Below are 111,826 nucleotides of genomic sequence, written 5' to 3' on the forward strand. Positions count from 1 at the left end.
GGACGAGAAGCTGCTCGGACAAATCATGCGCCGAATCAAGAAGAACGGAAGCGTGTGACCGCCATGCACCAGATCGAGATCAAGTCGCATTACAGCGCTGCGGAACTTGCCAAGATGCAATTGCCGGGTCTTCCGACGAACCGGGACAACGTTCGCCTCACCGCCGAGCGCGAATGCTGGCCATTCGTTGAAAAGCAAGGCCGTGGTGGCATGCGCCGAGAATACAGCCCGCCCGAACGTGTCGTCGCGCATATCAAGGCAGCAGCGGCGCGGGCACTCGTGACCGGTGCAGAGGTTCTGCCCGTCCAAGAAGCGTCCACCGTTATCAGGCAAGTCGATCTGATTGAAACCGACTCGCAACGCCTGCGCGCGGATGCTCGCCAGGGGATTCTGACCTGGCTGGATCGGATCATGGCGCAGTGCCACGTCTCGCGCGAAGCTGCGATGACAACGTTGCTGACGCAGGCCAAGGCCGGCACGCTCGACGATCACCTCGTCATGATGCTGCGCGCCGCACGTGACCAGCGCGGTCGCAAGGGAGATGGCTTCCCGAGCATCCGCACGCTGAAGAGGTATCTCGGCCAGGCGAAGAGCGGCACGCTGGCGCCCAAAGTGCCACAGCCCGACTTCACGGTGCCGGCCTGGGCGAAGGCGTTCCTCGTCCACTATCAGCAGCCGCAGAAGCCGTCTGTCGAACTCGCCTATCGGGAGTTCGAGAACGCCTACCGCATGCGTAATCGCGATTGGGCGTTCCCGACGATCCACCAGGTGCGCCGCTTCCTCGGCAAGATGGGCCGGGTTGCCGTCGAGGCCGGCCGGATGGGTGCCCGTGAGCTGAAGACGATTCGCCCGTTCATTCGACGCTCGTTCGACCAGCTGCTGCCGAACGATGTATGGAGCGCGGACGGTCATACGTTCGACGCCGAGGTACAGCATCCGCTGCACGGCCGGCCGTTCCGTCCCGAGATCACGACGATCGTCGACATCGCCACGCGTCGCGCTGTCGGTTTCTCGATCGGCCTGGCGGAATCGGCGATTGCGGTACTGGATGCGCTGCGTCACGCCTCGACACGTAACGGCGTCCTCGCCATTTTCTACGTCGACCGCGGATCGGGTTATGCCAACGCGATGCTGCAGGCCGAAGGCACCGGCATCACGGGCCAGCTCGGCTTCGAGGTCTCGCATTCGCTTCCCTACAACTCCCAGGCGCGCGGCGTGATCGAACGCCTGCACCAGACCCTGTGGGTCACAGGAGCCAAAACGCTCGCCAGCTATATGGGCGCGCCGATGGATCGCGAAGCGAAGCTGGCGCACTTCAAGGTTACGCGCGGCGCGATCAAGCATGGCGGAGTGATGCCCTTGATGGGATGGGATGCGTTCATGCACTTCTGCAACGACCAGATCGACGCGTACAACGCTCGCCCTCACCGCTCGCTGCCGATGACGAACGATCCGGCGAATGGTCGCCGTCGTCACATGTCGCCAAACGAAGCGTTCGCAGCATTCCAAGCGAAGGGCTGGCAGCCGGTCACACTCGCGGCCGACGAGGCAGACCGCGTGTTCCGCCCGCGTATCGAGCGCACGGTCCAGCGCGGCGAGGTGCGCCTGCTGAACAACCACTACTTCAGCGGCCTGCTCGAAGAATTCCACGGCGAGACGGTCCATGTCGCCTACGACATCCACGACGCGAAGTTCGTGTGGGTCTACGAAGGTGCGACGGGGCGGTTCATCTGCAAGGCCGAGGCCGGCGCGAACACCGCCCACTACATGCCGATGTCGTATGTCGAGCAGGCCCGCGAGAAGCGCGCGGACGCCCGCGCGCAGCGCCTGCAGGTGAAGCTCGACGAAGTCGAAGCCGAGCGCATCGGACAGCCGGCGCTCACGCTCGATACCCCCGAGGTCATCACGATCCCGGGATTCGGAGACATCACGCGCGATGCACTGAATCGCCGCTTCGTCGACGCGGAACCAGTGATCGAGGTGACCGCCACTCCCGTCCGCGTCAGCGAGCCGGCACCGGCCACGGCCGAAATCTTCGAACTACCGGAAACGGCTGAACAGCGGTTTGCCCGGTGGCAAGCCTTACATCAACACATTGATACCGGAGGTGTACCCGATCAGGAAGAACTGCGGTGGTACGGCACGTACCCGCTGACCAAAGAGTTCGCGGCGCAGAAGCGCCGCGCGGAACAGGCTGAAGAGTGGCAGCTCGCCAGCCAGCAGTAATAACAACAGGACCAATCATGACACAACACGAAACCACGCTCAAACCGGTAGCCGGCGGCATCGCCCAGATCACCAACCTGAACCTGTGCGATATCGCCATCGAGCGCGCTATCTCGCGCAGTGCGAATCTGCCCGGTCTGGTGTGCTTCTACGGGCCGTCCGGTTATGGCAAGAGCATGGCCGGGCTGGCCGTGGCGAACGCCCGCCGCGCACGCTATGTACAGGCGAAGTCGGTCTGGACGAAGAAGCATTTCCTCAAGGCGATCCTCTTCGAGATGGGTATCAAGCCGGCCGGCACGATCCCGGAGATGGCTGACCAGGTCGCGGAAGAACTCGCCGCGAGCGGCCGGCCGCTGATCATCGACGAAATGGACCACCTGGTCGACCGCAACGCCGTCGAACTGGTCCGCGATCTGTACGAGTCCAGCCAAGCACCGATCCTGATGATCGGCGAAGAAGCGCTGCCGGCGAAGCTCAAGCGGTATGAGCGCATGCACGGCCGTGTCCTGGCATGGGTGCCGGCGCAGCCTGTCACGATCGATGATGCGCGCCAGCTCACTGACCTCTACTGCCGACACGTGAAGATTGCAGACGATCTGTTGACGCGTCTGGTCGAGCTGTCACACGGCTCGGTGCGCCGCGTCTGCGTCAACCTCGAACGTATCCAGGAGGAGTCGCTGAAGGTCGGCATGAATGAGATGGACCTTGCTCAATGGGGTAAGGGCGAGCTGTACACCGGCGAAGCACCGAAGCGTCGTGCGTGAGGTGAACGACATGCACGAACACAACAACGTCGTCACGCCGCAGATGGCATGCGCGGCCGAGCGTATCCACCTGCTCATCATGATCGTATCCGGTACCGCCGTGGCCATCCTGCTTGTTGGCTGCGTGGTCGCCCACGATTGGCTCGAACTGCTCTCGTGGGCGACGCTTGCTGCCTGGGCGCTGTTCCACGTCGCCGTCCTTGCATTCCTTGCTGGTGCGACGGGAGGGTTTGACCATGTGTAGAAAGCCCGCTCACCTCGAACTGACTGGCGGCAAGGGGCCGCGCCAGCGCATGTGGGAAGCGATTCGAAAACAGCGCGACGACTTCACGCCGCACACCATCGTCCGCGCATCGGATGTCGACAAATCGACCGTTCATACGTACCTGCAGACGCTCGAACTCGGCGGCTTCGTCGAACCCATCGGCGAACGCAAGGCGATCAACGAGCGGAAGCACTATCGGCTCGCCCGAGACGTCGGCGTCGAAGCGCCGCGCCTCGACCGTTACGGCAAGCCGGTGATGCAGTCGCGTGGCAACGAAAACATGTGGCGCACGATGCGTGTGATGGGCGACTTCACTCCGCGTGAGCTGGCGATGCGTGCGTCGACCACCGACGTCTCGATCACCGACTCTACGGCGCAGTCCTATATCAAAAGCCTGTCGTACGCCGGCTATCTGACGATCGTCGATCCGGGGCACCCGTACATCCGTGGCAAGGGCGCGAAACAGGCGCGGTATCGCCTGATCACGGCGAAGTACACCGGTCCGCGCCCGCCGATGATTCAACGCACGAAGTCGGTGTACGACCCGAACCTCGGGAAGATCGTGTGGCAAGAGGAGCCGGACCATGACGCATGCTGATCCGGATTGGCTCGCCATGCTTCGGGAAGCCGTCGCCGCGACGTCGCAGACCGACGTGGCCAAGCTGCTCGATGTCTCACGAACGACCGTTTCGCTTGTCCTGTCGGGCAAATACCCCGGCAAAACCGATCGCGTCGCAGCCCGCGTCTTGAAGACGTTCGGACAGGTGCAGTGCACGCATACCGGGCAGCTGATCTCGCTGACGGTATGCGTGTCCTTCGCCAATCGCCGTGCACCGATCAACAACCCGATGGACCTGAGCCACTGGCGCACGTGCCGCAACTGCCCGCTGCGTCCCGTTAAAGGAGAGTCGAAGTGAACCCGCAATCCCTCGCCAAAGTATCCGCGCACGGCACGGTCAACATTAACCAGATCATGCAGCTCGCCGCGCTGCGCATCGCCTCGACGATCGAGACGCTCACCGAACGCGGCTTCGTCGTGATCGGCATCGAGTTCTCGAACGGCTCGAAGCCCACGATTCAGATTCAGACGTGCGCCGAATGTGCGCGGATGGTTGAGGCCGGCGAAGCGACCTACTACCGAACCGGCATCGAAGGCAACAGCCGCTATCGCACCGGGCAATTCAAGGTCGGTGACGTCCGCGTCCTCTGGACCGAACACGGCCACTAGGAAGAAGCGACTCGATACAACCCGGCAATACATATCACTAGATAAGTAGTCCTTTTTAATTAACGTAAAGGAACCACCATGGCAACGATAAAGCAGATTCTGCAGGCCATCATCGACAACCCCGGATTTTCTGGTGCGCAGCTCGCCGACGCGCTGGATATGGACGCAAAGGACATTCAGCCGCGCATCCAAACGTACATCGCCGGCGGGCGGGTGCGTTGCGAGAAGAAGCCCATGGACGGGTCGTCACCGATCAACCTGTATTACGCGAGTGCCGAGCTGGTGCGCGAGTTCGACGGCACCAATCAAACGGTGACAAAAGCAGCGCGAAAAGCGGCAAGTCTCCCGGCTGCGCCGGAAGGCTTCGTCTGCGGCTTCTCCACGGCCGGCTGCCTGACGATCACGAAGGGCCGGAAAACGGTCGACCTGAACCGTGAGGAAACCGCTCGCCTCCTGGCGTTCGTCGACTGCATCAACATCGAAGCCATCGCAGGGAGCCAGGCATGACGATCAATATCAGCCAAGGCCCAACCCTTGCGAATCCCGACGCGCTCGACAGCGTTGCCGAGCTGCGCCGCGAACTCCATCGGGCGAATTCCGACCTGCTCGCCTACTGGGGGGCGATCGAAGAGCGCGACAAGGTCGGCCGCGAATTCGTCGGGTTGATCAATCGCGTGCTGCTGCAGCACATTGTCGGTGACTTTCGCGGTGTTGCCGCGATCCTCGAGGCGCAGCTCGAAGCCAGCCCGCGCTTGCGTCAGTCGCTTGAGGAAGTTCGGGAGGGTCGGGAGTGCCGGCAGCTCCAGGAGTGGATGGAGACGGTGCGCGGTGAGTTCGGACAGGAGGAAGTGCCGCCATACAACGCGGGCACGAACGATCCGTGGGCCATGAAGACGGTGGAAGAACTGCGCACTGCCGTCGACGTCATGAACCGAGCCGGCATTCAAATCTCGACGCAGCTCGCCTCGCTCGAAGGCGTGATGAAGTCCTTGACGGCTGAGGTGTCCGTGATCGTCGTCAGCCACATCAAGGGCGATCACGATGCCCTGTCGCGCGCCGTCGCGACATTCTGCGAGCGACACGTCGTGGTGAAGAACGGCGACAAGAGCAAGGTGCACTGATGCCGCTTCCGCAAATCTGCTGCCCGAACTGTCGCGCGGTGATGAGCCTCGACGTGGTGTTTGCCGAAGACGCACCGCGCGAGGCGCTCAACGCGATTGTGGACGCGCACCCGGCCGGCGAGTCGTTCATCAAACCGCTGCTGCGGTACATCGGTCTGTTCGCGCCGGCCAAGAGCCAGATGAGCCACACGCGCATCGCGGCCCTGGTCAACGAGCTGGCTCCGATGATCCGTTCCGCTCAGATCGAACGGAACGGCCGCACCTGGGCGTGCCCGATCGATTACTGGCGACAGGGTTTCGAGCAAATGCTGTCGCAGCGCGACCAGGGTCGCTTGAAGCTTCCGCTGAAGAGCCACGGGTATCTGTTGGAGGTGCTCGCCGGCTTTGCAGACAAGGCCGAGTCGCGAGACGAAGCGCACGCCGAGCGCCAACGTCAGGGGCATTCCGGACTCGGCACGCCCGAAGCGCGCGCCTCGCCTCCACCAGACATCACTGACGTTATCGCCACGTCACAACAGACCGGCCCGCGTCAGGTAACGGAAGGTGTCGCACAAAGCCTGTCCGAACTGCGCCGCATCACGAAAGAAATGAACTCATTTTCGCAAGAAGGAAAAATCCATGACTAAACAGCACATCCCGGCCGGCTACGTGCAGGACGCACGCGGCCGCCTCGTACCTGAATCGCTGGTCGCGCCGATCGACCAGCTGCGCGACCAGACAATCACGTCGCTGATCGACGAAGCCAAGCGCCTGCAGTCGGCAATGGCCGACTTCAAGGCGCGTGCATTCGGGGACATCGCAGCATTCGTCGAAACCAGTCATGAACAGTACGGCGTCAAGGTCGGTGGCGCGAAGGGAAACATTTCCCTGATCACGTTCAACGGTCAGTACAAGATCGTGCGCCAGATCGCCGAGCACCTGCAATTCGACGAACGCCTGCAGGCGGCGAAGGAACTGATCGACGAATGCCTGCGCGAATGGACGGAAGGCAGTAACGACAAGGTCAAGGTGCTGATCAACGAAGCGTTCCAGGTCGACAAGGAAGGCAACGTGAACACCGGCCGCATCCTCGCGTTGCGCCGCCTGGCGATCGACGATCCGAAGTGGACGAAGGCAATGCGCGCGATCGTTGACAGCATCCGAGTCACGGGCAGCAAGCCGTATATCCGTCTGTACGAACGCATCGAGGACACCGAGGAGTATCGCGCGATCAGCCTCGACCTCGCCGTGATCTGAGGAGCCGTCATGTCGAAACTGTCGAAAGAGGATCTTCAGCGCATCGACACCGAGCTGTCGTTCCCGTTCGGTTGCGTCGTGCTTCGTTGTGATGGCAACACCATCACGATCCAGGTGCAACGGACGAAACCGCGCCGATACGACCTCATGGTCTACGTGAATGGCTGGTTCAAGGGCGACTATCTGAAGGAAGCTGCGCCCGAGCATCGGTTCTACCGGCCGGCGAAGTTTAGCGCTTACAAGCCGTCCGAGCGCGCCAAGATCGAAAGGCAATTCGGGAAGCGAAACGCGCGGAAGTATTTCCCGAACCTGGACAAGACGTCGACGTACTACATGCCGTCGTGGAACACGCCGAGCACGATGCTTCGCCACTTCGCGCGAGTGTGTCAGTCGGTCACACTCGTCTCCGTGGGTGTGGCCGTCAATACGTCCGTCGCCGTCACCGCACCGGAGGCCACCAATGTCTGACGTGGTCATCATCATGGTCGGCATCGTGTTCCTGGTCTGTCTCTGCCGTCGCGAGCTGCGGCGCTGGTGGAGGTCGTGATGCTAATCGCGAAAACGACGCTGTCGAAGATTCACATCGCGAAGCAGCAACTGGCGATGACCGACGACGAGTACCGCACGGTGCTGCGCAGCGTCGCCGGCGTTAGCTCGGCCAAGGATCTGACGCCGGAGGGCGCGCACAAGCTGCTGAAGCACTTCGAGCGTTGCGGTTTCCAACCGAAGCGCCCGAACGGTCGACGCCCGAACGTCGGCGGCTCACGCGAGCAGCGCCTGAAGAAGATCGAGGCGCTGCTCGCGTCGGCCGGCCGGCCGTGGTCGTATCTCGACGGCATGGTCAGACGCATTTGCAAGGTCGATGCGATCGAGTTCTGCGATGGCGAGATGCTTGGCAAGCTGATCGCCGCGCTGCAGATCGACGCGAAGCGGAGGTCAACATGAAATTTGATGGGGTTGAGCACCTGCTACCTGATGTCGTTAAAACCATCGTAAAGCTGATCGGATTTTCGGCTGCTATGCGTCTCGTCAACCAGCTTGGCGGAACAACCTTCCCGGTCTCAATGCGTCGGTCCCGTCTCGGGGAAATCCGCTACGAGGCACTTGCTGAAATAGTCGGAGACGACGCTGCCAATCGGTTGACCGCGCACTTTGGCGGAGACGTACTGTACATACCCCGCTGCGCCACGGCACTTCGCGAAACCATGTATCGAAACATTCGTGCTGAGTTCGACACGTTGACGCGAGAGCAAACGGCCATTCACGCGGTCACACAGCTCGCGCTTCGGTACAAGATGGCTGATCGACATATCTGGCGCATTCTAAAGCGAGCGGATGCTGGTGCACGATCTGTGCCCCAGGCAGAACTGTTCTAAACGAGGCTGATTCTATGATTGAACGAAGCCCTGCTTTACGCAGGGCTTTTTCATTTCTCGATAGCGAACCATGAAGCATCGCCTGGCCGTGGCACAATTTGGCGGGCCTTCAGCCGTATTCGAATACCAGACCACTAGACCAATCGGGAGAGTCATGCGATTGAAAATGAAGTTGATCCTGCTCGGTATCGCTTGCATCACAGGTGTCTCGACAGCTACTGCCGAAAAGTCGCGCTTCTCCGTCATCGGCGACAATTCAGCAGATATTGCGGCATACGAGAAATTGAAGCCGGAAGCATGGACCGCTCTACAAACTGTACAGACCGCCGTTGCCAGAGGGAACCTAATTGCGGAGCGCTACCGGATAGGCGGGCTGACACCGGAAGTCCCAGAACATAGCCAGCAGGTTGCATCACTTGCTCGCGAAGTCGAGGCAAAATTTGGCAATACTGGAACGGGGCCGTTTTCTCACTGCGCATCAGTTGGTGCCGCAGCGGAAAATATGTGGTTAGCGCAAGTCGAGAAGGCACGTTCCGGTTCGTCACGGTTCCTTGAAAAAAATCGCAAGAGGTATCTCGAATCTCTTTCTGCCTGCAGAAACGACATTGCCAATCCGCCATCGCCTACAATCAGCGTCGTCGGGTCGGGCGAACCAGGAAAGCCTCCAGCGCGCGGATGCTTGTCGGTGATTACGACCGACAAGAGCGGCGACACTACCGAAAGCTGGACATGTCCAAAATCCTCTGAAAAACTGCTATTCGGTCGCCGTTGATGCCACTACGAAGCCCCTCTATTCGAGGGGCTTTCCACTTACTGACATGAGACATCTGAGAGGATTACCGGCGCCCCAATAGAGTCGTCCCATATTGCAACGTATGGGAAAAATAAATGGCACGCATCAGTGCAGAGGTAGTCGGCGGCAAGAACGTCCTCGCTTTCCTCGACATGCTCGCCGCGAGCGAGATCGATAGCTGGACACGTCAGAACAGCGACGACGGCTATAACGTACTGGTCGGCTCGCACGGGCCGATCCAGAAGAAGAACAGCGCGGGTGTCCGTTACACCGTGCCGGCCAGGCTGCTGACGTTCAGTTCGTACACCACTCATCCCAACGTCTACAACGCAGAGACGAACTCCACCGCTGCCGGTCGCTACCAGTTGCTGTCGCGCTACTACGCGCCGTATGCAAAGCAGCTCAACCTGCGCGACTTCAGCCCGACGTCGCAAGACCTCATCGCAATTCAGCAGATTCGTGAACGCCGTGCGCTTCCGCTGATCGCATCCGGGCAGATCGCAGCTGCGATCAAAGCGTGTTCGAACATCTGGGCGTCGCTGCCCGGTAACGACTACGGCCAGCATCAAAACGACATCGCAATGCTCGTCGCCGCATACAAGGCTGCGGGTGGTACGGTCGCGATCGCCTAACCAAAGGGGCGACTCGATGCACATCTGCGACCTCATCACCGGCCACGACGGCAAGCTGTCGCACGCGAAGCTTTGGCCGAACATCGCGTCGGCCGTCGCGACCGGCATGTTCATCTACCAGGGCGTTCGAAATCAGCTCACGTTCGATACCTGGCTCATCTATCTCGGCTGCGTCGGCGGCTACTCCGCAGTCATCCAGGCGATCGGTGCGTGGCGCGGTCGCGCGCCAAAGGAGGCATCTGGTGGAAATGATCAGTAAGTACGCGAAGGTCGTCGCGGCTATCGCCGCAGCAGCGTTGATCGCGTTCGCGTTCGCTGCAACGTATCAGCACGGCTATGGCGTCGCCGAAGCGAAAGGCAACCAGGCGCTATCCGACTACAAGGCGCGGCAGGCGAGCGATTCCGCAGTGGCCGCGAGCCAGGCGTTTGGCAAGTATGCCGACAACGTCCTGCGCGGCCAGCACGCCGAGGTTCAATTCCTCGCCGACCAGGGCACGACCACGACCCAGATCGGCACCCTCAAGGAGCATATCGATGCTGTTGCGCAACCTCATGTATCGACCGTGCCGCGTGCTGCGGCCGCTGCGTCTGCCGTCACTGTTTATCAGTGTGTGTTCACTCGGGGCTTTGTCCGCCTGTGGAACGCAGCAGCCGGCATCCCCGATTCCGCTGACGGTGCCCTGCAGGCAAGCACCGATTCCGGCGGCATTGCTGGAATTACCGGCCCCGATGCCGCCATTGACTCCGGGGTATCACAGCAGGACGTCCTCGACTGGTTCACCGACTACGCTGCCCGCAGCCGCAACACCGAATCGAAACTGAAAGGCGTGAAGGCAGCCGTTCCCGACGACGAGGACAAGCAATAGATGGACGACTTTGACCACGCGAGCGACATCGAAGAGCAGTATCGCGCGCTCGCGATCGCAGCCGCAACGCGGCCAGCACGAAGCACCGCGGAATCCGAGCCTTTCTGCCAGAACGAGGCATGCGGCGAGCCAATTCCTGAGGAGCGCCGCCGCGCGGTACCGGGATGTCGCTTCTGCATCGAATGCCAGGAGCGCCGCGAGCAGGTGCTGAACCGGAGGTATCCATGCAAGTGACGCTCGACCCGGCAGCGATTTTGATCGGCGTGTTCACGTTGCTGCTCGGCGTGGTCCAACTGTTCGGCATGTCATGGATTCGCAGCGTGCAGGAAAAGCTGAAGGCGAATGAAACCCGTGACAGCGAGTTCCAGAAAGCGATCGCGGCGGTACGCGAAATGATGGCCCGCGACTACGTGCCACGTTCGGAGCATCGCGAGGTGCGTGACGAATTCCGAGACGGTCTGCGCGGTATCGACCAGAAGCTGACCGACATCAACAACAAGCTGGACAAGAAACAGGACAAGCAATGAGCGACGTCAATACGGGCGACAGCCCCGAAATGCAGATGCTGCGGAAGATCGACGCCGGGGTCGACGAACTGAAAGACCAGATGGCCAAGGTCGAAAAGCGCGCGATCAAGTACGGCGCAGCAGCCGGCGCGGGTGCTGGTGCCGTGGCTGGTGGCATCGTCGCGATGGGTATCTCGTTCGCACGCGCGAAGCTCGGTCTGTAACGCGCATGGCCTACTCGAAGGAAGTTCGCGACAAGGTCCGTCGAGCATTCGTGTTCGACCGGCTGTCGCTAGAAGTCGCCGCCATGAAGAGCGGCGTCAACTATTCCACCGCGCGGCGGTGGAAGGATGACGCACGTGTGGCCGGCGACGACTGGGAGAAGGCGCAGGCGGCGCAGCTGCTCGCCGGCGGTGGTATCGAGGGCGCAGCGCGCCAGATGCTTGCCGGGATGGTTACGCAATACCAGGCGACGATGGACGAGCTGGACAGCGCCGAGATGAAGCCGGCCGACAAGGTCGCGATGCTGGCCAGCCTCGCCGACGCGTACAACAAGACGATCAACGCGTCGAAGCGCGTGCTGCCCGAGACGAACGAGCTGGCGATCGCGATGGGTGTCGTGCAGCGCCTGGCGACGTTCATCAAGGATCGCTATCCGGAGCACGTCGGTGCGTTCGCCGACGTCCTCGGCCCGTTCGGAGACGAGCTGGCCACGGCCTACGGTTGAGGTAACGACATGCTTTTTAAACTGACCCGCGATAACGCGGTGAATCCTGCTCACGTCGTTAGCGCCCGTATCGAACATCGTGAACGTGATACGCGCCTCGTTGTTGAGGTGGTCACTGGCAGCGTGATCTACGTGACGCATAACCTGTTCGACGGTATCGACGCGTACAAGCTCCACCAAGCACTGATCGACGCGAAGGCGGACTGACATGGTCCAGAAGTTCACGGAGAAGGATTTCCACAAGGAAATCGCCGAGCTGCAGGCCGAACTGCGGCGCGACATCGAGGCCCATGCAACGGGCCTCGATCCGTCACCGGCCGCACGCCTGGAGCGCCGTCGACGCGTGCTCGTCGACGGCGATTACCAGTTCTTCGCGTACACATACTTCCCGCACCACATTCGCGGCACGCCTTCGCTGTTCCAGGCGCACTTCTGCAGTCGGTTCCCGAAGCTACTGCGCCAGGCTGGCGGCTCCCGTGAATGGTGGGTCGCGCCACGGGGCGAGGCGAAGTCGTCCATGTGCACGAAGATCGGCCCGGTGTACATCGTCGTGCAGGGGCTACTGCAGCGCGAGGAAATCCGGAGCGAAGTCGGCTGGACCGGTGAAGTGCCGTCATTCCTCGACTACATCATTCTGCTCGGTGCCGAAACGTCTCTGCCGACCAAGCTGCTCGAAGTCGTTAAAACGGAGCTGACCGCTAACGCATCGCTCCAGCTCGACTTCCCGGAAGTGTGCGGCAAGACTGCGAAGTGGAAGGTCGGCGAGTTCATCACGAAGAACGGCGTCAAGGTCGAGCCGTTCGGTGCCGAGCAGGCGATTCGCGGTACGTTCCACGGCGCGAGCCGTCCGAAGGTACTGATGGGCGATGACCTGATCACCGACGCCGAAGCAAAGAGTCCGACCGAGCGCCAAAATCGTTGGACGTGGCTGGAAAAGGCGATCGATTACCTCGGCCCGCCTGACGGTAGCGTGAAATACATCGGCGTCGGCACGGTGCTGGACAAGGATGATCCGATCTCGCGCGCGAAGCGCACGATCGGCCATATCGTCCACCACTTCCGCGCGATCGCGCACATGCCGACGAACATGAATCTGTGGGAACAGTGCGAAGCACTGATGCTGAACGACGACAAGCCGGCGATCGAATCCGCTGCCGCACGTGGTGAGTCGATCGCCGACACCGATCTGCCGTCGTACAGGTTCTACGTCGCCAACCAGGCAGCGATGGACGCTGGTGCTGTGACGTCGTGGCCGTCCGTCCGCACGCTGTTCTACCTGATGCGCCAGCGCGCGAAATCGCCGCGCGCATTCGCGACCGAGATGCAGGGCGACCCACGCACCGAGGATGACAAGGTGTTCGGGCACATCACGTTTTGGGTGCAGCGGCTGCAGTCCTGGCTGATGTTCGGCGCATGCGACCCGTCTATGGGCCGTAACGAGAAGTCCGATCCGTCCGCGATCCTGGTCGGCGGCCTGGACGTGCCGAGTCGCAAGCTCCATGTTGTCTATGCGGAGATCAAGCGGCGCGTGCCGTCGAAGCTGGAATCGGATCTCATCAAGGTACAGCGCGAATACAAATGCCTTGCGTTCGGCTTCGAGAACAACAACGCGTACGAATGGGCGCGCCAGGATCTGATCAAGGCCGCGCTCCGCGCCGGTGAGCCGCTGCCGCTCGTCGGCGTGACCGCCACCGTCGCGCCCGAGCTGCGTATCGATTCGCTGGAACCGTATGTGACCGATCGCGTTGCACCGTCGATTCTGTTTAACAGCGGATTGACGACGCTGCTCGCCGAGCTGGACGAATGGCCGGAGCCGCAGGGCGATCACCACTTCGACGGTTTAACCGCGCTGCACATCCTCTGGATGATCGCGCAGTCTCGCGCGCACTTCGCGACCGGCGGATACATCGCCGTACCGAAGCGCGGCGGTAATTCGAAAGACGGAGCGTCACTTGGTGGACGCTTCGGACAAGGGGCATGGTAGAGGGAAACATGGCAAAGATCGTCGACATCAACGGCAACCCGATCGACAGTCAGGTATTGGCCGAACCGCAAACGTCGAAGCTCGGCTGGCTGACGCAGAGCTTCGAGATGCACCCGGCGCGCGGGCTGACGCCGGAGCGCCTGCATAAGCTGCTCGATGCAGCCGAGCGTGGCCAGATCATCCAACAGTCCGACCTGTTCGCCGACATGGAGGAGAAGGACGGACACATTTTCGCGGAGATGAGCAAGCGCAAGCGCGTGATCCTGACGCTCGACTATGACGTCAAGCCGCCGCGTAACGCGACTGCCGCCGAGAAGGCGCTGACCGAAGAGGTTCGCGAATGGATTAGCGACATGCCCGACTTCGAGGACATGATGCTTGATTGCCTCGACGCAATCGGTCACGGCTTCGCGGCGCTGGAAATCGAGTGGCAGCAGCTCGGCAAGCTCTGGTATCCGAAGGCGTTCAATCATCGACCGCAACGGTGGTTCATGAACCCGATCTCCGATCGCAACCAGATCCGGCTTCGTGGCGCGGACGTCGATGGTCTGCCGCTCTGGCCGGCCGGCTGGATCATGCATCGCCACAAGGCGAAGTCAGGCTACGTTGCGCGCGGCGGTTTGCATCGTGTCCTGGTATGGCCGTACCTGTTCAAGAATTACAGCGTGCGTGATCTGGCCGAGTTCCTGGAGATCTACGGTCTGCCTCTGCGCGTCGGCAAATACCCGGCCGGCGTGGGTGATGATGAGAAGGATGCACTGCTGGCAGCCATTGCCGGCATCGGCCACAACGCGGCCGGCATCATCCCTGAAGCGATGAAGATCGAGTTCCAGCAGGCTGCTGACGGAACGCACGTTCCGCATATGTCGATGGTCGAATGGTGCGAGCGCACGGAATCGAAGGTCATCCTGGGCGGGACGCTGACCAGCCAGGCGGACGGCAAGTCGTCGACGCATGCGCTCGGCAACGTCCACAACGAAGTGCGCCACGACCTGATGACGTCGGACGCGCGGCAACTGGCTAGCACGATCACGCGCGATCTGATCTATACCATGGTCATCCTCAACCGCGGCCAGATCGATCGGCTGCGCTGCCCGCAGTTCACGTTCGAGACGCGTGAGCCGGCCGATCTGGAGATGTTCTCGCGAGCCATCCCGCCCCTGGTCGGCATGGGACTGAAGATCAAGCGATCGTGGGCGCAGGAGAAATTGTCGATTCCGGAGCCGGAGGATGACGACGAGCTGCTGTCGATCCCTCAACCGGACATGGTCGTACCGCCTGCGCTGCGTCCGATCAAAGATGGACTCCCGCTCACCGGTGTCAAAACGGCCGCGAATTCGCGCATCCGTTACGTCGCCGTAATGACAAACGAACGTGGCGAGGTCATCTATCCGGATCAGCATGCGCTCGACCAGGCTGCCGCCACATTGCCGGCCGATCCGATCGACACGGCGATGCAGAAGCTGCTCGCGCCCGTGATCCTTGCGATTCGGAATGGTCAATCTCCAGACGACGCGATCGAGCTGCTGCTCGCGGCCGAGCCGGACATGGATGAAACCGAGATCGCGGAGCTGCTCGCGCGTGCGATGTTCGTCGCCGACGTCTGGGGGCGTGTGAATGGCGGTTGACCTCGCCTATGCGATCGGCCTGCCTCCGGAGAAGGCGATCGCTTACTTCGAGTCGAAGGGCTACAAGATCGGGTTCCGGTGGCAGGACGTTGCGGCCGAGACGCATGCGCGAGCGTTCACGGTCGCGGGCGTGATGAAGGTCGACGTGCTCCAGGACATCCGCCAGGCGCTCGCGACGTCGCTGGAAAAAGGAACGACGCTTGCCGAGTTCAAACGGCAGCTCACGCCGATCCTAGAACGCAAAGGCTGGCTCGGCAAAGGCATGATCGTCGACCAGGCCACTGGCGAGATCGAGGGCAAGCGTCTGACGCCCCGTCGACTGGATACTATATTCCAGACCAACATGCAGTCGGCCTATATGGCTGGCCGGTATGCATCCCAGCTCGAGGCGGTGGACACCCACCCCTATTGGGAGTACGTCGCGGTCCTGGACAGTCGCACGCGGCCCGCGCACCGCGCGCTCTCGGGCGCGATCTACCGTTACGACGATCCGTTCTGGCAGACGTTCTATCCACCCAATGGGTATCGATGCCGCTGTCGTGTGCGCACCCGCACGCGTGCGTATGTCGAGCAGAACGGTATCCCGGTACGCGACAGCAAGGGGAACATCGTCGAGGTCGAGATCGTCGACCGGTCCGGAGCGAAACAGCCCGCGCTCGCGTACAAAGACCCGGCAACCGGACGAAAGCTGCTGCCCGATCCGGGCTTCGGCTCGAACCCTGGTGCGGAATGGGCGAAGCCGTTCACGCCCCCACCAATGACTACCTTGCCGCAGACACTGCCGGCCGGCGCGGAGCTGCCGCCGCTGCCGCCAACCACGCGCGTACGCCCCGACGCTGTCCTGCCGGCCGGTCTGCCGCCGGAGCAATACGCCCAGGTGTTCATGCGCGAGTTCGGCGCGACGCTCGGCAAGCCGGCCACCTATCGCGACGTCACGGGCGAGCTGCTCCAGGTCAACGAATGGATGTTCCAGGACGGGGCCGGCCGCTGGGCGGCCAACCTCGCCGATCGTGGTCGCGATGCCGCACTTTTGGCACAGGCGGTCAGGGAGCCGGATGAGGTTTGGCTCGGTTGGGCGCAGATCGACGGTGCATGGTCGCTGCGCCGCCGTTACATCCAGACGCTGCAGAACGAAGCCGGTGACTGGGGCGTGACGGTTTTCGACCATGGCCAGGACGGCTGGACGGGTAGCGTGACGTTCCCGGCCGACGTCGGCGCGTCGGACGACGACCGCCGCGCTTATCTCGACACGGTACGCGGGACGTTCCTGCGTTATCGCCGACACAAGGGAGAGAGCCAATGACGAGCGGCATGATCGAAGTCGAAATCGACGAATCCCGGTTCGATGCCGCGATGACGCGAGTTCGTGCGCTGATGAACGATGCGTCGCCGATCACCGGCCTGATCGCCCAGTCGATGTGGGAGGCGGTCGAGGACAACTTCGCGCAACAGGGACGGCCGAAATGGCTGGGTCTGGCGCCATCGACGCAGAAGAACCGGCGCTTCGACGCCGCGTCGGACAAGATACTGACCCGACGCGGCCGTCTATCGAGCAGCATCGTGCGGTCGAACGACGCGACATCGGCCCGCGTCGGCACCAATGTTGTATACGCGGCGATCCACCAGTTCGGCGGCACGATCCAGCGTCATCCCATGTCCGGTTACGTTCGGCTGCGCAAGGATCGAAATGGCGCACTGCTTCGGCAGGCCGACCATCCACACCTGGCGGTGTTCGCGAAAAAGGATCACAAACAGGTCAAAATCGTTAAATGGACGCGCACCCAGGGCTGGACGATCAAGATTCCGGCGCGTCCGTTCCTTGCCCTGACCGAGTCCGACAACGTCGAGATCGAACTGGACGTGTCCGCCTACCTTCGGCGTCTTTTCCACGAATGACCTGTCGCGCGATTTGAGCCGATTCTGTCGCTCAGGCACCCGATATGCCGGGATGGGGGTAAGAGGCCCGTTAAACCCCCGTTAAAATCGATCCAAATGGCATTCGAATTGCCATCCCCTCATCCGAATCCGGTGAGATCACTTCCCGCTGACATTCGTCCACTGAATTATTAGCACGCCGGCCGCCACCATGGCGGCATGGACAAGCTCTTCTTCGCCTCCCTCTCGCTAGAGATCACGCCCGGTTCCGGCACGCTGCAATTGCTGCCGGCCGGCGACTTCCGTGCGAACGACGGTCGCCCCGCCGAATGCGCCGCCTGGCGCGTCACCCCTGACTGCGCGAAGCGTCTGGTCGCGGCGATGGCTGCCCGCAAGACACCGATGGTGCTCGACTACGAACACCAGACGCTGTCGGCCGCGACGAGTGGCACGCCTGCGCCAGCCGCCGCCTGGATCAAGGCGGTCGAGTGGCGCGAGGGCCAAGGGCTTTATGCCACCGACGTGGAATGGACAGCGCGTGCGTCGGCGTTCGTCGAGGCGAAGGAATACCGCTTCATCTCGCCGGTGTTCACCTACGACGCCGAAGGCAACGTCCTGCAGCTCATCAACGCCGCGCTGACCAACAACCCGGCGCTCGATGGCATGGACGAAGTGATGCTCGCTGCGGCGTCCCGTCTCGTCTCCCCCGAATTTTCACCCACCGCCGGCCGGGATGCGCCGGCCGATCCTTCTCAGGAGCAATCCATGAAAGAGCTGTTGGCCGCGCTGCGGCTGATCTTCAATCTGCCGGCGACGGCCACCGAGCAGGAAGCCACGGCGGCGGCCACGGCGTTCGCGAAGGTGCTCGGCGCGACCGACACCGCGCCGGTCGACGTGCGTGCCGTGCTGACGTCGCAGGGCGAACGCATCACTGCGCTGACCAGTGCGACGCCCGATCCGGCGAAGTACGTGCCGATCGAGACGATGAACGCGCTGCGTGACCAGGTCGCGACGCTGACCAACCAGTCGCAGCAAGGCCAGGTCGACGGCCTGATCACGGTGGCGCTGTCCGACGGCCGCCTGCTGCCGGCCCAGGAGTCGTGGGCCCGCGACCTGGGCAAGTCGAATTTCGCGCAGCTCAAGCAATACCTGGACACGGCCACGCCGATCGCGGCGCTGCGCAGCACGCAGACCGGCGGCCGTGAATCGGGCGGCGGCAAGGAAACCGAGGTGACGACGGAAGCCGGCGAACTCGCTGTCTGCCGCCAGCTCGGCCTGACGCCGGAACAGTATGCGAAGACCAAAGGAGGTGCGAAGTGAGCGCGACGACCCAGGATCGCAACACCCCGTACATCGACGGTGACACCGTTGGCGTGCCCGTGAAGGCCAACACCGTGATCCGGGCCGGCGTCATCGTCTGCGCCAGCGCGGCCGGCCTCGCGGTGGAAGGTTCGACGGCAACCAACCTGACGTACCTCGGCCGCGCCGAACAGTACGTCGACAACTCGACCGGTGCCGATGGCGCGAAGACCGTCCAGGTCCGTCGCCTGAGAGCGTTCAAGTGGGAAAACCTCGGCACCGATGCCGTCACTCAGGCGCAGCTCGGCAAGGCGTGCTACGTCGCCGACAACCAGACGGTGGCCGCAACGGACGGCGCGGGCACGCGCTCGCAGGCCGGCATCGTCGTCGGCGTCGACGCCGATGGCGTCTGGGTTCAATAACAGGAGCAACCATGCTGGTCAACGCACAATCGATCAACCAGATCTTCATCGGCCTGCAGGCCATCTTCAACAACGCCTTCGAAGCTGCGCCGTCGACGTGGCAGCAAATCGCGATGCTCGTCCCGTCGAGCGGCCGCGAGGAGCTGTATGCGTGGCTCGATCGCTTCCCGAAGATGGCGAAGTGGATCGGCGACAAGAACGTCAAGGCGCTCAAGGCACACGGCTACACCGTGATCAACGACGACTTCGAGGCCACGGTCGAGGTCGATCGCAACGACATCGAAGACGATCGCCTCGGCATCTACGCGCCCCAGGCGCAGCAGGCCGGCTACTCGGCCAAACAACTGCCCGACGAGATCATCTACGACCTGGTCAACCACGCGTTCGAGAAAAACTGCTACGACGGCCAGTACTTCTTCGACACCGATCATCCGGTCGGGCGCGGCGTGACCTCGAACAAGTTCGCGCTGCCGCTCACGATCGCCGGCCAGGCTGCGGCGATCGCGACCTACGGGTCGGTGCGCACCGCGATGCGCAAGGTACAGGACGACGAAGGCCGGCCGCTGAACATCACGCCGAACGTCCTGCTCGTTCCGCCGGCACTGGAAGACGTGGCGAACGCACTGATGACGAACGACCGCCTGAACGACGGCATGCCGAATCCGTACAAGGGCACGTCGAAGGTCGTGTGCGATGCGCGGCTGCTGTCCGACACCGCGTGGTACCTGCTCGACACGACGAAGCCGATCAAGCCCTTCGTGTACCAGGAGCGCAAGGCGCCCGTATTCGTGCAGCAGGTCGATCCGGAAGCGAATGACGTGTTCATGCGCAAGAAGTTCAAGTTTGGCGCAGAAGCACGCGCGGCCGGCGGCTTCGGCTTCTGGCAGCTCGCGGCCGGCTCGACCGGCACCGGCGCGATCCCGCAGTAACACTTCGCCCCTGAGCACTGCCGCGCGACGCCGATAAGCGCGGAGGAAGGTAGCCCCGGAGCTGCGGTCGATGGTGGGTTCCGGTTGCGCGACACGTATACATATAGGACAGGTCATGGAAAAGCAGAAACACCCGGCCATTTCGGTGGCCGCGAAGGCGGACACCTTTCGTCGAGCCGGCCATGTATTCGGCCGCACGCCGCAAACGATCGCGCTGGCAGCGTTTCATCCGGACGCATACCGCGCGATCACCGAGGACAAGTCTCTGGTGGTGGTCCACACGGCGATCGAACTCGACGAAGCGGAAGCGGAACGGCTCCCGCACCACCACGCGGACCACGTGAAGAAGCATCTGGCCCACGTCGACACACTGACGCTCCAGGTCAGCGAGGACGACGCCAAGCGCGCCCTGGCGCTCGCCGACATCGAAACTGACCTGACTGCACGCGAAGCCGCACTCGCGAAGGCACGGGCCGAGCTGGATGCAGCCGAGGCCGACCTGAAGGCCCGCGTCGTCGAGTTCGACGAGCGCTACGCGGGGCTGGTCACGCGCGAGAACGACCTGAACGAACTCGCGCGCCAGCTCGACGAGCGCCAGGGCGCGATCGACGCGGCCGAGAAGTCGACCGCAGGTGCCAAGAGCAGCAGCCAGGGCCGGAAGTCGTAAGCCATGGGATACGCCACTCAGGACGATATGGTGAGCCGATTCGGGAGCATGGAAGTCATCGCGCTCACGGATCGCGAACGCCTGGGCGAGATCGATTCGGCATTGCTGGCGCGTGCCCTGGATGACGCGGCGGCAGAGATGGACACCTACCTCGCCGCGCGGTATCGCCTGCCGATCACCAACGTGCCGCGTTTCCTGGCTGGATTGTGCTGTGATATCGCCCGCTATCGCCTGGTCGGCGCTGAAGCGCGGGACACCGACGAGATTCGCAACCGCTATCGCGACGCCATCAAGTTCTTGACGATGGCGGCCGACGGTACGGTCACGCTTGGTGTCGACCCGGCTGGTTCGACCGTTCAACCCGGCAACACGATCCGCTTCGATCAAGGCACGCGGATTTTCTCGTCACGTGATCGAGGAGCGTTCTGATGAGCGATACGACATCCGGCGCAGTCGGCACGTACGTACCGATCATCACGGCCGTCGAGCTGGCGATGGTCGACCGCCTGAAGCGTGGTCTCGGGCGGATGGTGTCCGAGGTCAAGACCTACGGCGGCGAGTTCGACAGCGACGAGCTGGATTCGGTCGTGCGGCGCTTCCCGGCCGCCTGGGTGACGTTCGGCGGCGTCCCGCGCACCGATCCGCACAGCACCAGCCGGTCGAAGTGGAAGTCGGAAGCGACTTTCGTCGTGATGGTCGGCGCGCGCAGCGTGCGCAGCGAGGAGTCCAGTCGACACGGTGGCGTCGCGAAGGCTGAGATCGGCACCAACCTGCTGATCTCGTGCGTGCGGCATCTGCTCAATCAGCAGGACATGGGGCTGCCGATCCGCAACTTTGCGCCTGGTCCGATCCGAACGCTGTTCAACACGCAGGTGCGCGGCGACGCGATGTCGGTTTACGCACTGGAGTTTCGGACGGCATGGATCGAAGACACGTTGTTCGTCGGAGCATTTCCGCAGGGTGAGTCCGAAGGCCCGCTCGGCCAAGTGTTCGAGGACTATGGCGGCCAGATCGACCCGCCAACGCCCGACTTGGATGCGGTGCTGTTCAGCTACTTCCTGAAGCCAGGCGAATCGTCTCAGCCGGACGCCCAGGATTGGGTTCTGAAACCATCACAGGAGTGATTGATGAAAGTTATCGCGCGAAAGGGATTGCGCGTCCCGATGGAGACCGGGTTCCGACGCTACGTCACGGACTCGGTAGTGGTCGATGTTCCGAACACGACGTATTACCGACGTCGCATCGCGGAAGGCGATCTCATCGCCGAGCCGAAGGTGATTGCGGCTGCGGAGAAAGTCGCTTCGAGTGACAAAGACAGCGCGAAAGGAGCCTGAATATGGCAAGCAAAAATGTCAGTCTCAGCACGATTCCGTCGGGCATTCGTTCGCCGGGTCAGTACATCGAGTACAACACGACGCTTGCGCTTCGTTCGTTGCCGACCAATGATCAGAGTCTCTTGATCGTCGGCCAGCGCACGGACGCGGGAACGGTGCCGGCACTGGTTCCGACCGACGTCTATTCGAGCGACGAGTCCGCGCTGTACTTCGGTGCAGGATCGCTGATCGACATCGCCGTGCGTGCGGCGATCACGGCAAATCCGTACATCTCGATCACCGCGATCGCTGTCGACGATGCTGCCGCTGGCCAGGCGGCGCACGCAACGGTGACGTTCGCGGGAACTTCCACTGTCGACGGCGCATTCGCACTCTACGTGGGCCGGCAGCGCATCGATGTTGCCGTGAACGTCGGCGACACCGCAGCCGACGTCGCCGCCGCGATGGTCGCTGCGATCGTGCAAACGCCGTCCCTGCATGTCACGGCTGCGGCCGAGGACGCGGTGTTGACGATCACTGCGAAAAACAAAGGTGTGACCGGAAACAGCATCCAGTTGTCGCAACTCAATCAAGCTGCCGGGATCACGGCAGCGATTGTCGCGATGGCGGGTGGCCTGAACGATCCGGACCCGGAACCCGCGCTGGATGCGGTCTTTGCATCCCGGTACACGATCGTTGCCTCTTGCTGGGCGCAACTCGACGCGTTGACCAAGATTCGATCGTTCGCCGACCGGATCTCGGGAGCGATGGAAATGCGCCCGTGCGTCGCCGTCGCAGGTGTGGTCGGCACCATTTCGGAAAGCGCGACCCTCGCCAGTTCGATCAACAGCGGGCGCATCACGTTCGGTTGGTATCCGAATTCGGTCAGCCACGTCGCGGAGGTCGCGGCCGGCTATGCCGCCGTGATCGGGAGCGAACCCGACCCGGCACGCCCGTTCAACACGCTTCCGATCGCCGGACTCGACGTGGTGTCCGTCGACAAACAGGCAAGCCGGACCGAAAAGGAAAAGGCGCTGCACGAAGGTCTGACGCCGCTCGAAGTCGGGCCGGACAACAACTCGGTTCAGATCAAGCGTGCGATCAGCACGTATCTGGTCAATCCGCAGGGGGTGAACGACCCGTCGATGCTCGACATCACCACGATTCGGTCGCTCGACTATTCGCGCAAGGCATGGCGTGAACGCTTCTCGCTGCGTTTCTCGCGCTCGAAGCTGGCACCGCGGATTCCCGCCCAGGTGCGCAGCGAGATGCTGGACGTGGCATACAAACTGGAGGATTTGGAAATTCTCCAGGACATCGACACCTGGAAGAACTCGTTCATCTTCGAGAAGGATGAACAGAGCATCGGCCAGTTGAACGGCAAATTGCCGGCGCCGGTCGTGCCCGGACTCCACGTGTTCGCGGCCGAGATCGATCTGATTCTCAGCTAGCGGGACGGGTTCGATTCGCAACAATAGGAGCAGGAAATGGCACTTGAAGAATACGTCGGGGCGATCGTGCTCGAGGTCGACGGCAAGGAAGCCGAGGTGGTGTCGGTCAACCCGACGTCACAAACCGGCAAAAAGCCGGTGCGGACCATGAACCGCACTGGTCGCGTGAAGGGGTTCGCACGCGGCGTCGAGTCTCATGAGCTGAAGGTCACGGTCGTGATCCCTCTCTCGGGCGACGAGATCGACTGGTGGAACATGGAAGGCGGCAAGCTGACCATTTTCCCGGCGTCGCCGGGTGGTAAGCGTGTGAGCTACCAGGACTGCGTCACGCAGGACATGGGCGACCAGTATTCGGTGGACAACGAAGCGCGTCGCGATCTGACGATCTTCGCAACTCGACGGGTGGAAGAATGAAACTGACGGAAAAGGGTTCGCTGGAATACGGCATCGAGTATCCGGTCGACAGCGGCGAGCTGCACTACGACTTCGAGCTGCGCCTCGCCACGGTCGCGGACAACATCGCGGCATACGAGGAACCGACGATCATCGGTGGCGGCGTCTGCAACATGCGCGTGAACGCTGCGGTGCTGGCACGGAGCATTGTGTCGCTCGGCACGATCCCGACCGAAGCCATCACGGCCGAGCTGATCGATACGGCCGTCGACAGCGACTACGACATGCTGTTCGCGGCGCAGGAACGGCTCAAAAAAAAGCGAAAGGAGCTGAAGCCCGGTTACGTCCCCTCCGACTTGCCGCCGTCATCCTCGGGCAGCACGGTATCGGCGACGAGCGATTCCGGCAACTGACAGACGTCGAGCTGGAGGGATATCTCGATGCGATCGCCACGCTTCGCGGCAAAGGGCCGAAGCGTGGCGATCAACACACCGAGGCCCGAACCATCAGGAGCTTGCGCCGCAAGCGTCCCAAACTGAAGACCTGACCTATGCCCCGCGATCTCGAAGTTGGCATGACAGTACGGATGCGGGACCAGGTCTCCGCACCGTCTCAGCAGGTAGAGCGAAACGTCCAGCGCGGCGTTAAGCAAACCGCGCAGTCATACACGGACATGTCCCGCGTCGCGGTCACGTCGAGCCGCATGCTGTACGACGTGCGTATGACGCAATCCGCGCGTGCCGAACAGGCTGTCCAGCGCAACATCCAGCAAACGCAGGTAGCCCAAGCGCGCGCCGATCGGAACATGCTGACGTCGTCGCAGCGCCTTGCGGCCGCGCGGCAACAGATCGGCATTCGTTCCGAGCAAACCATTCGCCGCGAGATCGACCAAACGGTCGCCGCATATAACCGTCTCGCCCGCGCCGGGTTTGCATCGACCAACGAACAGGCTCGCGCATTCGCGGCGCTGAGTGGTCGAGTCGCAGACCTGCGTCGTGAGCTGAGTGGCGTCCAGCAACAGGAAAGCGCGCTCGCGCGCACCGGGCGTGGCATCGGCATGGCGTGGAAGGCTGGCGCAGCCGTCGCAGGTGCAGCAGCCGGCACGATGGTCGTCGCACCTGCCGTCAACGAAACGATGGCCTACGATCGTCGGTTGACGATGATGGCGAACACGGCATTCTCCGATCGCAGCGTTGCCGGCCGACGCCAGGGCGTCCGCGAACTGGATGCCGCAATCCGCAATGCTGTTCGCCAGGGAGGCGGTTCTCCTGACCAAGCGGCCGACACGCTGGACAACCTGCTCGCCTCCGGCGCGGTCAGCGACAAGACCGCGATGAGTATCCTGCCGACGCTGCAGAAGTTCGCGACCGGCTCGGGTGCGAACCCGAACGAGCTGGGCAACATTGCGATCCGGGCGATGCAAAACTTCGGCATCAAGGAAGCCGAGATTCCCCGGGCGCTCGACATGGCGCTCAAGGGCGGTCAGGCCGGTGGCTTCGAGCTGAAGGATATGTCGAAGTGGCTGCCGCAGCAGATGGCACTCGCCAAGCAGGCCGGCATGTCGGGCCTGCAAGACTTCGGCCGCCTGGTCGTTGCCAACCAGGCAGCCGTCATCACGGCCGGCACGAAGGACGAAGCCGGCAACAACCTCGTCAACCTGCTCGAAAAGCTCAACTCGCAGGACACGCAGCACAAGGCGAAGGGACTCGGCATCGACCTGACGGGCAGCCTCGCATCGTCGCGCGCCCAGGGCGTCAACGCGATCGACGCTTTCGTCGGCATAGTCGAACGCGTGATGTCCCGCGACAAGCGCTATCAGCGCAACCAGGCGGCGCTTGCGCGCGCTCCGGAGGGTGAGCGTAAAGCCATCCTCGAGAGCCAGGCTAATCTGCTCGAAGGAACGGCAGTCGGCAAGCTGATTCATGACCGCCAGGCGATCGGCGCGCTCGTCGCGTACATGGGGCAGCGAGATTATCGAAAGCAGGTGTCCGCCCAGGTGTTCGATCCGAAATCGGCCATCACTGACAACTTTGCGCTCATCCAGGGCACGAACTCATTCAAGGTTGACCAGGCGCAGAACGAGCTGTTCTTCGGGCGTCAGGATGCCATGTCGGGCTTTAACGACAAAGTCGGTGATGCTGCGTCGAAGCTGACCGACTATGCCTCGAAATATCCGGCCCTGACATCGGCCATCGAAGCGACGACAATCGGATTGCGGACGATGACGGCGGCGCTGACGCCGCTCGCGTTCCTCGCTGTAATTCGCGGCGGCGCTGGATTGGCCGGCGGTACTGCGGCCGGTGCCGGCGTCGCAGGTGCGGTAGGTGCTGGCGCGGCCGGCGCGGCATCGTTCGGCGCGCGCTTCAGCGGGATGGCTCGCACCCTCGGCCCGATCGGTGCCGCGATCGGCATCGGCGCGAGCGGGTTCGAAGCGTACTCGATCTCGAACGACGCGTCGCTGACGCCTGACCAGAAGAAGGCCGGCTACATCGGCACGGCGGGCGGCGCTGTCGGCGGCCTCGCCGGCATGGGTGCGGGCCTGATGGCCGGCGCAGCAGCTGGATCTGTCGTGCCTGGATTCGGAAACGTCATCGGTGCCGGTGTCGGTGCTGTCGCCGGCTACTTCGGTCACGACCTGGGCGAACGCCTCGGCAAGATGATCGGCGATGCGATCTATGCGCAGAAGAAAGACGAGAAGCCGCCGATCGTCGAAGGCCACTTCACGATCAACCTCGACGGTCAGCACCTATATGACTTCGTCACCACGGCCAACCAGAAGAACGCGCTGAGGAATTGACATGGCGTGGAAAGATACCCTGCAGGATGCATCGTTCCGGGGCGTCGTGTTCGACGTGCAACGCACCGACGATCCTATCGAGCGCGAGGTCGCGCGCTATGCGTATCCGCATGTCGACGGCGAAGACATCGTCGACATGGGACAAAAAGCGCGCGAAACGTCCCTCTCCGCGATTTTCTTCGGCGACGACTACGACGAGCGGCTGAAGACATTTTTAAACGCGATCTCGCAACCAGGTCCGGGCGAGCTGGTGCACCCGGTGTTCGGCAGCATGCCCGACATGCAGTTCCTCGGTGGGCACGTCTCGCACAACGCCGACGACGTCGACGCGTGCCAGGTCGAGCTGCGTTTCGCGAAGGCCAACCCCGGCAATCCATTCTTCACAGGCGAACTCGCGACGCAGCGCGCGGATGCAACCGCCCAGGTCGCGCAGACTGCGCAGGACAGCGGCGTGAGCGCGTTCGCGACCGCGATGGATGCGTTGAAGTCGGCGAAGGCCGGCCTGCGCCGCCTCAATTCGCTGCGCGATCTGATGTCCGACACGCTCGGGCCGATCCGCAATCTTGTGACGGGCTTCCGGTCGACGGTCCTGGACTACGTTGACTTCCCGCGTGCATTCGCGAGCGATCTGATTGGCCTGGTCAGCGGCGTTGCCGATTTCCGATCGTTCGACGCGGGCCTGGTCATGTCGGATTGGGACGGTCTGCGGTCGCAGATGGACACCATTGTGAAGCTGCCTGCCTCGTCGGCGGCCGGCGAGACCGTGACGATCCCAGGCACGCCAGCATCGACGTCGACCAGCTCGTCGACCACGTCGGTATCGCGATCGCGCGACGCCGACCCCGCGGATGTTGCGATGGTGGCCGCGCTTGTCAGCACGGTCGTCGCCACGACGCTGGCCGGCATCGCGTCGGACGTACTGGCGAACGAGCTGGACACACCGACCCTGACGCCCGACGACGTCGAGTCGATCTCGAATGACACGCGTACGCACCTGCAGGCCGCGATCGATGGCGCGCGGGAATCGATGGCGCTCGTCGACTATCGCCCCGTCGTCGAGCCGATGAAGGATACGGCGCTCGCGGTGCAGGAGCTGGCGGTCGACGTGATCGACCAGTTGCCACCGATCGTGTCGCGCACGATCGATGCACCGTCCAACCTGACGCTGCTCGCGTTCCGATGGTATGGCGACTACTCCCGATCCGCCGAGCTGATGCGTCTCAATCCTGGCATCCGCAATCCCAATTTCATCTATCGAGGAGACGTGCTTCGTGGCTACGCAAGATGACACCGTGTCGGTTCTGATCGGCGGCCGTGTCCATAGCAAATGGACCGCGTACTCGATCGACTCCGACCTACTCACGCCTGCCGATGCATGGGAGGTTCGCCTCGCCAGGCCGACAGGGCCGATGCCCGCGTCCGTTGCGGCCGGCGCACCAGTGCAGGTGAAGGTTGGTTCGGAAACTATCCTGGTCGGCTATGTCGATGCGGTTAAACGTCATACAAGCAAGAGGCAGCGAACGCTGTCGATCAACGGCCGCGATCTGGCCGCGATCCTGCGTGACTGTTCAGCGCCTGTCTTCACGGCGAAGCAAGTCACGCTGCACGACGTCGTTGCGAGCATCGTCCGGCCGCTCGGAATCACGAAAATCCGGATCGATACCGAAAAAGAGATCCCGGCCTGGGACAAGGTATCGGTCGATCCCGGTGATACGGCATGGGACGCACTGACGCACGCGGCAGAAGGCGAAGGATTGTGGCCGTGGTTCGATCCGGACGGGACGCTCGTCATCGGCGGCCCGGACTACAACGCTGCGCCGGTCGGGAAACTCATCATGCGCAACGACGGCGGCGGCAACAACGTCGAATCGTTCGACGAAGAACAATCGATCGCCGAACGTTACTCGGACGTCACGGTGCTGGCGCAGTCGCACGGCACACGCACCGAGCGGGGAAAGAATGCACTGAAGGCGACCGTGAAGGATTCGCAAGTGACGGTATATCGACCGAAGGTCTACGTTGACCACGATGCGCCGAACCTTGATGCCGTCACCGCGCGCGCTCGCAAGATCATCTCTGATTCTCGGCTCCATGCGCACACGCTGAAGGCCGTGGTCAAAGGTCATCGAACGGAAGGCGGTACGTTGTGGAAACCCGGCCAGCGCGTCCACATCGTTTGGGAGGAGTACGGGATCGACGCCATCTATTTCCTGATGGGTCGTCGTTTCGAAGGCGGTCGCGAGGACGGCGCGCGCACGACGCTTACGTTCAAGGAAGATGGCGTCTGGGTGCTCGACGCGCATCCGCACACGAAGCGCAAGCACCGCCACAAAGGAGGTGGTCCGCTGTCAATCATCACGACCGACGCGAGCGGAAACACGACGGAGTCGAAGCAATGATTCACGAAGTCCGCAAGCAGATCGATCGCGCGCTGGCTGGCGTGCGTCAGGCATACCGAGCCGTGATCTCGTTCTGCGCGAGCGACACGCCGGTGCAGCTCGCCCAGGTCGACGGCCTCGCCGCAGAGACGACGCCCGACATCGAGCTGTTCCAGCACTATGGATTTACTTCCAATCCGCCGGAAGGCTCGATGGCCGTCGTCATCCCTCTCGGCGGTAAAACGAGCCATGGTGTTATCGTGGCCACGGAGCATGAGTCATACCGTATTCAGGGTTTGAAACCAGGCGAGATCGCGATTTATACCGACGAAGGCGACTCGATCATATTTCGGCGCGGCAGGATCATCGACATCGTCACCGAGACGCTGAACATCGCGGCCTCGAAAGAAGTCAACATGGACACGCCGCGCGTCAACATGACGAAGCAGCTCAACGTCCAGGAACAGATCACCGGCCAGGGCGGCATGGCGGTTTCCGGCGGCAACGGCGTCGAGGTCGACGGCAGCATGAAGGTCTCGCAAGACGTCGAGGCTGGCGGTAAGAGCCTCGTTCATCACAAGCACCCCTACGACGACGGCATAACGGACGAGCCGGTTTAATCGCCACCGACTGACAGCCGTCCACTAAATCGCAACGTCCATGCTAACGACAATCGTCGCATGGACGCGCTTCTCAATCCGACCACCCGAGACTACGACGGCACGCGAACGCAATCGCTCGCGAACGCGGTCTATCTCTGCCTCGAAACTCCATTCGGCTCGTATTGGGCCGATGACACGCTCGGGTCACGCCTCCACGAACTGCAGCGCGAGAAAGACACGCCGCGTGTGCGCCGTCTCGCCATCCAGTATTGCGAGCAGGCGCTGCAGCGGCTTCTCGACGATCGCCGCGCAACGGCCATCGAGATATCCACCGCAGACTCCCAGCCGGGTTGGATGGCGCTGCTGATCGCAGTCACCGACGCCACCGGCTCCATCCAGCATTTCAAGCATCCGGTGAAGGTGTCCTGATGGCCGCGACGATCAAGACGCTCGACGAGATCCGGAGCGACCAGCTCCGGGAAATCAAAAACCAGCTTCCCGACGCAGATACCGGATCGGACTCCGACCACTACGTGCGCGCGAGCGGCACCGCGAGCGCAGTCGAGGGTCTGTATTCGTACCAGCAATGGCAGACGAAGCAAATCTTCATCGACTCGGCTGATCCGGAGATGCTGCTTCGTCATGCGGCCACGTACAACATGTCGCTGAAGTCCGCAGTTGCGGCGAGCGGCACCATGCGCGTCTCAGGCACACCTGGCACGGCTGTTCCTGTAGGTTTGCAGTTCAACGTCGGCGCGGTGCTGTGCGCGACGACCTCGTCTGGAAAGATTGCCACAGACGGCACGCTCGTCGTGACCGTCGCTGCGACCGCGACCGGTTCGGATGCGAACATCATCCAGCCAATTCAGGTGCAGTTGATGACGGTTCCATCCGGCGTACAGAGTGAGGCGACATTGCTCACGATGACAGGCGGTCTGGAAACCGAAACCTACGATCAATTGCGTGATCGTCTGCTCGACAGACTGAGGAACCCGCCCGGCGCCGGGAAAGCATCGGACTACCGCATCTGGGCCATGGAGGTTCCTGGCATTACTGCCGCGTATGTGTTTCCGCATCGCGTCGCGGTCGGCCGTGTCGACATTGTTGTCATCAGCGGAAACGGCCCAGCAAGCGCTGACGAGATCGCGGCCGCGCAGTTCAACATCGACATGAAGCGGCCGGCTGCATGTCGTGCTGCGCTCGTCTTCTCGCCGGACATCATTCTCGTCGACCACCTCATCAAAGCGTCGTGGAGCGGAGTGACGCGTGATGCACTCGTCGACGCGATCACGCCGCAGTTCGAGAGCTACTACGCCGCACTGATTCCGGGTGCAAGCGCGATCAAGTCGCGGTTGGAATCGATCGTTTCGGAGGCTGCTGGCGTTATCGATCGGGAGATCGTCACGCCGGCATCGAACGTGCCGGCGATCGTTGACGCGACCCGCGTCCAATGGCTTCGCTTCGGCAGTATCGATGTGGAGCCGATGTGATGACGCACGCCGAACTCCTCGCGCTACTGCTTCCGCCAGTCAGTTACGACGCGACGCAACCAAACATCAGCGCCAGCCTCGCGGCAGAAGGAAAGGTGCTCGACGATGCGCAGGCAAGCGGCATCGCGAGCCTCGATGCGATGACGCCCGAGGGCGACGTGGCGATGCTTCCCGATTGGGAACGTGTTCTGAGCCTACCAGAGCCTGCGCTCGGCCCCGATCAATCCGATGACGTGCGTCTCGCGATGGTCCTGGAACGGCTTCGCGAGACCGGCGAAATCGATCGCGACTACTTCCTGTTCGTGGCGTTGCGTCTGGGCTTCAGCGCGAGCCTCACCGAGTTTCATCCATACCGAATCGGCACTCCGATCGGTCAACCACTCTACGGCGACGACTGGATGTTTGTGTGGCGGCTCACCGCGCCCGCGCAAACCCCCGACCTGCCGAACGCGCTTCTTGAATCGGTACTACAGCGCATCAAGCCGGCGCATACCGTCCTGCACTTCGTTTATGACGGCGACCCCGCGTTGCTGCTCCACGAAGACAGCGAAGGCTTCTTGATGACTGAAGAAAACGACTACTGGGATTTCAGCTGATATGGCGACGACCAAGCTTTCGAAGACTAAACGACGCCTCCAGTTCAAGGCCGACGACATTTTGCCGATCGTAGGAGATGGTACGAACTGGGCAGGTACTCTCGAAGACGTGGCTAAGTTCGTTGGACCGTATGTGCCTGTCTCAGAGGATCTCGTCGAGGCAGCCCAGGTAGCAACCGATGCGGCCGACCGGGCCAGCCAAGCAGCCGACAGCGCAGCGGACAGTACGGCTGCGATCGGTCAGGGTTCGTCGGCAGAGGCTGGCGATCTGTTCGGCAGCGAAATTGTCCCGATGAGTCGTGGCACTGGGCTGCTCCAATCGACGGTGGAAGACGTCGCAGCATGGGGAATCAAGGGATACAACGGTTTCACCCGGCCGGAAGGCGGCGCTGGGGCGCGACCCGTCGAGAAGAAGTTGATCGAGATCGTGTCGGTGAAAGACTGGCCGGGCGATCCATTGGATCACGAGCCGATGTTCTCGGCGGCTGCTCAAAACGCTCCCGCTATCGACAATGTGCCGCCGCCATATAACGCGGTTCCTCACCCGATGACGGTTGTTATCGAGGTGCCAGCTGACAACTACAAGCTCCCAAGGCCGGTGAACCCTCGCGGGCGCGATGTTGTATGGGTGCTTAAACCAGGTGCCAATGTCGACAATATCGACAATCTCACCGGGACCGTCGTGCGGGATGGGTTTCGCAAAACCAAGCGCTTTCCGCTCGGCACGCTCGATCAAGCGTGCGGCGCTAGCTTCACGGTCGGTGGCACGACGGCTGACAAGACAGCTGCAGTGCTGGGCGTTTCATCGACGCAGCAAATGGCCGACTATGCGCAACGTGATGCAGTCGCGCTAGTCTCAGCAGCCTATTCAATGCCGCCCGTAGTCAATGCCGCAACAGCCACATATACGGCTACGACCGCCACGATTGGTGCGCTCGACCCCGACACGGTTAAACGTCTGCTACCCGGAATGGTGATCTATACCGGGCACGCCACGCGGTGCTGCGGCATCCTGCAGGACTGGAGTGCCGATGGTTCTGAGCTGAGGGTGCTGGAGTGGCGTGCGAAGGGTGGAACGTCGGCTGTCATTCCCGCAGACATGATCGGCTTGACGATCGCTTTCGACAAGATCTGGGGTGGCAACGACGTTATCAATCTCACGTTGGATGGGTCAGCGACACAAGCTATCGGCCGCGAAATTTCGGTGCGGAATCAGCTGGGGGACTCGTCTGCGACTCTCGATGACACGACCAATTGCGTGCGGGGACTGGTCGTTGCAGCACCGACCGAGGGCACGGCCGGCTATTACAAAAACCAAGCCGGCGTCGTCATTCGCGGGAATTTCCGCTACGGCTTTGTGAGCCAAGAGCAGGACATTGGCGTCTACTACCGGTCGACGACAGGGAAAACTGGCTACCAATACTACGGTACCGGATACGGCCTGCAGTTCATCAACCCGACGAATGGCTATCTGTCGGCTCGCTGGAGCTACACCGGCGATCTAGAGATCGGGACGCGCGAGGCCGCAGCGCCGAGTGGTCGAAATATTCGCATGCAGTCAGGTGGCTTTAGCAACGCCTATGACGGACAGATTTCCGTAACAGGCGGGGCGGCAGGTTCAAATGGCGCCGGTACGATGGCCCTCAGCGCACTCAAGGTCACCTGCGGCGGAGACTTCTATCCGTCTCAAAACAACGTGCGCGCCTTGGGTCTTCCGAACTTTCTCTGGACCGTTGTTCGAGCGTCATCCGGAACGATCGAAACGTCGGACGGGAACGTTAAGGCGCTCCGTAGTGTTGATGGCGCATTCACCGACATTGAACTGACGGCATGGGGCAATGCGAAACAGGTCGTGTACCAGCTCAACGACGCGATCGCCTCGAAGGGCGCAGACAAGGCTCGTTACCACTCAGGTTATATCGCGCAAGCACTTCAGGCTGTATTCGCCGCTCATGGGCTTGATGCATCGAAGTATGGCTTCTGGTGCGAAGACGAAATCACTGAGGCGGTAAGCACCACGCAGACGGTCAAGCGTCAGAAGATGACAACGATCGATGAAACTGTCGACGTGATCGAACTGGTGGATGGCGTTCCGACGCTGCAGAAGAAGGTCATCCAACAAGAAATTGGCGTTGTGGAAATGACGCCTGTAGTCGATGAGCACGGCCAAGCGGTGCTCTGGGAGCAACTTGTTCCAGTCATGGACGAGAACGGCGACCCCGTAGAGGATAAGGATGGGAATCCCGAACTCCGGACGGAAATGCGTCCAATGATGTATGCCGTCCCCGTGATGGAGGACGTCGAAGAGACGGTGGAGGTTCAACAGCCTGTAGGGAAACGGCTGGCCCTGCGTTACGGCGAGTGTGCCGTATGGGAGGCTGCGTACATGCGCGCCAGGGTGGCGGCATTAGAGGCGCGCGTATTGGCACTCGAAAATGCATCGGGTGGTGCGCCGCAAACCACCACGAACAATTGACGATAAGCCTTATGGAGAGGCCATGCATCGCATCGATCATCCCACTGCTGTAACCGAGAAGCCGATTGCCGAGGGCGCTGGAGTACCGGGCTTTTTCTTTAAGGGCGACGCACTTAGCGGCCGTGACGCAACATGGGTGACAGCCGATTGGGCAAACGACGTCCAGGAAAACCTCTGTAATGCGATCGAGGCGGCCGGCATTGACCTTGTGAAAGGCGATGGGCAGCAGTTACTGATGGCGATCCTCGCGCTGTCGAATCGCGCCGGCATGCCGATCGGCGTTCCCGTTCCGTTCATCGGCACACCAGACAAGATTCCGTCGAACTTCGTCGTCGCGATGGGACAGACCGTTCTCCGGTCGGACTACCCGACGATCACATCGTTCGCGCTCGGTAGCGGTGTCGTCGTCGACGATGCTGCATGGCTTGGTTCGACGGTCCATCGAACGAAGTTTTCGCGCGGCGATGGCGCAGCGACGATCCGCTTGCCGGACCTGCGCGGCGAAGCAATCTATGGTGCCGATCTCGGGCGTGGCGTTCGCGGTGCGGCGATCGGCGACTGGCTCGCCGGCGACATGCTGCCGCACATTCACGTGGCTTCGACCGGTGCGGCCGGTGGACACGCGCATACCGGCTCGACGGATTCTCAGGGCATCCACGACCACGGAGGCGAGACTGGCGCGGCCGGCGCGTGGAACCCGGCTCCGGATGGTTTCTCGCGCCTCTTGAAGCCTCCGTATGTCGGTTCAATCACGGGCGGCGATACGACGAACAGTGGTAGTGAGCAGGCTGTTGGCTCCGGCGATTCGGCGGACATTCTGCCAGCTCCGGACCACAAGCATGCGATTCCGGCCGCCGGTTCGCACTTCCACAATTTCAACACCAGCGCCGCCCCCGATCACGATCACACGGTCACGATCAACAGTGCGGGCGGCACCGAAACACGCCAGCGCGGCACCGGCTACGTGTTCATCATGCGAGTTATGTGAGGCTGTATGGAAAGCAAAGAGGCCGTGGCCGTCCATCACTTTGATCCGAACTCTCTGGTCTACGCGGGCAGCAGCGTCGCGTACATCGGGCCGGCTGGCGACTGCCAGGTTCCGGCGTTCGCCATGCTCGAAGCCGCGCCTGAAGCGCCGTCCGGAAGCGTCGCGCGCGCGACCTCGATCGACGGCGGCACGTGGGAAATTGTCAGGGACTGGCGGTCGACGGCGGTCTATCGGATCGCTGACGGAAGCCGATATGAGTTCGGCGCTTCGGATGCGCGATTTGCCGCATGGGATGGGATCGGTGACATGCCGGCCGGGTTCACCGAGCAGCAGAAGCCCGACGGTTACTACGCCTGGGACGGGACGGCTTGGGCGTTCGACATCGTCGCGGCACGCGCGGCGGCTGTCGCGGCCGTCGACGCGAAGCGTGCCGACGTCCTGGCATCGCCGTTCCAGTACGGCGATAACCGTTTCAACGCCGACGCTGGGTCGATCACGCAGATTGCCGCCATGGCGCAGCTCGCGACAGTTGCGAAGCTGGCCGAGCAGCCGTATACGGCGATCTGGACGTCGGCTGATGGCGTCGATGTGATGCTCGATGCAGATGGGATGGTGGGACTGGCGATGGCCGCCGCCGCACGCCAGCCGGCCGCCTATCAGATCGCGACGCAACTCAAGAGCCAGATCGCGGCGGCCGGCGACGAAGCGGCTCTGGCCGCGATCGTCTGGCCGCAGTAAGAAAAGGACGCGGCGACGTGCCTGGTGTTGACGCACCAGGCACGTCCCGTACCCGCAGAGTGCACTGCGAATCCGGCAAGGCCACGTCACCCCTGCAGAGGCGGACGAAGGCTATCACGGCCGGACTCGATTAGCCAATAAATGCAATCAACACCGATTATTCCGTGGCTCGGCGGCAAGCGCCGTTTGGCAGACAAGCTGATTCCGTTGTTCCCGCCGCATGAATGCTATGTCGAGGCGTTCTGCGGCGGTGCTGCACTTTACTTCCTTCGGCCGGTGCCGGCACCTGTCGAGGTCATCAATGACGTTAACGGCGAGTTGGTCAACCTGTACCGCGTCGTCCAGCACCACCTGGAAGAGTTCGTTCGCCAGTTCAAGTGGGCGATCAGTAGCCGGCAGGTGTTCAAGTGGCAGCAGATGATCCGGCCGGAAACCCTGACGGACATTCAGCGCGCTGCGCGGTTCTTCTACCTGCAGCATCACGCGTTCGGCGGGAAGGTAGCCGGCCAGACCTTTGGAACGGCTACGACATCACCATCCGTCAACCTACTGCGCATCGAGGAGCAGCTCTCAGCGGCTCATCTGCGGCTGGCTGGAACGCACGTCGAGAACCTTCCCTGGCGCGAGTGTGTGCAGCGGTACGACCGGACGCATTCGTTCATCTATCTGGACCCGCCGTACTGGCAGACGGAGGGCTACGGCGTGCCGTTCGAGTTCGGGGAGTACGAGGCGATGGCCGAGCTGATGCGCGGAGCGAAGGGAAAGGTCATGGTCTCAATCAATGACCACCCGGACATCCGGCGAGTATTCGAGGGTTTCCACATGCTCGAGCTGGACATTCGCTACTCGGTCGCCAACCGGCACGGCCGGCCGGATACGAGCGGTGAGCTGGTAATCACGAACTGGAACGCGGTCGACAGCGGCGGCCTGTTCTAGTGTCAATTGAGGCGCGAAATCGGTCATGAATCAGCGATGCTTCTACTGCCTGTCGCCGGCGACATTGCTCTGCGACCATCGGTTCGGTTGGCCGGTTGGAGGGTTCGCGGCAAACAAGCACGGTAGGTATCTCGTCAAGGCCGCCACCGCGCCATTCACATGCGATATGCCGCTCTGCCTGGAGCATGCCAACAGGGTCGGTGGCATCCATTTCCGTGTGGGCGGCAAGGGATACTTCGACTCGATCGATCTCTGTCCGGAACATGCCGGACAGCCCCAGGGACATACGAATCCAATCCCGGCTGCCGAAGCGGAACGGCTACTGCGGGCTGTCCGGAATCGCGCACGGCGGCGGCTTGCGGACCAACTCGGCGATGGTTGGACGCCGCCCGTGCCTACGATCCAGGGCGAGCTATTCTAGGTGGGGCGGTGTCAATACCGGCGCGAACGGCCGTTGCGGTGGAGTGTTAAAACGGTCGCGAAACGGTGCCAAAGCGCGCGCGACGCTACACGAGCTGTCGGACGGCACGCTGCGCTACCTGTTGCTCGCGGCCGCGCTGCTGACGCCGCGCCCGCCCGCGCTGATGGTGCTGAACGAACCGGAAACGAGCCTGCATCCCGATCTGCTGCCGGCGCTCGGCCGTCTGATCGCGCAAGCCGCGCAGCGCTCGCAGGTGCTCGTCGTGTCGCATGCGGCGCGGCTCATCGCGACGCTCGAGCGCGAGGCTGGCTGCGAGTCGCTGGTGATCGACAAGCAGCTCGGCGCGACCGTGCTCGTCGACGCGGACACGCGCGACCTGCCGCCGTGGAAGTGGCCGTCGCGCTGACGGGCACTTCCAGGCTGGCCGGGATCGTCGCGGCGGGCGGGACAGGCGGGGCGGTGCGCCCGCATCGGCGCCGCACGGGCGGGCACCCGGCGGAATGTATCCTGTCTGTAACAACCCCCATAAAATGCAAGACCGGCGCTACCGGGCATCGGGATCGCGAATAATAATGGGATATCCGGCCGGCGCGATGCCGGCCCGCTCTGCACGGGATGGGGGGCGCGCGAGCGCGGCCGCCGATCCCGATCGAGGACACAGGAGACGTGGATCATGAGAATTGCCCAGATCGCCCCGCTGACCGAATCCGTGCCGCCGAAGCTGTACGGCGGCACGGAGCGCGTCGTGTCCTACATCACCGAGGCGCTCGTCGATCTCGGTCATGACGTGACGCTGTTCGCGAGTGGTGATTCGACGACGCGGGCGAAGCTCGAACCGGTATGGCCGCGCGCGCTGCGGCTCGACTCGTCGATCCGCGACCGGGTCGCACCGCACATGCTGCTGATGGAGACGGTCGCGCGCCGCGCGAAGGACTTCGACGTGCTCCATTTCCACATGGACTACTACTCGTTTTCGGTCTTCAACCGCCAGGAAACGCCGTTCGTCACGACGCTGCATGGCCGGCTCGATCTGCCCGAGCAGCAGCCGGTGTTCGACACATTCAACACCGCGCCGGTGATCTCGATCTCGAACTCCCAGCGCCAGCCGCTGCCGCAGGCGAAGTGGCTGACGACCGTCTACCACGGGTTACCCGAGACGATGTACCTGCCGCAGCCCGTCGAGCCGCGCTATCTCGCGTTCCTCGGCCGCATTTCGCCGGAGAAGCGGGTCGATACGGCAATTCGCATCGCGCGCCAGTGCGGGCTGCCGATCCGGATCGCCGCGAAGATCGACGCAGCCGACCAGGAGTACTTCGAGCGCGAGATCAAGCCGCTGTTCGCGCTGCCGCATGTCGAGTACATCGGCGAGATCGCCGACCACCAGAAGGCCGAATTCCTGTCGGGCGCGCATGCGCTCCTGTTTCCGATCGACTGGCCGGAGCCGTTCGGGCTGGTGATGATCGAGGCGATGTCGTGCGGCACGCCGGTGATCGCGTTCAATCGCGGCGCCGTGCCGGAAGTCGTGGACGAAGGCGTGTCGGGTTTCATCGTCGAGGACGAGATCAGCGCGGTGGCCGCCGTGAACCGACTGCACCTGCTGCCGCGCGCACGCGTGCGGCAACGCTTCGAGGAGCGCTTCACGTCGCGCCGGATGGCGCGGCAGTACGTCGACGTGTACCAGGCGCTGATTCGCGCGCAGAAGCGCTCGCGCTTCAAGGTGATCGACTCGACGACCTGAGCCGCTGCGCGCGCACATGAAAAAACGGCGATGCCCGCAAGGACATCGCCGTTTGTCTGCCGCTCGCGCGCGGTGCGCACGGGCGAGGCTGGCGCCGCGTCAGATCTTCAGCTTCGTGACCTTCGTGCCGTTGATCGACACGTCGCCCATCAGGCCGGCGTTCGTCAGCACGATGACCTGGACCGGTGCTGTGGCCGTGGTCGTGTCGACCGCGCCGTTCGCGCCCATCTTCACGAGCGCGACCGAGGCGCCGGCACCCGCTGCCCAGCCGTCGGAGCCGCGGAATTCGTCGAGCGCATCCTGCGTCATGAACAGGAACACGATCGCCTTCGACTGCGCGCCGGCTTGCAGGCCGACCGACAGCGACGACGTGTTGTAGTACCCGACGGTGCTGCCGCCGACGCGCAGCGAGCCGTTGCCGGACTGGCCGCCGACGATGAAGCCGGCCTGGATCACGTCCGGGAAGACCAGCACGCCGCGCGACTTCGCGACGAGTTCACGCGAACCCTTGACCGTGGAGTACATGCGCGACAGCGTGGCGTCGACGCTCGAATCGATCGCCTGACGCTTCGACGCGTTGGTCGCGGCGTTGTCGGGCTTGTCGGGGGTGGTGGTGCAACCGGTGAGCGCGAGGCTACCGACGATGAGTGCAGCGGCGGCTTTCAGCACAAGATTCCGTTTTTGCATCGTTCTTCTCCATCGGATGATGTTCGGAGTGAGTCTCGCTCAAGGAGCGGATCACGTCGGCAGTTATATCACAGTGGATTACAACCCCTTTTCGTTCAGGCGTGAAAAAGCGTCAAATCGTTTTAGGGTGTCGCGGCACGCCAACGGACGGATCGGTGCACGCACGCCAGCGCGTCGCGCGTGCGGTCGGCGGCGGGCAAGGAAAGACCGGGGCGCGGGCAGGGTCCGCAGCGTCAGTGCGGGACGGGCGGCACCGGCGGCTTGATCGGCGGGCGCCGCAGCGCGCGTCGGATCAGCGCGATCACCACACCGCACGCGAACAGGAATGCGGCCGGCACGACCCAGTAGCCGACGAATGCATGCCACAGATAACCGGCGAGCGTGTTGCGGCGCACCACGTATTCGTCGCGGGCCGCCTGCTGGCGTGCCGCATTGGCCGCGAGCACGTCGGCCGGGCAACCTGCCGCGTGCGCTTCGTCAGGATCGCCATGGCACTTCGCGGCGGCGCCGGCCGCCTGCTGCGCGTCGGTGAGCTGCCAGGTGGTCAGGGCGAGCTGCAGATCGGCCTTGTTGTACGCCATTTCCTCGCGGATCTCGCGCACGGCGACGATCGCGACGGGCACGGCCCAGAATACGATCACGATCACCCAGCGGCGGAACCAGCGGTGTTGTCTCCATGCCATCCATGCCTCCGTTTGACGCGGCGTGCGCGTTCGTCCGAGGGCGGCCCGATGGCGCGTCTTGTACTTGAATGGGCCGCGTTGCAGCCATCATAGAAGAAAACGCGGCGAATTGCCGCATCGCGTGTCGGCATTCGCACGGCGTGCCGGGGAAGGGGGCGGGAAGACGGAGGCGTGTGTGTGGGCGTGTGCGGCGGCGCAGTTGTCACCGTTCGGCCGATGTGGCGACGCATCCGCCGCCAGCTCGCACGCGTCGATGCGTATGCAACGAAAACAAAAACGCCGCGCCCGCCGAAGCGGTGCGCGGCATTCGAGACGGGAGCGCCGGGGCTCAGGCGGCCGGCTGGTTGCTCAGGCAGCTCTTCATGAACGCCTTGCGGTCGTCGCCCTTCTTGTCGGCGGCCTGGGTGTTGCAGGCCTTCATCTTTTCCTGCTGCGTCATCTTTTTCGCAGGCTTGGCCGACAGACAGTCCTTCATGAACGCCTTGCGGTCGTCGCCCGTCTTGCCGGCTGCCTGGGTGTTGCAGGCCTTCATCTTGTCCTGCTGGCTGTTCGCGGCGAAAGCCGGGGAAGCCAGCATGCCGCCGAGAAGCACTGCGGCTACGAGCGATTGGATTTTCATTTCGACACTCCCATGGGGTGAATTGCGTTTTATATCGACGCCGTCACGAAACCCGGCGCAACGGGAACAGGGCCGCATCGCGCCGCGCGCTCCGATTATGGCAAATCAACGTGAAAACACCAAAACGGCCTTCCTATAACGCCGCGGGCGGCGCGATCGTTGACGGCGGGCGCGTGCCGGCGATCGGGACAAACCATGATGCGCGGCGGGAGCCGGCGATACTGCACGCAGGCCCTACCGGATGCCGGCCGTGAGCCATTACAATCGCGGCCATGAATACTCCGAACCCCGCTTTCCCCCCGTCCGCGGCAGCCCTGCCGCGCATCGCCGTACTCGCCACCGGCGGCACGATCGCCGGTGCAGCGCCGGACGCGACCAGCACCGCCGGCTATCAGGCCGGCGCGCTCGGCGTCAATTTCCTGCTCGACGCGGTGCCGGCCCTCGCCTCGGTCGCGCGCGTCGACGCGGAGCAGACCGCCAGCATCGACAGCAAGGATCTCGCGCTGCCGCTCTGGAACACGCTCGCCGCGCGCATCGATGCGCTGATGGCCGATCCGGACATCGACGGTATCGTGATCACGCACGGCACCGACACGCTCGAGGAGACCGCGTACGCGCTGCATCTGGTCGTGACCGGAGACAAGCCCGTCGTGCTGACCGCCGCGATGCGGCCGGCCACTGCGCTGTCGTCCGACGGCCCGCTGAACCTGTTGAACGCAGTGACGGTCGCCGCTCATCCGGCCGCGCGCGGGCAGGGCGTGCTCGTCGCGTTCAACAACCGGATCCACGGCGCGCGCGACGTCGTGAAGACGAGCACCTATGCGGTCGACGCATTCCAGACGCCGGAGCTCGGTGCGCTTGGCTGGGTGCAGGACGGCCGCGTCGAATTCGCGCGCCGCGTCACGCGTTCGCGCGATGCACAACTGGCGATCGCCGCTGCGTGGCCGCCGGTCGAAATCGTCACGAGCTATGCGGGCGTGACGCGCACGGCCGTCGATGCGCTCGTCGCGGCCGGCGTGCGCGGGCTCGTCGTCGGGGGCACCGGCAACGGGTCGATCCATGCGACGCTGCAGGCGGCCCTCGCCGACGCGGTGAATGCGGGTGTCGTCGTGGTGCGCGCGTCGCGCGTCGGCTCGGGCCACGTGATGCGTAACGGCGCCGCGAACGACGATGCGCTCGGCTTCGTGAGCGCCGGGTCGCTGAGCCCGTTCAAGGCGCGCGTGCTGCTGATGCTCGCGCTCGCGAACGGCATTCAGGGCCGCGACGCGCTGCAACGCGCATTCGACACGCTGTAACCAATGGCCGCCCATCGGGTGGCGTGCATGGCGCATGAAATGAAGCGCTGTCGCACGAAGTAAAAAAGGCAGGCCGATGGCCTGCCTTTTTACGTCAGTGCTGCGCGAATGCTCAGGACTGCGGCGGAATCACGAGCTTCTGGCCCGGATAGATCCGGTCCGGGCTCGACAGCATCGGCTTGTTCGCCTCGAAGATCACCGGGTACTTGTTCGCGTCGCCATACACTTCCTTGGCGATCGCCGACAGCGTGTCGCCCGACTTCACGTCGTGGTACTGAACTTGCGGATCGTCCGGCTGCAGATCGTCGTCGTTGACGCCCGCGACGCCTTGCACGTTGCCGGCCGCGACCTTGACCTTCGCCTTCGTGTCGAGATCGGCGACGCTGCCCGACAGCGTGACCGTGCGCGACGCACCGTCGAACGCGACGGTCAGGTTCGACGTGTCGAGACCTTGCGTGCTGATGTAATTCTTGATTGCATCGGCCGCGGTCTGGTTCGCGGCATTCGGATCGGCTGCCGCTTGCTCGTCGGCATGACCCAGCAGTTTTTCACCCGCCTCTTTGATAAACGAAAGAAGACCCATCGCTGCACTCCCTAGGTGGTTGAAAAGAAAACGCGCCGTGAAGTGGCGAAAAAAACACCGCGCTGGACGCGGCCACCGAAGGTGAGCGCAAGCGCGGCGGATTTCTCGAAAGGCGTGGCGAAAGTGTAGGCGTTCATCGCGACGATTGCATGAAAAATCGCACGCACGAACGTAAAGAAGTGTAATACGCGAAATCCGACAGGCGGACACCCGACGACGACGTCTGACCGACCAAGGCTTCCCCGGCGCCGCCGGGTGCCGCTGCGGACCCCACCACGCCGCTCTCAGCCCAGAGCGGCGTTTTTCGCCCCGTCGCGCACGCGCTTGGCAATGCGCGGCGGGGCGCCCCACCGTGATGCGCGAGTGCACGCGCATCGATGCGACCGGCCGCGAGCCGGTTCGCGTGTATTCGTCGCGCGCGTTCGCCATTGCGGCGAAACGCGCGTCGTTGCATCCGCGTTATGCGGCCGGCGTCTGGCCGATTTCGAAGTTCGACATGATCTCGAGTGCCCGCACGAGTGCCGAGTGATCCCATGCCTTGCCGCCGTGCGATGCGCACACGCTGAACAGTTGCTGCGCGCTTGCCGTGTGCGGCAGTGCGAGACCGAGCTTGCGTGCGCCGTCGAGGGCGAGGTTCAGGTCCTTCTGGTGCAGTTCGATGCGGAAGCCCGGATCGAACGTGCGCTTGGTCATGCGCGCGCCGTGCACTTCGAGGATGCGCGATGCGGCGAAACCGCCCATCAGCGCCTGGCGCACGCGCTCCGGATCGGCGCCCGAGCGAGCGGCGAACAGCAGCGCTTCGCCGACCGCTTCGATGTTCAGTGCGACGATGATCTGGTTCGCGACCTTGCAGGTCTGGCCCGCACCGTTGTCGCCGACGAGCGTGATGTTCTTGCCCATCTTCTCGAACAGCGGCTTCGCGCGCTCGAACGCCTTCTCCGGGCCGCCCACCATGATCGTCAGTGTCGCTTCGCGTGCGCCGACTTCGCCGCCGGATACCGGTGCGTCGAGGTAGTCGCAGCCGAGTGCATTGATCTGCTTCGCGAATGCCTGCGTGTCGAGCGGCGAGATCGAGCTCATGTCGATCACGAGCTTGCCGGCCGTCAGGCCCTTCGCGACGCCGTCGTCGGCGAACAGCACGTTACGGACATCGGGCGTGTCCGGGACCATCGAGATGATGATGTCGGCGTTCTGCGCGACTTCGGTCGAGTTCGCGACGACCTTGGCGCTCGCGCACAGGTCGTCCGGAACCGGGAACGCACCGTTCACGACGAGCTGATGATCGCCCTTGAGCAGGTTGCGCGCCATGTGCGCGCCCATGATGCCGAGGCCGATGAAACCGATGGTTGCCATGTGAAAGTCTCCTTGTAGGGGCGGATGCGGGAAGGGCGGATCTCAGGCGGCGCGACGCGCCGAGCCCGGTGCGCAGCCGGCGACGCTTTGCAGCCAGCCGAGCCCTTCCGTGGTGGTGGTGCGGGGCTTGTATTCGCAGCCGACGTAGCCGGCGTAGCCGAGCCGGTCGAGCAGCGCGAACAGGAACGCGTAGTTGATCTCGCCCGTACCCGGCTCGTTGCGGCCCGGGTTGTCCGCGAGCTGGACGTGGCCGATCGATGCGAGGTTGCGTTCGATCGTCGCGGCCAGTTCGCCTTCCATGCGCTGCATGTGATAGATGTCGTACTGCAGGAACAGGTTGTCCGAGCCGACCGCGCGGATCACGTCGAGCCCTTCGGACGAGCGGTTCAGCGCGAAGCCCGGGATGTCGAAGCTGTTGCACGGCTCGACGAGCAGACGGATGCCTTCGCGCTTCAGCGCGTCGGCGGCGAAGCGCAGGTTGTCGACTATCGTCACGAAGGTCTTGTCGCGCGCCGTGCTTGCCGACGGGATGCCGACGAGGCAGTTCAGCTGCGGCACCTTCAGCGCCTTCGCGTACTCGATCGCACGGCCGACGCCTTCCTGGAACTCGCCGACGCGATCGGGGAGGCACGCGATGCCGCGCTCGCCCTGGTCCCAGTTCCCGGCGGGCAGGTTGTGCAGCACGAGGCGCAGGCGGTGCGTTTCGAGCCGCTCGGCGAGTTCCTCCTTCGCATACGGGTACGGGAACAGGAACTCGACGGCGTCGAAGCCCGCGTCGGCGGCCGCCTTGAAGCGGTCGAGGAACGGCACCTCGTTGAACAGCATGGTCAGGTTTGCAGCAAACTTCGGCATGAGCTAAGCCTCTTCGGTCGGTCAGTCAAAAAATGTCGTGCGGATCAGTCGAGCATCGAGATCGCGGTCGGCGCGTGCTCGGCCTTTTCGGCGAGCTCTTCGAATTCGTTGATCGCGTCGATCTCGGTGCCCATCGAAATGTTCGTCACGCGCTCGAGGATCACTTCGACGACCACCGGCACGCTGAACTCTTCCGCGAGCGTTTGCGCCTGACGCAGCGCCGGCTCGATTTCTTCCGGCTTGAACACGCGCAGCGCCTTGCAGCCGAGGCCTTCGGCAACCGCCACGTGATCGACGCCATAGCCGTTCAGCTCCGGTGCGTTCACGTTGTCGAATGCCAACTGCACGCAGTAGTCCATGTCGAATGCACGCTGTGCCTGGCGGATCAGCCCGAGGTACGAGTTGTTCACGACGACGTGCACATACGGCAGCTTGAATTGCGCGCCGGCGGCCAGCTCTTCGATCATGAACTGGAAGTCGTAGTCGCCGGACAGCGCGACGATCGGACGGCGCGGATCGGCGGCACGCACGCCGAGCGCTGCGGGGATCGTCCAGCCGAGCGGGCCCGCCTGGCCGCAGTTGATCCAGTTGCGTGCCTTGAACACGTGCAGGAACTGCGCGGCGGCGATCTGCGACAGGCCGATCGTGCTGACGTAGCAGGTATCGCGGCCGAACACCTTGTTCATCTCTTCGTACACGCGCTGCGGCTTGACCGGCACGTTGTCGAAGTGGGTCTTGCGCTGCAGCGTGCGCTTGCGCTCCTGGCATTCCGAGACCCACTCGCTGCGGTCCTTCAGCTTGCCTGCGGCCTTCCATTCCTGGGCGACGGCGACGAACAGTTCGAGCGCGGCCTTCGCGTCGGACACGATGCCAAGATCCGGGCCGAACACGCGGCCGATCTGCGTCGGCTCGATGTCGACGTGCACGAACTTGCGGCCCTTCGTGTAGACCTCGACGCTGCCCGTGTGACGGTTCGCCCAGCGGTTGCCGATGCCCAGCACGAAGTCGGATGCGAGCATCGTTGCGTTGCCGTAGCGGTGCGATGTCTGCAGGCCGACCATCCCGGCCATCAGCGGGTGGTCGTCGGCAATCGCGCCCCACGACATCAGCGTCGGGATCACCGGCACGCCGATCGTTTCAGCGAACTGCACGAGCAGGTCTTCGGCTGCCGCGTTGAGCACGCCGCCGCCCGACACGATCAGCGGCTTGTCCGCGTCGTTGAGCATCGCGAGCGCCTTCTCGACCTGCGCGCGGGTGGCCGCGGGCTTGTAGACCGGCAGCGGCTCATACGTGTCGATGTCGAACTCGATCTCGGCGAGCTGCACGTCGATCGGCAGATCGACGAGCACCGGGCCCGGACGGCCCGAGCGCATCAGGTGGAAGGCCTGCTGGAACACGCGCGGCACGAGCGCCGGCTCGCGCACGGTGACGGCCCACTTCGTGACGGGCTTCGCGATCGACTCGATGTCGACGGCCTGGAAGTCTTCCTTGTACAGGCGTGCACGCGGTGCCTGGCCCGTGATCGCGAGGATCGGAATCGAGTCGGCCGATGCGGAGTAGAGACCGGTGATCATGTCGGTGCCGGCGGGGCCCGACGTGCCGATGCACACGCCGATGTTGCCCGGTGCGGCACGCGTGAAGCCTTCGGCCATGTGCGACGCGCCTTCGACGTGGCGAGCCAGCACGTGGCTGATGCCGCCCGACTTGCGCATCGCGGAATAGAACGGGTTGATTGCTGCGCCCGGCACGCCGAACGCGGTCTGGATGCCTTCCTTCTCGAGCACGAGTACGGCTGCGTCGACGGCTCTCATCTTGGCCATGAATGTCTCCTTGAATGGTGGGATCTTGCGAATCGGTCTGTTGGAGACACTTTAGGGTTGCGGGAAAGGTTTGATAAGATCAGCTCAAGTCGCTTATTTCGAAACTAAAAGTATGGAATGACGACCGGACGGGGTTTCCCGCCAGCGTCGGAACCGGGACGGAGACAGCAGATGGATCGCTTCAAGCAGATCGAGACGTTCGTGCGGGTCGCGGACGCGGGCAGCCTCGCGGCAGCCGCGCTCGAGGAGGGGGTGTCGCCGGTGGTGCTCGGGCGGCGCATCGACGCGCTCGAGAAGCGCCTCGGCGTGAAGCTGATGTACCGCTCGACGCGGCGGCTGGTGGTCAGCGAGGAGGGCGCCGCGTTTCTCGAACGCTGCCGCGGGCTGTTGTCCGAATGGGATCAGGCCGAAAACGAACTGGCCGCGGGGCGCCGGGCGGTCAGCGGGCACCTGATCGTGTCGGCGCCGGCCGCGTTCGGCCGCAAGCACGTCGCGCCGCACGCGCCCGGGTTCCTGGCCGACAAGCCCGAGATGCAGCTGTCGTTCAACCTGACCGATCGCGTCGTGGATCTCGTGCGCGAGGGCTACGATCTGTCGATCCGGATCGGCGGCTCGGTCGATCCGAACTTCGTCGCGGTGAAGCTCGCGTCGAACCGGCGCGTCGTGTGCGGCACGCCCGAGTATTTCCGCCGGCACGGCCGGCCGAAGTCGCTCGATGACCTGCTCAAGCACAACTGTCTCGCGTTCAACCTGCAGGGCGGCCAGAACCGCGGCTGGTATTTCCAGCGCCACGGCAAGATCGCGACGATGCGCGTGGCCGGCAATCTCGACTGCAACGACGGCGAGCTGCTGCACCGCTGGGTCGCCGAAGGCCTCGGACTCGGCTGGCGTTCGACCTGGGAAATCGCCGCGCAGCTCGAAACGGGCCAACTCGAGACGGTACTCGACGAATACGCGCTGCCGGACTACGACATCCTCGCGGTCTACCCGCAGCAGCGCTACGTGCCCGCTCGCGTGCGTTACTTCATCGACTACCTGCGCGATGCATATGCGCGTCCCGGTTACTGGAGCAGCACGCCGTAACGGCTGCGGCAACGCCGTTTTTTTTGGGCTTCACCGGCTTTTCGCGGGAATAAACTCGATGCGACGGCGGTAAGGTCATCGAGCGCGCATGCTGCCGGTCCGTCCGTCTGTCCGGGCGTCGCGCGGGAGCGGGAGCGGCTTCGGCCGCAGGGACCAGGGAGGCCATGTGGGGCAAGCCGGACAGGCGGTCGATGAGCGGGCGGACGATGCACTGGCGCGCGCCGAGCGGTTTCGCGCGCTCGTGCTGCCTCACCTCGACGCCGCGTACAACCTGGCGCGCTGGCTGAGCGGCAGTGCGGGCGACGCCGACGACGTGGTCCAGGACGCGTGCATGCGCGCGCTGCGCTTCGTCGATGGGTGCCGCGGCGACAACGCGCGGCCATGGCTGCTCACGATCGTGCGCCACACCTGGTACACCGAGTGGCGCCGCCGGACCCACGCGCACGAAGTCGCGCTGCCTGACACGCTCGACGACGCCGGCGTTCCCGACGACTGGCAACCGGCGACCGGGGATCCGCTCGCCGAGCTGCTGCGCGGCGAAAGTGCACGGCGCGTGAATGCGGCGCTCGTGCAGTTGCCGCCCGAATACCGCGAGGTGCTCGTGCTGCGCGAGATGGAGGATTTGAGTTACCGCGAGATCGCGGCGATCGCGGACGTGCCGGTCGGCACCGTGATGTCGCGGCTCGCGCGCGGTCGGCGCCGGCTGGCCGCGTTGCTGGGCGACGAGCGATCGCCGGCGGGCGCGAGCAAGCCGGCGCGGGCGTCGGCGGGCGGAACCGCAGCGGAGGCGAGCGATGGACTGTAACGAAGCGCGAGCGTTGCTGGACGCGGATGTCGACCGCGAACTGTCGGCGCCCGATGCGCTGCGCGTCCAGCGGCACGTCGACGGTTGCGACGCATGCCGCCGCGAACGCGAACGGATCGTCGCGTTGGGACGCGCGGTGCGGCAGGCCGACTATCATCGGGCGCCGGATGCGCTGCGGGCGAGTATCCTCGCCGCGCTGCCGGCAGCGGGCGACGCGGCGGCGCGCGGGTCGTCCGCCGTGGAGCCGGAGCCCGACACTGCGCGGCAGCCCGGGCCGAGCGGGCGGCGCTGGTTCTCCTGGCCAGGCGGTCGTGGCGAATCGGCTCGCCCGGCGGCCGTCGGCACGGGGCCGCGCGTCGCTGCGCTGCCCGGGCTCGGCTGGGGCGTGGCACTGCTGGTCGCAGTCGCGGCGGCGGGCGGAATGGCGCTGTCCGCGCGCCACGCGCAAACGGATCGAACGGTCGACGAACTCGTTGCGAGCCATGTGCGCGCCGGATTGTCGGCGCGCGACATCGACGTGATCTCGACCGACCGGCATACCGTCAAGCCGTGGTTCAACGGCAGGCTCGACTATGCGCCGCCGGTCGAGGATCTGTCCGCGAGCGGCTTTCCGCTCGCAGGCGGGCGGCTCGACTACGTCGGGCGCCGCCGCGTCGCGGTGCTCGTCTACCGTTACCGGCAGCACGTGATCGACGTGTACGTGCGGCCGGCCGGCGAAGGGCAGGCGTTGGCGCCGTACGCGACCGTGTCGCAGGGTTATGCGCTCGACCGCTGGGACGCTGCGGGGATGACGTGGTGGGCGGTGACCGACGCCGAGCCGTCGGCGCTGACGGCGTTCAGGACAGCGCTCGACGCGCGGCTGGGCGGGGTGCGCAGCGAGTAACCGAGCGGCTGGCCGCCGGCGTCGAATTGCGCCCGTGATGTTCAGCCCCCGTTTCTTTTGCCGATGCGCGGGCTGCCGTTGCCGCCCTTTGCTCGCTCAAGTCTTTGAAAACATGGCCGAATCCGGTCGGAAATCGTCGATCGGTGTTGCACCTTCCCCGTATACGGGTTAGAATCTTCGGCTTCTCACTTGCCACACCGGTACAGACGCCCGGGTGGCTTTAATCCACAAGGAGTGTGTAATGCGTCATTACGAAATCGTATTCATCGTGCACCCCGATCAAAGCGAGCAAGTGCCCGCGATGATCGAGCGTTACAAGACCACGATCACGACGCACGGCGGCCAGATCCACCGTGTCGAAGACTGGGGCCGTCGCCAACTGGCCTACATGATCGAGAAACTCGCGAAGGCTCACTACGTCTGCATGAACATCGAGTGCGACCAGACGACGCTCGACGAACTCGAACACGCGTTCAAGTTCAACGACGCCGTGCTGCGTCACCTCATCGTCAAGATGAAGAAGGCCGAAACCGGCCCGTCGCCGATGATGAAGGAAGTTCAGCGCGAAGAAGCCAAGAAGGCGGCTGCAGCTCAGCCGACCGAAGCGCAGGCTTAAGTTCGTCATTCATTAAGCCATCAAGGAGCGCGTCACTCACGTGAACAGGTTGCAATTGACGGCAAGCGTCGTCGAACGCGCGCCGGTGCGATATACGCCGGCAGGTGTTCCGATCGCAAGCGCCACGTTGCATCACCGCACGGAAGTCGTCGAAGCAGGCATTCCCCGTCAGGTCGAAATGACGATCGAGGCGGTGGCAGCCGGTGAGGCGAGCGGCAAGCTGGAGCGTCGTGAAATGGGCGTCGAAACGCTGTTCACGGGCTTCCTGGCAAAGAAAAGCCGCAACGCGAGAACCTTGGTGTTTCACATCACAGCATTGCAGGACATTGGAAAGGACTGAAATCATGCCCCGCCCGACTGGTAAGAAATTCGACAAGCGTCGTCAGCAACAAAACCCGCTCTTCAAGCGCAAGAAGTTCTGCCGTTTCACGGCCGCTGGCGTCGAGCAGATCGACTACAAGGACACGGAAACGCTGAAGGACTTCATCGGCGAAAACGGCAAGATCACGCCGGCTCGTCTGACGGGTACGAAGGCGCACTATCAGCGTCAGCTGGACACGGCGATCAAGCGTGCGCGTTTCCTCGCGCTGCTGCCGTACACCGATCAGCACAAGGCGTAATCAGGCGACGCAATAAGGAGAATTCGAATGCAAATCATTCTGTTGGAAAAAGTCGCCAATCTGGGCAACCTCGGCGATATCGTCAAGGTCAAGGACGGTTACGCTCGCAACTTCCTGATCCCGAACCGCAAGGCTCGCCGTGCAACGAAGGAAGCGATCGCCGAATTCGAAGTTCGCCGCGCTGAACTCGAAAAGGTCGCCGCTGAAAAGCTGGCAGCATCGCAGGCAGTCGGCGAGAAGCTGAACGGCCAGTCGTTCGAAATCACGCAGAAGTCGGGCGTCGACGGCCGTCTGTTCGGCTCGGTCACGAACGGCGACGTCGCGGATCTGCTGAAGAAGGCAGGTTTCGAAGTCGAGAAGCTGCAAGTTCGCATGCCGGAAGGCCCGCTGAAGATGATCGGCGAGCACGTCGTTCAGGTCGCGCTGCACACGGACGTCATCGTCGACGTCACGATCAACGTGATCGGCGACCACGCGTAAGCGTACGCAAGCTTTCCGGGCGGCCTCCGTCGTCCGGACAAGGGCAGGCGCCCGGGCAACCGGGGCCTGCCTTTTTTATTGCCGCATCGCTGGCGGCCGGTATGGCGTCGTCCTGTGTAATTCGCGATAATCCCAACCCATGAACGCGCCGCAAGATCCTCAAATCGAATCGCTGAAAGTCCCGCCGCATTCGGTCGAAGCCGAGCAGTCGGTGCTCGGCGGCCTGTTGCTCGACAACGCGGCCTGGGACCGGATTGCCGACTTTCTGTCGCAGGGCGACTTCTATCGTTACGACCATCGGATCATCTACGAGCACATCGGCCGGCTGATCGCGTCGACGCGTCCGGCCGACGTCGTGACCGTCTACGAAGCGCTGACGACGTCCGGCAAGGCCGACGACGTCGGCGGGCTCGCGTATCTGAACGCACTCGCACAGAACACGCCGAGCGCCGCGAACATCCGCCGCTATGCGGAGATCGTGCGCGATCGCGCGGTGCTGCGCCGGCTCGTGTCGGTCGCCGATGAAATCTCGGCCGATGCGTTCAATCCGCAGGGCAAGGAAGTGCGCCAGCTGCTGGACGAGGCCGAGTCGAAGGTGTTCTCGATCGCCGAAGAAGGCGCGCGCGGCAATCAGGGCTTTCTCGAAATCGGTCCGCTGCTCACGCAGGTGGTCGAGCGCATCGACACGCTTTATCACACTGCCAACCCGAGCGACGTCACGGGAACGCCGACGGGCTTCGTCGACCTCGACAGAATGACCTCGGGCATGCATGGCGGGGAGTTGATCATCGTCGCGGGGCGCCCGTCGATGGGTAAGGCGCAGCCGCTGGATGCCCGTGTGAAGACGCTGACCGGCTGGAAGCGCGTGGGCGAGCTGGCAATCGGTGACGCACTCGCATCGGTCGACGGCGCGCCGTCGATGGTCACGGGTATCTACCCGCAAGGCGAACGGCAGGTTTATCGTGTCCGCTTCTCGGATGGTCGTTCGGCCGAGTGCTGCGATGAACATCTGTGGTGCGTCCACTACCGCGAATGGACGAAGCCGCGCATCCTGAGCACGGCGGAAATCCGGACGCTTCTGACGCATCAGCGTTACCAGGGGCGCTTGTGGATCGAGATGCCGACCGGCGATTTCGGGCATGTCGACGCGCTGCCTGTCGATCCGTGGGTGCTCGGCGCGTTGCTCGGCGACGGTTCGCTGGGGGGCACGGCGGTGCGCTTCAGCGTCAAGGCCGAAGAGACGCTGAACCGGATGCGTACGCGGGTCGACGCGACGCTCGAACTCGAATATGCGGGCCAGCACGATTGGCGTATCAAGCGGCGCTCCGCGGAACAGGGTGTCCGCCCGAACGTCAATCCGCTGAAGGCGGCGCTCGAGCGGCTCGGCGTATGGGGGCGAACCAGCTACGACAAATTCATCCCGCGCTGCTACCTCGATGCATGCAGGGACGTGCGAATCGATCTGCTGCGCGGGCTGCTCGATACCGACGGCTGGGTCGAATCGTGGGGCACGGTGCGCTATTCGACGGCCAGCGCGCAGCTTGCGCGCGACGTGCAGGAGTTGGCGCGCTCGCTTGGCGCGTGGTGCGCGATTTCGGAAAAGGCGACTTCGCGTGTGTCTGGCGGCGAGCGCCACGCAGGCGCGACGGCTTACGTCTGTACGATCAGCCATCCGGAGCCGCAGAGCCTGTTCCTGTTCGAAGGCAAGCGCGAGCGGCTGACGGCCGGGCGCGCGCGCCGCAAGATGCCGGTGATCGCCGGGATTGAGCCGTCGCGCCGGACTGCCACGCAATGCATTTCGGTTTCGCATCCGTCGCGCCTGTATGTGACCGACGATTTCGTCGTCACGCACAACACGGCCTTCTCGATGAACATCGGCGAATACGTCGCGGTCGAGTACGGGCTGCCGGTGGCGGTGTTCTCGATGGAAATGCCGGGCACCCAGCTGGTGATGCGTATGCTCGGTTCGATCGGCCGGCTCGACCAGCACCGGATGCGTACGGGGCGCCTGACGGACGAGGATTGGCCGAAGCTGACCCATGCCGTGCAGAAGATGAGCGAGGCGCAGATCTTCATCGACGAGACGGGCGGCCTGAACCCGATGGAATTGCGCTCGCGTGCGCGGCGCCTGGCGCGTCAGTGCGGCAAGCTCGGCCTGATCATCGTCGACTATCTGCAACTGATGTCGGGTTCGTCGCAGGGCGAGAACCGTGCGACCGAAATCTCGGAAATCTCGCGGTCGCTGAAGAGTCTGGCGAAGGAGCTGGACGTGCCTGTGATCGCGTTGTCGCAGCTGAACCGGGGGCTGGAACAGCGTCCGAACAAGCGGCCGGTGATGTCCGATTTGCGCGAATCCGGCGCAATCGAACAGGACGCGGACGTGATCCTGTTCATTTATCGCGACGAGGTCTACAATCCGGACAGCCCGGACAAGGGGACGGCCGAGATCATCATCGGCAAGCAGCGTAACGGTCCGATCGGGCCTGTTCGACTCACGTTCCTGGGTCAATACACGAAGTTCGATAACTTTGCGGGGGCGCAGAACTTCTACGGCGAGTAAAGCCGGATGTAAACCCTTATTTAGCCAAACGTTGTATCCCATCCCGGCGCGCGCATATGCGCGCGTCGCGTCGTGACCGGAAACGGTACAATATCGCCCGTTTTCGTGACAGTCGTTTGACAATCTCTCAGGAATCCCATGTTCGGTCGATTCATGCCCACCGAGGGCAAGTTCTTTGAACTTTTCAACGCGCACGCGAAGCACATCGTTTCCGGTGGCCGCGAGCTCGAACTGCTGATCGACAATCTCGCTGACGCCGAGATTCACAAGCAAAACGTGCAGACCGCCGAGAAGGCCGCAGACAAGCTGACGCATGAAGCGATCGATCTGCTGCACAAGACCTTCATCACGCCGCTCGATCGCGACGAGATCCACAAGCTGATCACGACGATGGACGACATCCTCGATCTGATGGAAGACGTCGCGACGGCCGTGTCGCTGTACGACGTGCGCTCCGTCACGTCCGAGGCGAGCCAGCTCGCACACATCGTCACGCAGTCTGCGCAACACGTGCAGCAGGCCGTCGGATTGCTGTCCGACATGAAGCAGTCGGCACAGATCCTCAAGCAATGCGAGGAGATCGACCGCTGGGAATCGGAGGCCGATCGCGTGCTGCGCGCGGCGATGTCGAAGCTGTTCCGCGAGGAAGACGACGTGAAGACGCTCATCAAGCTGAAGGCGATCTACGAACTGCTCGAAGAGATCACCGACAAGTGCGAGGACGTCGCGAACATCATCGAAGGCATCGTGCTGGAAAACGCCTGAGCGGACCACGATGCATTCGATACAACTCGCCCTATGGATGGTCGCGACGCTGGTGCTCGTCGCGCTCGTATTCGACTTCATGAATGGCTTCCACGACGCGGCTAACTCGATCGCCACCGTCGTGTCCACCGGGGTGCTGAAGCCGCAGCAGGCCGTCGTGTTCGCGGCCGCATTCAACGTCATCGCGTATTTCATCTTCCACCTGAAGGTCGCGCAGACCGTCGGCCGCGGCACGATCGATCCCGAGATCGTCGACCATTACGTCGTGTTCGGCGCACTGGTCGGTGCGATCGGCTGGAACGTGATCACCTGGTACTACGGGATTCCGTCGAGCTCGTCGCACGCGCTGATCGGCGGTCTCGTCGGCGCAGCGCTCGCGAAATCGGGCTGGAGCTCGCTGAATATCGACGGGCTGCTGAAGACGATTGCGTTCATCTTCATTTCGCCGCTGCTCGGTTTCATCCTCGGTTCGCTGTTCATGCTCGGCGTGTCGTGGCTGTACTTCCGTACCGCGCCCAGCAAGGTCGACCGGCGTTTCCGCCGGCTGCAGCTGTTGTCGGCTGGTCTGTACAGCCTGGGTCACGGCGGCAACGACGCACAGAAGACGATCGGCATCATCTGGATGCTGCTGATCGCGTCGGGCTATGCATCCGCGACTGCCGATGCGCCGCCTGCATGGGTGATCGGCGCGTGCTACCTGTCGATGGGTCTTGGCACGTTGTTCGGCGGCTGGCGCATCGTGCGCACGATGGGCCAGAAGATCACGAAGCTCAAGCCGGTCGGTGGTTTCTGTGCTGAAAGCGGCGGGGCGATCACGCTGTTCATCGCGTCGTTCCTCGGCATTCCCGTGTCGACCACGCACACGATTACCGGCGCGATCGTCGGTGTCGGCGCGACGCAGAAGCTGTCGGCCGTGCGCTGGGGCGTGGCCGGCAATATCGTGTGGGCGTGGGTGCTGACGCTGCCGGCGGCCGCGCTGTTCGCGGCCGGCGGATGGTGGCTCGGACACCAGATCTTCTGATTCCGGCACGACCGGATCGACGTGAAATGCGCCGCAAGCCGAAAGGCTGCGGCGCATTTTCTTTTGGGTGACGCAAATGCGACGGTGCAGCGAATGGCCGATGCGGGGGCGACGTCGCGGCAGGGAACGAGAGGCGGGCTAGTAACTGCCGTTCGCGAAGCGGGCGATCGGATCGTCGGCCGTGCCGGTGCGGGCGCCGGCGGGCGCGGATTGCGTAGAAGCACGCAGCACCTGCACGGGCTCGGCACCGCGCGGCGACGGTGCGACTGCTGCGGATGGCGGTTCGGCATCGAACGCGGCAGCCTGCGCGGCCGTCAGCGCCGTCGTCGGAATCGGTGAGCCGATCTCGGCCGGGTTGGCGGGCGCGGCATTAGCCGTCATGACGTTCATGTCGTCATTCGTCGCTGTTGCCTGTGACTGAGCGGCCTGCATGCGAGGCGGCGGCGGTTCGTACGGATCGGCTGCAGCAGCGGCCGGAGCAGTCATTGCGGCAGCCATGACCGGTGCGGCCGGCATCATCGGGGCAGGCGACGGCGTCGCACTGGCTTGCGGCGCGACATAGGCCGGCTGTCGCGGCGCGGCGGCCGTTACGACAGGGACGGGAGCAGCGGCGGCCACCGGCGCGGTGCGCGGCGCATCGTGCCGTGCCTCGTAAGTCGGTGCATCGAACGGCGTCGGGGCCGAGCGCGGCGGCGCGACGCGGCGAATGCCGTCGAAGCGCTTCGCCCAGTACGGGTTCGTCAGGTAGTCGAGCCGCACGGTGCCGCCGGTCGATGGCGCATTGACGAAACGCAGTTTGCCGACATAGATCCCGACGTGCGAATGCGGCCGTCCGGTCGTGTTGAAAAAGATCAGGTCGCCTGGCGCAACCTGGTCGGGATCGATCGACACGCCGCGGCTGCTCATGTCGGCGGTCGTGCGCGGCAGGTTCACGTCGGCCGCGCGGCCGATCACATAGCGCACGAGCCCGCTGCAGTCGAAGCCGCTCGTCGGCGTGTTGCCGCCCCAGCGATACGGGACGCCGACGAGGCTCATCGCCTGGATCGAGATTTCCTCCTGGCCGACGCTGTGGTCGACGAATTTCGGGAAATTGGCAGGTGCCGGGAATGCACGCGGCGTCGTGATCCTCATGCCCGACGCGGAACGCGAAGCCGACTGCTGCGGCACGCTGGAGCAGGCCGCAAGCAGCGAAACGACGACGACGGGAGCGCAGATTCGAAGCATGGCAAGGCGGACGAGCGCGGCGCGCTCGCGAATCGTATGACAACAGACAGACCCGATGGTAGACGTACCGGCGGGGCTTAAGCAACCATTCCTGAGAATTTACTTGAAGTTTCGCGTGTAAGTGATGCTGTTCGGTAACGAAGCATGACCAACGTTTCCGACCCCAAAATAAAAACGGCGCTCCGGGAACGGAGCGCCGCGAGACGTCGAAAGCCGACCGGGCGGTCGGCGGGGCGCGTTACAGGATGTCCGACGCGTAGTCGGCCAGGCGAGAACGTTCGCCACGCGCGAGGGTCACGTGACCGCTGTGGCCCCAGCCCTTGAAGCGATCGACGACGTAGGTCAGGCCCGAGCTGCCTTCGGTCAGGTAAGGCGTGTCGATCTGTGCGATGTTGCCGAGGCACACGATCTTCGTGCCGGGGCCCGCGCGCGTCACGAGCGTCTTCATCTGCTTCGGCGTCAGGTTCTGCGCTTCGTCGATGATCAGGTACTTGTCGACGAACGTGCGCCCGCGCATGAAGTTCATGCTCTTGACCTTCAGGCGCGAACGGATCAGTTCCTGCGTGGCCGCGCGGCCCCATTCGCCGGCCGCGTCGTCGGTCTTCTGCAGCACTTCGAGGTTGTCGTCGAATGCACCCATCCACGGCTGCATCTTCTCTTCCTCGGTGCCGGGCAGGAAACCGATGTCCTCGCCGACGGGCACGGTCGCGCGCGTCACGATGATCTCGTTGTAACGCTTGTCGTCGAGCACCTGTGCGAGGCCGGCCGCGAGCGCGACGAGCGTCTTGCCGGTGCCGGCCTGGCCGAGCAGCGTGACGAAGTCGATCTCGGGGTTCATCAGCAGGTTCAGCGCGAAATTCTGCTCGCGGTTGCGCGCGGTAATGCCCCACACGTTGTTCTTGTGGTGGCTGTAGTCGCGCAGCGTCTGCAGCAGCGCCGTCTTGCCGTTCAGTTCGCGCACGATCGCGTGGAACGTCGGCTCGCCGTTCTGCGGCTCGAGATAGACGAACTCGTTGACGAGCATCGACGCGACGAGCGGGCCCGTCACGCGATAGTAGGTGGTGCCCGTCTTCGTGTCCTGCCAGCTCTCCATCCCCTTCGCGTGCCTGGTCCAGAAGTCCTGCGGCAATTCGCGCACGCCGTTATAGAGGAGGTCCTTGTCTTCGAGTACCTGGTCGTTGAAGTAGTCTTCCGCCGGCAGGCCGAGCGCATGCGCCTTGATTCGCATGTTGATGTCTTTCGACACCAGCACGACCTGGCGATCCGGCCGGTCGCGCTGCAGCGCACGTACGACACCGAGGATCTGATTGTCGGCCTTTCCCTCGGGGAGGCCCTCGACCGGCGCGATGTCGGTCAGCTTCGTCTGGAAGTACAGGCGGCCGAGTGCCTCGCGGCTGCCGAGGCGCGACAACGGAATGCCGGTCGAGATCGGGCCGCCGTCGGCTACCAGTGCGTCGAGCGTACGGCTGACCTGACGTGCGTTGCGCGCGACTTCGGACATCCCCTTCTTGTGATTGTCGAGTTCCTCGAGCGTCATCATCGGCAGATAGACGTCGTGTTCCTCGAAGCGGAAGAGGCTGCTCGGGTCGTGCATCAGCACGTTGGTGTCGAGCACGAACAGCTTCTGCAACTCGGCCTCGGCGGGCTTGCGGCTGCGCGACTTCGTCGCGGCACCGGCATCGCGCGCGGGCGCGGCGGCCGGTTTGCCGGCGGCCGGCTTGTCGTTGCGTGCGACGACGGGCGTCGCGGGCGTTTCAGGAGCGGCGGGTGCCGCGGGTTCGACCGGCTGCGGGATAGGTTGCAGCAGTGCGGCCGTTTGTCTGGTCTTGCGGCCGCGGGCGGGCGTGCTCGCGGTTTCCTGCGCCGATGGCGCGACGGCGCGTAACGGCGCGCTCGTATTCGCGGCTTCGGTCATCGGTTGGGCCACGCTGGCCGGGCCGTAGTCACCGGCTGTGGATGCGTCCCCTTCGGCGGATTTCTTCGCGGCTTTCGCGGGCCGCGCTTTCGCCTTGTATTCGTCGGGCGGCAGAAGGCTGCCGAGCTTGCTGGGGGGAGTAGGCAAAGGCATGGTGTCCCTCGGGAGGAATCGTGTCGCATGAAGTGCGCCGCTGATCGCATCCTGCGTGACGTAGACGCATGCAGTTTGCGCGCGGTGGCGCACAGGAATTTCGTCTAGCCGGTTCGCCTAAGTGTCGGTCAACTCCTTGACGGGGTGGGCAGTGGACCGAGAGCCGCCGCCCAATCCATAAAAAAAGCCGCTGCCCCGTGGACCGGGACATGCGGCTCGGCTGATACCGTCGTGATGCGCGTCAGGTGCCGGGAAGCATCGCAACGGGCACCGGCGCAGCTACGAGAAATATGGGGCGAACTGGCATTCATTGCGGCCCAATATAACGCGGCTCAAAGCGCTTGTACAGCACTTAGCACGTCGTCCACATGACCCGGCACCTTGATGCCGCGCCATGCCTGGCGAAGCACGCCGTCGGCATCGATCAGGAACGTCGAACGCTCGATTCCGCGTACTTCCTTGCCATACATTTTCTTCATTTTGATGACATCGAACAGCGTGCACAGCGCTTCGTCGGCATCAGAAATCAGCGGGAACGGCAATTCGAGCTTGGCCTTGAAGTTGTCATGCGAGCGCAGGCTGTCGCGCGACACGCCGATCACTTCGGCGCCGGCTTTCTTGAACTTCGGATAGAGATCGCGGAACTGCAGGCCTTCGGTGGTGCAGCCCGGCGTGTTGTCCTTCGGATAGAAATACAGAACGAGCTTCTTGCCCTTCAGGTCGGACAGCGAAATGTCGCCGCCCGTAGCCGGTGCGGTGAAATCGGGAACTTGACGGTCAACTTCGACGGACACGTGTTTCTCCTGTTGTTATGGAAAGGCGCCGCGGCGGCGGCGCGGTTCGGCAGCGCGTCGCGCCGGCACGCCGCAAGAGCGGAGGGCGGCGCCGGCTCGCGCGCGAACTCAGTCGGGCTGGACGATCAGCTCGCCGGAGCGGCCAGGGATCTCGCCCCACGTGACAGGGTACGATGGCAGCGAGTCGCGGTCCAGCGTCGCGTGGTAGTCGCCCATCGTCGCAAACGTATGGCCTTGCGCACGCCAGCCGGCGAGCAACTGCTCGAATACCGGTGCGAGCTTCTGGCCTTCCAGTTCCGCATGCAGCGTGAACACCTGGTCGTGCGGATTGGTTTCGGTGAACCTGAGGATGTGTGCGGCAACGTTGTGCGTATCGACGCCGTCGACGCCGAGCACCTCGTCGAGCGTCGGCAGCGTGGTAGGCATCTGCACGTGCGACAGCGTGCGGCCGCCGACCACCGGCAGGTACGGCGAATGGCCGCGGCCGTCGGATGCGTAGCGCATCCCCCAGGCGTCGATCTGCTCGAAGGCCGCGTCGTTCATCTGCCAGCCGGCCGCGCCGTGCGTGACGGGCGGCGCGCCGAAGACCTCGGCGAAGCGTGCGTGGCTCTTCTGCATTTCACGCGCGGTCCAGTCGCGATCGCGCACGCGGACGTTGTCCTGCCAGTACACGTGATCCCACGTATGGATCCCGCATTCGAAGCCGGCTTCGTGGATCGCGCGCATGTCGGCGATCGCACGGCGGCCGATGTCCGGGCCGGGCAGCAGCACGCCGTACATCAGTTGCTTCACGCCGTAATGCTCGACCACCGACGTGCGCGACACCTTCTTCAGAAAGCCGGGGCGGAACACGCGCCGCAGCGCCCAGCCCGTGTGATCGGGCCCGAGGCTGAAGAGGAAGGTCGCGCGCGCGTTGAAGCGGTCGAAAATGCGTGCGAGGTTCGGCACGCCTTCGCGCGTGCCGCGCAGCGTGTCGACGTCGATCTTGAGGACGATACGAGCCAAGCGAGCGTCCCGTCAGTTCTGCTGCTCGACGAGCGCACGCGCGTCGCCGACATGGCCGCGATACGCTTCGAAGATCTTGCGCAGTGCTTCGTCGAACGTCGACTGCGGCGCCCACGCGAGTTCCTGCATCGTGTTGTCGATCTTCGGCACGCGGTTCTGCACGTCCTGGTAGCCGTTGCCGTAGTAGGCGCCCGACGTCGTTTCGACGAGCTGAACCTGCTTCGCGGAGTCGGCGTATTCCGGGAATTCGGCGGCCAGTTCGAGCATCTTGTGCGCGAGCTCGCGAACCGAGAAGTTGTTTTTCGGATTCCCGATGTTGTAGATCTTGCCCGTCGCGACGCCGTCCTTGTTCTCGATGATCTTCATCAGCGCGCTGATGCCGTCGTCGATGTCGGTGAACGCGCGCTTCTGCGAGCCGCCGTCGACGAGGCTGATGTTTTCACCGCGCACGATGTGGCCGAGGAACTGCGTGACGACGCGCGAGCTGCCTTCCTTCGGCGTGTAGATCGAGTCGAGGCCCGGGCCGATCCAGTTGAACGGGCGGAACAGCGTGAAGTTCAGGCCTTCCATCCCGTAACCCCAGATCACGCGGTCCATCAACTGCTTCGAGCACGCGTAGATCCAGCGCGGCTTGTTGATCGGGCCGTAGGTGAGTGCCGATGCATCCGGATCGAACTGCTCGTCCGAGCACATGCCGTAGACCTCGGAGGTCGACGGGAACACGAGGTGCTTGCCGTACTTGACGGCCGAACGCACGATCGGCAGGTTCGCCTCGAAGTCGAGTTCGAACACGCGCAGCGGCTGCTGGACGTAGGTGGCGGGCGTCGCGATCGCCACGAGCGGCAGGATCACGTCGCACTTCTTCACGTGATACTCGACCCACTCCTTGTTGATCGTGATGTCGCCTTCGAAGAAATGCATCCGCTCGTGGTTGACGAGATCGCCGAGCCGATCGGTCTGCATGTCCATGCCGAACACTTCCCAATCGGTGGTTTCAAGAATGCGCTTCGACAGGTGATGGCCGATGAAGCCGTTCACACCCAGGATCAGGACTTTTTTTGCTTTCATGAATGACGGGAAGAATGAATGAACTGCGCGAATTCCGCGGGCGTCACGACGGTTTCGCTGCCGTCGCGTTGCTGCCACAGCTCGAGAATGGATAGGGCGCGGCTGTCGCCGCAGACGCCGAATAGCGCATTATCGCTTACGTGCAGGCCGGGCGGCAAATCTGCCGCGGCCGCGGCAGCCGGGCTGCCGGGCGCCGCCAGGCGCGCGCGGGCGATGATGAAGCGCGTGCCGCCGACGTCGGTAAACGCGCCCGGATACGGGGGCGCGACCGCGCGCACCAGGTTGTAGACCTGCGCGGCCGGCTTCGACCAGTCGATGCGGCCGTCCTCCGGCTTGCGCCCGCCGTAGTAGCTGCCCGTCGACAGATCGTTCGGCAGATGCGGCGCCTCGCCCGCGAGCAGCGCCGGCAGCACGCGCCAGAGCGTCTGCTCGGCGGCGACCGTGACCTTGTCGAATACCTGCGTGGCCGTATCGTCCGGCAGGATCGGCACTGCGGTCTGACCGATGATCGCGCCGGCGTCGGGCTTCGCGGCCATCTCGTGCAGCGTCGCGCCGGTTTCCGTTTCGCCGTTCAGCACGGCCCAGTTGGTCGGTACCCGACCCCGGTATTTCGGCAGCAGCGAGCCGTGCATGTTGTACGCACCACGCGGCGCGATCGCGAGCAGGTCCACCGGCAGCATGTGACGGTAGTAGAACGAGAAGATGAAGTCCGGCCGTGCGTCGGATACCGCACGGCGCAGTGCCGGATCGGCGGGGTCGGCCGGCGTGAGAACCGGGATTCCATGCTCGGCGGCAACCGACGCGACACTGCCGAACCAGATGTTCTCGTTCGGGTTGTCCTCGTGCGTGACGACGAGAGCGACGTCGACGCCGCGTGCCAGCAGCACCTGCAGGCAGCGCACGCCGACGTTGTGATACGCGAAGACGACGGCGCGCGGCTTCATTGCATTTGCCCCGTGCGATGAGCGCCGCCCGGCACTGCCGGCACGCCTTCGTGCTGTTCGAGCACCGCCTGGATCAGGTAGCGCGGCCGTGCGCGTACCTGCTGGTAGATGCGGCCGACGTATTCGCCGAGCAGGCCGAGCGCGAACACGATCACGCCGAGCAGGAAGAACGTGATCGCGAACAGCGTGAACACGCCTTGCACTTCCGCGCCGACGATGAAGCGGCGCACGAGCAGCAGCACGAACAGTCCGGCCGAGCCGAGCGACAGGATCACGCCGATGAACGACAGCCACTGGAGCGGCACGACGGAAAAGCCGGTCACGAGGTCGAAGTTCAGCCGGATCAGGCTGTACAGCGAATACTTCGACTGGCCTGCGAAGCGCTCCTCGTGCGCGACCTCGATTTCGGTCGGGTTCTGCGCGAACGTGTACGCGAGCGCCGGGATGAAGGTGTTGACTTCGCCGCACACGTTGATCGTGTCGATGATGCGGCGGCTGTACGCGCGCAGCATGCAGCCCTGGTCGGTCATCTTGATCCGCGTGATGCGCTCGCGCAGCCGGTTCATCATCAGCGAGGCCTTGCGCCGCCACAGGCTGTCCTGGCGCTGCTTGCGGATCGAGCCGACGTAGTCGTAGCCCTCGCGCATCTTCGCGATCAGCTTGCCGATTTCCTCGGGCGGGTTCTGCAGGTCGGCGTCGAGCGTGATGACGATTTCGCCGCGCGACTGCGCGAAGCCGGCGAGGATCGCCATGTGCTGGCCGTAGTTGCCGTTGAGCAGCACGACGCGCGTCGTGTCGGGGCGCGCGTGGAACTGGTCGGCGAGCATGGCGGCCGAGCGGTCGCGGCTGCCGTCGTTGATCAGGATCACTTCGTACGACGTGCCGAGTGCGTCGAGTGCCGGGTACAGCCGCGCGAACAGCGCGGCCAGCCCATCTTCCTCGTTGTACACGGGGATGATGATCGATACTTCCGGATTCGCGGCGCCCGGATGCCCGGCGCGTGCTTCAAGGTGACTCATGTACGCTTATTTTCCGTATTGTTCGCAAATCTGGTTGATGGCGTCGGCCACGCGACGCACGTCGTCTTCGGTCATCTGCGTGAAGAGCGGCAGCGTGACGGTCGACGCGCCGTACCGTTCGGCGTGAGGGAACATGCCCTCGGCAAAGCCGCGCGCGCGATACAGCGTGAACAGGTGGATGGCCGGGTAGTGCACGCCCGTGCCGATGCCGCGTTCCTTCATCTGGGCCATGAAATCGGCGCGCGAGATCGACAGCCGGTCGAGCGGCAGCGTGACCTGGAACATGTGCCAGTTGCTGTTCTCGAAATCGGCGACGGGCAGGCCGAGCCCGAGCTTCACGGCCGGGCCGCCGCCGAGCGCGGCGAAATACGCGCGCGCGAGCGCACGGCGCTGCGCGGTGAAGCGTTCGAGGTGCGGCAACTGGCCGAGGCCGACGCGCGCGGCGACATCGGTCAGGTTGTACTTGCCGCCGAGCACGTCGCAGTCCATCCCGTCGAAGCCGGTGCGCGTGATGCCCTGCAGCCGGTACTTCTGCGCGAGCGTCGCCTCGTCCTCGCTGTTCAGCACGAGTGCGCCGCCTTCGATCGTCGTCAGGTTCTTGTTCGCGTGGAAGCTGAACGACACGATGTCGCCGATCGCGCCGATGCGTTTGCCGTTCCACGTCGAGCCGAGTGCCTGCGCGGCATCCTCGATCACGCGCAGGTTGTGTGCGCGCGCGATTGCGTACAGGCGATCCATGTCGACCGGCAGGCCGGCCAGGTACACGGGGATGATCGCCTTCGTGCGCGGCGTGATCGCCTGCTCGAGCTTGTCGAGGTCGATGTTGCGCGTGATCGGGTCGATGTCGGCGAACACGGGCGTCGCGCCCGTCTCGAGGATCACGTTGCTGGTCGAGACCCACGATGCCGGTGTCGTGATCACCTCGTCGCCGGCGCCGACGCCCGCGATGCGCAGCCCGATCTCGAGCGTGCAGGTGCCCGAATTGAACGCGCGGACCGGCCGGCCGCCACAGTACTCGGACAGCGCGGCCTCGAATTTCTGGCTCTGCGGGCCGGTGGTGATCCAGCCCGAGCGCAGCACGTCGACGACGCCCTGGATGGTTTCCTCATCGATCTCGGGGCGGGTGAACGGCAGAAACGGAGCGGTAATCTGGCTCATGAACGCTTTGGCTCGTAATGGCGTGTAATAAAGGGGTCGGGCGATCCGGCCCGAAACCGGAATTAAACACCGGTTGGCGGATTCGCACCGTGATTTTTTGTAGGCGGACGCTTAATGTACGCCGGGCCCGCTCAACTGCGTGCGAGCACGACCACGCCGATCAGGATGATGCCGATGCCGATCAACCGCTGGACCGACATCACCTCGCCGAACAGGTACCAGGCCGCAAACGCGTTGACCACGTAGCCGAGCGACAGCATCGGGTACGCGATCGACACGTCGACCCGCGACAGCCCGAGAATCCAGACGACGACGCTCAGCACATAGCAGCCGAGGCCGCCGATGATCGGCAACTGGGTCGCGATCTTCAGTCCGACCGGGACGATGTTCGACGGCGTGAATTCGAAGTGCCCGACAGCGTTGACGCCGGCTTTCAGCAGAAGTTGCGCACAGGCGTTGAGCATCACGCCGGTGACGATACAGATGAGCGAAACGGGATTCATGCGATACGGGTCCTTACGATTGCGGTTTTTCGACGATCACGCGGCGGTTGTCGCGCGCGATCACGCGCATCGGCACGCCTTGCTTGACCAGCGCGTCGTATTCGCTGGGCGACATGATGGCGAGCGCGTGGGTTTCCTGATCCCAGCGCGCGATCCATTCGTCGACGGTCGGGATCCATTTGTCCGGCTCGACCGAGATCCCGAAGGCGAGTTCGTCCTGGCGGTGGACCATGATCGTCGTGTGGCCGACATAGAACGGGAACGTGTGATCGAGCATGTCGATCGAGTAGAACGGCGTGTCGGCCGGCAGTTTCGCCAGCTCCGCGCGTACGGTCGGTGCGAGCAGCGCGCCCGAGCTGTAACGGCCGAACTCGTCGTGGCCGGTGCCTCCGATCGTGCCGAACGCGAGCCATGCGGCGCCGAACGCGGTGATCGCGGCCGCGACGCCCGTGCGGCGGTTCAGCCACGCGGCGGCCAGCGTCAGGACGGCCGCGACCGCGAGACCCGCGTACAGCCACAGCTGGAACGCACGATACAGCGCATTCGGCGTGCGGGCGTCGCCCTGGTAGGCAAGGAAGATGATCCCGAACGCCGCCACGACGAGGAACACGAGGTAGCCGAGCAGGTGGCGGCGGAACCGGTCGGCGCTCATCAGCGGCAGGTACGCGCCGATCATCAGCGCGAGCGCCGGCGCGACCGGCAGCACGTACGAGATCAGCTTCGAATGCGATGCGCTGAAGAACAGGAAGATGAATGCGCTCCAGATCAGCAGCACGAGCATCGGCGCGAAGCCGTTGGGCTGGCGCGGCATGCGCAGCGCATGGCGGAGGCTCTGCCACGCGACCGACAGCCACGGCAGGAAGCCGACCAGCAGCACCGGGACGAAGTAGTAGAACGGGCCCGGGCGGTTCTGTTCCGGGGTCAGATACCGGCGGAACTGCTGGACAATGAAGAAGAAGTTGAAGAATTCCGGGTTGCGCTGCTGGACAAGCACGAACCACGGCGTGACGATCGCGAAGAAGATCACCAGGCCGCTCACCAGGTACAGGCGTTTCCACAGCGCCCAGTCGCGCGCGATCAGCGTATAGAGCACCAGCACGGCGCCCGGCAGGATCAGGCCGACGAGTCCCTTGGACAGCACGGCGAACGCCATCGCGGCCCAGCACGCCCACATCCAGCCGCGCACGGCGCCCGCGCTCAGGCCGGGCCGCTGCGCGAGCAGCAGCGAGCAGAGCGACAGCGCCATCCAGAACGCGAGCCCCATGTCGAGCGCGTTGAAGTGGCCCATCAGGTTCCAGTACGGCGAGCACGCGAGCACGACGGCCGCGAGGAAGCCGGACAGCGGGTTGAACAGGCGCGCGCCCGTGAAGCCGACCAGCAGCACGCCGGCGAAGCTGGCGAGCCCCGTGTAGAGGCGGGCCTGCCATTCGCCGATGCCGAACCACGCGAACGTCAGCGCATTCAGCCAGGTCTGCAGCGGCGGCTTCTCGAAGTACTTGTAGCCGTTGTAGCGCGGCGTGATCCAGTCGCCGGTGACGAACATCTCGCGCGCCATCTCCGCGTAGCGGCCTTCGTCGCTCGGGATCAGGTGGCGCAGCCCGAGCGGCGCGAACCAGACGATCGCGAGCGCGACGAGCAGGAGGACGAGCGTGATGCGATTGAGCGGTAGCCTCGACGGCGTATCGTTCATGGGTTTTCAGCCTGTTGGTTGTTGTGACGGGCCGCCGGGGCGTTGCGCCCGGGGGCGGGCGGCCGGGTGTCGATCCGGGGGGGCGATCGGCGCGCCGGCCGGAGTTTTACCGCATCGGGGATTAACGTTCAATTAAGAGCGCGGCGGCGACTTTGCGGCCCTCGGCCATCAGGATGTTGTAGGTGCGGCAGGCGGCCTGGAAATCCATCGTCTCGACGCCGATCCGCTTGGCCGTGAGCGCGGCCACGAGGCGCGGGTGCGGGAAGCGCAGCCGCGCGCCGCTGCCGAAGATGACGAGCTCGGGCGCCGGCTCGAGCAGCGTCGCGAAATGCTCGGGGGTGAGCGCATCGAACGACGACACGGGCCAGTCCCGGACCGGTGCGCCGGGCAGCACGATGACGCTGCCCTCATGGCGCTGGAGGTTGACGTCGACATAATCGGGGCCGTAGCCGGTGACGGTGTTGAGCGCGCCGCTCGCGTCCTGGTGCAGTTTCAAATCGGTATTCCGCGTTCCGTAGGGGGAATGTCTGGCAAGGGCCGCACGGCCCCGGGCGGCCGGTTTCGCGCGCCGGCACGCACGGGACGCCTGACGGCGCGGGCCCGGAGCGGCTATGGTGCATTGCGAAAGTCGGCCAAAATCCGCTAAATTATAACTTTTTGGTTGCCCCCGGGCGCCACTTGCGTCGAGCGCTGCCACAAGCTGCGTCCGGCCGCCCGCTTTTTCCCCAGTCTAGACAGCGCGCACAGACCGGCCGCTCTCCAGTTTTGATCCCGTCCCCCGGCCGCGAGGCCAACCCAGGAACCGTGTCGTCGTGAAACCGATTCAGAAGTCGAACAAGCTGCTCAACGTGTGCTACGACATCCGTGGCCCGGTGCTCGAGCACGCGAAGCGCCTCGAGGAAGAAGGCCACCGCATCATCAAGCTGAACATCGGCAACCTCGCGCCGTTCGGTTTCGACGCGCCGGACGAGATCATCCAGGACATGATCCGCAACCTGCCGGCATCGTCCGGCTATTCGGATTCGAAAGGCGTGTTCTCGGCCCGCAAGGCCGTGATGCATTACACGCAGCAAAAGGGCGTCGTCGGCGTCGGTCTGGACGACATCTACATCGGCAACGGCGCGTCCGAGCTGATCGTGATGGCGACCCAGGCGCTGCTGAACGACGGCGACGAAGTGCTGCTGCCGGCGCCCGACTACCCGCTGTGGACGGCCGCCGTGAGCCTCTCCGGCGGCACGCCCGTGCATTACGTGTGCGACGAGCAGAACGCGTGGATGCCCGACCTCGACGACATCCGCCGCAAGATCACGCCGAACACCAAGGCGATCGTCGTGATCAACCCGAATAACCCGACCGGCGCGCTTTATTCCGACGAATTGCTGCTCGAACTGCTCGAGATCGCGCGCCAGCACGGACTGATCGTGTTCGCCGACGAGGTCTACGACAAGATCGTCTACGACGGGCTCGAGCACACGGCGCTGGGTTCACTGTCGGAGGACGTGATCACGGTGACCTTCAACAGCCTGTCGAAGAGCTATCGCTCGTGTGGCTATCGCGCGGGCTGGATGGCCGTGTCGGGCCTTGGCGGCGACAACCGCCGGCATGCGAAGGATTACCTCGAGGGGCTCGGGATCCTGTCGTCGATGCGGCTGTGCGCGAACGTGCCGGGGCAGTTCGCGATCCAGACGGCGCTCGGCGGCTACCAGAGCATCAACGAGCTGATCGTGCCGAGCGGGCGCCTGTACAAGCAGCGCGAACTCGCGTACGACATGCTCACGTCGATTCCCGGCGTGACCTGCGTGAAGCCGCAGGCCGCGCTGTACATGTTCCCGCGTCTCGATCCGAAGCTCTATCCGATCCAGAACGACCAGCAGTTCATCCTCGACCTGTTGCTCGAGGAGCGCGTGCTGCTCGTGCAGGGCACGGGTTTCAACTGGGCGGCGCCGGATCACTTCCGCGTGGTGTTCCTGCCGAACCTCGACGACCTGACCGATTCGATCAACCGGATCGCGCGCTTCCTCGACGGCTACCGCAAGCGCCATTCGGCCTGAGCGGACAGGATCACACGGCATTCCCTCATTCCCTAATCTCACTCATCGATCACACGCAGCATGGAACCGATCAAAGTTGGCCTGTTGGGCTTCGGCACCGTAGGCAGCGGCACCTTCACGGTGCTGCGCCGCAACCAGGAAGAAATCAAGCGACGCGCGGGACGCGGCATCGAGGTGGCGCGCATTGCGGTGCGCAACCCGGCCAAGGCGCAGGCTGCGCTCGGCGGTGACGCCGCTGCCGCGCAGATCACCGACGATTTCAACGCGGTCGTCGACGATCCGTCGATCTCGATCATCGCCGAGATGATCGGCGGCACGGGCATCGCACGCGAGCTCGTGCTGCGCGCGATCGCGAACGGCAAGCACGTCGTGACGGCGAACAAGGCGTTGCTCGCGGTGCACGGCACCGAGATCTTCGAGGCCGCGCGCGAGAAGGGCGTGATGGTCGCGTTCGAGGCGGCCGTCGCCGGCGGCATCCCGATCATCAAGGCGCTGCGCGAAGGCCTGACCGCGAACCGCATCCAGTACATCGCGGGCATCATCAACGGCACGACGAACTACATCCTGTCGGAAATGCGCGACCGCGGCCTCGACTTCGCGACCGCACTGAAGGCCGCGCAGGAGCTCGGCTACGCGGAAGCCGATCCGACCTTCGACATCGAAGGCGTCGACGCCGCGCACAAGGCGACGATCATGAGCGCGATCGCGTTCGGCGTGCCGGTCCAGTTCGACCGCGCGTACGTCGAAGGCATCAGCAAGCTCGATGCGACCGACATTCGCTACGCGGAAGAGCTCGGCTACCGGATCAAGCTGCTCGGCATCGCGCGCCGCGCCGAACACGGCATCGAACTGCGCGTGCACCCGACGCTGATCCCCGAGAAGCGCCTGCTCGCGAACGTCGAAGGCGCGATGAACGCGGTCGTCGTGCACGGCGACGCGGTCGGCACGACGCTGTACTACGGCAAGGGCGCGGGCGCGGAACCGACCGCATCGGCGGTCGTCGCGGATCTCGTCGACGTCACGCGCCTGCACACGGCCGACCCCGAGCATCGCGTGCCGCACCTCGCGTTCCAGCCGGACAGCCTGTCCAGCACGCCGATTCTGCCGATCGACGAGGTGACGAGCGGCTACTACCTGCGCCTGCGCGTGGCGGACCAGACGGGCGTGCTCGCCGACATCACGCGCATCCTTGCCGCGGCGGGCATCTCGATCGATGCGCTGCTGCAGAAGGAATCGGAGCAGGTCGACGACGCCAACGGCGAAACCGACATCATCCTGATCACGCACGAAACGATCGAGAAGCACGTCAATGCGGCGATCGCGCAGATCGAAAGCCTCTCGACGGTCGTCTCGAAGGTGACGAAGCTGCGCATGGAAGCGCTGAACTGAGGACCAGGAACGACATGAACTACATCTCCACGCGCGGCGCCGGCATCGGCGAGCGCCATACGTTCTCCGACATCCTGCTCGGCGGTCTCGCGAAGGACGGCGGGCTCTACCTGCCGTCCGAGTACCCGCAGGTTTGCGCCGACGAGCTCGTGCGCTGGCGCACGCTGTCGTACGCGGATCTCGCGTTCGAGATCCTGTCGAAGTTCTGCGACGACGTGCCGGCCGACGACCTGCGCGCGATCACGCGCCGCACGTACACGGCTGCCGTATACAGCAACACGCGCCACGGCGAGAACGCGTCCGACATCACGCCGCTGAAAACGCTCGGCATCGAGAACGGCGCGACGCTGTCGCTGCTCGAACTGTCGAACGGCCCGACGCTGGCGTTCAAGGACATGGCGATGCAGTTGCTCGGCAACCTGTTCGAGTACACGCTCGCGAAGCACGGCGAAGCGCTGAACATTCTCGGCGCGACGTCGGGCGACACGGGCAGCGCGGCCGAATACGCGATGCGCGGCAAGGCCGGCGTGCGCGTGTTCATGCTGTCGCCGCACAAGAAGATGAGCGCGTTCCAGACGGCGCAGATGTTCAGCCTGCAGGATCCGAACATCTTCAACCTAGCGGTCGAAGGTGTGTTCGACGACTGCCAGGACATCGTGAAGGCTGTGTCGAACGATCATGCGTTCAAGGCGCAGCAGAAGATCGGCACGGTCAACTCGATCAACTGGGCGCGCGTCGTCGCGCAGGTCGTGTACTACTTCAAGGGCTATTTCGCGGCGACGCAGTCCAACGACGAGCGCGTGTCGTTCACGGTACCGTCGGGCAACTTCGGCAACGTGTGCGCGGGCCACATCGCGCGGATGATGGGGCTGCCGATCGCTAAGCTCGTGGTCGCGACCAACGAGAACGACGTGCTCGACGAATTCTTCCGCACCGGTGCGTATCGCGTGCGCAGCGCCGAAAACACGTACCACACGAGCAGCCCGAGCATGGACATCTCGAAAGCGTCGAACTTCGAGCGCTTCGTGTTCGACCTGCTCGGCCGCGATCCGGCGCGCGTGATGCAGCTGTTCCGCGACGTCGAGGAGAAGGGCGGCTTCGATCTCGCAGCGAGCGGCGATTTCTCGCGCGTGGCCGAATTCGGTTTCGTGTCGGGCAGCAGCAGTCATACGGACCGTATCGCGACGATCCGCGATGTGTTCTCGCGCTACGACACGATGATCGATACGCACACCGCCGACGGCGTGAAGGTCGCGCGCGAGCATCTCGACGCGGGCGTGCCGATGGTCGTGCTCGAGACTGCGCAGCCGATCAAGTTCGGCGAGACGATCCGCGAAGCGCTCGATCGCGAAGCCGAGCGGCCGGCCGCATTCGACGGGCTCGAGGCGCTGCCGCAGCGTTTCGAGGTCGTGAAGGCCGACGCGCAGCAGGTGAAGGACTTCATCGCCGCTCATACGGGCGCATGATGTGCCGCCGGGCGCGAGCCCGGCGTGCAGGCAGGGCGGCCGGAATGCCGATTCGTCGAACGGATTGGGGTTCCGGCCGTTCTGCTTTGCGGCGCGGCGGCCGAAGCATCGGCACGGGCCCGTGCGGGTGCCGCCTGCCCGGGGCACCATGAAACAAGTATCAACCCCGCACATTCGCGCCGATCACAGTTTTCGCATGTCGGCCATATCGCGCGCGCGCGTGATGGCGTCGCTACAATGGCGTATTGACTCCAACGATCCCCGATTCCATCGATGTCGAACCCGAATTCCGCGGCGCCGCGCGCGCCGATGCTGTCGACCGCCGAAGCGCTCGCCGCACTGCTCGATGCCGCGAAACCGCTGCCCGGCGCCGAAACCGTCGCGACGCTCGATGCGCTCGGCCGCGTGCTGGCGGTCGATGTGAGTTCGTCGCTCGACGTGCCGCCGATGCATACGAGCGCGATGGATGGCTATGCGGTGCGCGTCGCCGACCTGCTGCACGGCGAGCGGCGCCTGCCCGTGTCGCAACGGATCCCGGCCGGCCATCCGGCCGCGCCGCTCGCCGCGGGCACGGCCGCGCGGATCTTCACCGGCGCGACGGTGCCGCCGGGCGCCGACGCGGTCGTGATGCAGGAGCAAACATCGGCCGACGGCGACGCGGTCGAGATCCTGCACACGCCGAAAGCCGGAGAATGGATCACGGCGCAGGGCGCGGACATCCGCCAGGGTTCGGTGATCCTGCCGGCCGGCACGCGCCTTACGCCGCAGGCGCTCGGTCTGGCCGCATCGGTCGGCTGCGCGCAGTTGTCGGTCGCGCGGCGGATCCGCGTCGCGGTGTTCTTCACCGGCGATGAACTGACGATGCCCGGCGAGCCGCTGAAGCCCGGTGCGATCTACAACTCGAACCGCTTCACGCTGCGCGGGCTGCTGGAGCGGCTCGGCTGCCACGTGACCGACTACGGGATCGTGCCCGACTCGCTCGCGGCGACGCGCGATACGCTGCGCGAAGCCGCGCGCGATCATGACGTGATCCTGACGAGTGGCGGCGTATCGGTCGGCGACGAGGATCACGTGAAGCCGGCCGTCGAGGCCGAAGGGCGGCTCGCACTGTGGCAGATCGCGATGAAGCCCGGCAAGCCGCTCGCGTTCGGCGCGGTGCGCCGCGGCGACGATCGGCCCGATGCGCACTTCATCGGGCTGCCCGGCAATCCGGTGTCGAGCTTCGTCACGTTCCTGTTGTTCGTGCGGCCGTTCCTGCTGCGCCTGTCCGGCGTGCGCGACGTCGCGCCGCGCGCGCTGTCGCTGCGCGCGGACTTCTCGCAAAGCAAGGGCGACCGGCGCAACGAATTCCTGCGCGCGCGCGTCAATGCGGCCGGCGGCCTCGACATGTTCCCCAACCAGAGCTCGGCGGTGCTGACGTCGACGGTCTGGGGCGACGGCCTGATCGACAATCCGCCGCAGCACGCGATCAGCGCCGGCGAGACCGTGCGTTTCATTCCGTTTTCCGAACTGCTGTCGTAACGCGACGGCTTCCCGATCCATGAAGATTCAACTGAAATTCTTTGCAAGCGTGCGCGAGGCGCTGGGCGTGTCCGACGAACAGGCCGACGTGCCGGACGGCGTGACGACCGTCGGCGACGTGCGCGCGTGGCTGCGCCTGCGCGGCGGCGCGTGGGCCGAGACGCTCGCCGAAGGGCGTGCGTTGCGCATGGCGTGCAACCACGAGATGACCGACCCCGACACGCGCCTCACCGACGGCTGCGAGGTCGCGTTCTTTCCGCCGGTGACGGGCGGCTGAGGGGCTTGTCATGGCTACGGTACGAGTCCAGACCGACGATTTCGACCTGAACGCCGAAGTGGCGGCGCTGCGTGCGCGCAACCCGAAGATCGGGGCGGTCGCGTGTTTTGTCGGCACGGTGCGCGACCTGAACGAAGGCGACTCGGTCGCCGTGATGGAACTCGAACACTATCCGGGGATGACCGAGAAGGCGCTCGAGAAGATCGCCGCCGAGGCCGGCCGGCGCTGGCCCGGCATCGAGGTCGCGATCGTGCACCGTGTCGGCAGGCTGTTGCCGCTCGACCAGATCGTGATGGTCGCGACGGTTGCATCGCATCGCGGCGATGCGTTCGCGTCGTGCGAGTTCGTGATGGACTATCTGAAGGCCGAGGCGCCGTTCTGGAAGAAGGAAACGACGCCGGACGGCGAGCGCTGGGTCGATGCCCGCAGTACCGACGACGCCGCGCTGGCGCGTTGGGGCGTCGACTCGGGCAACACGCCGCGTTGAGCGCGTCGTCCTCGTTGCGGCGATGTGCCGCAGGCGCCGGCTTGCCGCGTTACGCGTCCGGATCGGTGCCGCGCCCGATGATCTTCGTCGGAAACGGCTCGCCGCGGGCGCGTGACGGCAGCGCATGCGCATCGTCGTCGTCGCGGCGGCGCGGCGCGATCGCATCGAGCAGCGCCTGCTGCTCGGGCGGAATCTGATAATCCCAGCCGAAGCGGCTCAACTGCAGGCTTTGTGCGATCCGCAGCGCGGGTTCCATGAAGCGGATCGCCGCGGGCGGCGTGTAGCGTGCCTCGACGGTCTTCAGGAACAGCGACAGCCAGCGGCTGAAGTGCGCGGATTCGATCCCGTCGAGCGGCTGGTGCGCCTGCTGCACGTTGCCGCGATAGCCCTTGGTGCCGAGCACGAGGCTCGACCAGAAGCTGACCATCTTCGACAGATGATCGTCCCAGCGGCCGTTCAGCTTCGCGTCGAATACGGGCCCGAGCAGCGGGTCGACGCGGACGCGATCGTAGAACGCGTGGACGAGGTCGCGGATGTTGTCTTCGGTCGGTTCGGCGTCGCGGGGGCGGGCCGGTGCGGTATCGGGCGAGGCGGGCAAGGCAGTCATGACAAGAAAGGCCGGGGAAAATCGGGGCATTGGCTGGCGCCGGCGACGCGTCGACATGACGCAGGTGCGGTCGATGCGCAGGACGCCGACAGGATTTTGACGCAAAATAGCGTCCACCAAGGTCTGAGAAATGTGCGGACCACATGCATCTTATTGCGTGCAGGCCGTCCGGGCAACCCGGACTCGCCAGGCGGCAGTCAAAAGCCCGTCCGGCGCGCGTTCCCGGTGAGCGGGGGCGCAAAATCGGGGCACGATCGATAATTTTCCGTATTCGCTCATGAGACTCACCGACTACACCGACTATTCGCTGCGCGTAATGCTGTACCTTGCGGTGCGCGGCGAGGGGCTCGCGACGATCCAGGAGATCTCGGACGCCTACGGCATCTCGAAGAACCATCTGATGAAAGTGGTGCAGCAGCTCGGCGAGCTCGGCTGGGTCGACACGGTTCGCGGTCGCAACGGCGGGTTGCGGCTCTTCCCCGAATCGCTGGCGCTGACGGTCGGTCAGGTCGTGCGCGCGACCGAGAGCGATTTCGCGCTGGTCGGCTGCTTCTCCGCAGACGCTACCGAGTCGCGCGGCTGCGTGATCGAGCCGCAGTGCCGCCTGAAGGGCGTGCTGGCGGCCGCGCGCGATGCATTTTTTGCCGAACTCGATGGTCATACCGTCGGCGAACTGGCCGCGCCTGCGTCGCCGCTCGTTGCGCTGCTCGGCATTCGGCCGATCGCGCTCGTGCGTGCCGAGACGTCGGCGCCCGACGCGCCTGCGTCCGCCGGGTCGCCGTCGAAGGCCGGCTGACGCGCGCGCCGCACCCCGTCACCCGGCTGCAGCCGGCCGGCAGGCCGCTGTGGCGCCGCCCATCGATTTTTGCGCTGAATCAACCCGAATTTCGCTTGAAACCCGCATAACCATCCTCATCTTGGTGTTAATCGAAAATTGGAGGTCTCGACAAAATGAGAATCGACAAGCTCACCACCAAGTTCCAGGAAGCACTCGCGGACGCGCAAAGCCTTGCGGCAGGCCGCGACAATCAATACATCGAACCCGTTCACGTACTGGCGGCACTCGTCGCGCAGCAGGACGGCTCCGCCCGCTCGCTGATGTCGCGCGCGGGTGTTCACGTGCAGGCGCTGCAAGGCGCGCTGAACGAGGCGATTTCGCGCCTGCCGCAAGTCACGGGCACGGGCGGCGACATCCAGATCGGTCGTGAGTTGGCCGGGCTGCTGAACCAGGCCGACAAGGAAGCGCAGAAGCTCAATGACACGTTCATCGCGAGCGAGATGTTCCTGCTCGCCGTGTCCGACGACAAGGGCGAAGCCGGCAAGCTCGCACGCCAGCACGGCCTCACGCGCAAGGCGCTCGAAGCCGCGATCGCGGCGGTACGCGGCGGCTCGCAGGTGCACAGCCAGGATGCCGAAAGCCAGCGCGAGGCGCTGAAGAAGTACACGGTCGACCTGACCGAGCGCGCTCGTGCAGGCAAGCTCGATCCGGTGATCGGCCGCGACGACGAAATCCGTCGCTCGATCCAGATCCTGCAGCGTCGTACCAAGAACAACCCGGTGCTGATCGGCGAGCCGGGCGTTGGCAAGACCGCGATCGTCGAAGGGCTCGCGCAGCGGATCGTCAACGGCGAAGTGCCCGAGACGCTGAAGGGCAAGCGCGTGCTGTCGCTCGACATGGCCGCGCTGCTCGCGGGCGCGAAGTATCGCGGTGAGTTCGAGGAGCGCCTGAAGGCGGTGCTCAACGACATCGCGAAGGACGAAGGCCGGACGATCGTGTTCATCGACGAGATCCATACGATGGTCGGTGCCGGCAAGGCCGAAGGCGCGATGGATGCGGGCAACATGCTCAAGCCTGCGCTGTCGCGCGGCGAGCTGCACTGCATCGGCGCCACCACGCTCGACGAATACCGGAAGTACATCGAGAAGGACGCTGCGCTCGAGCGCCGCTTCCAGAAGGTGCTGGTCGACGAGCCGAGCGTCGAGGCGACGATCGCGATCCTGCGCGGGCTGCAGGAGAAGTACGAACTGCACCACGGCGTCGACATCACCGACCCGGCGATCGTCGCCGCGGCCGAACTGTCGCACCGCTACATCACGGACCGCTTCCTGCCCGACAAGGCGATCGACCTGATCGACGAGGCTGCATCGAAGATCAAGATGGAAATCGATTCGAAGCCCGAAGAGATGGACAAGCTCGACCGCCGGCTGATCCAGCTGAAGATCGAGCGCGAAGCCGTGAAGAAGGAGCAGGACGAAGCGTCGCAGAAGCGCCTGCAACTGATCGAGGAGGAGATCGATCGCCTCGGCCGCGAGTATGCGGACCTCGAGGAGATCTGGACCGCCGAGAAGGCCGCGGTACAGGGCAGCGCGCAGCTCAAGGAAGAGATCGAGAAGGTGCGCGCCGACATCGCGCGTCTGCAGCGTGACGGCAAGCTGGAGAAGGTCGCCGAACTGCAGTACGGCAAGCTGCCGCAACTCGAATCGCAACTGAAGCAGGTCACGCAGGCGGAAGAGCAGGAGCAGCACAACCCGACGCGTCCGCGGCTGCTGCGCACGCAGGTCGGTGCGGAAGAAATCGCGGAAGTCGTGTCGCGCTCAACCGGGATTCCGGTGTCGCGGATGATGCAGGGCGAACGCGAGAAGCTGCTGCACATCGAGGAAAAGCTGCACGAGCGCGTGGTCGGCCAGGATGAGGCGATCAGCGCAGTCGCCGATGCGATCCGTCGTTCGCGCGCGGGTCTCGCCGATCCGAACCGCCCGTACGGCTCGTTCCTGTTCCTCGGCCCGACGGGCGTCGGCAAGACCGAGCTGTGCAAGGCGCTGGCGTCGTTCCTGTTCGATTCCGAGGAGCACTTGATCCGCATCGACATGAGCGAGTTCATGGAGAAGCACAGCGTCGCGCGACTGATCGGCGCGCCGCCGGGCTATGTCGGCTACGAGGAAGGCGGCTACCTGACCGAAGCCGTGCGCCGCAAGCCGTACAGCGTGATCCTGCTCGACGAGATCGAGAAGGCGCATCCGGACGTGTTCAACGTGCTGCTGCAGGTGCTCGACGACGGTCGCATGACCGACGGGCAGGGGCGCACGGTCGATTTCAAGAACACGGTGATCGTGATGACGTCGAACCTCGGCTCGCAGGTGATCCAGGCGATGACGGGTTCGCCGCAGGAAGAGATCAAGGACGCGGTGTGGCTTGAGGTGAAGCAGCACTTCCGCCCGGAATTCCTGAACCGGATCGACGACGTCGTCGTGTTCCATGCGCTCGACCGCAGCAACATCGAGTCGATCGCGAAGATCCAGCTCGCACGCCTGCACGACCGGCTCGCGAAGCTCGACATGGCGCTCGACGTGTCACCGGCGGCGCTCGAACAGATCGGCAAGGTCGGCTACGATCCGCTGTTCGGCGCGCGGCCGCTGAAGCGCGCGATCCAGCAGGAGATCGAGAACCCGGTCGCGAAGCTGATCCTCGCGGGCCGCTTCGGTCCGAAGGACGTGATCCCGGTCGACGTCAACGACGGCACGTTCGTGTTCGACCGGGTCGTGCACTGATCGAGCGTCAGGCCGCCCGCCCGGTTCGCACCGGGCGCGCAAAAACAAACACCCCGCTCAGGCGGGGTGTTTGCATATGGAGCGGCCGAAACGGATGAAGCGGCTGCCGGATGCCGTGCGCTCAGGCCTGCTTGTTGCCGCCGAACATGCCGGAGAGCTGCGATAGTGCGCCGAGCACGTTCGACGTGTCGACCTGGCCGTCGGCCGGCACTTCACCGTTCGGCGTCGCGTGGTTCACGACGTGCGGCAGCACCTGCGCGAGGATCGACGATGCCTGCGACGGATCGATGCCCACCTTGCTCGCGAGCGCGCCGACGGCGTCCGAGCCGAGCACGTTCTGCAGCGTGTCCGCCGAGATCGGCTGGTTTTCGCCGTTGCCGACCCACGAGCCGATCACGTCGCCGGCGCCGCCGGCCTTGAACTTCTCGATCAGCCCGTTCAGGCCGCCCGGCTGGTTGTTGATGAATTCGAGCGCGGTCGTGATGAGCGCGCTTTGCGAGTTGCCGCCGGCCTGGCCGCCGATCAGACCACCAACGATGTCGAGGAGACCCATGGTTCTTTACCTTCACTGAAAAGGGCGCCGTAACGACGGCGCCCGTTGAACGAATGCCGCGCGCACGCCGTCGCGCGCGCGGCGCGCATCAGGCACCCGACGCCGCGGCGGCGGAGGCTGCCTTGTCCTTCTTGCTCTTCTTCTTCGAACCCTTCGTCGCCTTCGTGGACGACGCTGCGGCCGGCGCGCTCGCGCCCGCGTCGGCGGATGCCGCCGCGGCTGCGGCCGCCTTTTCCTTCTTCGATGCACGCTTGCTCTTGGCCGGCTTGCCCGCCGCTTCCGGCGTGCTTGCGGCCGGCGCTGCCGTGCCGGCCGTCGCGGTGCCTGCCGGCGTGGTGGTGGTGGCCGACGTCGTCGCGGCCGGCTTCGACAGCTTCACGCCCTTGGGCGGCGTCGACGAGCCGCCGATCGTCAGGCCGTTTTCCTCGAGATGCCCGACCGACTTCGTGCCGAGGCCCTTCACGCGATTCGCGAGATCGTCCGCATCCTTGAACGGGCCGTTCTTGGTGCGTTCGTCGATGATGGCCTTCGACTTCACGGGCCCGAGACCCTTCACCGATTCGAGCGCGGCCTGGTCGGCCGTGTTGACTTCGACGGCCGCGGCAAGACCGGCGGCGAGCGACAGCGACAGCGCGACGAACAGCATCAGCAGCTTTTTCAGCATGGCAAAGGCTCCCAGGTTCCGACGGATGAATGGCCGTTGTAACGGACGGCGGGGCGACGCCGGTCCGAGCGTCGCCGTTAAGCATAGGACAAATGCGTGCCCTTTTTAAGACAAGCTGTCCGAATCTTGCTGAAGGCTTGCGTCGCTGTAAAGACGGAACGCGCTGCCGGGCCGCGATTTTGACCATGTTTTACGGTGTCCGCCGATGTCTGACGGTGGGTGTCGGAAGCGACGGCCGCAAATTGACGCGCTGGCCGTTCGGCAACGCTTGACTTAGAGTGAACTCTAACTCCTAACCTTGAGCGTGCCATGTCGATCACCGTATCCACTCCTTCCCCTGCCGGCCCGCTGACGATCGGGCAAGTCGCCGCATTGACGGGCGTGTCGACGCACACGTTGCGGTACTACGAGCAGGCCGGGCTGCTGCGCGCGATTTCGCGCACGGCGGCCGGGCACCGGCTTTATGCGCCGGCCGATCTCGACTGGCTCGCCTTCGTGATGCGGCTGAAAGCGACCGGCATGCCGATCGTGCAGATGCAGCAGTTCGCGGCATTGCGTGCGCAAGGCGAGTCGACGTTCGGGGCGCGCCGACGGTTGCTGGCCGCGCATCGCGATGTGGTGCGCGCGCATATCGAGGAACTGCAGGCGAGCCTCGACGCGATCGGCGACAAGATCGCGTACTACGAGACGCAGGAGCGCGAGACGGAACGACGGGCGAACACATCCCATTCACTATCGGAGCAGGACGGACATCATGGAACGACTCGTTGACGATCGCTATGCGCGCGGCTGGAACAAACTGAAGGAAATCGACGGTGAAGTGGGCGAACGCGTGATCGCGGCACTCGCGCCGATCGCGCCAGATTTCGGGCGTCTGCTCGTCGAATTCGGTTTCGGCGACATCTATAGCCGGCCGCAGCTCGACCTCAAATCGCGCGAGATCGCGACGATCGCCGCGCTGGCCGCGCTCGGCAACGCACAGCCGCAACTCAAGGTGCACGTCGAGGCGGCGTTGAACGTCGGCTGCACACGCGACGAGATCGTCGAGGTGTTCATGCAGATGGCCGTCTACGCGGGATTTCCGGCCGCGCTGAATGCGCTGTTTGCCGCGCACGAGGTATTTGCCCGGCGCGATGAAGCGCTCGCCACGGACAACGGCACGACGGAAGCGGTTGCGCGTGCGGCGTGATGCGCCGCGCGCCGCGTGTGTCAGATGCGGTGCGGCGCGACGATCCGGTGCTTCGCGATTCGCCGGTACAGCGTCGCACGCGAAATGCCGAGCGCCTGGGCCGCTGCATCGGGGCGCCAGCGATGCGCGGTGAGTGCCGCGACGATGCGGCCGCGCTCGTCGTCCGGCAGCGCGCCGGCCGGGCCGGCGCCGAACTGCGCGGCGAGATCGGCCGGCAGGTCGCGCCGCGTCACGCGTGCGGTGTCGCACACCGCGCACGCATAGCGCAGCACGTTGCGCAGTTGCCGCACGTTGCCGGGCCACGGGTACGCGGCGAGCTGCTCGGCGAGCGCCGGGTCGAGCGTGAGCACGTGGCCGGTCGCCTGCGCTTCTTCCGCGAACACCGTGGCGATCACGTCGCCCACGTCGGCGCGCTCGCGCAGCGGCGGCAGCTCGAAGGTCGCGCCGCTCAGCCGGTAATACAGATCCTCGCGGAACGAGCCGCCGGCCACCATCTGTGCGAGATCGCGGTGCGTCGCGCAGATCACGTCCAGATCGACGCGCACGGGCGTGTCGCTGCCGAGCGGCACGACTTCGCCGTCGGCGAGCACGCGCAACAGGCGCGTCTGCAGCGCGAGCGGCATGTCGCCGATTTCGTCGAGAAACAGCGTGCCGCCGTCGGCGAGCACGATCTTGCCGCGTGCGCCGTGCTTGCGCGCGCCGGTAAACGCGCCGGCCGCATAGCCGAACAGCTCGCTTTCGATCAGCGCGTCGGGCAGCGCGCCGCAGTTGACCGCGACGAACGGCCGTGCGCGTCGCGCACCTGCGTCGTGGATCGCGCGGGCGAACACTTCCTTGCCCGCGCCGGTTTCGCCGAGTACGAGAATCGGCAGCCGCTTGCTCGCGACGCGCAGCGCGAGTTCGGCCTGCTGCGCGATGCGCGCGTCGCTGCTGTGCAGGAACGGGGTGAGCGCACCGACGTTGCGCTGCGCGGTGCCGGGGCGGCGAGATGCCGGGGCGGCCCGTGCCGTGCCGGTTTCGCGTCCGGCGCGTCGTAGCGGCGCGCGCAGCCGCGCATGGAGCGGGGCGCCGGTCGCGCGCAGCCTCAGCGCGACGATCGTGTCGAGCCGTGCGGCATCGCGCAGCGGCATCTCTGTCGCGTCGAAGATCTCGTCGATGTGGCGCGGTTCGCACAGCGCCGGCAATGCGTCGCGCGCCTGGCGGTTCGCGGCGACGATATTGCCGCAGTCGTCGAACGCGATCAGCCATTCGGGCTGCGCCTCGACGTAGTGACGATTCGGATGCCCGAACAATATCCAGTGCTGCGCGGTGCTGTGTACGAAATAGCCGTCCTCGATCAGTCCGGCGCTTTGCCGCACGAGCTGGTACACGAGGCGCTGGCTGTCGCGGTTGTCCGGCGACTGGACGGCCGACGCATCGAGCACGCCGATCAGTTCGCCGCCCGGCGAGAAGATCGGGGCCGCGCTACAGGTGAGGGTGGTGAATGCCGCGCGAAAGTGATCGGTCTTGTGCACGGTGATCGGCGCGAGATCGGTCAGCACGCTCGCGACGCCGCACGTGCCTTCCTCGCTTTCCGACCAGCACGAGCCGATGTGCAGGCCCGCATGACGGAAGTCGTTGCGGCGTTCGCGGTCGATCCGGTAATCGATCGTCACGCCGTGCGCGTCGGTCAGCATCACGCAATAGTCGGCAACGCGAATCATGTCGTGCAGGCGCGTCAGACATTGCCCCGACGCGCGCAGGAACGCTTCCTCCTTGTCGCGCACCTCGCGCAGCTCGGCTGCGGTCAGCACGCGCGGGCCGATCGACGAAGCCGGGTCGAGCGCATAGCGCTCGAGCGAGCGTTGCCACGACGACACGAGGCGCGAGGAGTCGGCCGGCGCGGGCAGGCGCCCGGCGAGCGCGCCGAGCACACGGTCGGCGTGCTGGGCCTGGGGGACGGCATAGGGCATGGTCGGCTCCGGTTCCGGACGGCGGGGAATTCGCTGTTCTTGTAGCACATCCGCTTCGGCGGATCACATTGCATCGCAGCATGCGCGACGCATGAGACGTTCGTCTCACCGGCATCTCAACGGGTCTCGCGGGGCTGAGACCCAAGGGCGAGCCGTGCGCGATTGGCGCCCGGATCGCGGTGGCGCGCGCCGTGCCGCGATCCGCGCGGCTTGCCGGATAGGTCGGCGTGCGAGCCACGCTGCCGAAACATGCGCGCCGCGAGATCGACGCGGTGAGACGCACGCGCCGTTTCGCGACGCGTACGCGCGTCTTGGCGGCCCATGTCGAGCCCGTGTATCGCCGCCGAGCCAGTCCGCACGCGGGTTTCCCGGTCGTTGCACACACGGTGGCACGCTGCTTGCAGATATCACGGCAAGTCCGGCGCAGTCGCGTCGGCGACGACGATCCGCCGCTCTCGATGACGGCGGACGACACATGCAGGGCCGGCGCGCGAGCCAATGCGCGAGCGCCGGCCCACTGGATGGAGACAAGCCCGTGACGACGCCCGTGACCGTCGGCGTGATCGCGAACCCCGCATCGGGGCGCGACATTCGCCGTCTGACGACGCATGCATCCGTGTTCCCGACGGCGGAAAAGGCCAACATGGTCGTGCGCCTGCTCGCCGGCCTCGGCGCGATGGGCGTCGAGCGCGTACTGACATTGCGTGACAAGACGGGCATCGCGACGCTGCTGATGCGTGCGCTCGATACGCATCGTGCGGTCGCACCCCAGGAGCGCTGGCCCGACGTCGAATTCGTCGACCTGCCGATCTCCGATACGGTCGCCGACACGCAGGCCGGCGCTGCCTACATGCACCGGATGGAAGTCGCGCTGATCGTCGTGCTCGGGGGCGACGGCACTCATCGCGCGGTCGCCGCGCATTGCGGCGCGACGCCGCTCGTTGCGCTGTCCACCGGCACCAACAACGCGTTTCCCGAGCATCGCGAGGCGACGGTCGCAGGCGTCGCGGCCGGGCTTGCCGCGACCGGCGCCGTGCCGGCCGACGTCGCGTTCATGCGCAACAAGCGGCTCGTCGTGCGCTGCACGGCCGGTTCGAACGCGGGACGCGAGGAGATCGCGCTCGTCGACGTATGCGCGGCGCGCCAGCGCTTCACTGGCGCACGGGCGATCTCGGGCCCCGACGACATCGACACGCTTTACCTGACTTTCGCGGAACCGGACGGCATCGGGCTGTCGGCGCTCGGCGGCGCGTGGGCGCCGCTCGAGCGCAGCGCGCCGCACGGACTCGCGATGCGTTTCGCGGCCGACGGCAAGACGGCCGGCACGCTGCTCGTCGCACCGATCGCGCCGGGCCGAGTCGATCGCGTCGTGATGCGCAGTTGCGAGCGGCTCGAACCGGGCGCGTGGCAGACGATCCCGTTCGAGCACGGCACGCTCGCGTTCGACGGCGAACGCGAGATCGAGGTTGCGCGCGGCGATCGCTACGAGATCGCGCTCGACTGGCGGGGGCCACTGACGGTCGACGTCGGCCGCACGCTGCGTTACGCGTCGTCGCGGCTGTTGCTGCGCGACGCCGGCGCGTGGCGCAACTGACCCCCCAGTTTTTTCGACGACGCATCGCTTCCATTCCAGTCAATCGACAAGGAGACATCGCCATGACAGCCGTTCTCGAAGGACAGGTCGTTATCGTCACCGGCGCCGCGCGCGGCATCGGCCGCGGCATTGCGCTGACGCTTGCAGGTGCGGGTGCCGACATCCTGCTCGCGGATCTGCTCGACGACGCACTCGACGCAACCGCCCGCGAGGTGCGTGCGCTCGGCCGGCGCGCGGCGGTCGCGAAGGTCGACGTCACGCAGGCCGCGCAGGTCGACGCGATGGTCGCGCAGGCGCTCGCCGAACTCGGCCGGCTCGACATCCTCGTGAATTGCGCGGGCGTGATCAGCATTCATCCGGTCGAGGCGTTGACCGAACGCGACTGGGATTTCGTGATGGACGTGAATGCGAAGGGCACGTTTCTCGGTTGCCGCGCGGCGCTCCCGCATCTGAAGGCGCAGCGCAGCGGCCGGATCATCAACGTCGCGTCGATTGCCGGCAAGGAAGGGTTTCCGAATCTCGCCCACTACAGCGCGTCGAAATTCGCGGTGGTCGGCTTCACGAACGCGCTCGCGAAGGAGCTCGCGCGCGACGGCGTGACCGTCAACGCGATCTGTCCGGGCATCGTGCGTACCTACATGTGGGACCGGCTGTCCGACGAATGGAAGACCGACGGCGAGTCGGTCGAGGAGTCGTGGCAGCGGCACCAGCTCACGCTGATTCCGCAGGGCCGTGCGCAGACCCCCGAGGATATGGGCCGGCTCGCGCTGTTCTTCGCGACGATGGACAACGTGACCGGCCAGGCCGTGAACGTCGACGGCGGTTTCACGTTCCACTGACGGCCGCAGGCCGTGCAATCCGTCGCCGGGGCGTTGCCGCGGCGGCATTCGCAGTCAGACCTACCCAGGAGACACACATGACCGTTTCGACACAGCTCAGCAGGGACAAGCTGCTGGACGCCTACCGGCTGATGCGCACGATCCGCGAATTCGAGGAGCGCCTGCACGTCGAGTTCGCAACCGGCGAAATTCCCGGCTTCGTGCACCTGTACGCGGGCGAGGAAGCATCCGCGGTCGGCACGATGCTGCACCTCGGCCTTGAGGACTACGTCGCCACCACGCACCGCGGCCATGGCCATTGCATTGCGAAAGGCGTCGACGTGCACGGGATGATGGCCGAGATCTACGGCAAGAAGACGGGCGTCTGCCACGGCAAGGGCGGCTCGATGCACATCGCCGACCTGGCGATGGGGATGCTCGGCGCGAACGGGATCGTCGGCGCGGGCGGCCCGCTCGTGTGCGGCGCGGCGCTCGCGGCCAAGCACAAGAAGACGGGCGGCGTCGGCGTGTGCTTCTTTGGCGACGGCGCGTCGAACCAGGGCGTGATTTTCGAATCGATGAACCTCGCGTCGGTGTGGCGGCTGCCGGCGATCTTCGTGGCCGAAAACAACGGCTATGCGGAAGCGACGTCGTCAAGCTGGTCGGTCGCGACCGACAACATCGCCGATCGCGCGAACGGCTTCGGAATGCCCGGCGTGATCGTCGACGGCTTCGACTTCTTCGCGGTGCACGAAGCGCTCGGCGAAGCGGTCGCGCGCGCGCGCAACGGCGGCGGCCCGACGCTCGTCGAGGTGAAGTTCACGCGTTATTTCGGCCACTTCGAAGGCGATGCGCAGACCTATCGCGCGCCGGGCGAAGTGCAGAAACTGCGCGACGAGAAGGACTGCCTGAAGCATTTCGAGACGCGCGTCGTGCGTGCCGAAGCGCTGACGACCGACGAGCTGCGCGCGGTCGACGCGCAGGTGAAGGCGCTGATCGACGACGCGGTCGCGCAGGCGAAGGCCGCGCCGCTGCCCGACGCCGCCGATCTGCTGGCCGACGTGTACGTGTCATACCCGTGAGCGCGACCTGACCCAGCAGCCGGTACGGCGAACCGAACATTCCAGGAGACAGACATGGCAAGGAAGATCACTTATTCGCAGGCGATCAACGAGGCGCTCGCGCAGGAAATGGCGCGCGACGACAGCGTGATCGTGATGGGCGAGGACAATGCGGGCGGCGCGGGCGCGCCGGGCGAGGACGACGCGTGGGGCGGCGTGCTCGGCGTGACGAAGGGGCTGTTCCACAAGTTTCCGGGCCGCGTGCTCGATACGCCGCTGTCCGAAGGCGGCTACATCGGCGCGGCGGTTGGCGCGGCCGCGTGCGGGATGCGGCCCGTTGCGGAACTGATGTTCATCGATTTCATGGGCGTGTGCTTCGACCAGATCTTCAACCAGGCCGCGAAATTCCGCTACATGTTCGGCGGCAAGGCGGTGACGCCGGTCGTGATCCGCGCGATGTACGGCGCCGGCCTGCGCGCGGCCGCGCAGCACTCGCAGATGCTCACGTCGCTGTTTACCCACATCCCGGGGCTGAAGGTCGTGTGTCCGGCGACGCCGTACGACGCGAAGGGGCTGCTGATCCAGGCGATCCGCGACAACGATCCCGTGATTTTCCTCGAACACAAGCTGCTCTATACGCGCGAAGGCGACGTGCCCGAGGAATCCTATGCGATTCCGTTCGGCGAGGCGAACGTCGTGCGCGACGGCGACGACGCGACCATCGTCACCTACGGCCGGATGGTGCATCTCGCGACCGACGCGGCCGCGAAGCTCGCGAAGGACGGCATCCAGGTCGACGTGATCGATTTGCGCACGACCTCGCCGCTCGACGAGGACACGATCCTCGAAAGCGCGGAGCGTACCGGACGCGTGGTGGTCGTCGACGAAGCGAATCCGCGCTGCTCGATCGCGACCGACATCGCCGCGCTCGTCGCACGGCGCGCATTCCATTCGCTGAAGGCACCGATCGAGCTCGTGACCGCGCCGCATACGCCCGCGCCGTTCGCCGGCGTGCTGGAAGATCTGTACATCCCGTCCGCCGATGCGATCGCGCAGGCGGTACTGAAGACGAGGAGCTGACACGATGTCGATTCACATGATCACGATGCCCAAGTGGGGGCTGTCGATGGAGCAGGGGCAGGTCAACGGCTGGCTGAAGGCGCTCGGCGAGCGCGTGACGAAGGGCGACGAAGTGCTCGATGTCGAGACCGACAAGATCTCGTCGGGCGTCGAGTGCGCGTTCGACGGCACGCTGCGTCGACAGGTTGCGCAGGAAGGCGAGACGCTGCCGGTCGGTGCGCTGCTCGGCGTGGTCGCCGCCGCCGAGGCGAGCGATGCGGACATCGATGCGGCGATCGCCGAATTCCAGCGCGACTTCGTGCCGAGTGCGGCGTCCGACGAAGCGGCCGGCCCGCAGCCCGAGAAGGCGCAGATCGGCGGGCGCACGGTGCGTTTCCTGAAGCTGGGTGACGGCACGGGCACGCCCGCCGTGCTGATCCACGGCTTCGGCGGCGACCTGAACAACTGGCTGTTCAACCATGCGGAGCTCGCCGCGCACCGGCCCGTATGGGCGCTCGATTTGCCGGGCCACGGCGAATCGGGCAAGGCCGTCGATACGGGCAGCCTCGACGAACTGGCTGACGCGGTGCTTGCGCTGCTCGACGCGCAGCACATCGAGCGCGCGCACCTGATCGGCCACTCGATGGGCGGCGCGATCGCGATGGCGGCGGCCGAGCGTGCGCCGCAGCGCGTCGCGTCGCTGACGCTGATCGCGAGCGCCGGGCTCGGTTCCGAGATCAACCGCGGCTACATCGACGGGTTCGTCGCCGGCAACAGTCGCAACACGCTGAAGCCGCATCTCGGCGCGCTGTTCGCGGACAACGCACTCGTCACGCGGCAACTGGTCGAGGATCTCGTCAAGTACAAGCGGCTCGAGGGCGTGCAGGCCGCACTCGAGAAGATCGCGAACGCCGCGTTCGACGGTGCCGTACAGCGTCGCGTGTTTCGCGACCGCGTCGCGTCGCTCGCACCGCGCACGCTCGTGATCTGGGGCGAGCGCGATCAGGTGATTCCCGCGCAACATGCGCAGGGCTTGCCGGACGGCGTGCGTGCCGAGGTGATCGCCGGCAGCGGCCACATGGTGCAGATGGAGGCGGCTGCCGAGGTGAACCGCCTGATCGTCGCATTTCTCGGAGACTGACGATGGCCGCCGCGCTTGAACGCCCCAGCTTCACTGCGCTCGGCCAGCCGGGCGCGAGGAGCCGCGACAAGCTCGCGCGCATTCCGGTGCGCGTCGAGCCCGCGGCCGGCGCGGCGCTGCCGAAGCCGCCGTGGCTGCGGGCGCGGCCGATGATGAGCGGGGCGGTCGCCGACATGGCGGCCGTGCTGCGCGATCACCGGCTGCATTCCGTCTGCGAGGAGGCGATGTGCCCGAACATCGGCGAATGCTTCGCGCAGCGTACGGCGACCTTCATGATCATGGGCGGGCTGTGTACGCGGCGCTGTCCGTTCTGCGACGTCGCGCACGGCCGTCCCGAGCCGCTCGACCCGGACGAGCCCGCGCGGCTCGCCGATGCGGTCGCGGCGCTCGGGCTGCGCTATGTCGTGATCACGTCGGTCGACCGCGACGACCTGCGCGACGGCGGTGCCGCGCATTTCGCCGCCTGCATCGCGGCGGTGCGCGCGAGCGTGCCGGGTATCGGCGTCGAGGTGCTGACGCCCGACTTTCGCGGTCGCGTCGCCCGTGCGCTCGACGCGTTGTCGGTGGCGTGGCCGGACGTGTTCAATCACAACATCGAGACGGTGCCGTCGTTGTATCGTGCGGCGCGACCGGGCGCCGACTATCGCGGCTCGCTCGAACTGCTCGCGCAGGCGAAGGGGGCGCGGCCGACGCTCGTGACGAAATCGGGATTGATGCTCGGGCTCGGCGAGCGAGACGACGAGGTGAGGGACACGCTGCGCGAGTTGCGTGCGCATGAGGTCGACGTGCTGACGCTCGGCCAGTATCTCGCCCCGTCCGCGCACCATCTGCCGGTGCGGCGCTACGTGAGCCCGGACGCGTTCGCCGCGTGGCGCGACGAGGGGCTTGCGCTCGGTTTCAGGGAGGTGGTCGCCGGCCCGCTCGTGCGCTCGTCGTATCACGCGGCCGACGTACTGGAGGATGCGTAGGCAGCCGGCGGCGCATCAGGTGCGCGCGGGCAGGTGGGCTCGGCTCACGCGGCGCAGGTACAGCGCGAGCCCCGCGCCCGCCAGCATCAGGCTGATCGTGTTGGCGAACCAGAAGCCGCGCGCGCCAGTCAGCCACGCGGGGGCGATGCCGCCGACGTCGAAGCCGAGCACGTAGCCGCCGCCGAGCCCGACGCCCCACAGCGCGACCGCGTAGATCACGGTCGGCACGACCGCGACCTTGTACGCACGCAGCACGAATGCGGACGTGATCTGCAGCGCGTCGAAGAAGTGATAGCAGGTGACGATCGCGACGAGCGGCAGCGCGGCGGCTGCGACGGCCGGATTCGGCGTGTAGCCGCCGACGATCAGCGGACGCAGCGTGAACACGAGCACGCCGTATGCGGCTGCGATTCCGCACGCGAGCATCACGCTGTGCCGTCCGAGCAGTCGTGCTTCGTCCGGGTGGCCTGCGCCGAGCGCGCGCGCGACGAGCGTCGACGCCGCCACGCCGATCGACAGCGGCGTCATGTACAGCACCGCGCCGATGTTGCCGGCGATCTGGTGGCCGGCGAGCGTCGTCGTGCCGAACTGCGCGATGAAGAGCGCCATGCACGTGTACGACGTGACTTCGATCAGGTACGACAGGCCCATCGGCACGCCGAGCTTCAGGATCGCCTTCTGGCGCTCCCACACGGGCCAGCAAAAGCGCGAGAAGATCGACAGCGACGCGAACACGTCGAGCTTTGCGAGCAGCGTGAAGCCGATCAGCGCGAGCGCCCAGTTGATCAGCGTGCTCGCGAGTCCGCAGCCAGGGCCGCCGAGCGCCGGCACGCCGTAGCCGCCGAAGATGAACCACACGTTGAGCGGAAACTTGAGCAGCAGCGCGCCGATCTGCAGGATCATCGCGAGCCGCGGCTTGCCGGCCGCATTGGTCAGCGCGTTGTAGATCCGGAATACAAGGCTGGCCGGCAGGCCGTACGACAGGATGCGCAGGTAATCGACGGTGCGGTCGTGCAGCGCCGGCGGCGCGTGTGCGATATGCAGCAGCGGTTCGGGAAAATGCAGCAGCAGGAAGCCGGGTACCGCGAGCATCAGCGCGAGCCACAGCGCCTGGCGGACTTCCTCGCCGATTTCCGCATGGCGCCGCGCGCCATACAGTTGCCCGGTGATCGGCTGCAGCGCGGACAGGATGCCAGTCATGCCGATGTAGACGGACACGTAGATCGACGAACCGAGCCCGAGCGCGGCCAGGTCGACGGCCGAGTAGCGGCCGACCATGGCCGTGTCGATCACGCCGAACGCGATGATCGCGAGCTGGCCGACGAGCACCGGCCATGCGAGGCCGACGATCCGGCGGATGTCGGCGAACATCGTCAATCGACCACCCGGTGGCGCGCGCCGCGCCGCTTGACCGGCGTCTTCGGCCGTTCGATCCGCTCGTACAGGCGGAAGCGCTCGTCGCGGTCGGCGACGCGGCGGCCTTCCCACACGAGACGCCACACGTATTCCGACATCGCGCTCGGTTCGCCGAAGTCCGAGCGGTCCTGGCGCAGGATCACGTCGCAGTCGCCAGAAAATTCGAAGTGCATGTCGCCGAAGTACGCAAAGGTCGCGATCTGCGCGTCGCCGAGCCGCACCGGCGAGATGCACTCGTAATCGTTCGGCAGGTGCGACGCGATCTGTTGCGCGACGTCGCTGTAGGTCCGGCCGTAGTTGACGATCGGCAGCCACAGCGTCATCAGCAGCACCCACATCAGCGTGGTGCCCGCACCCGACAGCACGACGCTGCGCCACAGCACCTTCGGCTGGCGCGAGATGCGCCAGCGCACCAGCATGAACCAGCAGACGGTGACGATCACCGCGCAGACGAACGACAGGATCTTGAAATGCGGTTCGTAGCCGGGCACGAGACGCGCGAGGTTACGCGCGAGCGGATGCGGGAAGCCGGTGAGCGACGCGAGCCACACGAGCCAGACGAAGGAGCCGAGAATCGTGAAGCTGAGTACAGCGAACCAGTCGATCGCATTGATCGCGCCGCGCTTGAGGGTCGGCAGCGCGAAGGTCGCGAGTACCGCGAGCGGCGGCAGCAGCAGCATGTACATGCGGTTCGACTGCTGGCTCTGCAGGATCACGAGGGCGACGAGCGGCACCACGACCGACAGCGGAATCGCGATGTGCGCGCGGCGGCGCATGCCGGTCCAGCTCCACCACGCCCAGATCGCGAGCGGCCACGCGGGCCACGTGAAGAGCGGCAGGTTCTTCGCCGCATAACCGAGCACTTCGGTCGGCGGGCCCGAGAAGCGCATTAGGCTGCCGTGGATCCACTGGTTGAAGAACCATGCGGCATCGTCAGGCGCTGCGTTGAGCGCGGCGAGCGGCCACAGCGCGAAGATGGCGGCCGCGAGCGGCACGCCGATCATCGGCAGGCGCAGGTTGCGCATCTCTGGCGTGACGAGCCACAGCGCGGCCGTGCCGGCGAGCAGCGCGACGACGAGCACGGGGTTGCCGGACAGCGCGACGAGGCCGATCGCGACACCCCACCACAGCGCGCCCTGCATCGGTTTGTCGATGCCGCGCACGATGCCGTACACGAGCATCGCGATCCATGCGAACTGCGCGAGCTGCGGCGTCGTTTCGTGGCCGCGTTCCGCGAGTCCGAAGCAGGCGACGAGGATCAGCAGCGCGCCGTCGGCGAGCGTGCGGCCGTAGTCGCGCGGCTCGGGCTCGCCGCCGAATGCGTACTTGAATGGCTGGACTTCGGCGCGCCGGCCGAGCAGGTAGGCGGCGTACCAGACGAACGCGCACGCGATGCAGAACAGCACGCCCGTGTCGACGCGCGATGCGTTGCTCGCGTCTACCCATGGCGCCAGCGCGCGGATCGACAGCGCGCCGAGCCAGTAGCCGAGCGGGCCGTCCGTCGTAATGAACTTGCCGACGAGGTTCGGCAGCAGCCAGTCGTGCCACTGGCCGGTGGCCATCGTCCACATCACGCCGAAGCCCGCCGCGTCTTCGTTCTTCCACGGGTCGCGGCCGAACAGGCCGAACGCCGCATAGACGAGGCACAGCGTGAGCAGCAGCCAGCGCGGCAGCGCGCGCGTGGCGGAGGCGGTCAGACGAACGACAGGCTTCATGCAGATGAGCGATTTGTTATGAGCGGGCGGCCGGCGCAATCGTGCGCGCTCGCGCCGATTTCGAGCATCCGGCATTGTAGACGCGCCGGACGATGCGCGTCAGACGATTGCCCGTTGCCGGCCGCCGGCTTTCCGGCGAGCGGAGACAAAAAAGGGCAGCCTGGGCTGCCCTTTCGTGCGGTACCGGTGCGTTGCAACCACCGGATCGGTGCAAAGCTTACTTCGCTGCAGCCTTGCCGTTGGCGCGTGCGCCGAACTTGTTCTTGAACTTCTCGACACGGCCTGCCGTGTCCATGATCTTTTGCTGACCCGTGTAGAACGAGTGCGATTCCGACGACACTTCGATCTTGGCGAGCGGGTAGGTCTTGCCTTCGTGGTCGATGGTTTCACGCGTCTGGATCGTCGAGCGCGTGATGAACTTGAAGCCGTTCGACATGTCTTGGAAGACGACTTCGCGGTAGTTCGGGTGGATGCCTTCTTTCATGGTCTTTCCTTGGTGAGAGCGGTAGCCAACCCGCCGCTTGCCGTGCCGGATCGCGCAATTTGCGCGGATCAGCCGACGTCAAGCCCGGCGCGAGCCACTTGCCTAAGGTCGAAAAACGGCGATTATGCCAGAAAATCAGACGGTTGACGAATATTTTTCAACGTGCGTCGAGCGCGCCGGTGCCGGCCGGATCCTGCCGGTAATAGCGGGCAAGCAGCCGGTAGAGCTCCGGAAATTCGGACTCGAACGCGCGCGGTCGCACGAACAGCGCTTCGCTGCACACCGCGAAGAATTCCGACGGGTGATCGGCCGCATAGGGATCGATCAGCGAGTCGCGCTCGAAGCGCGCCCACGCACGGTCCGGCACTGCATCGACCCGTGCGCAGAACTGGTCGTACGCGTGTTCGAACACGTCGGCCCATGCCTGCGCATCGAGGTGCGGCGCATGCCAGCGGCGAAAGAGGGGCGGATATCCGTCGGCCGCGCCGTTGACCATGTCGATCTTGTGCGCGAACTCGTGGATCACGACGTTGTACGCGTCGCGGCCATCGGTCATCTGCGCGTCTTCCCACGACAGGATCACCGGGCCGCCTTCCCATGCTTCGCCGCTCGCGTCCTGCTCGACTTCGTGCACGACACCGTCCTCGTCCTGCACGGTCTTGCGGATCACGAACTCGCCCGGATACACGACGACGCCGACCCAGCCGTCGTACAGCGACAGGTCGAGATTCAGCACCGGCAGGCACGCCTGCGTGGCGATCGCCACGACCATCGCGTCGGTCAGCTCGAGCCCGTGCGCGGTCGAAAACGACTTCTTCGCGATGAACAGGCTGGTCAGCTCGCGCAGCCGGTCGACGTCGCCCGGCGGCAGCGCGGCGAGGAACGGCAGCCGCTCGACGGTCTGCTGCCACAGTGCATCGGGAATCGGATGGCTGCGCAGCGCGCGGTCGCGGCGGCGCTGATCGAACCAGCGGGTCAGTTTCGAAAGCATGGAGACGGCGTACGGAAATCCAAAGCCTGTTTTTTAACTCAATCGATCTCTTTTTGCCATGCCGCAAAGAGGCCGCCGATGAGCGCGACGCCGGCGAGGAAATAGAAGCCGTCCAGCGACGCGAGGAACGACGCCTGCTGCGCGACCATTCGCGCGATCGATGCGATCGCCAGGCTGTGCGCTTCGTTCAGCGCGTGGCCGGCCGCCGCATAGCTGCGTGTGAGGGCATCGACGGTTTGCTGGAACACCGGATCGAACACGTTCGCGCGCTCGACGAGCCGCGTCTGGTGCACGGCCAGGCGGTGCTGTTCGACGATGATCACCGACGACGTCGCGAACGAAATCGTCAGTTGCCGCACGATGTTCTTCAGCCGGTAACCGTGCGTGTATTCGTCTATCGCGAAGATGCGGAACGTCAGGTTCGCGACGGGCAGCACGATGAACAGCAGCAACAGCCCGCGCAGCAGCAGCGGGCCGATCAGCGCGGCCTCGCCGATCTGCGGCGTCATCCGCGTCATCCACAGGGCGGCGACGATCGCGATCGCGAACCCCGGCACGACGAACCATTTCTTGTGCGTGACGAGCTTCGCGTAGCGCAGGTAGGCGAACAGCGCGGTGGCCGAGATCAGCGACATCGAGCCGACCAGGCGGCCGGCGTTCTCGACCGGATAGCCGAGGCCGCCTTCGAGCATCCGGGAGGTCAGGTAGCTGAAAGCCGTCGACTCGTAGTAATAGAACATGTACAGCAGCAACCCGACCTGGAACGTGCGCTCGCGCAATGCATGCAGCCGCACGAGCGGCGTCGGATGGTTCCACTGGTGATACGCGAACCACGCGAGCGCACCGAGACCTGCGATCGTCAGCAGGATCAGCATCGGTGAGCCGCTGTAGAGCTGGTAGTGCACCTGCTGCAGCACGATCTGCAGCGCGCCTTGCGCGAGCGCGAACACGACGTACGGCCAGAAGTGCCCGGAGCCGCGTTCGTCGTCGGGCGTCCTGCCCGAATCGGGCAGCGTGAGCAGTGCGAGGATCGCGAACGCGATGCCGGCGGGCGCGGTCCATGCGAACAGCGCGCGCCACGTCGAATGGGCGACGAGCAGCCCGCCCACGATCGGCGCAAGCGCGCTGCCGAGCAGGATCATGATCAGGAACGCGCGCGTGGCGGGCGGCCGTTCCTGCGGCTTGAAGCTGATCTGGATCAGGATCCGGCAGGCGCCCATCATTGGCCCGATGAAATAGCCCTGAAAGCCGCGCGCGAAGGCGAGCTCGAGCGACGTGTCGGCGAGCGCGGCCGCGATCGCGCCCAGCGAGAACATCAGCATGCAGCCGGCGACGTAGCGGCGATGTCCGAGCCGGTCGACCCACCATTGCTGCTGCAGGATGCCGAGCACGGCCATGACCGCATACGCGCTCGACGACCACACGAGCTCGTCGGGCGACGCGTTGATGCCGCCGGCAATGTAGCTCGCGAAGAACGAGAAGGCCGCGTTGTCGAAATAGTCGATGCCGGTGACGAGTGCGAGCGCCCACGGGAACAGGTCCGCACGCAGGTTCGCGCGGCTCCACAGCGGCGAGCGGCCGGGCGCGATGTTCATGCCCGAGCCTTGCGCGTGCGGCGCGTGCCGGCTTCGGCCTGCCGCTGCGCGATCAGCGCATCGGGGTTTTCGCCGGCGAGACGCCGTTCGATGTAGTCGATATCGTGCTGCAGTTCCTTGCGCAGCGCGACGGCTTCCTTCAGTTCGCGCTGGACGGCCGCGATCCGCTCGTCGAGTGTGTCGATCTGTGCGGCGAGGCCGGTGCGGATCTCGCGCAGCGACGTGTCAGAGTAGCGGCGTCGGCCGTCGCCCGTTTCTTCGAGCGGACGCTTGAGCATCTCGGTGATGCCGTGCAGCGAGAAGCCGAGCGAGCGCAGCCGCAGGATGCGGGCGAAGCGTTCGAGATCGGCCTCGTCGTACAGCCGGTAGCGGCCCCCGCTGCGTGACGGCGTGACGAGCCCGCGCTCTTCGTAGTACTTCAGCGTGCGGGGCGTGACGCCGAGCCGCGACGCGGCGTCGCTCACGGTCAGCAGCGAAGGCGGGGTGTCGTTCGGCATCGGGGCGGGAATTCGGTCAGCGGGATGACGCGATTATAGATCAACCTGTACGTTCACGTTTAGGTTGGGATCGAAAAACGGCCGCCGGGCGAAACGCGCGGGCGGCCGTTCTTGCGGGCGAGGGCGATCAGCCGCCGCGGCGCATAAGGTCGAAGAACTCGGAGTTGCTCTTCGTCTGGCGGATCTTGTCGAGCAGGAATTCCATTGCCTCGACTTCGTCCATGTCGTGGATGAACTTGCGCAGCACCCAGATCTTCTGAAGGATCTCGGGCTTGATCAGCATTTCTTCGCGACGCGTGCCCGACTTGTTCAGGTTGATCGACGGATACACGCGCTTTTCCGCGAGACGGCGCTCGAGGTGCACTTCCATGTTGCCGGTGCCCTTGAACTCTTCGTAGATCACGTCGTCCATGCGGCTGCCGGTTTCGATCAGCGCGGTGCCGATGATCGTCAGCGAGCCGCCTTCCTCGATGTTGCGCGCCGCGCCGAAGAAGCGCTTCGGGCGCTGCAGTGCGTTCGCGTCGACACCGCCCGTCAGCACCTTGCCCGACGCCGGGATCACGGTGTTGTACGCACGTGCGAGGCGCGTGATCGAATCGAGCAGAATCACGACGTCGTGCTTCATTTCGACGAGGCGCTTGGCCTTCTCGATCACCATTTCGGCAACCTGGACGTGGCGGGTGGCCGGCTCGTCGAACGTCGAGGCGATCACTTCGCCGGCGACCGAGCGCTGCATTTCGGTCACTTCTTCGGGGCGCTCGTCGATCAGCAGCACGAACAGGATCACGTCCGGGTGGTTCTGCTTGATCGCGTGTGCGATGTGCTGGAGCATCACGGTCTTGCCCGACTTCGGCGACGCGACCAGCAGGCCGCGCTGGCCCTTGCCGATCGGCGCGATCATGTCGATGATGCGGCCCGTGACGTTCTCTTCGCCGCGCATTTCGCGCTCGAGCGACAGCGGCTTGTTCGGGTGCAGCGGCGTGAGGTTCTCGAACATGATCTTGTGTTTCGAGGCCTCGGGCGGCTGCCCGTTGACTTTGTCGACCTTCACCAGCGCGAAGTAGCGCTCGCCGTCCTTCGGCGTTCGGACTTCACCTTCGATCGTGTCGCCGGTGTGCAGGTTGAAGCGGCGGATTTGCGACGGGCTGATATAAATGTCGTCGGTGCTCGCGAGGTACGACATTTCCGGCGAGCGCAGGAAGCCGAAACCGTCCGGCAGCACTTCGAGCGTGCCGTCGCCGAAGATCGTCTCTCCCGTCTTGGCGCGCTTTTTGAGAATGGCGAACATCAGCTCCTGCTTGCGCAGGCGGTTCGCGTTTTCGATCTCCAGGCCATTGGCCATTTCGATCAGTTCGGACACGTGCAGAGACTTGAGCTCGGATAAATGCATACGGGGAACCCGCCAGGGAGGAGAAGCGACGAAAAGAAATAAAGGGAGGGGGGCGAGCGGAGGCGCTCTGAGACTTAATGCGTCTTGTAGACGTTTTTTGATTCTAGCATACGCCGATTCGCGCCTGAGCGGCCGATCGGCGGCTTGATGGCAGGCGTGTTGTCGGTTGACAACACGCCTGCGGAACTGCCGGTATTACAGGTGGCTGTCCAGGAATGCGGTGAGCTGCGACTTCGACAGCGCGCCGACCTTCTGCGCAGCGGCCGCGCCGTTCTTGAACAGGATCAGCGTCGGGATGCCGCGCACGCCGAACTTCGCGGGCGTTGCCTGGTTGTCGTCGACGTTGATCTTCGCGATCTGCAGCTTGTCGCCGTAATCCTTCGCGACTTCGTCGAGGATCGGGGCGATCATCTTGCACGGGCCGCACCATTCGGCCCAGAAGTCGACGAGCACGGGCTTGTCGGATTTGACGACGTCCTGTTCGAACGATGCGTCGCTGATGTGTTTGATCTGTTCGCTCATTGGGTCAATACCTCTTACGGTTCGGGGACTGCCTGCTTGGCGCGTTGCGGCGCTCCGGTCGCCTGTCGGCTGCCGGCCGCTGCGGCAGGTAGCTCCGCTCTCCGGAAGGAAGGGCGTAAGCGCTGCGTGGCGCGGCTCGCGGGTCGTTCGGGCGTCATATTAGCCTAAATTGCTATCTGCTGCGGGCGGCGATAGTAGCCGCTTCGCAAGTAGGGGTACGACGCGCCGTTCGACCGTTGCGTTTCGAAGGTGGCGGCCTGCGTGCGAAATACAAGAGCTGCTATATATTGCCACCCTACATAAAGTGCGCTGGCGCGGGTCCTGCGAGCGCGTCGCGCGCGCCGGTTTGCGCAATCCTTCGCATTGTTGCGAACAAACGGTCGCATTCGGCGGGAAGCGGTGATAAAATATGCCGTGACGGGCCTCCTCGCATGGTGGGGCGGTGAACCTGGTCAGGTCGGGAACGAAGCAGCCACAATCGTTTTCCGCCAGTGCCGAGGGTTGGGCTCGTCACCTTTCCTCTCGCCCCGTTCGCCGGGCGATTTTTATTTCTGCGTCATTCTCCGTTTCCCCCGCGCTTTGCCCGTCTTCCGCACCGTTTCGCGTGTCGGCGCGACGCAGCGTTACTGATACAATTTCCCGATGACCTATCAAGTTCTCGCACGCAAGTGGCGTCCGAAGGATTTCGCTTCGCTCGTCGGCCAGGAGCACGTCGTCAGGGCGCTCACGCACGCGCTCGACGGCGGGCGTCTCCATCACGCTTATCTGTTTACCGGAACCCGCGGCGTCGGCAAGACGACGCTGTCGCGGATCTTCGCCAAGGCGCTCAACTGTGAAACCGGCGTCACGTCGCAGCCGTGCGGCGTGTGCCGTGCGTGCCGCGAGATCGACGAGGGCCGCTTCGTCGATTATGTCGAGATGGATGCGGCGAGTAATCGCGGCGTCGACGAGATGGCCGCGCTGCTCGAGCGTGCCGTGTACGCGCCCGTCGATGCGCGCTTCAAGGTCTACATGATCGACGAAGTGCACATGCTGACGAACCACGCGTTCAACGCGATGCTGAAGACGCTCGAGGAGCCGCCGCCGCACGTCAAGTTCATCCTCGCGACGACCGATCCGCAGAAGATTCCCGTGACCGTGCTGTCGCGCTGCCTGCAGTTCAACCTGAAGCAGATGCCGGCCGGGCATATCGTGTCGCACCTCGAGCGCATCCTCGGCGAAGAGCGGATCTCGTTCGAGCAGCAGGCGCTGCGCCTGCTCGCGCGTGCCGCGCAGGGCAGCATGCGCGATGCGCTGTCGCTGACCGACCAGGCGATCGCCTATTCGGCGAACGAAGTGACCGAAGCGGCCGTGTCGGGCATGCTCGGTGCGCTCGATCAGACCTACATGGTGCGCCTGCTCGATGCGCTCGCCGCCGGCAACGGCCCTGAGATCCTCGCGATCGCCGACGAGATGTCGCTGCGCAGCCTGTCCTTCTCCACCGCACTGCAGGATCTCGCGAGCCTGCTGCACCGGATCGCATGGGCGCAGTTCGCGCCGGGTTCGGTGCTGGACGAGTGGCCCGAAGCGGCCGACCTGCGGCGCTTCGCGGAAACGCTGAGCCCCGAGCAGGTTCAGCTGTTCTACCAGATCTCGACGGTCGGACGTGCGGAACTCGGCCTTGCGCCGGACGAGTACGCCGGCTTCACGATGACGCTGCTGCGGATGCTCGCATTCGAGCCGGCCGTCGGTGCCGGCAGTGCGCCCGGCGGTCAGTCGGCCGTGCCGCGTGCCGTGCCCGCGCCGCGTACGGAGGCGGCTGCTGCGCCGGCCGCGTTGGCCAGGAAGCCGGCAGCCCCTGCGCAGGCCGTACGCCCGCAAGCCGCTCCGGCTGCGCCAGCGGCGCGTCCGTCGCCTGCGCCATCCGCCGATACGGCAAGTCCCGCTGCCGGGAAACCTGCGGCCGCGCCGGCTGCAGACAATGTACCGGTTGAGTCGGCGCCGCAGCCGGAAGCCGACGCGGCACCGCAAGCGGCGGCGACCAGTGATATGCCGGTTGTCCACAAGGAACCGGAGCCGCCTGTTGCGACCGAGCGCAACGAAGAATCCGCACCGCTGGCCGAACCGGCGCCGCGTGTTGCGCCAGCCGAACCGGCTGCGCGTTCCGCGGCGCGCGGTGGCGCCTCGGCCGCACTCGACGTGCTGCGCAATGCCGGCATGCGCGTGTCGTCCGACCGCTCGCGGGCCGGCGCTGCGCCGAAGTCGGCAGACGCTCAGCCGGCCGCCGCGAAGCCGGCTGCGTCGCGTCCCGCCGTGCAGGTGCCGACGCCGCGCGCGACGGCTCGCGCGCCGCAGGCCGCCGACACGCGTCAGGCCCCGCCGCCGTGGGAAGACATCCCGCCGGACGAATACGTGCCGCTCAGTGCGGACGAGATGTTCGGCGGCGCGGCCGACGACGGCTTCGTGCCCGTGTTCGACAGCGGTCCCGACGACGTGCGCATTGCACCGAAGCCGGCGGATGCCCGCTCGTCCGCGCCGGTCGACACGCGCCCGCTGCCTCCTGCGATCGCGCTCGATCCGGTCGGTTTCGACGGCGAATGGCCGGCGCTGGCTGCACGGCTGCCGCTCAAGGGCGTCGCGTATCAGTTGGCGTTCAACAGCGAGCTGACGGCCGTCGATGCGACGACGCTGAAACTTTCCGTGCCGGTGCCGCAGTACGCGGACGCCGCGCAGGTTACGAAACTGAAGGCTGCGCTGGCCGACGCGCTCGGCAAGCCGGTCGAGGTCGCGGTCGAGGTCGGGCCCGCACGACGCACTGCGGCGGCGCTCGACGCGGTCGCACGCGCGGCGCGCCAGCGCGAGGCCGAGCAGGACATCCACGGCGATCCGTTCGTCCAGCAACTCGTGCGCGACTTCGGCGCGCGCATCGTCGAAGGCTCGGTGCGGCCGCTCGCCGATTCGGCGCCGGACGCGACGCCGCCGACGCTGCATTGAACGAATTGCACCGCAACAGGCACAATCACGCCCGCACACATTGACCGGCACGCACCGCGTGCCGGTTTTCACACGATCAAGAAGGAGTATTCCCATGTTGAAAGGCAACCTCGCCGGACTGATGAAGCAAGCGCAGCAAATGCAGGAAAACATGAAGAAGATGCAGGAGCAGCTTGCGCAGATTGAAGTCGAAGGGCAGTCGGGTGCCGGCCTCGTCAAGGTGACGATGACCTGCCGCAACGAAGTGCGTCGCGTGGCGATCGACCCGAGCCTGCTCGCGGACGACAAGGACATGCTCGAGGATCTCGTCGCCGCTGCGTTCAACGACGCCGTGCGCAAGGCAGAAGCGACGTCGCAGGAAAAGATGAGCGGCATGACGTCGGGCCTGCCGCTGCCCCCGGGCTTCAAGCTGCCGTTCTGAGCGTAGCGTCCGTTCCGCCTTTGCCGCCGTATGAAACAGCCGTCCGCCCTGTCCGCGCTCGTCGAAGCGCTGCGCGTATTGCCCGGTGTCGGGCCGAAATCCGCACAGCGCATGGCGTACCACCTGATGCAGCACGATCGGGAGGGCGCGGAGAGGCTCGGCCGGTCGCTGCTGTTCGCCACCGAGCACCTGCAGCACTGCGAGAAGTGCAACACGTTCACGGAAGCACAGATCTGCGAGGTCTGTAGCGACGAGGAGCGTGATCCGACGCTGCTGTGCGTCGTCGAGACGCCTGCCGACCAGATCATGCTCGAGCAGACGATGACGTACCGCGGGCTCTACTTCGTGCTGATGGGCCGCCTGAGCCCGCTCGACGGCATCGGCCCGAAGGAAATCCATTTCGACCGCCTCGTGCGGCGCGCGTCCGACGGCATCGTCAAGGAAGTCGTGCTTGCGACCAACTTTACGAACGAAGGTGAAGCCACCGCGCACTACCTCGGCCAGACGCTGAAGGCGCGCGGGCTCGCGGTCACGCGTCTCGCGCGAGGCGTGCCGGTGGGCGGCGAGCTCGAATACGTCGACGCGGGCACGATCGCCCGCGCGATGCTCGACCGCCGCACGATGTAAGTCTGGCGCCGCCGGCCGGCGGCGCCGTTTCTCATGTCAGGGAGACACATGAGCACCAGCCAGGGCCCGCTCGCGGGCGTCAAAGTGCTCGAATTCGGGACGCTGATCGCGGGGCCGTTCGCGTCGCGCCTCTTTGCCGAATTCGGCGCGGAAGTGATCAAGATCGAGGATCCGAATGGCGGCGACCCGCTGCGCAAGTGGCGCAAACTGCATCCGGAGCAGGGCGGCACGTCGCTGTGGTGGTCGGTTCAGGCGCGCAACAAGAAGTCCGTCACGCTCAACCTGAAATCCGATGCCGGCAAGGCGATTGCGCGACAACTCGCGACCGAGGCCGATATCGTGATCGAGAACTTCCGCCCGGGACTGCTCGAGAAGCTCGGCCTCGGCTACGACGTGCTGTCGGCCGACAACCCTGGCCTCGTGATGGTGCGCCTGTCCGGTTACGGGCAGACGGGCCCGTACCGCGACCGGCCGGGCTTCGGCGCGATCGCCGAATCGATGGGCGGATTGCGCCACATCACCGGCTATCCGGATCTGCCGCCGCCGCGCATCGGCATTTCGATCGGCGATTCGATCGCCGCGCTGCACGGCGTGATCGGCGCGCTGATGGCGCTTCACCATCGCAAGGTCAACGGCGGCACGGGGCAGGTGGTCGACGTTGCGCTGTATGAAGCCGTTTTCAACATGATGGAAAGCGTCGTGCCCGAGTACGGCGTGTACGGGATGGTGCGCGAGCGTACCGGTGCGTCGCTGCCGGGCATCGTGCCGTCGAACACCTATGCGTGCCGCGACGGCAGCATCGTGATCGGCGGCAACAGCGACCCGATCTTCAAGCGGCTGATGAAGGCAATCGAGCGCGACGACCTCGCCGACGATCCCGCACTCGCGCGCAACGACGGGCGCGTGCCGCGCACGCAGGAAATCGACGACGCGATTGCCGCATGGCTCGCACCGCGCACGATCGACGAAGCGCTCGTCGTGCTGAATGCGGCCGACGTGCCGGCCGGGCGCATCTATAGTGCCGCCGACATGTTCACCGATCCGCAGTTCATCGCGCGGCAGATGATCCAGCGTTTCAAACTGGCTGACGGCACCGACATTCCGCTGCCGAACATCACGCCGAAACTGTCCGACACGCCGGGCGAAACGCGCTGGCTCGGGCCCGAGCTCGGCGAGCATACGGACGAGGTGCTGCGCGGCCTCGGCTACGACGCGCAGGCGATTGCCGCGCTGCGCGACGCCGGCGCGATTTGAGCGCCGAGAGCCTCGGCGGTCGGCGCCGTGTCTGCCGCGGGAGCGCTCGCTCGACGGGCCTCCCTTCGGGGTGGAAAACCCGGCGCGGCGCGGCGTTTCCCTGAGCGCGCAAAACGCCGCCGCGCAACGCGGCGGCGTGCCATGCCCAGCCATGCATGTCGACTCGTCCGCCGCCGCCGGACTGTCGCTCTCGCGCCATCTTTCCTCGGTTACAATCGCCGGATGCGAATCCTACTCAGCAACGACGACGGCTATCTCGCCCCCGGTCTTGCCGCGCTCGGCGAAGCGCTGCAGCCGCTGGCCGACCTCACGGTGATCGCGCCCGAGCAGAACTGCAGCGGCGCATCGAATTCCCTCACGCTGTCGCGGCCGCTGTCGGTGCAGCGCGCGGCCAGTACGGGTTTCTTCTACGTGAACGGCACGCCGACCGATTCGGTGCACGTCGCGTTGACGGGCATGGCTGACGCCAGGCCAGACCTCGTCGTTTCGGGCATCAACAACGGCCAGAACATGGGCGAAGACACGCTCTATTCAGGGACAGTTGCGGCCGCCACCGAAGGCATCATGTTCGGCGTGCCGGCCATCGCGTTCTCGCTGGCCGACAAGGGCTGGGCCCATCTGGCGGACGCCGCGCGCGTCGCCGCGGAAATCGTCGAGCACTATCTCGCGCATCCGCTGCCGGGCCAGCCGCTGCTGAACGTCAACATCCCGAATCTGCCGTACGACGAACTGAAAGGCTGGAAGGTCACGCGCCTCGGCAAGCGTCATCCGTCGCAGCCGGTGATTCGCCAGACCGACCCGCGTGGCGAGCCGATCTACTGGATCGGTGCCGCGGGCGCGGCGCTGGACGCGAGCGAGGGCACCGATTTTCACGCCGTAGCCAACGGTTTCGTGTCGATCACGCCACTGCAACTCGATCTCACGCATACGCAAATGCTGCCTGCAACGCGCGAATGGGTGCGCGCAGGCGGGCGGGCTTCATGAGCGGCGAGCGCGCGAAGCGGTTCCCGCTCGCGCTCGAAGATCTCAAGCGAGCGCCACGCAAATCGGACGGCCGGGCCGGCGAACGCCATGCCGCGATCGCGATGCCGAAGGCCGCCGACAAGCCCGCGGCTGTGCCGAAGCCGGTCGTGGTGAATACGAGCGCGGCCCGCGCGACGCTGCCCGGTGCGATGTCGGCGAAGCCGGCGAGCGCACCAAAACCGACCGTGCTGAAGCCCGCGATGCCGAAGCCGGCCGCGCCGAGTGTCGCCCCGGCCGGTGCGTTTGCATTGACGTCGGAACGTGTTCGCGAGCGCATGGTCGAACGCCTGCGCGCGAACGGCGTGGCCGACGCGCGCGTGCTGGATGCGATGGCCGCGGTGCCGCGTCACATGTTCGTGGATCCGGGGCTCGCGACGCAGGCCTACGAGGATTCCGCGTTGCCGATCGGTCACCAGCAGACGATTTCAAAACCGTCGGTCGTTGCGCGCATGATCGAGCTCGCAATGGCCGGCCGCACGCTCGAGCGCGTCCTCGAGATCGGCACGGGTTGCGGCTACCAGGCCGCCGTGCTGAGCCATGTGGCGCGCGACGTGTATTCGATTGAACGCATCAAGCCGCTCTACGAGCGCGCAAAGCTGAACCTGCGGCCGCTGCGCGTGCCGAACATCCGTCTGCATTACGGCGACGGGCGTGTCGGCCTGCCGTCCGCGGCCCCGTTCGACGCGATCGTGATCGCGGCGGCGGGGCTCGACGTGCCGCAGGCGCTGCTCGAGCAGCTCGCGATCGGCGGGCGGCTCGTCGCGCCGGTGGGCGCGCAAAGCGGGCAGCCCCAGGTGCTCACGCTCGTCGAGCGCGTCGCGCACGCGCAATGGCGGGAGTCACGGCTTGATCGCGTTTTCTTTGTCCCTTTAAAATCCGGAGTGATTTGAAACCGATGAGTATGTTGCGCGCGATGCAAAACAACCGATCCAGGGAACCGCTCACGTTCGCGCAGCGCGCGATCTGTGTCGCTGCGTTCTCCACGCTTCTGGCCGCCTGTGCGACGCGGCTCGACAACGCGCCTGTCGTCGACCGCTCCGGTACGCTCGGCACGACTGCTGCCGCGCAGCCGTCGGTGCCGCTTGGCCCGCCGCCGCCTGGCTTCTACCGTGTGAAGCCGGGTGACACGCTGTACCGGATCGCGCTCGAGAACGGGCAGAACTATCGCGACATCGCCGCGTGGAACAATCTGGCGAACCCGAACCAGATCGAAGTCGATCAGTTGCTGCGCGTCGCGCCGCCGGGCGGCACCGCGGTCGCCGGTGCGCCGGTTGCCGCACCGATCGGCGGCGCAGCCGTGGCGACCGCGCCGCTGAGCAGCGGCCCCGCGGCGCCGGCCGCCGGCACGTCGTCCGCGATCACGCCGCCGCCTGCCGCCGCATCGAGCGACATGGCGGCCGCGCCGGGCGGCCCCGTCACGTTCTCGTGGCCGGCGCGCGGCCCGGTGCTGAACGGTTTCGACGACGCGAAGAACAAGGGCATCAATATCGGCGGCACCGCCGGCGAGGCCGTGAAAGCGGCGGCCGACGGCCGCGTTGTCTACTCGGGCAACGGCCTGCGTGGCTACGGCAACCTCATTATCATCAAACACGATGCAACTTACCTCACGGCGTATGCACACAATCGCGCTTTGATGGTAAAAGAGGGGGACGCGGTGACGAAGGGGCAGAAGATCGCCGAGATGGGTAACAGCGATTCCGACCGCGTGATGCTGCATTTCGAGGTTCGCCGGCAGGGTAAGCCTGTCGATCCGCTGAAGTATTTGCCGCCTCAATAACCGAGACGACCATGCCGAAATCGAAGCGCCACGAGCCGCAAGCCGAGTCTGAGAAGATCAGTCGTGCCACGCAAGCATCGGTGGAGCGAAGTGGCGCTTCGACGGACGACGAAGACGACGCCGCGGAAAACGAGCGTGATGTCGAGGCACGCGACGCCGATGCGGACGGTGGCGACGATCGTGAGGAGCGTGCGGAGGCGGCGCCCGACGTCGACGATTTCCGCGCATTGCTGCAGGCCGAGCTCACGGCCGACACGATCCAGCATTACCTGAACCGCATCAGCGTGAAGCCGCTCCTGACCGTCGAGGAGGAGCAGCGCTATTCCCGCCTCGCGAAGGCCGGCGAATTCGAGGCGCGGCAGGTGATGATCGAGCGCAATCTGCGACTCGTCGTCAGCATCGCGAAGGGCTACCTGAACCGTGGCGTGCCGTTGCTCGACCTGATCGAGGAAGGCAACCTCGGCCTGATGCATGCGATCGAGAAATTCGACCCGACACGCGGCTTTCGCTTCTCCACCTATGCGACGTGGTGGATCCGGCAGAGCATCGAACGGGCGATCATGAACCAGGCCCGGACCGTGCGGCTGCCCGTGCACGTGATCCGCGAACTGAACCAGGTGCTGCGCGCGAAGCGCCACCTCGAAAAGAATTCGATGTCGACGGGCGAGGCGGCCGAGCGCCGCGAAGCCAGCATTGACGACATCGCCTACCTTACCGGCAAGACCGCCGAGGAAGTCACCGACATCCTCGCCCTCAACGAGCACACCGCATCGCTCGACGCGCCGCTCGATCTCGATCCCGCGAGCAGCCTGCTCGACCTGCTGCCCGACGACCAGAGCCAGTCGCCCGACGCCGAAGTGCAGCACCGGGAGCTCGAGACGCTCACGCGCGCGTGGCTGTCGCGGCTGTCCGACAAGCACCGGCACGTGATCGAGCGCCGCTTCGGCCTGAATCACATCGAGCCGGCCACGCTCGAGGAGCTGGCCGACGAGATGGGGCTCACGCGCGAGCGCGTGCGGCAAATCCAGCAGGAAGCGCTGGTGCGTCTCAAGCGGTTCTTCGCCTCCAATGGCGTGCGCAAGGACGCCGTTCTGTAACTGATGACTCCGATTCTCGTTTTTGACATCGAGACCATTCCCGATGTCGACGGCATTCGCCGTCTGGAAAACCTGCCCGCGACGCTCGACGATGCCGCGGTGGCCGAACATGCATTCGCCGCGCGCCGCGAGAAGACTGGCAGCGATTTCCTGCCGCACTACCTGCAGCGCATCGCGGCGATCTCCTGCGTGTTCCGCGACAACAACGGCTTTCGCGTGCGCTCGCTCGGTACGCCTCAGGACAACGAGGCGGCGCTGGTCCAGTCGTTCTACCGCGTGATCGAGAAATACACGCCGCAACTCGTGTCGTGGAACGGCGGCGGCTTCGACCTGCCGGTGCTCCATTACCGTGCGCTCGTGCACGGGATTCCCGCGACCCGCTACTGGGATCTCGGCGAGGACGACCGCGAATTCAAGTGGAACAACTACATCTCGCGCTATCACTCGCGCCATACCGATCTGATGGACGTGCTCGCGATGTATCAGGCGCGCGCCAATGCGCCGCTCGACGCGCTCGCGAAACTGTGCGGCTTCCCGGGCAAGCTCGGGATGGACGGCAGCCAGGTGTGGACGGCGTTCCAGGATGGACGTGTCGAGGAAATCCGCAACTACTGCGAAACCGACGTCGTCAATACGTATCTGCTGTATTGCCGCTTCCAGCTGATGCGCGGAGGCCTGACCCAGAGCGAGTACGCGGACGAAATCCTGCTCGTGAAGAATTCACTCGCGCAGGAGCCGGCGGCACACTGGGCCGAATACCTGAGCGCGTTCGACGCATGACGCGAGCGGGCCGCGCCATCGCCCGCGATCAATCGAGTTCGAGCACGACCGGCTGGTGATCCGACGCGCGCGTGTCGGCGTCGATCTCGCAGTGCGTGACGCGCGGCAGCAGCGTCTCGGTTACGAACACGAAGTCGCATGCGAGCGGGCCGTCGGACCATTGCACCGTGTCGTAGACGCCGGCCGTCGGCGGTGGCGTGCAGCCGGGATGGCGTGCAACCCATGCGTCCACGAACGCCGGCGCGTTGGCGATCGGCTCAAGAAAGCGCCTGTATGCGTCGCTGTCGAACGCACTGTTGAAATCGCCGCAGACGATCGCATCGCGCGGCTGGCGTGTCGGCGTGAACGGTCCCGTCGCGTTTTCCGCCGGCGCTGGCTGGTCGGCGTGGGTGCACGCTTCGCGGTGCCGGGCGCGCAATGCGTCGACCTGCGCAAGCCGCTGCCGCGCCGAGTAGTATTCCAGGTGTGTCGTGACCACCCGCAGCGGTCCCGACCGTGTTTCGATTTCGACGTCGAGCGCGACGCGCGGCATCGACGGTGCGCCGGCGTCGGCTGGCCACGGCAGCAACTGGCGCAGCACGCGCCCGACCGGCAGCCGGGTCGCGATAGCATTGCCGAACCGACGGCGCGGTGCGCCGGGCTCGAGCGCCGGCAGGTCGGCGCCGATCGCTTCGATGATCGTATGGCCGGGCAGCAACGTCGCCAGTTCCGCGAACTGGTCGGGGCCGGGCTGGCCGGGCAGGGCGCCGAAACCGCACGTGACTTCCTGCAGACACAGCACGTCGCAGTCGCCGAGCTGGCGGGCGGCGGCGATGGTGCGCGGGAGGTCGACGACGCCGTCTGCGTCCCGACCCCATTGAATATTCCAGTCGATCAGTCGCATGATCGAGCCTCCTGCGAGCAGAATGCGTACCTTCGGTTGGCAAGATCGGGCGTCGGACGGGGCGGCCGCGTGCTGGGTGCGGGTGCTTGCCGGCATGCCCGATCGAGCGTTGGCCGGTCGGTATGCGCGTCAGTATCGACGCTTGCGCCACGAAAGCAGGCGATGCGGTCCTTCGTCGTCTACAATCTCGCCTTCTTCAACGTTTTGTCAGGAAAAGCTGGTGTCCGAAGCCGTCCCCACTTCTGCGCGCAAATCGAAAAATGCGCCCGTCGCGCCCGGGCCCGCCCCGGTTCTCGAGATCGAATCGCTCGACATGGAAGCGCGCGGTGTCGGCCGCACGGCGACCGAGGACGGCACGCCGGGCAAGGTCATCTTTGTCGAAGGTGCGCTGCCCGGCGAACGCGTGACCTATTCGAGCTATCGTCGCAAGCCGAGCTACGAGCAGGCAACCGTTGTCGACATTCTGCGCCCGAGCGTGATGCGTACGCAGCCGAAATGCACGTTCTTCGGCACCTGCGGCGGCTGCTCGATGCAGCATCTCGACATGCGCGCGCAGGTCGCGATCAAGCAGCGCGTGCTCGAGGACAACCTCTGGCATCTGTCGAAGCTGCGCGCCGAGACGATGTTCGCGCCGATCCACGGCCCGTCGTGGGGTTACCGCTACCGTGCGCGTCTGACCGTGCGCAACGTCGCGAAGAAGGGCGGCGTGCTGGTCGGCTTCCATGAGAAGAAGAGCAGCTACGTCGCCGACATGACGAGCTGCGAGGTGCTGCCGCCGCACGTGTCGGCGATGCTCGTGCCGCTGCGCCGGCTCGTCGAGGGGCTGTCGATCCGCGACCGGATGCCCCAGATCGAGCTCGCGGTCGGTTCGGAAGTCACGGCGCTCGTGCTGCGCGTGCTGGAGCCGATCAATGCGGACGACGAAGCGCTGCTGCGTGCGTTCGCGGACGAGCACAAGGTGCAGTTCTGGCTGCAGCCGAAAGGCCCGGACACCGTGACGCCGTTCTATCCGCTCGACGTGTCGCTCGACTACACGCTGCCGGAGTTCGGCATCCGCATGCCGTTCAAGCCGACCGACTTCACGCAGGTCAATCATCAGATCAACCGCGTGCTGGTGGGCCGAGCGCTGCGCCTGCTCGCGCCGTCGCGCGACGATCGCGTGCTCGACCTGTTCTGCGGGATCGGCAACTTCACACTGCCGCTCGCGCGTCTGTCGCGCGAGGTGATGGGCATCGAAGGCAGCGAAACGCTGACGACGCGCGCGCTTGCGAATGCGCGCGAGAACGGCGTGGATGGGCATACGACGTTCGCATGCCGGAACCTGTTCGAAGTGACGGGCGACGACATCCGCGCGCTCGGCGCATTCGACAAGTTCCTGATCGATCCGCCGCGCGAAGGTGCGCTTGCGGTGTCGAAGGCGCTGGCCGAAATCGCGCAGAGCGGCGAAGGTCCACTGCCGAAGCGAATCGTCTATGTGTCGTGCAATCCGTCGACGCTTGCGCGCGACGCGGGTTTGCTCGTGCATGAGGCCGGCTACCGGCTGAAGGGCGCCGGGGTTGTGAACATGTTCCCGAATACGTCGCACGTCGAATCGATCGCGCTGTTCGAGCGAGACTGAAGCACAGCCGGCGGCGGACGTGAAAAAACCGGCCCTCGGGCCGGTTTTTTCATGGTGCACAGCGAACGTCAGTTGCGGTTGCCGCCGAAGATGCCGAGCAGCGCGAGCAGGTTCGTGAACACGTTGTACAGGTCGAGGTAGATCGCGAGCGTGGCCGAGATGTAGTTCGTCTCGCCGCCGTTCACGACGCGCTGGACGTCGAACAGCATGTAGGCCGAGAAGATTGCGATCGCGAGCACCGACACGGTAAGCATCAGCGCCGGCAGGTGCAGGAACATGTTCGCGACCGACGCGAGCAGGATCACGATCACGCCCATGAACAGCCACTTGCCGAGGCCCGAGAAATCGCGCTTGCTGACCGTGGCGACCGTCGCCATTGCGGCGAAGATGACGCCGGTGCCGCCGAACGCGAGCATGATCAGCGACGGGCCGTTCGAGAAGCCGAGGATGAAGCTCAGCAGGCGCGACAGCATCAGGCCCATGAAGAACGTGAAGCCGAGCAGCACGAACACGCCGGCCGCGCTGTTTTTCGTCCGCTCGATCGCGAACATGAAGCCGAACGCGATCGCGAAGAATGCGAGCAGGCTCATCATCGGGCTCGTGGCCGCGAACAGCGAGAAGCCCGTGGCGACGCCGACCCATGCGCCCAGCACCGTCGGAATCATCGACAGCGCGAGCAGCCAGTACGTGTTCCGCAGCACGCGGTTACGAACCTCCGCGGTGCTGACGGAGCCGCCGCGGCCGAAATTGTACGGATAGTCGTTCATGGTTTCTCCTAACATTGAACGCATGGGCGTCCGGGGCCGGTTCGGCGCACGCGGTGTACGGCGCAGCAAACCGGAGCAGCTGTGGCTAAGATACGTTCCGCGCCGCTTGGTTTCAATGGCCGGGCAGCGCAAAAACATATGAACTCGGAACCTTTCGCTCGTGTAAGGGTTCAATCGCAATGATACACGGGATCGTGCTACAATAGCGGATTCATTTGAACCTGTAACTTCTTAATTTCTTGGAGTTTTTATGGCAATCGAGCGCACCCTGTCGATCATCAAGCCGGATGCGGTGGCAAAGAACGTGATCGGCCAGATCTACAGCCGTTTCGAAGGCGCCGGCCTGAAGATCGTCGCATCGCGCATGGCGCACCTGTCGCGTGCAGACGCCGAGAAGTTCTACGCAGTGCACGCGGCACGTCCGTTCTTCAAGGATCTCGTCGATTTCATGATCTCGGGTCCGGTGATGATTCAGGTTCTGGAAGGCGAAGGCGCGATCCTGAAGAACCGCGACCTGATGGGCGCGACGGATCCGAAGAAGGCGGAAAAGGGCACGATCCGCGCCGACTTCGCCGACAGCATCGACGCGAA

Annotated in this window: 120 protein-coding genes, 1 other RNA gene and 2 pseudogenes (2 of these 123 only partly in view); 90 read left to right on the forward strand and 33 right to left on the reverse strand. The window is 64.9% G+C overall.

Features of this window, described 5'->3' with window-relative positions:
• From DIE13_RS18280 to DIE13_RS18525, 50 genes and pseudogenes are all read left to right on the forward strand, one after another.
• Nucleotides 1–58: the 3' end of a hypothetical protein gene (locus DIE13_RS18280; protein ID WP_124828465.1), read on the forward strand. The gene continues 470 nt to the left of window position 1, outside the view; 58 of the gene's 528 nt are visible here — the last part of the coding sequence; its start codon lies off the left edge, out of view; its stop codon occupies nt 56–58.
• Nucleotides 59–63: 5 nt separating this feature from the next.
• Entirely contained in the window at nt 64–2,226 is a 2,163-nt protein-coding gene (locus DIE13_RS18285) for a Mu transposase C-terminal domain-containing protein (protein WP_124828580.1), read from the forward strand.
• A 17-nt stretch (nt 2,227–2,243) separates the two neighbouring features.
• Nucleotides 2,244–2,990, forward strand: coding sequence for an AAA family ATPase (locus tag DIE13_RS18290; protein ID WP_124828466.1), 747 nt, complete (start codon nt 2,244–2,246; stop codon nt 2,988–2,990).
• Nucleotides 2,991–3,000: 10 nt separating this feature from the next.
• Nucleotides 3,001–3,234: a hypothetical protein gene (locus tag DIE13_RS18295; RefSeq protein WP_124828467.1), complete on the forward strand. Its 234-nt coding sequence runs from the start codon at nt 3,001–3,003 to the stop codon at nt 3,232–3,234.
• Nucleotides 3,227–3,853 carry a helix-turn-helix domain-containing protein gene (locus DIE13_RS18300; RefSeq protein WP_124828468.1) on the forward strand — a complete coding sequence of 209 codons (627 nt, stop codon included), beginning with the start codon at nt 3,227–3,229 and terminating at the stop codon, nt 3,851–3,853. Before DIE13_RS18295 ends, DIE13_RS18300 begins: the two co-directional genes overlap by 8 nt.
• Nucleotides 3,840–4,172, forward strand: coding sequence for a LacI family DNA-binding transcriptional regulator (locus DIE13_RS18305; RefSeq protein ID WP_124828469.1), 333 nt, complete (start codon nt 3,840–3,842; stop codon nt 4,170–4,172). The genes DIE13_RS18300 and DIE13_RS18305 overlap by 14 nt, the downstream gene beginning before the upstream one ends.
• Nucleotides 4,169–4,483, forward strand: coding sequence for a hypothetical protein (locus DIE13_RS18310; protein ID WP_260435056.1), 315 nt, complete (start codon nt 4,169–4,171; stop codon nt 4,481–4,483). The genes DIE13_RS18305 and DIE13_RS18310 overlap by 4 nt, the downstream gene beginning before the upstream one ends.
• A 78-nt stretch (nt 4,484–4,561) precedes the next feature.
• The gene (locus tag DIE13_RS18315; protein ID WP_124828470.1) at nt 4,562–4,990 is read left to right on the forward strand and encodes a hypothetical protein; all 429 of its coding nucleotides are present in this window, start codon (nt 4,562–4,564) and stop codon (nt 4,988–4,990) included.
• Complete coding sequence (locus DIE13_RS18320) at nt 4,987–5,604, forward strand: hypothetical protein (protein ID WP_124828471.1); 618 nt, start codon at nt 4,987–4,989, stop codon at nt 5,602–5,604. The genes DIE13_RS18315 and DIE13_RS18320 overlap by 4 nt, the downstream gene beginning before the upstream one ends.
• Entirely contained in the window at nt 5,604–6,230 is a 627-nt protein-coding gene (locus DIE13_RS18325; RefSeq protein WP_124828472.1) for a hypothetical protein, read from the forward strand. The genes DIE13_RS18320 and DIE13_RS18325 overlap by 1 nt, the downstream gene beginning before the upstream one ends.
• Nucleotides 6,223–6,840: a DUF3164 family protein gene (locus DIE13_RS18330; protein ID WP_057928398.1), complete on the forward strand. Its 618-nt coding sequence runs from the start codon at nt 6,223–6,225 to the stop codon at nt 6,838–6,840. Before DIE13_RS18325 ends, DIE13_RS18330 begins: the two co-directional genes overlap by 8 nt.
• A gap of 9 nt (nt 6,841–6,849) precedes the next feature.
• Nucleotides 6,850–7,308, forward strand: coding sequence for a hypothetical protein (locus DIE13_RS18335; protein ID WP_124828473.1), 459 nt, complete (start codon nt 6,850–6,852; stop codon nt 7,306–7,308).
• 78 nt (nt 7,309–7,386) lie between these two features.
• The gene (locus DIE13_RS18340; RefSeq protein WP_185731208.1) at nt 7,387–7,785 is read left to right on the forward strand and encodes a gp16 family protein; all 399 of its coding nucleotides are present in this window, start codon (nt 7,387–7,389) and stop codon (nt 7,783–7,785) included.
• Nucleotides 7,782–8,216, forward strand: a complete 435-nt coding sequence (locus DIE13_RS18345; RefSeq protein ID WP_124828475.1) for a Mor transcription activator family protein — start codon at nt 7,782–7,784, stop codon at nt 8,214–8,216. The genes DIE13_RS18340 and DIE13_RS18345 overlap by 4 nt, the downstream gene beginning before the upstream one ends.
• A gap of 70 nt (nt 8,217–8,286) precedes the next feature.
• Nucleotides 8,287–8,988, forward strand: coding sequence for a hypothetical protein (locus tag DIE13_RS18350; protein ID WP_124828476.1), 702 nt, complete (start codon nt 8,287–8,289; stop codon nt 8,986–8,988).
• Between the two features lie 116 nt (nt 8,989–9,104).
• On the forward strand, nt 9,105–9,641 hold the full coding sequence (locus DIE13_RS18355; RefSeq protein WP_124828477.1) for a glycoside hydrolase family 104 protein: 537 nt from the start codon (nt 9,105–9,107) through the stop codon (nt 9,639–9,641).
• Between the two features lie 16 nt (nt 9,642–9,657).
• Nucleotides 9,658–9,900 (forward strand): hypothetical protein, encoded by a 243-nt coding sequence (locus DIE13_RS18360; RefSeq protein WP_124828478.1) that lies wholly within the window; start codon nt 9,658–9,660, stop codon nt 9,898–9,900.
• Nucleotides 9,890–10,507 carry a hypothetical protein gene (locus DIE13_RS18365; RefSeq protein WP_124828582.1) on the forward strand — a complete coding sequence of 206 codons (618 nt, stop codon included), beginning with the start codon at nt 9,890–9,892 and terminating at the stop codon, nt 10,505–10,507. Before DIE13_RS18360 ends, DIE13_RS18365 begins: the two co-directional genes overlap by 11 nt.
• A complete protein-coding gene (locus tag DIE13_RS18370) occupies nt 10,508–10,741 on the forward strand; it encodes a TraR/DksA C4-type zinc finger protein (RefSeq protein WP_124828479.1) in 234 nt (77 codons plus the stop codon). It begins immediately after the preceding gene.
• On the forward strand, nt 10,732–11,034 hold the full coding sequence (locus DIE13_RS18375) for a hypothetical protein (RefSeq protein ID WP_175023600.1): 303 nt from the start codon (nt 10,732–10,734) through the stop codon (nt 11,032–11,034). Before DIE13_RS18370 ends, DIE13_RS18375 begins: the two co-directional genes overlap by 10 nt.
• Nucleotides 11,031–11,237, forward strand: a complete 207-nt coding sequence (locus DIE13_RS18380; RefSeq protein ID WP_111311865.1) for a hypothetical protein — start codon at nt 11,031–11,033, stop codon at nt 11,235–11,237. Before DIE13_RS18375 ends, DIE13_RS18380 begins: the two co-directional genes overlap by 4 nt.
• 5 nt (nt 11,238–11,242) lie before the next feature.
• On the forward strand, nt 11,243–11,740 hold the full coding sequence (locus DIE13_RS18385) for a DUF1804 family protein (RefSeq protein ID WP_124828480.1): 498 nt from the start codon (nt 11,243–11,245) through the stop codon (nt 11,738–11,740).
• Nucleotides 11,741–11,749: 9 nt separating this feature from the next.
• Nucleotides 11,750–11,947, forward strand: a complete 198-nt coding sequence (locus DIE13_RS18390) for a hypothetical protein (RefSeq protein WP_124828481.1) — start codon at nt 11,750–11,752, stop codon at nt 11,945–11,947.
• A gap of 1 nt (nt 11,948) precedes the next feature.
• Entirely contained in the window at nt 11,949–13,724 is a 1,776-nt protein-coding gene (locus DIE13_RS18395; RefSeq protein ID WP_260435057.1) for a hypothetical protein, read from the forward strand.
• An 8-nt stretch (nt 13,725–13,732) separates the two neighbouring features.
• On the forward strand, nt 13,733–15,352 hold the full coding sequence (locus tag DIE13_RS18400; RefSeq protein WP_124828482.1) for a DUF935 domain-containing protein: 1,620 nt from the start codon (nt 13,733–13,735) through the stop codon (nt 15,350–15,352).
• On the forward strand, nt 15,342–16,655 hold the full coding sequence (locus tag DIE13_RS18405) for a phage minor head protein (RefSeq protein WP_124828483.1): 1,314 nt from the start codon (nt 15,342–15,344) through the stop codon (nt 16,653–16,655). Before DIE13_RS18400 ends, DIE13_RS18405 begins: the two co-directional genes overlap by 11 nt.
• A gap of 8 nt (nt 16,656–16,663) precedes the next feature.
• The gene (locus DIE13_RS18410) at nt 16,664–17,248 is read left to right on the forward strand and encodes a phage virion morphogenesis protein (protein WP_124828484.1); all 585 of its coding nucleotides are present in this window, start codon (nt 16,664–16,666) and stop codon (nt 17,246–17,248) included.
• Between the two features lie 198 nt (nt 17,249–17,446).
• Nucleotides 17,447–18,547, forward strand: a complete 1,101-nt coding sequence (locus DIE13_RS18415; protein WP_124828485.1) for a phage protease — start codon at nt 17,447–17,449, stop codon at nt 18,545–18,547.
• Nucleotides 18,544–18,948 carry a hypothetical protein gene (locus DIE13_RS18420; protein ID WP_124828486.1) on the forward strand — a complete coding sequence of 135 codons (405 nt, stop codon included), beginning with the start codon at nt 18,544–18,546 and terminating at the stop codon, nt 18,946–18,948. Before DIE13_RS18415 ends, DIE13_RS18420 begins: the two co-directional genes overlap by 4 nt.
• Nucleotides 18,949–18,959: 11 nt before the next feature.
• Entirely contained in the window at nt 18,960–19,877 is a 918-nt protein-coding gene (locus DIE13_RS18425) for a Mu-like prophage major head subunit gpT family protein (protein WP_124828487.1), read from the forward strand.
• A gap of 115 nt (nt 19,878–19,992) precedes the next feature.
• Nucleotides 19,993–20,544, forward strand: a complete 552-nt coding sequence (locus DIE13_RS18430) for a hypothetical protein (RefSeq protein WP_124828488.1) — start codon at nt 19,993–19,995, stop codon at nt 20,542–20,544.
• A gap of 3 nt (nt 20,545–20,547) precedes the next feature.
• On the forward strand, nt 20,548–20,973 hold the full coding sequence (locus DIE13_RS18435) for a gp436 family protein (protein ID WP_124828489.1): 426 nt from the start codon (nt 20,548–20,550) through the stop codon (nt 20,971–20,973).
• Entirely contained in the window at nt 20,973–21,668 is a 696-nt protein-coding gene (locus tag DIE13_RS18440) for a DUF1834 family protein (RefSeq protein ID WP_124828490.1), read from the forward strand. Before DIE13_RS18435 ends, DIE13_RS18440 begins: the two co-directional genes overlap by 1 nt.
• Nucleotides 21,669–21,671: 3 nt before the next feature.
• Nucleotides 21,672–21,878 carry a hypothetical protein gene (locus tag DIE13_RS18445; protein ID WP_124828491.1) on the forward strand — a complete coding sequence of 69 codons (207 nt, stop codon included), beginning with the start codon at nt 21,672–21,674 and terminating at the stop codon, nt 21,876–21,878.
• Between the two features lie 239 nt (nt 21,879–22,117).
• Nucleotides 22,118–23,308 (forward strand): phage tail sheath subtilisin-like domain-containing protein, encoded by a 1,191-nt coding sequence (locus DIE13_RS18450; protein WP_260435058.1) that lies wholly within the window; start codon nt 22,118–22,120, stop codon nt 23,306–23,308.
• Between the two features lie 36 nt (nt 23,309–23,344).
• Nucleotides 23,345–23,722 carry a phage tail protein gene (locus tag DIE13_RS18455; protein WP_124571555.1) on the forward strand — a complete coding sequence of 126 codons (378 nt, stop codon included), beginning with the start codon at nt 23,345–23,347 and terminating at the stop codon, nt 23,720–23,722.
• Nucleotides 23,719–24,114 carry a hypothetical protein gene (locus tag DIE13_RS18460; RefSeq protein WP_124828493.1) on the forward strand — a complete coding sequence of 132 codons (396 nt, stop codon included), beginning with the start codon at nt 23,719–23,721 and terminating at the stop codon, nt 24,112–24,114. The genes DIE13_RS18455 and DIE13_RS18460 overlap by 4 nt, the downstream gene beginning before the upstream one ends.
• 137 nt (nt 24,115–24,251) lie before the next feature.
• A complete protein-coding gene (locus DIE13_RS18465) occupies nt 24,252–26,498 on the forward strand; it encodes a phage tail tape measure protein (protein WP_124828494.1) in 2,247 nt (748 codons plus the stop codon).
• Between the two features lies 1 nt (nt 26,499).
• Nucleotides 26,500–27,786: a DNA circularization protein gene (locus DIE13_RS18470; protein WP_124828495.1), complete on the forward strand. Its 1,287-nt coding sequence runs from the start codon at nt 26,500–26,502 to the stop codon at nt 27,784–27,786.
• Entirely contained in the window at nt 27,770–28,897 is a 1,128-nt protein-coding gene (locus DIE13_RS18475; RefSeq protein WP_124828496.1) for a phage baseplate assembly protein, read from the forward strand. The genes DIE13_RS18470 and DIE13_RS18475 overlap by 17 nt, the downstream gene beginning before the upstream one ends.
• Entirely contained in the window at nt 28,894–29,496 is a 603-nt protein-coding gene (locus DIE13_RS18480; protein WP_124828497.1) for a phage baseplate assembly protein V, read from the forward strand. Before DIE13_RS18475 ends, DIE13_RS18480 begins: the two co-directional genes overlap by 4 nt.
• Before the next feature lie 60 nt (nt 29,497–29,556).
• A complete protein-coding gene (locus DIE13_RS18485; protein WP_124828498.1) occupies nt 29,557–29,907 on the forward strand; it encodes a phage GP46 family protein in 351 nt (116 codons plus the stop codon).
• Nucleotides 29,907–30,968 carry a baseplate J/gp47 family protein gene (locus DIE13_RS18490; RefSeq protein ID WP_124828499.1) on the forward strand — a complete coding sequence of 354 codons (1,062 nt, stop codon included), beginning with the start codon at nt 29,907–29,909 and terminating at the stop codon, nt 30,966–30,968. The genes DIE13_RS18485 and DIE13_RS18490 overlap by 1 nt, the downstream gene beginning before the upstream one ends.
• Complete coding sequence (locus DIE13_RS18495) at nt 30,968–31,564, forward strand: putative phage tail protein (protein WP_185731209.1); 597 nt, start codon at nt 30,968–30,970, stop codon at nt 31,562–31,564. The genes DIE13_RS18490 and DIE13_RS18495 overlap by 1 nt, the downstream gene beginning before the upstream one ends.
• 1 nt (nt 31,565) lies before the next feature.
• Nucleotides 31,566–34,040 (forward strand): tail fiber domain-containing protein, encoded by a 2,475-nt coding sequence (locus DIE13_RS18500; RefSeq protein WP_124828501.1) that lies wholly within the window; start codon nt 31,566–31,568, stop codon nt 34,038–34,040.
• A 22-nt stretch (nt 34,041–34,062) separates the two neighbouring features.
• A complete protein-coding gene (locus tag DIE13_RS18505) occupies nt 34,063–35,028 on the forward strand; it encodes a phage tail protein (RefSeq protein ID WP_124828502.1) in 966 nt (321 codons plus the stop codon).
• 6 nt (nt 35,029–35,034) lie between these two features.
• Nucleotides 35,035–35,766, forward strand: a complete 732-nt coding sequence (locus DIE13_RS18510) for a DUF4376 domain-containing protein (protein ID WP_124828503.1) — start codon at nt 35,035–35,037, stop codon at nt 35,764–35,766.
• A gap of 141 nt (nt 35,767–35,907) precedes the next feature.
• Nucleotides 35,908–36,702: a DNA adenine methylase gene (locus tag DIE13_RS18515; protein WP_124828504.1), complete on the forward strand. Its 795-nt coding sequence runs from the start codon at nt 35,908–35,910 to the stop codon at nt 36,700–36,702.
• A gap of 509 nt (nt 36,703–37,211) precedes the next feature.
• Nucleotides 37,212–37,529: pseudogene (locus tag DIE13_RS18520) on the forward strand (AAA family ATPase); the annotation flags it as partial.
• Nucleotides 37,530–37,796: 267 nt separating this feature from the next.
• Nucleotides 37,797–38,861, forward strand: a complete 1,065-nt coding sequence (locus tag DIE13_RS18525) for a glycosyltransferase family 4 protein (protein ID WP_124828505.1) — start codon at nt 37,797–37,799, stop codon at nt 38,859–38,861.
• A gap of 99 nt (nt 38,862–38,960) precedes the next feature.
• Here the strand turns inward: DIE13_RS18525 and DIE13_RS18530 are convergent, their stop codons facing one another.
• From DIE13_RS18530 to DIE13_RS18540, 3 genes are all read right to left on the reverse strand, one after another.
• A complete protein-coding gene (locus DIE13_RS18530) occupies nt 38,961–39,548 on the reverse strand; it encodes a YSC84-related protein (RefSeq protein ID WP_098556119.1) in 588 nt (195 codons plus the stop codon).
• A gap of 233 nt (nt 39,549–39,781) precedes the next feature.
• A complete protein-coding gene (locus tag DIE13_RS18535) occupies nt 39,782–40,231 on the reverse strand; it encodes a hypothetical protein (RefSeq protein ID WP_162826239.1) in 450 nt (149 codons plus the stop codon).
• Between the two features lie 328 nt (nt 40,232–40,559).
• Complete coding sequence (locus tag DIE13_RS18540; protein ID WP_124828506.1) at nt 40,560–40,850, reverse strand: PsiF family protein; 291 nt, start codon at nt 40,848–40,850, stop codon at nt 40,560–40,562.
• Nucleotides 40,851–41,122: 272 nt separating this feature from the next.
• Between DIE13_RS18540 and DIE13_RS18545 the strand changes: the two genes are divergently transcribed.
• A complete protein-coding gene (locus DIE13_RS18545; protein WP_124828507.1) occupies nt 41,123–42,145 on the forward strand; it encodes an asparaginase in 1,023 nt (340 codons plus the stop codon).
• 112 nt (nt 42,146–42,257) lie between these two features.
• Here DIE13_RS18545 and lysM read toward each other — a convergent pair whose 3' ends face one another.
• The 5 genes from lysM to gcl form a co-directional block, all read right to left on the reverse strand.
• Complete coding sequence (gene lysM / locus DIE13_RS18550; protein WP_096503069.1) at nt 42,258–42,728, reverse strand: peptidoglycan-binding protein LysM; 471 nt, start codon at nt 42,726–42,728, stop codon at nt 42,258–42,260.
• An 11-nt stretch (nt 42,729–42,739) separates the two neighbouring features.
• The gene (locus DIE13_RS33450) at nt 42,740–42,865 is read right to left on the reverse strand and encodes a hypothetical protein (RefSeq protein WP_260435059.1); all 126 of its coding nucleotides are present in this window, start codon (nt 42,863–42,865) and stop codon (nt 42,740–42,742) included.
• 322 nt (nt 42,866–43,187) lie between these two features.
• A complete protein-coding gene (locus DIE13_RS18555) occupies nt 43,188–44,081 on the reverse strand; it encodes a 2-hydroxy-3-oxopropionate reductase (protein WP_124828508.1) in 894 nt (297 codons plus the stop codon).
• Between the two features lie 42 nt (nt 44,082–44,123).
• Entirely contained in the window at nt 44,124–44,933 is an 810-nt protein-coding gene (gene hyi / locus DIE13_RS18560; protein WP_011657073.1) for a hydroxypyruvate isomerase, read from the reverse strand.
• A gap of 44 nt (nt 44,934–44,977) precedes the next feature.
• The gene (gcl, locus tag DIE13_RS18565; protein ID WP_124828509.1) at nt 44,978–46,753 is read right to left on the reverse strand and encodes a glyoxylate carboligase; all 1,776 of its coding nucleotides are present in this window, start codon (nt 46,751–46,753) and stop codon (nt 44,978–44,980) included.
• Nucleotides 46,754–46,924: 171 nt separating this feature from the next.
• Between gcl and DIE13_RS18570 the strand changes: the two genes are divergently transcribed.
• The 10 genes from DIE13_RS18570 (at nt 46,925) to DIE13_RS18615 (ending at nt 55,586) form a co-directional block, all read left to right on the forward strand.
• Complete coding sequence (locus DIE13_RS18570; RefSeq protein WP_124828510.1) at nt 46,925–47,836, forward strand: LysR family transcriptional regulator; 912 nt, start codon at nt 46,925–46,927, stop codon at nt 47,834–47,836.
• A gap of 166 nt (nt 47,837–48,002) precedes the next feature.
• A complete protein-coding gene (locus DIE13_RS18575; protein WP_233409975.1) occupies nt 48,003–48,641 on the forward strand; it encodes an RNA polymerase sigma factor in 639 nt (212 codons plus the stop codon).
• Nucleotides 48,631–49,524, forward strand: a complete 894-nt coding sequence (locus DIE13_RS18580; protein ID WP_124828512.1) for an anti-sigma factor family protein — start codon at nt 48,631–48,633, stop codon at nt 49,522–49,524. Before DIE13_RS18575 ends, DIE13_RS18580 begins: the two co-directional genes overlap by 11 nt.
• Nucleotides 49,525–49,765: 241 nt before the next feature.
• Nucleotides 49,766–50,140, forward strand: coding sequence for a 30S ribosomal protein S6 (gene rpsF, locus DIE13_RS18585; protein WP_006755436.1), 375 nt, complete (start codon nt 49,766–49,768; stop codon nt 50,138–50,140).
• A gap of 40 nt (nt 50,141–50,180) precedes the next feature.
• Nucleotides 50,181–50,480, forward strand: coding sequence for a primosomal replication protein N (priB, locus tag DIE13_RS18590; RefSeq protein WP_031399239.1), 300 nt, complete (start codon nt 50,181–50,183; stop codon nt 50,478–50,480).
• Between the two features lie 4 nt (nt 50,481–50,484).
• Nucleotides 50,485–50,760, forward strand: coding sequence for a 30S ribosomal protein S18 (gene rpsR / locus DIE13_RS18595; RefSeq protein WP_006486248.1), 276 nt, complete (start codon nt 50,485–50,487; stop codon nt 50,758–50,760).
• A gap of 27 nt (nt 50,761–50,787) precedes the next feature.
• Complete coding sequence (rplI, locus tag DIE13_RS18600; RefSeq protein ID WP_124828513.1) at nt 50,788–51,240, forward strand: 50S ribosomal protein L9; 453 nt, start codon at nt 50,788–50,790, stop codon at nt 51,238–51,240.
• A 139-nt stretch (nt 51,241–51,379) separates the two neighbouring features.
• On the forward strand, nt 51,380–53,800 hold the full coding sequence (gene dnaB, locus DIE13_RS18605; protein ID WP_124828514.1) for a replicative DNA helicase: 2,421 nt from the start codon (nt 51,380–51,382) through the stop codon (nt 53,798–53,800).
• A gap of 138 nt (nt 53,801–53,938) precedes the next feature.
• The gene (locus DIE13_RS18610) at nt 53,939–54,565 is read left to right on the forward strand and encodes a DUF47 domain-containing protein (protein ID WP_034188683.1); all 627 of its coding nucleotides are present in this window, start codon (nt 53,939–53,941) and stop codon (nt 54,563–54,565) included.
• A gap of 10 nt (nt 54,566–54,575) precedes the next feature.
• Complete coding sequence (locus DIE13_RS18615; RefSeq protein ID WP_124828515.1) at nt 54,576–55,586, forward strand: inorganic phosphate transporter; 1,011 nt, start codon at nt 54,576–54,578, stop codon at nt 55,584–55,586.
• Between the two features lie 138 nt (nt 55,587–55,724).
• Here DIE13_RS18615 and DIE13_RS18620 read toward each other — a convergent pair whose 3' ends face one another.
• Together DIE13_RS18620 and DIE13_RS18625 are read right to left on the reverse strand one after the other, a co-directional pair.
• Nucleotides 55,725–56,810 (reverse strand): C40 family peptidase, encoded by a 1,086-nt coding sequence (locus DIE13_RS18620; RefSeq protein ID WP_124828516.1) that lies wholly within the window; start codon nt 56,808–56,810, stop codon nt 55,725–55,727.
• 238 nt (nt 56,811–57,048) lie between these two features.
• Nucleotides 57,049–58,878 carry a PhoH family protein gene (locus DIE13_RS18625; RefSeq protein WP_124828517.1) on the reverse strand — a complete coding sequence of 610 codons (1,830 nt, stop codon included), beginning with the start codon at nt 58,876–58,878 and terminating at the stop codon, nt 57,049–57,051.
• Between DIE13_RS18625 and DIE13_RS33705 the strand changes: the two are divergent.
• Nucleotides 58,774–59,018: pseudogene (locus tag DIE13_RS33705) on the forward strand (hypothetical protein); the annotation flags it as partial. The gene DIE13_RS18625 and the pseudogene DIE13_RS33705 sit on opposite strands and share 105 nt — an antisense overlap.
• 192 nt (nt 59,019–59,210) lie before the next feature.
• Here DIE13_RS33705 and DIE13_RS18635 read toward each other — a convergent pair.
• The 9 genes from DIE13_RS18635 to DIE13_RS18675 all read right to left on the reverse strand — a co-directional run bounded on the left by DIE13_RS18635 (nt 59,211) and on the right by DIE13_RS18675 (nt 67,555).
• Nucleotides 59,211–59,672, reverse strand: coding sequence for a peroxiredoxin (locus tag DIE13_RS18635; protein WP_124828518.1), 462 nt, complete (start codon nt 59,670–59,672; stop codon nt 59,211–59,213).
• A 108-nt stretch (nt 59,673–59,780) separates the two neighbouring features.
• On the reverse strand, nt 59,781–60,677 hold the full coding sequence (locus DIE13_RS18640; RefSeq protein ID WP_124828519.1) for a polysaccharide deacetylase family protein: 897 nt from the start codon (nt 60,675–60,677) through the stop codon (nt 59,781–59,783).
• A 12-nt stretch (nt 60,678–60,689) separates the two neighbouring features.
• Nucleotides 60,690–61,745 carry a bifunctional UDP-4-keto-pentose/UDP-xylose synthase gene (locus DIE13_RS18645; RefSeq protein WP_096503041.1) on the reverse strand — a complete coding sequence of 352 codons (1,056 nt, stop codon included), beginning with the start codon at nt 61,743–61,745 and terminating at the stop codon, nt 60,690–60,692.
• The gene (locus tag DIE13_RS18650; protein ID WP_124828520.1) at nt 61,742–62,689 is read right to left on the reverse strand and encodes a formyltransferase; all 948 of its coding nucleotides are present in this window, start codon (nt 62,687–62,689) and stop codon (nt 61,742–61,744) included. The genes DIE13_RS18645 and DIE13_RS18650 overlap by 4 nt, the downstream gene beginning before the upstream one ends.
• A complete protein-coding gene (locus DIE13_RS18655) occupies nt 62,686–63,708 on the reverse strand; it encodes a glycosyltransferase (protein ID WP_124828521.1) in 1,023 nt (340 codons plus the stop codon). Before DIE13_RS18655 ends, DIE13_RS18650 begins: the two co-directional genes overlap by 4 nt.
• 6 nt (nt 63,709–63,714) lie before the next feature.
• Complete coding sequence (locus DIE13_RS18660; protein ID WP_124828522.1) at nt 63,715–64,866, reverse strand: DegT/DnrJ/EryC1/StrS family aminotransferase; 1,152 nt, start codon at nt 64,864–64,866, stop codon at nt 63,715–63,717.
• A gap of 131 nt (nt 64,867–64,997) precedes the next feature.
• Nucleotides 64,998–65,369 (reverse strand): EamA family transporter, encoded by a 372-nt coding sequence (locus tag DIE13_RS18665; RefSeq protein ID WP_096503033.1) that lies wholly within the window; start codon nt 65,367–65,369, stop codon nt 64,998–65,000.
• A gap of 13 nt (nt 65,370–65,382) precedes the next feature.
• Complete coding sequence (locus tag DIE13_RS18670) at nt 65,383–67,059, reverse strand: glycosyltransferase family 39 protein (RefSeq protein WP_124828523.1); 1,677 nt, start codon at nt 67,057–67,059, stop codon at nt 65,383–65,385.
• A 121-nt stretch (nt 67,060–67,180) separates the two neighbouring features.
• Nucleotides 67,181–67,555 (reverse strand): Mth938-like domain-containing protein, encoded by a 375-nt coding sequence (locus DIE13_RS18675; RefSeq protein WP_124828524.1) that lies wholly within the window; start codon nt 67,553–67,555, stop codon nt 67,181–67,183.
• Between the two features lie 316 nt (nt 67,556–67,871).
• On the opposite strand from DIE13_RS18675, the gene DIE13_RS18680 reads away from it, so the two are divergent.
• The 6 genes from DIE13_RS18680 to DIE13_RS18705 all read left to right on the forward strand — a co-directional run bounded on the left by DIE13_RS18680 (nt 67,872) and on the right by DIE13_RS18705 (nt 74,250).
• Entirely contained in the window at nt 67,872–69,110 is a 1,239-nt protein-coding gene (locus DIE13_RS18680; RefSeq protein ID WP_124828525.1) for a pyridoxal phosphate-dependent aminotransferase, read from the forward strand.
• A 60-nt stretch (nt 69,111–69,170) separates the two neighbouring features.
• The gene (locus DIE13_RS18685) at nt 69,171–70,499 is read left to right on the forward strand and encodes a homoserine dehydrogenase (RefSeq protein ID WP_124828526.1); all 1,329 of its coding nucleotides are present in this window, start codon (nt 69,171–69,173) and stop codon (nt 70,497–70,499) included.
• Nucleotides 70,500–70,513: 14 nt separating this feature from the next.
• Nucleotides 70,514–71,965, forward strand: a complete 1,452-nt coding sequence (gene thrC / locus DIE13_RS18690; protein WP_124828527.1) for a threonine synthase — start codon at nt 70,514–70,516, stop codon at nt 71,963–71,965.
• A gap of 273 nt (nt 71,966–72,238) precedes the next feature.
• On the forward strand, nt 72,239–73,486 hold the full coding sequence (gene glp / locus DIE13_RS18695) for a gephyrin-like molybdotransferase Glp (RefSeq protein WP_124828528.1): 1,248 nt from the start codon (nt 72,239–72,241) through the stop codon (nt 73,484–73,486).
• A gap of 19 nt (nt 73,487–73,505) precedes the next feature.
• On the forward strand, nt 73,506–73,763 hold the full coding sequence (gene moaD, locus DIE13_RS18700; RefSeq protein WP_006758354.1) for a molybdopterin converting factor subunit 1: 258 nt from the start codon (nt 73,506–73,508) through the stop codon (nt 73,761–73,763).
• A 10-nt stretch (nt 73,764–73,773) separates the two neighbouring features.
• The gene (locus DIE13_RS18705) at nt 73,774–74,250 is read left to right on the forward strand and encodes a molybdenum cofactor biosynthesis protein MoaE (protein WP_124828529.1); all 477 of its coding nucleotides are present in this window, start codon (nt 73,774–73,776) and stop codon (nt 74,248–74,250) included.
• A 49-nt stretch (nt 74,251–74,299) separates the two neighbouring features.
• On the opposite strand, the gene DIE13_RS18710 is transcribed toward DIE13_RS18705, so the two are convergent.
• Nucleotides 74,300–74,857 (reverse strand): group III truncated hemoglobin, encoded by a 558-nt coding sequence (locus DIE13_RS18710; protein ID WP_124828530.1) that lies wholly within the window; start codon nt 74,855–74,857, stop codon nt 74,300–74,302.
• 277 nt (nt 74,858–75,134) lie between these two features.
• Here DIE13_RS18710 and DIE13_RS18715 point away from each other — a divergent pair, with 277 nt between their 5' ends.
• Nucleotides 75,135–75,653, forward strand: coding sequence for an Rrf2 family transcriptional regulator (locus DIE13_RS18715; protein ID WP_124828531.1), 519 nt, complete (start codon nt 75,135–75,137; stop codon nt 75,651–75,653).
• A 155-nt stretch (nt 75,654–75,808) separates the two neighbouring features.
• A complete protein-coding gene (clpB, locus tag DIE13_RS18720; protein WP_124828532.1) occupies nt 75,809–78,406 on the forward strand; it encodes an ATP-dependent chaperone ClpB in 2,598 nt (865 codons plus the stop codon).
• A 121-nt stretch (nt 78,407–78,527) separates the two neighbouring features.
• Here clpB and DIE13_RS18725 read toward each other — a convergent pair whose 3' ends face one another.
• Together DIE13_RS18725 and DIE13_RS18730 are read right to left on the reverse strand one after the other, a co-directional pair.
• Nucleotides 78,528–78,959 (reverse strand): YidB family protein, encoded by a 432-nt coding sequence (locus tag DIE13_RS18725; RefSeq protein ID WP_124828533.1) that lies wholly within the window; start codon nt 78,957–78,959, stop codon nt 78,528–78,530.
• An 88-nt stretch (nt 78,960–79,047) separates the two neighbouring features.
• Nucleotides 79,048–79,623 (reverse strand): helix-hairpin-helix domain-containing protein, encoded by a 576-nt coding sequence (locus tag DIE13_RS18730; RefSeq protein ID WP_124828534.1) that lies wholly within the window; start codon nt 79,621–79,623, stop codon nt 79,048–79,050.
• 309 nt (nt 79,624–79,932) lie between these two features.
• Here DIE13_RS18730 and DIE13_RS18735 point away from each other — a divergent pair, with 309 nt between their 5' ends.
• Both DIE13_RS18735 and DIE13_RS18740 read left to right on the forward strand, forming a co-directional pair.
• Nucleotides 79,933–80,394 (forward strand): MerR family transcriptional regulator, encoded by a 462-nt coding sequence (locus tag DIE13_RS18735; protein WP_124828535.1) that lies wholly within the window; start codon nt 79,933–79,935, stop codon nt 80,392–80,394.
• The gene (locus DIE13_RS18740; protein ID WP_175787213.1) at nt 80,378–80,812 is read left to right on the forward strand and encodes a carboxymuconolactone decarboxylase family protein; all 435 of its coding nucleotides are present in this window, start codon (nt 80,378–80,380) and stop codon (nt 80,810–80,812) included. Before DIE13_RS18735 ends, DIE13_RS18740 begins: the two co-directional genes overlap by 17 nt.
• A gap of 20 nt (nt 80,813–80,832) precedes the next feature.
• On the opposite strand, the gene DIE13_RS18745 is transcribed toward DIE13_RS18740, so the two are convergent.
• Nucleotides 80,833–82,764, reverse strand: a complete 1,932-nt coding sequence (locus DIE13_RS18745; RefSeq protein ID WP_124828536.1) for a sigma-54-dependent Fis family transcriptional regulator — start codon at nt 82,762–82,764, stop codon at nt 80,833–80,835.
• 535 nt (nt 82,765–83,299) lie between these two features.
• Here DIE13_RS18745 and DIE13_RS18750 point away from each other — a divergent pair.
• From DIE13_RS18750 to lipA, 6 genes are all read left to right on the forward strand, one after another.
• The gene (locus DIE13_RS18750; protein WP_124828537.1) at nt 83,300–84,358 is read left to right on the forward strand and encodes an ATP-NAD kinase family protein; all 1,059 of its coding nucleotides are present in this window, start codon (nt 83,300–83,302) and stop codon (nt 84,356–84,358) included.
• Between the two features lie 62 nt (nt 84,359–84,420).
• A complete protein-coding gene (locus tag DIE13_RS18755) occupies nt 84,421–85,197 on the forward strand; it encodes an SDR family NAD(P)-dependent oxidoreductase (RefSeq protein ID WP_124828538.1) in 777 nt (258 codons plus the stop codon).
• 77 nt (nt 85,198–85,274) lie between these two features.
• Nucleotides 85,275–86,258 (forward strand): thiamine pyrophosphate-dependent dehydrogenase E1 component subunit alpha, encoded by a 984-nt coding sequence (locus DIE13_RS18760; protein ID WP_098556211.1) that lies wholly within the window; start codon nt 85,275–85,277, stop codon nt 86,256–86,258.
• Between the two features lie 54 nt (nt 86,259–86,312).
• On the forward strand, nt 86,313–87,317 hold the full coding sequence (locus DIE13_RS18765) for an alpha-ketoacid dehydrogenase subunit beta (protein WP_124828539.1): 1,005 nt from the start codon (nt 86,313–86,315) through the stop codon (nt 87,315–87,317).
• Between the two features lie 4 nt (nt 87,318–87,321).
• Entirely contained in the window at nt 87,322–88,437 is a 1,116-nt protein-coding gene (locus DIE13_RS18770; protein WP_124828540.1) for an acetoin dehydrogenase dihydrolipoyllysine-residue acetyltransferase subunit, read from the forward strand.
• A gap of 2 nt (nt 88,438–88,439) precedes the next feature.
• The gene (gene lipA / locus DIE13_RS18775) at nt 88,440–89,405 is read left to right on the forward strand and encodes a lipoyl synthase (protein ID WP_124828541.1); all 966 of its coding nucleotides are present in this window, start codon (nt 88,440–88,442) and stop codon (nt 89,403–89,405) included.
• A 15-nt stretch (nt 89,406–89,420) separates the two neighbouring features.
• Here lipA and DIE13_RS18780 read toward each other — a convergent pair whose 3' ends face one another.
• The 8 genes from DIE13_RS18780 to trxA form a co-directional block, all read right to left on the reverse strand.
• Nucleotides 89,421–90,776 carry an MATE family efflux transporter gene (locus DIE13_RS18780; protein ID WP_124828542.1) on the reverse strand — a complete coding sequence of 452 codons (1,356 nt, stop codon included), beginning with the start codon at nt 90,774–90,776 and terminating at the stop codon, nt 89,421–89,423.
• 2 nt (nt 90,777–90,778) lie between these two features.
• Nucleotides 90,779–92,611 (reverse strand): ArnT family glycosyltransferase, encoded by a 1,833-nt coding sequence (locus DIE13_RS18785; RefSeq protein ID WP_124828543.1) that lies wholly within the window; start codon nt 92,609–92,611, stop codon nt 90,779–90,781.
• 142 nt (nt 92,612–92,753) lie between these two features.
• Complete coding sequence (locus DIE13_RS18795) at nt 92,754–93,020, reverse strand: type B 50S ribosomal protein L31 (RefSeq protein WP_124828545.1); 267 nt, start codon at nt 93,018–93,020, stop codon at nt 92,754–92,756.
• A gap of 157 nt (nt 93,021–93,177) precedes the next feature.
• A complete protein-coding gene (locus DIE13_RS18800) occupies nt 93,178–94,011 on the reverse strand; it encodes a zinc-dependent peptidase (protein ID WP_124828546.1) in 834 nt (277 codons plus the stop codon).
• Nucleotides 94,012–94,049: 38 nt separating this feature from the next.
• The gene (locus tag DIE13_RS18805) at nt 94,050–95,606 is read right to left on the reverse strand and encodes an MFS transporter (RefSeq protein WP_124828547.1); all 1,557 of its coding nucleotides are present in this window, start codon (nt 95,604–95,606) and stop codon (nt 94,050–94,052) included.
• The gene (locus DIE13_RS18810) at nt 95,603–96,103 is read right to left on the reverse strand and encodes a MerR family transcriptional regulator (protein ID WP_124828548.1); all 501 of its coding nucleotides are present in this window, start codon (nt 96,101–96,103) and stop codon (nt 95,603–95,605) included. Before DIE13_RS18810 ends, DIE13_RS18805 begins: the two co-directional genes overlap by 4 nt.
• 127 nt (nt 96,104–96,230) lie before the next feature.
• Nucleotides 96,231–97,493, reverse strand: a complete 1,263-nt coding sequence (rho, locus tag DIE13_RS18815) for a transcription termination factor Rho (protein ID WP_006478662.1) — start codon at nt 97,491–97,493, stop codon at nt 96,231–96,233.
• 195 nt (nt 97,494–97,688) lie between these two features.
• Nucleotides 97,689–98,015: a thioredoxin TrxA gene (gene trxA / locus DIE13_RS18820; RefSeq protein ID WP_006402348.1), complete on the reverse strand. Its 327-nt coding sequence runs from the start codon at nt 98,013–98,015 to the stop codon at nt 97,689–97,691.
• A 416-nt stretch (nt 98,016–98,431) separates the two neighbouring features.
• Between trxA and ffs the strand changes: the two genes are divergently transcribed.
• The 10 genes from ffs (at nt 98,432) to DIE13_RS18870 (ending at nt 107,967) form a co-directional block, all read left to right on the forward strand.
• Nucleotides 98,432–98,530, forward strand: an RNA gene (gene ffs, locus DIE13_RS18825) — signal recognition particle sRNA small type.
• Between the two features lie 127 nt (nt 98,531–98,657).
• A complete protein-coding gene (gene dnaX, locus DIE13_RS18830) occupies nt 98,658–100,988 on the forward strand; it encodes a DNA polymerase III subunit gamma/tau (protein WP_124828549.1) in 2,331 nt (776 codons plus the stop codon).
• A 94-nt stretch (nt 100,989–101,082) separates the two neighbouring features.
• Nucleotides 101,083–101,409, forward strand: a complete 327-nt coding sequence (locus tag DIE13_RS18835) for a YbaB/EbfC family nucleoid-associated protein (protein ID WP_006755698.1) — start codon at nt 101,083–101,085, stop codon at nt 101,407–101,409.
• 30 nt (nt 101,410–101,439) lie between these two features.
• The gene (gene recR / locus DIE13_RS18840) at nt 101,440–102,036 is read left to right on the forward strand and encodes a recombination mediator RecR (protein ID WP_014896897.1); all 597 of its coding nucleotides are present in this window, start codon (nt 101,440–101,442) and stop codon (nt 102,034–102,036) included.
• Nucleotides 102,037–102,084: 48 nt separating this feature from the next.
• Nucleotides 102,085–103,290: a CaiB/BaiF CoA-transferase family protein gene (locus tag DIE13_RS18845; protein ID WP_124828550.1), complete on the forward strand. Its 1,206-nt coding sequence runs from the start codon at nt 102,085–102,087 to the stop codon at nt 103,288–103,290.
• A gap of 222 nt (nt 103,291–103,512) precedes the next feature.
• A complete protein-coding gene (gene surE, locus DIE13_RS18850; protein WP_124828551.1) occupies nt 103,513–104,274 on the forward strand; it encodes a 5'/3'-nucleotidase SurE in 762 nt (253 codons plus the stop codon).
• Nucleotides 104,271–105,203 (forward strand): protein-L-isoaspartate(D-aspartate) O-methyltransferase, encoded by a 933-nt coding sequence (locus DIE13_RS18855; RefSeq protein WP_124828584.1) that lies wholly within the window; start codon nt 104,271–104,273, stop codon nt 105,201–105,203. Before surE ends, DIE13_RS18855 begins: the two co-directional genes overlap by 4 nt.
• 5 nt (nt 105,204–105,208) lie before the next feature.
• Nucleotides 105,209–106,090 carry a peptidoglycan DD-metalloendopeptidase family protein gene (locus tag DIE13_RS18860; protein WP_124828552.1) on the forward strand — a complete coding sequence of 294 codons (882 nt, stop codon included), beginning with the start codon at nt 105,209–105,211 and terminating at the stop codon, nt 106,088–106,090.
• A gap of 11 nt (nt 106,091–106,101) precedes the next feature.
• Entirely contained in the window at nt 106,102–107,187 is a 1,086-nt protein-coding gene (gene rpoS, locus DIE13_RS18865; protein WP_124828553.1) for an RNA polymerase sigma factor RpoS, read from the forward strand.
• A 3-nt stretch (nt 107,188–107,190) separates the two neighbouring features.
• The gene (locus DIE13_RS18870; RefSeq protein ID WP_124828554.1) at nt 107,191–107,967 is read left to right on the forward strand and encodes a 3'-5' exonuclease; all 777 of its coding nucleotides are present in this window, start codon (nt 107,191–107,193) and stop codon (nt 107,965–107,967) included.
• A 28-nt stretch (nt 107,968–107,995) separates the two neighbouring features.
• Here DIE13_RS18870 and DIE13_RS18875 read toward each other — a convergent pair whose 3' ends face one another.
• Complete coding sequence (locus DIE13_RS18875; RefSeq protein WP_124828555.1) at nt 107,996–108,850, reverse strand: endonuclease/exonuclease/phosphatase family protein; 855 nt, start codon at nt 108,848–108,850, stop codon at nt 107,996–107,998.
• A gap of 220 nt (nt 108,851–109,070) precedes the next feature.
• Between DIE13_RS18875 and rlmD the strand changes: the two genes are divergently transcribed.
• Nucleotides 109,071–110,468: a 23S rRNA (uracil(1939)-C(5))-methyltransferase RlmD gene (rlmD, locus tag DIE13_RS18880; RefSeq protein ID WP_124828556.1), complete on the forward strand. Its 1,398-nt coding sequence runs from the start codon at nt 109,071–109,073 to the stop codon at nt 110,466–110,468.
• A gap of 68 nt (nt 110,469–110,536) precedes the next feature.
• Here rlmD and DIE13_RS18885 read toward each other — a convergent pair whose 3' ends face one another.
• Nucleotides 110,537–111,235 (reverse strand): Bax inhibitor-1/YccA family protein, encoded by a 699-nt coding sequence (locus DIE13_RS18885; protein WP_124828557.1) that lies wholly within the window; start codon nt 111,233–111,235, stop codon nt 110,537–110,539.
• Between the two features lie 250 nt (nt 111,236–111,485).
• Between DIE13_RS18885 and ndk the strand changes: the two genes are divergently transcribed.
• Nucleotides 111,486–111,826 carry the 5' portion of a nucleoside-diphosphate kinase gene (gene ndk, locus DIE13_RS18890; protein WP_006478674.1) on the forward strand. Its footprint extends 85 nt past the window's final position, so only the first 341 of its 426 coding nucleotides appear in the window; its start codon is at nt 111,486–111,488; the stop codon falls past the right edge of the window.

The sequence above is a fragment of the Burkholderia sp. Bp9016 genome, assembly GCF_003857765.1.
In the GTDB taxonomy this organism is placed as follows: domain Bacteria; phylum Pseudomonadota; class Gammaproteobacteria; order Burkholderiales; family Burkholderiaceae; genus Burkholderia.

Bases quoted from the DNA above. Each gene is read 5' to 3' on its own strand.
- DIE13_RS18285 (WP_124828580.1), top strand. From the start codon at position 64: ATGCACCAGATCGAGATCAAGTCGCATTACAGCGCTGCGGAACTTGCC.
- DIE13_RS18290 (WP_124828466.1), top strand. From the start codon at position 2,244: ATGACACAACACGAAACCACGCTCAAACCGGTAGCCGGCGGCATCGCC.
- DIE13_RS18295 (WP_124828467.1), top strand. From the start codon at position 3,001: ATGCACGAACACAACAACGTCGTCACGCCGCAGATGGCATGCGCGGCC.
- DIE13_RS18300 (WP_124828468.1), top strand. From the start codon at position 3,227: ATGTGTAGAAAGCCCGCTCACCTCGAACTGACTGGCGGCAAGGGGCCG.
- DIE13_RS18305 (WP_124828469.1), top strand. From the start codon at position 3,840: ATGACGCATGCTGATCCGGATTGGCTCGCCATGCTTCGGGAAGCCGTC.
- DIE13_RS18315 (WP_124828470.1), top strand. From the start codon at position 4,562: ATGGCAACGATAAAGCAGATTCTGCAGGCCATCATCGACAACCCCGGA.
- DIE13_RS18320 (WP_124828471.1), top strand. From the start codon at position 4,987: ATGACGATCAATATCAGCCAAGGCCCAACCCTTGCGAATCCCGACGCG.
- DIE13_RS18325 (WP_124828472.1), top strand. From the start codon at position 5,604: ATGCCGCTTCCGCAAATCTGCTGCCCGAACTGTCGCGCGGTGATGAGC.
- DIE13_RS18330 (WP_057928398.1), top strand. From the start codon at position 6,223: ATGACTAAACAGCACATCCCGGCCGGCTACGTGCAGGACGCACGCGGC.
- DIE13_RS18335 (WP_124828473.1), top strand. From the start codon at position 6,850: ATGTCGAAACTGTCGAAAGAGGATCTTCAGCGCATCGACACCGAGCTG.
- DIE13_RS18340 (WP_185731208.1), top strand. From the start codon at position 7,387: ATGCTAATCGCGAAAACGACGCTGTCGAAGATTCACATCGCGAAGCAG.
- DIE13_RS18345 (WP_124828475.1), top strand. From the start codon at position 7,782: ATGAAATTTGATGGGGTTGAGCACCTGCTACCTGATGTCGTTAAAACC.
- DIE13_RS18350 (WP_124828476.1), top strand. From the start codon at position 8,287: ATGAAGCATCGCCTGGCCGTGGCACAATTTGGCGGGCCTTCAGCCGTA.
- DIE13_RS18355 (WP_124828477.1), top strand. From the start codon at position 9,105: ATGGCACGCATCAGTGCAGAGGTAGTCGGCGGCAAGAACGTCCTCGCT.
- DIE13_RS18360 (WP_124828478.1), top strand. From the start codon at position 9,658: ATGCACATCTGCGACCTCATCACCGGCCACGACGGCAAGCTGTCGCAC.
- DIE13_RS18365 (WP_124828582.1), top strand. From the start codon at position 9,890: ATGATCAGTAAGTACGCGAAGGTCGTCGCGGCTATCGCCGCAGCAGCG.
- DIE13_RS18370 (WP_124828479.1), top strand. From the start codon at position 10,508: ATGGACGACTTTGACCACGCGAGCGACATCGAAGAGCAGTATCGCGCG.
- DIE13_RS18375 (WP_175023600.1), top strand. From the start codon at position 10,732: ATGCAAGTGACGCTCGACCCGGCAGCGATTTTGATCGGCGTGTTCACG.
- DIE13_RS18380 (WP_111311865.1), top strand. From the start codon at position 11,031: ATGAGCGACGTCAATACGGGCGACAGCCCCGAAATGCAGATGCTGCGG.
- DIE13_RS18385 (WP_124828480.1), top strand. From the start codon at position 11,243: ATGGCCTACTCGAAGGAAGTTCGCGACAAGGTCCGTCGAGCATTCGTG.
- DIE13_RS18390 (WP_124828481.1), top strand. From the start codon at position 11,750: ATGCTTTTTAAACTGACCCGCGATAACGCGGTGAATCCTGCTCACGTC.
- DIE13_RS18395 (WP_260435057.1), top strand. From the start codon at position 11,949: ATGGTCCAGAAGTTCACGGAGAAGGATTTCCACAAGGAAATCGCCGAG.
- DIE13_RS18400 (WP_124828482.1), top strand. From the start codon at position 13,733: ATGGCAAAGATCGTCGACATCAACGGCAACCCGATCGACAGTCAGGTA.
- DIE13_RS18405 (WP_124828483.1), top strand. From the start codon at position 15,342: ATGGCGGTTGACCTCGCCTATGCGATCGGCCTGCCTCCGGAGAAGGCG.
- DIE13_RS18410 (WP_124828484.1), top strand. From the start codon at position 16,664: ATGATCGAAGTCGAAATCGACGAATCCCGGTTCGATGCCGCGATGACG.
- DIE13_RS18415 (WP_124828485.1), top strand. From the start codon at position 17,447: ATGGACAAGCTCTTCTTCGCCTCCCTCTCGCTAGAGATCACGCCCGGT.
- DIE13_RS18425 (WP_124828487.1), top strand. From the start codon at position 18,960: ATGCTGGTCAACGCACAATCGATCAACCAGATCTTCATCGGCCTGCAG.
- DIE13_RS18430 (WP_124828488.1), top strand. From the start codon at position 19,993: ATGGAAAAGCAGAAACACCCGGCCATTTCGGTGGCCGCGAAGGCGGAC.
- DIE13_RS18435 (WP_124828489.1), top strand. From the start codon at position 20,548: ATGGGATACGCCACTCAGGACGATATGGTGAGCCGATTCGGGAGCATG.
- DIE13_RS18440 (WP_124828490.1), top strand. From the start codon at position 20,973: ATGAGCGATACGACATCCGGCGCAGTCGGCACGTACGTACCGATCATC.
- DIE13_RS18445 (WP_124828491.1), top strand. From the start codon at position 21,672: ATGAAAGTTATCGCGCGAAAGGGATTGCGCGTCCCGATGGAGACCGGG.
- DIE13_RS18455 (WP_124571555.1), top strand. From the start codon at position 23,345: ATGGCACTTGAAGAATACGTCGGGGCGATCGTGCTCGAGGTCGACGGC.
- DIE13_RS18460 (WP_124828493.1), top strand. From the start codon at position 23,719: ATGAAACTGACGGAAAAGGGTTCGCTGGAATACGGCATCGAGTATCCG.
- DIE13_RS18465 (WP_124828494.1), top strand. From the start codon at position 24,252: ATGCCCCGCGATCTCGAAGTTGGCATGACAGTACGGATGCGGGACCAG.
- DIE13_RS18470 (WP_124828495.1), top strand. From the start codon at position 26,500: ATGGCGTGGAAAGATACCCTGCAGGATGCATCGTTCCGGGGCGTCGTG.
- DIE13_RS18480 (WP_124828497.1), top strand. From the start codon at position 28,894: ATGATTCACGAAGTCCGCAAGCAGATCGATCGCGCGCTGGCTGGCGTG.
- DIE13_RS18485 (WP_124828498.1), top strand. From the start codon at position 29,557: ATGGACGCGCTTCTCAATCCGACCACCCGAGACTACGACGGCACGCGA.
- DIE13_RS18490 (WP_124828499.1), top strand. From the start codon at position 29,907: ATGGCCGCGACGATCAAGACGCTCGACGAGATCCGGAGCGACCAGCTC.
- DIE13_RS18495 (WP_185731209.1), top strand. From the start codon at position 30,968: ATGACGCACGCCGAACTCCTCGCGCTACTGCTTCCGCCAGTCAGTTAC.
- DIE13_RS18500 (WP_124828501.1), top strand. From the start codon at position 31,566: ATGGCGACGACCAAGCTTTCGAAGACTAAACGACGCCTCCAGTTCAAG.
- DIE13_RS18505 (WP_124828502.1), top strand. From the start codon at position 34,063: ATGCATCGCATCGATCATCCCACTGCTGTAACCGAGAAGCCGATTGCC.
- DIE13_RS18510 (WP_124828503.1), top strand. From the start codon at position 35,035: ATGGAAAGCAAAGAGGCCGTGGCCGTCCATCACTTTGATCCGAACTCT.
- DIE13_RS18515 (WP_124828504.1), top strand. From the start codon at position 35,908: ATGCAATCAACACCGATTATTCCGTGGCTCGGCGGCAAGCGCCGTTTG.
- DIE13_RS18525 (WP_124828505.1), top strand. From the start codon at position 37,797: ATGAGAATTGCCCAGATCGCCCCGCTGACCGAATCCGTGCCGCCGAAG.
- DIE13_RS18530 (WP_098556119.1), bottom strand. From the start codon at position 39,548: ATGCAAAAACGGAATCTTGTGCTGAAAGCCGCCGCTGCACTCATCGTC.
- DIE13_RS18535 (WP_162826239.1), bottom strand. From the start codon at position 40,231: ATGGCATGGAGACAACACCGCTGGTTCCGCCGCTGGGTGATCGTGATC.
- DIE13_RS18540 (WP_124828506.1), bottom strand. From the start codon at position 40,850: ATGAAAATCCAATCGCTCGTAGCCGCAGTGCTTCTCGGCGGCATGCTG.
- DIE13_RS18545 (WP_124828507.1), top strand. From the start codon at position 41,123: ATGAATACTCCGAACCCCGCTTTCCCCCCGTCCGCGGCAGCCCTGCCG.
- lysM (WP_096503069.1), bottom strand. From the start codon at position 42,728: ATGGGTCTTCTTTCGTTTATCAAAGAGGCGGGTGAAAAACTGCTGGGT.
- DIE13_RS33450 (WP_260435059.1), bottom strand. From the start codon at position 42,865: ATGAACGCCTACACTTTCGCCACGCCTTTCGAGAAATCCGCCGCGCTT.
- DIE13_RS18555 (WP_124828508.1), bottom strand. From the start codon at position 44,081: ATGGCAACCATCGGTTTCATCGGCCTCGGCATCATGGGCGCGCACATG.
- hyi (WP_011657073.1), bottom strand. From the start codon at position 44,933: ATGCCGAAGTTTGCTGCAAACCTGACCATGCTGTTCAACGAGGTGCCG.
- gcl (WP_124828509.1), bottom strand. From the start codon at position 46,753: ATGGCCAAGATGAGAGCCGTCGACGCAGCCGTACTCGTGCTCGAGAAG.
- DIE13_RS18570 (WP_124828510.1), top strand. From the start codon at position 46,925: ATGGATCGCTTCAAGCAGATCGAGACGTTCGTGCGGGTCGCGGACGCG.
- DIE13_RS18580 (WP_124828512.1), top strand. From the start codon at position 48,631: ATGGACTGTAACGAAGCGCGAGCGTTGCTGGACGCGGATGTCGACCGC.
- rpsF (WP_006755436.1), top strand. From the start codon at position 49,766: ATGCGTCATTACGAAATCGTATTCATCGTGCACCCCGATCAAAGCGAG.
- rpsR (WP_006486248.1), top strand. From the start codon at position 50,485: ATGCCCCGCCCGACTGGTAAGAAATTCGACAAGCGTCGTCAGCAACAA.
- rplI (WP_124828513.1), top strand. From the start codon at position 50,788: ATGCAAATCATTCTGTTGGAAAAAGTCGCCAATCTGGGCAACCTCGGC.
- dnaB (WP_124828514.1), top strand. From the start codon at position 51,380: ATGAACGCGCCGCAAGATCCTCAAATCGAATCGCTGAAAGTCCCGCCG.
- DIE13_RS18610 (WP_034188683.1), top strand. From the start codon at position 53,939: ATGTTCGGTCGATTCATGCCCACCGAGGGCAAGTTCTTTGAACTTTTC.
- DIE13_RS18615 (WP_124828515.1), top strand. From the start codon at position 54,576: ATGCATTCGATACAACTCGCCCTATGGATGGTCGCGACGCTGGTGCTC.
- DIE13_RS18620 (WP_124828516.1), bottom strand. From the start codon at position 56,810: ATGCTTCGAATCTGCGCTCCCGTCGTCGTCGTTTCGCTGCTTGCGGCC.
- DIE13_RS18625 (WP_124828517.1), bottom strand. From the start codon at position 58,878: ATGCCTTTGCCTACTCCCCCCAGCAAGCTCGGCAGCCTTCTGCCGCCC.
- DIE13_RS18645 (WP_096503041.1), bottom strand. From the start codon at position 61,745: ATGAAAGCAAAAAAAGTCCTGATCCTGGGTGTGAACGGCTTCATCGGC.
- DIE13_RS18650 (WP_124828520.1), bottom strand. From the start codon at position 62,689: ATGAAGCCGCGCGCCGTCGTCTTCGCGTATCACAACGTCGGCGTGCGC.
- DIE13_RS18655 (WP_124828521.1), bottom strand. From the start codon at position 63,708: ATGAGTCACCTTGAAGCACGCGCCGGGCATCCGGGCGCCGCGAATCCG.
- DIE13_RS18660 (WP_124828522.1), bottom strand. From the start codon at position 64,866: ATGAGCCAGATTACCGCTCCGTTTCTGCCGTTCACCCGCCCCGAGATC.
- DIE13_RS18665 (WP_096503033.1), bottom strand. From the start codon at position 65,369: ATGAATCCCGTTTCGCTCATCTGTATCGTCACCGGCGTGATGCTCAAC.
- DIE13_RS18670 (WP_124828523.1), bottom strand. From the start codon at position 67,059: ATGAACGATACGCCGTCGAGGCTACCGCTCAATCGCATCACGCTCGTC.
- DIE13_RS18685 (WP_124828526.1), top strand. From the start codon at position 69,171: ATGGAACCGATCAAAGTTGGCCTGTTGGGCTTCGGCACCGTAGGCAGC.
- thrC (WP_124828527.1), top strand. From the start codon at position 70,514: ATGAACTACATCTCCACGCGCGGCGCCGGCATCGGCGAGCGCCATACG.
- glp (WP_124828528.1), top strand. From the start codon at position 72,239: ATGTCGAACCCGAATTCCGCGGCGCCGCGCGCGCCGATGCTGTCGACC.
- moaD (WP_006758354.1), top strand. From the start codon at position 73,506: ATGAAGATTCAACTGAAATTCTTTGCAAGCGTGCGCGAGGCGCTGGGC.
- DIE13_RS18705 (WP_124828529.1), top strand. From the start codon at position 73,774: ATGGCTACGGTACGAGTCCAGACCGACGATTTCGACCTGAACGCCGAA.
- DIE13_RS18710 (WP_124828530.1), bottom strand. From the start codon at position 74,857: ATGACTGCCTTGCCCGCCTCGCCCGATACCGCACCGGCCCGCCCCCGC.
- DIE13_RS18715 (WP_124828531.1), top strand. From the start codon at position 75,135: ATGAGACTCACCGACTACACCGACTATTCGCTGCGCGTAATGCTGTAC.
- clpB (WP_124828532.1), top strand. From the start codon at position 75,809: ATGAGAATCGACAAGCTCACCACCAAGTTCCAGGAAGCACTCGCGGAC.
- DIE13_RS18725 (WP_124828533.1), bottom strand. From the start codon at position 78,959: ATGGGTCTCCTCGACATCGTTGGTGGTCTGATCGGCGGCCAGGCCGGC.
- DIE13_RS18730 (WP_124828534.1), bottom strand. From the start codon at position 79,623: ATGCTGAAAAAGCTGCTGATGCTGTTCGTCGCGCTGTCGCTGTCGCTC.
- DIE13_RS18735 (WP_124828535.1), top strand. From the start codon at position 79,933: ATGTCGATCACCGTATCCACTCCTTCCCCTGCCGGCCCGCTGACGATC.
- DIE13_RS18740 (WP_175787213.1), top strand. From the start codon at position 80,378: ATGGAACGACTCGTTGACGATCGCTATGCGCGCGGCTGGAACAAACTG.
- DIE13_RS18745 (WP_124828536.1), bottom strand. From the start codon at position 82,764: ATGCCCTATGCCGTCCCCCAGGCCCAGCACGCCGACCGTGTGCTCGGC.
- DIE13_RS18755 (WP_124828538.1), top strand. From the start codon at position 84,421: ATGACAGCCGTTCTCGAAGGACAGGTCGTTATCGTCACCGGCGCCGCG.
- DIE13_RS18760 (WP_098556211.1), top strand. From the start codon at position 85,275: ATGACCGTTTCGACACAGCTCAGCAGGGACAAGCTGCTGGACGCCTAC.
- DIE13_RS18765 (WP_124828539.1), top strand. From the start codon at position 86,313: ATGGCAAGGAAGATCACTTATTCGCAGGCGATCAACGAGGCGCTCGCG.
- DIE13_RS18770 (WP_124828540.1), top strand. From the start codon at position 87,322: ATGTCGATTCACATGATCACGATGCCCAAGTGGGGGCTGTCGATGGAG.
- lipA (WP_124828541.1), top strand. From the start codon at position 88,440: ATGGCCGCCGCGCTTGAACGCCCCAGCTTCACTGCGCTCGGCCAGCCG.
- DIE13_RS18780 (WP_124828542.1), bottom strand. From the start codon at position 90,776: ATGTTCGCCGACATCCGCCGGATCGTCGGCCTCGCATGGCCGGTGCTC.
- DIE13_RS18785 (WP_124828543.1), bottom strand. From the start codon at position 92,611: ATGCCGGATGCTCGAAATCGGCGCGAGCGCGCACGATTGCGCCGGCCG.
- DIE13_RS18795 (WP_124828545.1), bottom strand. From the start codon at position 93,020: ATGAAAGAAGGCATCCACCCGAACTACCGCGAAGTCGTCTTCCAAGAC.
- DIE13_RS18800 (WP_124828546.1), bottom strand. From the start codon at position 94,011: ATGCTTTCGAAACTGACCCGCTGGTTCGATCAGCGCCGCCGCGACCGC.
- DIE13_RS18805 (WP_124828547.1), bottom strand. From the start codon at position 95,606: ATGAACATCGCGCCCGGCCGCTCGCCGCTGTGGAGCCGCGCGAACCTG.
- DIE13_RS18810 (WP_124828548.1), bottom strand. From the start codon at position 96,103: ATGCCGAACGACACCCCGCCTTCGCTGCTGACCGTGAGCGACGCCGCG.
- rho (WP_006478662.1), bottom strand. From the start codon at position 97,493: ATGCATTTATCCGAGCTCAAGTCTCTGCACGTGTCCGAACTGATCGAA.
- trxA (WP_006402348.1), bottom strand. From the start codon at position 98,015: ATGAGCGAACAGATCAAACACATCAGCGACGCATCGTTCGAACAGGAC.
- dnaX (WP_124828549.1), top strand. From the start codon at position 98,658: ATGACCTATCAAGTTCTCGCACGCAAGTGGCGTCCGAAGGATTTCGCT.
- DIE13_RS18835 (WP_006755698.1), top strand. From the start codon at position 101,083: ATGTTGAAAGGCAACCTCGCCGGACTGATGAAGCAAGCGCAGCAAATG.
- recR (WP_014896897.1), top strand. From the start codon at position 101,440: ATGAAACAGCCGTCCGCCCTGTCCGCGCTCGTCGAAGCGCTGCGCGTA.
- DIE13_RS18845 (WP_124828550.1), top strand. From the start codon at position 102,085: ATGAGCACCAGCCAGGGCCCGCTCGCGGGCGTCAAAGTGCTCGAATTC.
- surE (WP_124828551.1), top strand. From the start codon at position 103,513: ATGCGAATCCTACTCAGCAACGACGACGGCTATCTCGCCCCCGGTCTT.
- DIE13_RS18855 (WP_124828584.1), top strand. From the start codon at position 104,271: ATGAGCGGCGAGCGCGCGAAGCGGTTCCCGCTCGCGCTCGAAGATCTC.
- DIE13_RS18860 (WP_124828552.1), top strand. From the start codon at position 105,209: ATGAGTATGTTGCGCGCGATGCAAAACAACCGATCCAGGGAACCGCTC.
- rpoS (WP_124828553.1), top strand. From the start codon at position 106,102: ATGCCGAAATCGAAGCGCCACGAGCCGCAAGCCGAGTCTGAGAAGATC.
- DIE13_RS18870 (WP_124828554.1), top strand. From the start codon at position 107,191: ATGACTCCGATTCTCGTTTTTGACATCGAGACCATTCCCGATGTCGAC.
- DIE13_RS18875 (WP_124828555.1), bottom strand. From the start codon at position 108,850: ATGCGACTGATCGACTGGAATATTCAATGGGGTCGGGACGCAGACGGC.
- DIE13_RS18885 (WP_124828557.1), bottom strand. From the start codon at position 111,235: ATGAACGACTATCCGTACAATTTCGGCCGCGGCGGCTCCGTCAGCACC.